Source organism: Oribacterium sp. WCC10, from assembly GCF_900113415.1.
Classification (GTDB): domain Bacteria; phylum Bacillota; class Clostridia; order Lachnospirales; family Lachnospiraceae; genus Oribacterium.
Window position 1 is genome coordinate 1 of record NZ_FOPH01000002.1, and the last position, 115,343, is coordinate 115,343.

Below are 115,343 nucleotides of genomic sequence, written 5' to 3' on the forward strand. Positions count from 1 at the left end.
ACGCGAGCTGGGTTCAGAACGTCGTGAGACAGTTCGGTCCCTATCCGGCGCGGGCGTAGGATATTTGAGAGGAGCTGTCCTTAGTACGAGAGGACCGGGATGGACTGACCTCTGTTGGACCTGTTGGAGATCAACTCCAGTGCAGGGTAGGCATGTCGGGACTGGATAAACGCTGAAGGCATCTAAGCGTGAAGCCACCCTCAAGATGAGATATCCCATCGCAAGAGTAAGACCCCTTGAAGACTACGAGGTAGATAGGGCTAAGCTGTAAGTGCTGTAAAGCATTCAGGTGATAGTTACTAATAGGTCGAGGGTTTGACCAATATGCTGGTTTAAGTTTTGATGTTGAAATTCTTTAAAATGAATGGTAATATATAGAACAGGTATTTTGTTATGCCTTCATAGCTCAGTCGGTAGAGCACGCGGCTGTTAACCGCGGTGTCGTTGGTTCGAGTCCATCTGGAGGCGCGATTGCAAGTATTTGCATCATTTATAAGGCGAAGTAGCCAAGTGGTAAGGCGTGGGTCTGCAACACCCTGATCACCGGTTCGAACCCGGTCTTCGCCTTTGTTTGGCGCCATGGTCAAGTGGTCAAGACACCACCCTTTCACGGTGGTATCACGAGTTCGAATCTCGTTGGCGTCACTTATTTGAGGTCTTAAGCGTAAGCTTAAGGCCTTATTTTTTTATAGTCACACGTATCTATTGTATTTTCATAGAATTATAAAATCACAGGTTATTTAAACATAAAAAATATGGTCGTTTTTTAGAGTATATGAAAGAATGAAACTCTGATATATAATAACAAAGCGCGTTAAATATACATGTATAGAAACATAAGTTATAGGAACCATTTATATTATTTACATATAATTGGATTATATGTTCGTTAATCATTTCATAAAATTATTCGAAGAATGTTTATAACCAGGCAAGGATGCTAAAGATGAAATGAAAATTACAGAGAAGGAGATTAATGTTAATTATGGAATTAATCATGCAAGAAAAGTATTTATTAGGGCTATTGAAAATGAGAAATAAAGGTATTCGTATTTTATTTAATGGAAAAGAACTGCCTTATGAATTCTGGTGCAGATTATTTCATAAGTCAGATAAAGGCGGATTTTATAAAACCGATTATTGTAATTATAAAAACAATGAGATCAATTTTAAATGGATAACTTTAAAGTAAAAATCATTAGGTAAATGTTATATGTTTATGAAGGAACCCTGCAGCAAGGGTTCCTTTTCTTGTATATATATTTTTTTTTTGATATTATTTATCAAGTTAGGATGGATATATAGCGTATCCGGGAGGTTACAGATGGCTGTGAAAAAATTATTAATTTCGTTACTTGAAGATAATAAAGGAAGATTTGTTTCGGGTGAAGAAATAGCAGAAAAACTGAATTGTTCACGAACGGCTGTATGGAAAGCTATCAATCAATTGAAAGATGAAGGATACGATATAGATTCAATAAGGAATAAAGGATATAAGCTTTCTGAAAAATCCGATATGTTGTCAGAAGAAGCCATACAAAGATATCTTAATTATTCTTATCCTGTAAAGGTTTTTCAGGAAATCACGAGTACAAATGATGTATTAAAAAAGATGGCGGTAGCTGAGCATTCTGTACATGGAACAACAATCATATCAGATTACCAAACGGGTGGAAAAGGTAGACTAGGTCGCACTTTTTTTTCACCAAAAAAGAGTGGATTATATATAAGTATGCTACTGAGACCGCAGGGTACAGTTATAGATAACCTTATGTTAACAGCTCAGTCAGCTGTTGCTGTTTATAGAGCTGTAAAAAGGGTTACAGGAATAAAGTTATCAATTAAATGGGTAAATGATCTTTACTATGATGGAAGAAAGGTTTGTGGGATACTATCTGAAGGCCAGGCCAGTATGGAATCAGGCCGGATGGATTATATTGTGGTTGGTATAGGTGTAAATATCTATGAGCCAGAGAATGGTTTCCCGGAAGATATAAAGAATAAGGCCGGATCGCTTTTGGGTAGGCAATCGGATGCCGTAGCTATAGATAGAAATAAGCTTGCAGCGGAGATTATCAAAGAGTTTTATAGCATTGCAGAAGAAAAAAAGCTTGCTCCAGAATATATAGAAAGAAATTTGGTGCCAGGACATGATATTATAGTAATAGATGGCTTAAAAGTGCGTAACGCTCATGCAGTAGGTATCAGAAATGATGGTACATTAGATATTGTTGAGGATAATGGTACACCAGGTAATCTAGTGTTTGGGGAAGTATCTGTAAGGCTTAATGATAATAAAGTTATTATTTAATTGTATTGCAAACAACTTTGAGGAAAGAAATGAGTGAAAGCAAAAAAAGGAGTTCAAGTAAAAGAAAAAAGCAGGAAGCCACATTAGTTGGAGATTTATTTAAGATACTTTTTGCTGTATCTATGCTTGTTGTGGCAATTCTTATTGCTTTTTTTGTTTTTAAAAATGTAGATGGTTTTTCATTACCGGATTTACGAGTAAATATCACAGATAGTAATGAGCCTATAACAGTAACTGTAGCTGCAACAGAGTCTTCAACTACTGAAGAATATACCGTTAACAGCACTGTATCCAAAGTTATTGAAGCTTCTTCAGATGCTGCTGAAGTTGAAAAAAATATTGAATCAGCTGAGGCTTCTGTAGAAGCAGAGGAAACTGAAAAGAAAAAGGATGCTTCAGAAGAAATAGAAGAACTTAATGAATCGGATGAAAATTCTGAAGAGTCAAAGAGTAAAAAGAAAGAGGAAGAAACGGTAGATGACAGAGACTATGAGGAATCTGATTATACCGAAGAGGAGGATAATCCTCATATAATTCCGGAAAATGCAGGGAATGGAATAATTAATGATGGTCCTGTTGTAGGTGATAATAGAATCAATGAAAGTCCGGGATGGACACCTGACAGTGCTACCGAGATTAGTAATGCCGGGCCGGTAGTTATTGATTAATGATTTACGTTTGAAATTTAAAAGATATAAATATCCACAAGAAAAAATTTGAGAAAACATGATTTATTATTTATTGGGAAAATCTGCCAGTGGGAAAGATACTATATATAAACGGCTTAAGGAATTAAATCCGGATTGGAAAGAAGTTACTCCATATACCACAAGACCTATAAGAGAAGGTGAGTCTGAAGGTGTAGAGTATCATTTCGTAAGTGAAGAACAGATGGATAGTTTCAAGGCAGATGGAAAAATGATAGAAGAAAGAACATATCAGACAGTATATGGACCTTGGAGATATGGTACTGTCGATGACGGACAAATAGATTTTTCAAGAAAACATGATTATCTGATGATAGGAGTTCTTCAAAGCTATATAAGTACCAGAGATTACTTTGGATGTGAAAATGTAGTACCTCTATATATTGAGGTTCCCGATGAAATTAGACTTGAAAGGGCGAAACTTCGCGAGCTGAAAGAGAGTACGCCAAAATTTGAAGAGATGTTAAGACGATTTGAAGCTGACAATATTGATTTTTCAGAAGATAAACTTCAAAATGCCGGAATTGTAAAAAGGTATGAAAATATAGTTGTAGAAGATTGTATAGATGAAATCATTAAAGATACCAGAAAATAACATATATAACGCTTATCTGATAGAAGGCGAGGATATGGAGTTCATAAAAGCAGCGGCAGTTGGTTTTGCGGAAAAGCTGTTAATGAAAGATATTGATAAGAATAATTCAGAAACTAAGAACTTATCAATTTACGAGGAAAGAGGGTATGCTTCCCTAGAAGAGTGGCAGGATAGCGTAAAGAAAAGGGTGAGTAATAACGAGCATCCGGATTTATTCGTTATAAGTCCGGATAAACCAGAAGATAATCCAACAACAATTTCTGTAGGTAATATAAGAGAAAATATAGCAAATGCAGTTGAAATAAGGCCATATGAAGCTATATATAAAGTTTATCTGATAGAGCATGCGGAATGTATGAATCAACAGGCACAGAATGCGCTGTTAAAAACACTGGAAGAGCCACCAGAGTATGTTGTTATCATGCTTCTAGCAACTAATTCAGATGCATTTTTACCTACAATATTATCAAGAGTAATAGAAATTAAGGCCGGAGAAAGAGATGTAAAAGAAATCATGAATGACATGATTTCTGAGGATTGGTCGAGAGAAACAGTTCACTTCTTAGCTGAAATAACATTCAAAAATAGTCGAGAGATTATAGATTTTACAGATAAAATTACAAAGGAGTGGAAAGTACCAATTCGTACATTTCTATGTTTTATTGAAATTGTTTTAAGAGATGTGTTATGCTATAAAAGTACGTCAAAAATACAACTAATTTATGGACAAGAGATATCAGAGGACATAATTAAGATGGCAAATGTAATGAGCTACGAGAGGATAGGACGTGCAACAGATAATATTGAAAGAGCATTTAGAGACTTAACATTAAATGTTAACAAAGAAATTATGATTGAAGACTTTTTGTTAAAACTTAGACAAAATCATCACTGATTATTTATTATTTGTTTTTTCAGTACCGGGGTGTTGTGTTAAGGTACTGAATTTTTTTATAATTAAATATGTATCAATAGATTAAAAACTTGTCATTCGATGAGTATTTATAATAAATTTATTTAATAAAAGAATACAAGGGATGGTGATGATCCCGGAGGAATATATGACTGAAGTAATAGGTGTAAGATTTAGAACAGCTGGAAAAATATATTATTTTGCCCCAGGTGATATTGAGTTTAATAAAGGTGAGCATGCCATTGTTGAGACTGCCAGAGGCGTAGAATATGGTTATGTCGTGATGGGTAATAAGGAAGCGGAGGATGAGAAAATTATACAGCCGCTTAAGCCTGTTATCCGTAAGGCACTTCCGGAAGATGATCAGAAATATGATGAAAACCAGCAAAAAGAAAAAGAAGCTTTTAAGATTTGTCAGGAAAAAATACATAAGCATAATCTAGATATGAAATTGATTGATGTGGAATATACTTTTGATCGAGGTAAAGTGCTTTTTTACTTTACAGCAGATGGCAGAGTAGATTTTAGAGCGTTGGTAAAGGATCTTGCATCAATCTTCAGAACACGTATAGAATTGAGGCAAGTGGGTGTACGTGATGAGACAAAAATTCTAGGTGGATATGGAACATGTGGACGTCCTTTATGCTGTCACACGTTTCTTTCTGATTTTGCTCCGGTTTCAATACGTATGGCAAAGGAGCAGGGACTTAGTCTTAATCCGGCAAACATTTCCGGTGTATGTGGAAGACTTATGTGCTGTCTTAAAAATGAAGAAGAGGTGTATGAGTTTTTAAATTCCCGTCTTCCGTCTATGGGTGATATGGTAACTACACCGGACGGACTTAAAGGTGAGGTTACTTCTGTATCTGTTTTGAATCAAAAAGTAAAAGTTATCGTTAACCTTGAAAAAGAGGATGAGAAGGAGCTTAGAGAGTATAAAGTTTCAGAGCTCAGATTTAAGCCGCGTAAAAAAAGCAATAATGGAAATGATAAGAAACAGGAAGGGAAAGGCAATAATCACAAAAATAACAAAAACAACAATCAGATGAGCCATGAAGATGATGACATCGAAGCATTAGAGAAACTTGAAAGAGCTGATGTTAAGTCTGGACTTGAAGATTGATATGTATGGATAAGGGCGGGAGATGATACAACATCTTGAGCCCTTATTTTAGAATAAATATAAAAAAGATATAAGGAAAGAATTATGGCTGAAAGAATAGATGATCTACAATGTAACGGGTATAAAATAATACAGGATACAGAGGGATTCTGTTTTGGAATGGATGCTGTTTTGCTGGCTAACTATGCATTATCTGCAGTAACTAATGAAACAAGATTGTTAGACTTGTGCAGCGGAACAGGAATAGTGCCTCTTCTTATTGCTGCTAAAACCGATTGTAAGGAATTGTTAGGATTAGAACTGCAGAAAGATGTATCCGATATGGCTAAAAGATCTATTGAAATGAATCATGAGGAGTACAGGATGAAAATGATTCAGGGAGATCTTAAGGAAATCAAGGAAATGAAACTGGCTTCGAGTATGAATGTTGTAACGTGTAATCCTCCATATATGAGCGCCGGATTGCTTAATACAACTGACAGAAAGCTTATATCTCGACATGAGGTTATGTGTACATTAGGAGATGTGTGCTATGCGGCAGCATATGCCTTAAAATCCAATGGGAAATTTTATATGGTTCACAGACCGAATCGACTTGTGGATATCTTCAATGAATTAAGGCGGGTTCACTTGGAGCCTAAACGTATGCGATTAATATATCCGTATGAATACAGTGAAGCCAATATGGTATTGTTGGAAGCTGTCAAAGGTGGAAAGACTCAATTAATTGTGGAAAAACCGTTAATTGTATATAAAGATAAAAATATTTACACGGATGAATTACTTAGTATTTACGCCGTTTCATGACAAAATATATAGTCTAAAATCAGACTATGGTCGGATTTTAGACAATTTTCAGACAATTTTTAATATGTTAATCTTCATGCATGAGAAATGTAGAGACGCTGTTTGCGTATTTTATATTTCTTGTGCATTTTCTTTTTTGGATATTTTGAAATGATGAAAGAGTAAGCATTAATTGGAAAGGAGACTGCTAAAAAAATAAATACCAAATATTATAAGGGAAAATGTGTATAAGAAAGAAGGAGTCAATTTGATGAATATAGGAGGCATAAAAGGAAAATTGAACAAAGCATTGGCGTTAATATCCTCCGGATTTACGCTGCTCCTTATATTTATTGCACTTTATACTCTTGTTTGCTCGCTTCGTGAACAGTATACAGGTACACCATACTTCTTGTTCGGCTGGAAACCGGTAATTGTTTTGTCTGATTCTATGGAGCCCACATATTCCGCAGGAGAAATCCTGTTGATCAGAGAGAAAGATGAAACACCGAGAGTTGATGACATAGTTATGTTTAAACAAACCAACTATGGGATAAACTCGTATGTTACACATCGTATCATCGGGAAGGATACCAGAGGATATATTACAAAAGGTGATGCCAATAATTCTGAAGATCCTGGAAGAATTAAGGATGAAGATATAATCGGAACAGTTGCACATGTACTGTTCTAACTAAGATCAGTTAACAGGACATGTGAATATTAATATGGTAACAGAGCGATTAAACTATCGAAAAAATATAATAATATATAAGAGAAGGGTGATAAAATAATGAAAATTAAAAGAATAGCAGCAGTAACTATAACTATGGCAGCATTACTATCAGCTTTAACTGGTTCGTATGCGTATTTTACGGATAAAGAGTTATTGGAAATCACAGCCAGAGCATCAAATCTTAATTTGTTTGTTGACAGATCTGAATTCACTGATGATAAAGTTTCAAATATGCTACCGGGTGATAGCAGAGATCTGAGTTATACTGTGGAGAATGTGGGAGCTGCTGATGCATTGGTATTTACGGAAATCACACTTGTTTCTTCTGTTCCAATGGATGATACAGTTGAATGGTTTATTCAGGATGCTGAAGGAAGTCTTGAGGAAGAAGACAGACAGGTAGATCCTGAGTTTTCCGGAGAAGATTTTGTAGATGATGTTACAATAAGTGAATTAATGGATAACAAAATTAAATTTGTTTCATTGACAGAAGATAATAAAGTTGCAAAATTTGTTGTTAATAATGGAATACTTACAACAGAAAGAAATCAAAACAAATGTAAAGTGGATTTAAAGCTGATGTTAGGACTTAATGCAGGGAAACGTTTCATGGACAGTACGTGTGAAGTAATAGCAAATGTTTACGGAATACAAACTGAAAATCTAGAAGATAATCTTAGCTGGGAATTCATTAAAGACAGTGCATATGCTAATGAAATGTCAGAATTTAATTAAAAAGCAGAATGTGATTCGAACTTAATATTATTAAAAGATAACGGTAATTATCCCCAAAATATAAATAAGGCATGAAAATAATATGTGATATACTGAACGCAATTAGCATGTATGTGTAGAGGACAATTAAATGGATTTAAAATTTTTCAGACCTAAATCAGAGGATGCCAAGAGAATAGCTCAGTTTTACTACATGCGTCCAAATAAAACTTGTGATAGTGGTGTTTTGGATACTTTTCTTTGGGCTGAGTATTATAACGTTCGTGTTTGTATAGAAGATGAAAAAGCACTGTTATCTCTTATGTATAAGAATGGAGAATATTTTTCGGCTATGCCATATTGCGTTGAGGAAGACTTAGCTTATTATTTTGAGTTGATAAAGTCATATTTTAATGATGTTTTGCATAAACCATTAAAGATTTATCTTGCCGATGAAGAAGCAGTTAAAAAACTGAATCTGGAAAATGATGTCAGATTTTATGTTAGAGAGGAGGATGATTTAAAGGACTATCTATATGACGGGGATGAACTAAGAACGCTTTCCGGTAAGAAATTTCATAAGAAGAAAAATCTAATTAATAAATTTTTCAGAGAATATGAAGGCAGATGGGAATATAGGTCACTTAAGTGTAGTAATAAGGAAGAAATTCTGGAGTTTCTTGACAGGTGGTATCTCAAGCGATCTGAAGAAGAACAAAATGCTGAGGATAGCCTGGAGTATGAGATTAAGGGAATACATGAAATTTTCAAGGGATGTTTTTCGCTTGATAACTTTAAAACAGGCGGAATATATGTGGACGGAAGACTTGAGGCTTTTTCAATGGGAGCCTTAAATCCAAGAGAAAATATGGCATGTATAGATATAGAAAAGGGGAATTCATTGATTCCCGGAATATATCAGATGATAAATCAACAGTTTCTCATACATGAATTTCCCAATGCAAAACTTATCAATCGTGAGGATGATCTAGGACTTGAAGGATTAAGAGAGGCAAAACGAAGTTATAATCCCTGTGGATACGAAAGAAAATATATGGTCCTTCAAAAAGATTATACCGGATGGAAGGAAGAGATGTTTGATCAATACGAGAATGAGATAGACAAATATAACTAAAAAAATAGATATATTAAAAATATACTAGATCACATATATTAATAATGATATATCGATAAAAAGCTATGAAACAATTAAATGTTTTAACTGAAAAAAAACAAAAAAAGGAAACTAAAGCTCTTTATGAGTCAGTTTTTCCGGAGGATAAAGGTGACTTTTTAGAGTGGTACTATGAAGACAGATGCAAGGATAATATAGTTATAGACATAAAGGTGGATGAAAAGGTCATAGCAATGGCGCATCTAAATCCATTTACGATTTGCAGAAAAGGCGAGACATATACAGATGTTTTCTATATATATGCGGTTGCTACAGATGTAGAGATGCGACATAGAGGTTATATGACTGAGGTTTTGAATAAAGGCTTTGAAATCATGCATCAAAAAGGTATACCTTTCTGTTTTTTAATACCAACTAATAAAGATATATATGAGCCATTTGGTTTTTATTCTGTAGCTGAATTTACACCGGAAAGAATAAAGGATTATGAATCTGTTAAGACCGAATATGACATATATATTAAGGAAGATGATGATTATCGGAGAAGAGCCGGAATGGAAGATGTTTTATGTGATGAAAACAGCAGTATACCTGAGGATGCTGTTATTATGGCAAAAATAATATCAAAAGAATCCTTTTTAAGATTCAGTGGTCTGAAGTATAATACTACGGAATCAGAAATGATAAAATGGCTGAGAAGTCAACGTATATATATATCAGAATCAGTTTAATAACCGGGGATGGAAGAAATATGGATAAGATTGAAGTTGGCGATATAATTACTGTGAAAAAACAGCACCCTTGTGGTTCTTTGGAGTGGGAAGTATTGAGGGTAGGAGCTGATATACGTATAAAGTGTCAGGGATGTGGTCACATATTGATGCTTCCAAGACCCAAAGTATGCACTATGATCAAAAAAATCAGTAGAACATAGAATGAAAAAAGAATAATCATAAAATTTAAAATAAAAAAAATAATTCAAATAAGAAAAATGCTTGCAATATTTCGGCTTTTTTGTTAACATTCAGTACCGTATCAATAAATTCCTTGTTTCCGCCTAATTGCGGGAGCCAGAGACCAAAAGGAGGTAAAGCAGATGAACAAATATGAATTATGTGTTGTTCTGAGTGCGAAGCTCGAAGATGAGGAGAGAACAGCTGCTCTCGAAAAGATTAAGGGATATATCACCCGTTTCGGTGGCACTGTTGGAGAGAACATCCAGGAGTGGGGCAAGAAGAGACTTGCATATGAGATTCAGCATATGAAGGAAGGCTTCTACTATTTCATTCCATTTACAGGTGATTCCAATACTCCGAATGAGCTTGAGAGCCACATTCGCATTATGGAACCAGTTATCAGATATCTTGTTGTTAAGCCAGAAGCTGAGACAGAGGCTGTAGCTCCAGAAGCTGCTGCAGAAGAGAAAGCTGAGTAAGCAAGCGGAAAGCGAGAACAAAAATGAACAAAGTTATCCTAATGGGTAGATTAACCAGAGATCCTGATGTGAGATATTCACAGGGTGAGAACTCTATGGCAATCGCAAGGTATACATTAGCGGTAGATCGCCGTGTACGTAGGACTGATGGAAGTGCTCAGGACCAGCAGACAGCAGATTTTATTGGTTGTGTTGCTTTCGGTCGTTCTGCAGAGTTTGCAGAGAAATATTTACATCAGGGAACCAAGATTGCCGTTGAGGGAAGAATCCAGACCGGAAGCTATACTAACAAGGATGGTCAGAAGGTTTATACAACAGATGTTGTTGTAGAAAATCAGGAATTTGCTGAGAGCAAGAACGCTTCTAACGGAAGCGCAGGCGGTTACTCAGGCAACAGAGGTTTTGATTCTGTAGGTCATATGTCCTCACAGGGCGGAAGCTCAATCGGCGATGGTTTTATGAATATACCTGATGGGGTAGAGGACGAGGGACTCCCATTTAACTGATCGTAGGGAAACCCTTGTGGTATTTTACAAGGAGGATTAACCATGGCATTTCAGAAGTCAGATAGAAGTGGCTCAAGACCAAGAAGAGCCGGCGGCTTCCGTAGCAGAAGAAAGGTTTGTGTATTCTGCAGCGAGAAGGCAAAGCCTATTGATTATAAGGATGTAGCTACATTAAGAAAGTATATCTCTGAGAGAGGTAAGATTCTTCCAAGAAGAATTACTGGAACATGTGCTAAACATCAGAGAGCTATCACTCTTGCAGTTAAGAGAGCAAGACACGTAGCACTTCTTCCATATCAGGTAGATTAATTCTGAGTTTGATTTCTAATCATATTCGGGATATTAAGATCGGATATAGATAAGTATTTAGACCGTCATATCAGTATATACTGGTATGATGGTCTTATTTTAATATTATTATATTTATGGTATAATGCTATCCAAAGCTTTAGGCATATGGAGATGGACATGAGCATGAAAAATCCGAAAAACTTAATTGATAGATATTTTTCCTGGCCATTTATTTTAATAATGATACTGGTAATTGCCAATTTGATTCTGGCCTTGACAGATCCACATGCGGCATTTGTATTGTCACCATTTATTATTCTATATATTGGTGGTGCTGTATATATATATGCTACCAGAAAAACTAAACTTCAGGCTGCTTTACAGGCATATGCTATGGGGGCAAGTGATGTGCATTCGGAGCTTTTTAATGAAATGCCAACGCCATACTGCATGATTGATGAAAAGGGAAATGTTCTTTGGGGAAACAGACGATTTGAAGAAATCGTTGGTGATGACAGAGCTGCATCAGGTAATATAATGCAGATGTTTCCCAATATTCATGAAGAAATGTTTTATGAGGATGATATAACGCTGGAAATTCATTCTGACTATCAGGGAAGAAAGTATCTTGTAGACCTGATAAGAACAAAAGTAACAACAGAGGATGGATCTCAGCCTTCACTTTATGATCCGGAAATGAAAACCATAGCTGTTTATCTTAGGGATGAAACCGAGGAAACACAACTTAAATTTGCGTTAGACAGAGAGCATATAGTTATCGGGCTTATCTATATCGATAATTATGATGAGGTTTTGGTAGAAACGGAAGAAGTTAGACGTTCATTACTCACTGCACTTATTGACAGAAAGATCAACAGATATATTTCAACAGTTAGCGGCCTTATAAAAAAGATAGAAAAGGATAAGTATTTCTTTATATTAAAGGAACAGTTTTTGTCTAAGATGCTGGATGACAGATTCTCTATACTGGAAGAAGTAAAGCAGGTAAATATCGGAAACGATCTTGCAGTTACTCTCAGTATCGGAATCGGATATGGTGCGGAAACTTATTCTCAGAACTATGAATATGCAAGAACATCCATTGACATGGCTTTGGGAAGAGGTGGAGATCAGGCTGTAGTAAAGTCTAATGAAAATCTTACTTACTTTGGCGGCAAGGCCCAAGCTCAGGAAAAAACCACAAGAGTAAAGGCAAGAGTAAAGGCTCAGGCTTTCCAGGAACTTTTGGAATCAAGAGATAAAGTAATTATCATGGGACATGCCAATAGCGATGTTGACTGTCTTGGTGCTTCGGTAGGCGTCTATCGTATGGCAACTACTCTTGGAAAAAGAGCATATATTGTGGAAAATACAATAACATCAACTATTTTACCCCTTAAGGAGCGTTTTCTTCAAAGTGATGATTATCCGGAAGATATGTTTGTTACGGGACCGCAGGCAATACAGATGGTAGATGGTAATACTGTTCTCGTGGTGGTAGATTGTAATAGGCCTTCAATAATTGATGAACCGGAATTGTTAAAAGTTTGTAAGACAATTGTGGTATTTGATCATCATCGTCAGGCAAGTGAGTCTATACAGGGCGCTGTTCTGAGTTACTGTGAGCCATATGCTTCGAGTGCATGTGAAATGATTGCTGAGATGATGCAGTACATAGGTGACGGTATCAAAGTTAAGGGCCCTGAAGCTGACGCAATGTATGGTGGAATAGTTATTGATACACAGGAATTCACTAATCAGACAGGTGTACGTACTTTTGAAGCGGCAGCATATCTTAGACGATGTGGTGCAGATATAACAAGGATACGTAAAGTATTCAGAGAAAATCTCAAGGATTATCAGGCAAAAGCCGCGGCAATCTCAAGTGCTGAGATCTATCGCAATGCATATGCATTCAGCACCATTGATTCAAAGGGACTTGAAAGTCCGACAGTTATATGTGCTCAGGCTGCTAATGAACTGCTCAATATCAGAGGAATAAAGGCAAGTATCGTACTAACGTTTTATAATGATATAATATACGTTTCTGCACGTTCTATCGACGAGATGAATGTTCAGGTTCTCATGGAAAAACTCGGAGGCGGTGGACATCGTACCATTGCGGGAGTTCAATTCAGAGAAGGTACTGTACCTGAGGCTATCGCATCGATTAAAGAAGCAATAGACGAAATGATTAAGGAAGGAGAAGCTTCATAATGAAGGTTATTTTATTAAAGGATGTAAAGGCTCTTGGAAAGAAGGGTGATATTGTAGAGGTATCAGAAGGATATGGAAGAAACTTTATCATTCCATCCAAGACTGGTGTCATAGCTGACAACAAAAATATGAATACTTTAAAGCTTCAGAAACAGAATGAAGAGAAGATTGCAGCTGAAAAACTTGCTGATGCTAAAGCTCTGAAAGAGAAAATAGAACAGGTGAAGCTGACCATTACAGTAAAGTCAGGAAAAGACGGACGTACATTTGGTTCTGTTTCAACCAAGGAAGTTCAGGAAGCATTAAAGAGTCAGGCCGGTATTGAGGTTGATAAGAAGAAGTTTTCTGTAGATGTTCCTATGAAAAACCTCGGAGGATATGATGTTAATGTAAAGTTGCATAAGGATGTAACTGCAGTACTTCATGTATCGGTAATAAGTGCTTGAGATAAAAGGAAATAATAATGGCAGAAATGAATGAAAATATTCTGACAAGAGTGATTCCGCACAGTCAGGAAGCTGAACAGAGTGTTATTGGTGCGATGCTCAGGGATAAGGATGCTGTATCAACGGCATCAGAAATGCTAATTCCGGATGACTTTTATCAGAAGCAGTACAGTTTGATGTTTGATGCCATGCAGGATCTGTATAATCACGATCAACCGGTGGATATCGTAACATTGTCTGAAAAGCTAAAGAGTAATAATGTTCCTGCCGAGGTTTATGATATTTCGGTTATCCGTGATATAGTCATGGCTGTTCCTACCAGTGCAAATGTCAGATCCTACTGCAACATTGTAAAGGAAAAGTCAATCCTTAGAAGACTTATTAAGGTTAATGAAGAGATAGCCAATATGTGCTATGCAGGTGATGAAGAGGTTGATGACATACTTGGGCAGACTGAGCAGAAAATATTTAAACTTCTTGAGACGAGAAATACAGGTGAATCAGAGTCAATAGCCACAGTTGCTTTAAAGGTTCTTGATAATATTCAAGAAGCAGCTAAAAATGGAGGACAAGTTACCGGAGTATCAACAGGCTTTTATGATCTCGACTACAAAACTGCGGGACTGCAGAAGTCTGATCTTATACTTGTTGCGGCACGACCATCAATGGGTAAAACCGCATTTGTGCTTAATATACTTGATACGGTCGGGGTTCGTCAGCACAAGCCATGTATGATTTTTTCACTTGAAATGTCAAGAGAACAGCTTGTAAATCGTATGCTTTCTATGGAATCTCTTGTAGATGCTGATAAGCTGAGAAAGGGTTCTCTTACAGATGAGGATTGGGGTGAACTTATCAACGCTGTTGATAAAGTATCAGATGCAAACATTATCATTGATGATACTCCAGGTATCACAGTGACAGAAATGCGTTCCAAGTGTCGTAAGGTAAAGCTTGAAAAAGGGTTGGATCTTATAGTAATAGACTATCTTCAGCTTATGTCGGGATCAGGTAAAGGAAGTGACAGCCGTCAGCAGGAGATATCTGAGATATCAAGATCACTTAAGGCTATTGCAAGAGAAATGCAGTGTCCTGTTCTTGCGCTTTCGCAGCTTTCCCGTGCATGTGAGCAGCGGCCGGATCATAGACCTATGCTTTCCGATCTTCGAGAATCAGGTGCCATTGAGCAGGATGCGGATATAGTAATGTTCCTGTATAGAGATGATTATTACAATAAGGATACGGAGCACCCTAATGAGGCAGAAGTTATCATAGCAAAACAGAGAAATGGACCTATAGGTACGGTAACATTATTGTGGCAGCCACAATACACCAGATTTGTAAATCAGGATCATTCGGTAAGGGAAGCAAGTTATTGATATTGATTAAGTGTCGAATAAAATAACGAAGAGTAGTGGCGAAGACATGAATATACATTAAACTTTTATAAAATATTATTCATGTGTTTGCAATTTAATTTTGGATATTATAATATCTGTCATTATGATGTAATTAAGTCAGTATATAGTGATGTGAATATTGCCGTAAAATGACTTTTCATCAAATAATAAAAAGGAGGAGCCATTATGAAGATAGAAAGAATAGATGACAACTCCATCAGGTGTACATTAACCAGCTTGGATCTTAGTTCAAGGAATATAAATCTGCGTGATATGACATATGGATCTGAAGCAGCTAAGCGTTTGTTTACGGAGATGATGCAGAAAGCGCAGACAGAGGTTGGGTTTATTGCAGACAACGGGCCGTTAATGATTGAAGCCGTGCCGTTACAGGGTGGATCCATACAGCTTGTTATATCTAAGGTCGACGATCCGGAGGAATTGGATACACGTTTTTCCAAGTTCGCGCAGTCCGGTTCTATGCAGAGCGGATGGATCTCGCAGTTAGCAAGTGAGATACTGGAGGGTGCTCAGGATCTTATAAAAGAGATCAAGGAGAGCAGCAGCCAGGTAAAGTCAGGTGCTGATGATGTTAATGCATTGGAGCCAACGGATGGTGCAGAAGTATCCGGTGAAGGTACAAATAAATCAACCGTTCCACATGATGATGTAATCAGGGTATATGTGTTTAAGACACTTGATCGTGTTATAGATGCATCTACAGCTGTCGGAGACATATATTCCGGTATTAATACATTGTATAAGGATAATAAAGAAGGTAAGTTTTATTTGGTTCTTCATACCGGTGAAGGTGGTACAAGTGCACTTAATCGCGCATCAAACCTTATGAATGAGTTTGGAAGTAAGCTTAAGGATAATGATCTTTATGAAGCTTACTTTAAGGAGCACTTTGATCTTATTGTTGATAAGAATGCCATGCAGAGGTTAAGAAGTATTTAGTACCTGTCCAAGTTTTATTATGTCATAACCTGATAAGAATTGGATTATATTTCAATGTAAGAGGAGATAATAATTATGATTACAGTAACAAAGGATATGAGAATCGGAGACCTTCTTCAGATAAATGAGATGGTTGCTCCGTTCCTGATGCAGAATGGAATGGGATGTATCTATTGTCCTTCTTCTATTTCAGAGTCCCTTGAAGAGGCTTGTATGGTACATGGAATTGACAGTGATGCACTTACAGCAGATCTCAATGATGTGCTTCGTGAGTATGAAGAATCACAGAATGGAAATGTAGAGGCTTAAGAATTAAATATGATAAAAAAGAGTATCTCATCATATGAGATACTCTTTTTTTATCTTGATTTCATGGATAAACCACCACTTAATAGTTCACCTGTTATATCTGCAAGTTCATGAGGTGTTTCGTGCATTCCGCTTGAAAACCAGTATTGCAGCAGACTGATGCATCCGCCTACTACGAATGCGTAATAGCTGTCAAACTGATTGATACCCTGCTTTCTTACTATGATGGACCAATCTGTAAGACATTTTTCTCGTACAAGTTCTTTCAATCGATTCAGGAATTTGATGTCGCCGTTTTCTCCAATTAGTATACGTACAAAATTGGAATTTTCCTTACAAAGATTGTAAACCGCTTCAAATATGCGAGTTGGATCATTGGAAACCGTTGATTCATCAAATTCGCTGATAGTCTCGTGTAGCTCAGCAAGAAGATCATTTTCTGATTGTTCCAAAAGATCAAAAACATCTTTGTAATGAAGATAGAAAGTCCCTCTGTTTACATCAGCCAGATCGGTAAGTTCGCGTACTGAAATATCTTTTACACGTTTTGTTTTCATAAGTTCAGCAAGAGCGGATTTGAGCGCTGATTGGGTTTTTCGTATCCTTCGATCTGTTGCATCCGGAGATTTCTTTTGAACTGACATAATAAACCTTTCTTTAGCATTATGTGTTTAGGAATATTCGCTTCATTATTTTGGAAAAACACATCGAATACAATGAAATTGCACTATTTTATAATGGATATTATAAAATATCTGTTAATAAACTATAAAAATAGTGCGATAATTAACATAATACGACAATGTGTTCAAAAACAAACTAAATGATGAAAATTGACTATTGCGAATTATAACGCTTATTTTTAAAATGAAAATATCACAATAATGAACATGTGTCAACAAACGAATAATTGTTTTGAAACAAACATTCGTTGTAAGATAGACAGAGGGGATAATATGGCAGACTTGAATAATAATACAGAAATAGATGCAGAAAAGGACGGATTAGAAGAATCTGCAGAGAAGATCACGAAACGAGGTAATCTAGCTGATTTCATTGTTGATCATAATAAGGGAATACGTAACATAGTTTTAACACTGGTTGTTGTGTTTGCGATTTGTTATCCCTTTGTTGCAATCAATTATGATTTGACAAAATACCTTCCTAACACGGTAGACTCAAAGATTGCTATAAATAAGATGAAAGAAGTTTTTGGGTACCCCGGCTCCGGAAGACTGATGCTTAAAGATGTAACAATCTATGAGGCAAAGCAGTTTAAAAATCAGATTGAAAAAATCGATGGTGTAGATCAAGTGGTCTGGTGTGATACAACAACTCAGGTTTACGGTTCATCAGAGTTCATCGACTATGACAAAATTGATGACTACTATAAAGATGGATGCGCAGTTATGGATATAACTTTTATTGAGGGAGACACATCAAAGCGCACTCATAAGGCTATTGCAGAAATTGACAAGCTTATAAAAGGAAGAGGATATCTTGTAGGAATGTCTCCTACAAACAAGTTTATCGAAGAAAATGTACAGAAGGAGATGAAGGAGATTCTTGTAATAGTAGTTATACTTATCTTCATTATTCTTTTGTTTACTACTACTTCCTGGTTTGAACCTGTTCTTTTTCTTTCGGTTATAGGCTGTGCTATAGTTTTGAACAAAGGTTCTAACATATTTCTAGGGGAGATATCATATATCACTAATAACATAAGTGATATTCTTCAACTTGCCACATCAATGGATTATTCTGTATTCCTGCTTCATGCCTATGAGAGGCAGAGAGAGGTCGGACTTGATAAGGAGTCAGCACTTAAGGTAGGACTAATGGGAACCATAACAACTATTCTGGCATCATCCCTCACAACGTTCTTTGGTTTCATAGTACTGATATTTATGAAGTTTACTATAGGTTGGGATATGGGTATCGTTATGGCTAAGGGAATCATTTGTTCTCTTTTGATGGTTATCTTTTTTATGCCATCACTGCTTTTAAGTTGGTCTGACAAAATTGATAAAACAAGGCATAGACCATTCCTTCCAAGTTTTCATAAATTCAGTATTGTGGTAAATAAGATAAGTCCTTATCTGCTGGTAGCATCACTTGCCATTGCAGGGCCTATTTACATAGCTCAGGGAATGAATAACTTTAAGTATGGACCCGATGCAACCGGTGCAGGACCGGGAACTTCCATGTATGAGAATTCAAAAGAAATAGATGAGAAATTTGGAAGATCAAATCTGCTTGTAGCTATATTCCCTGATAATGACCATCTAAAAGAAAAAGAATTGAGTGATAAGTTAAAGGATCTTTCTTATGTAAAAAATGTTATGGGAATGTCCGCTTATCTTCCGGATGGAATGCCGGAGAGTTTTCTTCCTGAATCAGTTACGGAGCTTTTTCATAAAGATGGATATGCCAGACTTCTTGTTTATATAAAGACAAAACCGGAATCCACAACTGCATATAAGTACAGCGGAGAGGTATCAGATATAATTAACAGTTATTATCCGGGGGAGGCATACATAACAGGTAATACTCCGACAACAAAGGATATGGAAGCAGTACTGATACCTGATTATAAGCTTGTGAATGCATTGGCGATGCTAAGTATATTTATAGTTGTTGCCATATCCTTTAAGTCGGTTTTTATGCCGCTTGTTGCTATGGTACCGATAATGATGGCTATATATGTAAATATGTCGTTCCCGTATTTTGCCGGATCTGAACTGATATTTATCGCATATGCAGTTGTTTCCTGTGTACAGCTTGGTTCAACTATAGATTATGCTATATCTTCAACTGAAGGATATCTGCAGTCTAGAAGCAGCCAGCCTGATAAAAGGGAAGCTGCAAGAAATATGACGGAGCTGAGTTTTCCTTCAATACTAACATCAGGAATCATACTTGTTGTTTGTGGATATGCAATCAGTATCAAGTCATCCATTCCTGCCATAGGACAGGTTGGACACCTTGTAGGACGAGGAGCAATATTCTCGGTTATATTTGTCACATGTCTGATGCCGGCACTTTTAAAGCTTTCTGACAGACTTATAACAGGAACATTTATATCAAGACACGAAAGACGTAAGCAGAAGCTTATGCAGTTTAGGGAGTATGTGCGAAACAAGAGAAGGCTCCGTAATCTTGAGAGAGATAAATATCGTGAAGTAGAAGATATTACCGAAGAAATGAAAAGACACAACACGAAAAAAGAGGGAGAGGAGTAAAGACAATGAGAAAGCATAAGACCGGAAGAATATTAAAAAAGACAGTGACTTATACCGTGCTTTTGAGCTGTCTTTCCACAAATATACTAATGGCATCGATGTCTGCATATGCAGCAGGTGCTCATGTGGATGTAGATGAGACAATGTATCTGAATCTTGACTACTATGGTACAGTAAGCAAGGCCAATGTGGTTAAGGGGATAAATTTTAATGGAGTTGAGAGTTATACGGACTTTGGGAATTATATAGACATTACCAATATGTCAGATGCACAGAAACCGGATTTTAAGAACGGGAAGGTAACCTGGAACAAGTATGATGGTGGTAAGTTTTATTTTCAGGGAACTCTTAAGCCTGAATCTGTAGAGGTACCATGGAAATTTGATATCACTTATAAGCTGAATGGTGTGGTTATTGATGCAGATAAAATTGCAGGGCAGTCAGGTCTTGTTGAGATGGATATCGATGCGTATCCCAATAAAAATGCTTCAGAATACATGAGAAACAATATGATGCTCATAGTTACTGTTCCTGTAGATGTGCAGAAGTGTTATTCTGTTGATGCGCCGAATTCACAGACATCCACACTTGGACAGTATACGGCAATTGTATTTGAAGCACTTCCCGGAAAAGAGGGACATTTTGAGATAAGGCTTGGCACGGATAGTTTCGAAACAGTAGGCGCTATCTTTATGATGAGTCCGGGTACAGTAGGTGATCTTTCAAAGATTAAGGATATCAAGAAAATCAAGGATGATTTCAGAGATGACACCAATGCTATGATGGACGATTTTGAAGATGTTCTTGATGGAGTAACAAATGTCCAGTCACAACTTGATCTTACCAACAGGATGCTTGCAAATCTCCAGTCTGGTAAGGATAAGCTTCACAACAATGCTCAGGTTATATTTAATGGTAATGATGTTGCTATTCAGGATCTTCGTAATCTTCAGGGAACGCTTGAACCGTTAAATGAGGATCTTAAGACCACTCAGTGGATGGTATATGATATCAATTCAAATCTTAATACTATGGATTCTCATCTTATGGATGCAAGTACCAAGCTCAACACACTTAATAAGAGGCTGAAGCAGTTAGGTAATTCCATGAGTGGTACCAGTTTATCAAATCTGGATATACAGGATTTAAATGATGATGCATCCAAAGCTATAGACAGTTTAAATGATGTAGTGACCGGTGTTAATTCGATGACAAACAATACTACAAAGAACAGGGAGCAGATAAGTGCAAGTGCTTCTGAGATAATCACTGATGCGACATTGGATAGTACAGCGGATAATCGAGGTTATGACAAGTTAAGTGATAAGGAAAAAAGTCTCATTTCTGCAGTTTCACAGGTAATGGGTGATGTGAGCAGTATAGATACAGGTTCACTTGCAGCTATACTTGCAGTAGCCAATACAAATGCAGCAGGTGTATCGTCAGATTCAGATGAAGAGAAGGCAAAGTACATAGCATATGTAAGTACTCATAGTGACGAACTTAAGGATTTGGCGGCTAAAAAGCAGGATGCAACTATGAAGGTCACAGCGCTCCAAACAGCATTACAGACTGTTTCAGAAAAATTAGCAGATCCTACCACAGAAGAAGCGGAAAAGGCAGTACTTCAGGCAAAAATAGCAGAATATCAGGATGGTCTTCAGAAGATAAGTGAGGCAACAAAAGCTTCAGCAGCTCAGGCTACGCAGGAAGCTGAAGATGCAGGACTTAAAATTGATAAGGTTCAGGTCTATGCAAAGGTCATGACGGGCGATGAGGCAACGGCTAATGCAGGAAATGCATCAAAGTATTCGGGCAGTCTTAATTCACTTCTTTCATTAAAGAAAAATACCAAATCATTGGTAAATAACAATATAGCATCAGATAAAGAGATGGATTCTCTGTCAGACAGCTTACAGTCTCTTACTGATGCTATCTCAAATCTGGAAGATGAGAACGGAGACTTGTTTTCTTCTGATTCAACTGAAGAACTTATCAGTTCGATAAACAATGTTATTTCAGATCTTGATGATATCATGGATGATGGTGGTGCAGTAGCTTTTCAGACTGCAAGAACACTTAATACTGTCAGAAGCACAATTACTGATATAGACGCTCTCATTGGAATCATGAATGCTTACTATGAGGATGTTCAGAGAACATTTGAGGATTCAGAGAATGTTATCACGGAACTTGAAAAGACAACAGGCAATGCGTCAATTGCTCTCCAGAATGTTAATAACGTCCTTCGTTCAGCAGAACCTGATTTCAGTAGTGCTGCAGATGAGGGACTGGAGATAGGACGAAAAGCGGTAGATAATACTCAGGATGTTGTGGACAGTACGAAGCATCTTAAAGATACAGGCAGAAAATTGAGAAATACTATCAATGACAAACTAGATGAGGAAGAAGAGGATAATAACTTCCTTAATATGGATCCTGATGCGCCGAAGGTTTCTCTCACAAGTAAGGATAATCAGGAACCTACATCTATATCCATAGTATGCAGATCCGAAGAGATTTCTGTGGATAACAAGGATGAAAAGGTTTTGGATAGCGAAATTCCTGATGCGGGTTCAACATTCATTCAAAGGTTAAAGGCGGTATTCCTCAGGATGTGGAACGGAATAAAAGCAATATTCGGAAATTAATCGATATGAGAAATGAGGGTAGATATGAGGAAAAACATCGTAAAATATCTTGGCATTTGCAGTGTTATGAGTTTTTTTTCAACCATTACAGCATTCGCCATGGTAAAAAATGTAGTGATAAATGCAAACCTCGATAACATTAATGAACCTGATGCAGGAATATGTTTTTTTCCTGAATATGAGGTGGATAAGGATGATGATGTGGATGATGTGATCATTTCTAATCCAACCAGTATAAAGAATAATAATCCGACTATTCCGGCAACAATAAATGTTACAATCACAAGTGATGTCGGAGCTCTGGATGATGATCTGAAGATAACAGGAACAGGTATTCGTTCCACATATGTAGATGTGGTTTCTGTGGATAATACAGAAGCAAGCGGCAGACTACTTGTATATCCTCTTTATGAGCTTCCGGCTCCGGATGTAACTATTGATCCTGCAAACTCTCAGGTGAAATGGAATGATGTGGACTATTCCGGTAAGTATGAAGTTGTTATAACTTACCTTGATAAAAATGGTAATGAAAAAACTTCACATCATACAACAGAGAAGACATACTATTCCATCAACAATGCACTTAATAATGCTTACAACGGACAGTTTGGTGTTGCTGTAAGAGCCATTCCGACAGATGATCAGGGATATCAGGAAGCTGTTATTGATGCATCGGGAAAAGCATCCTGGACAAATTTTGACTCAACTTTCGCCGAAGAGTATGAGGTACGTATAAGCTATACAAATGTTGGCGGAAAGAAGGTTACCAAGAAATTCCGTACCAAAGAAAAGAGTCATGATGTATCAGGATACATTAACTCAGCACAGGCCGGAACATTAAAGGTTACTGTGAGAGCAATTCCAAAGAGAAATGATGCTTCTTACTATAATATTTCAATATCTGATTGGGCTTATGCAGGAAGCTATTCAGCAGATGTTAGTGATTATGATGTAGATGATAAGTGGGATTTTCTTGGCGATTACAAGTCAACTGTAGATGGTGAGTTTGCCACAAATGTAAAAAGTAACGGAACATACAACAGTGTGGCTAAAAGCACTTTAGGCTCCGGAGATACAAATGCTTTCTGGAAAAGGACTACGTATAAGTGGCAGTATATTGTTGATGGTGTGCCGTTTAATCAAGGGTGGAGACAGATCAACGGGAACTGGTATTATTTTGATACGGATAGCTATATGCACACCGGGTGGCTTCAGCTTAACGGAGCCTGGTACTATCTTGAATCCAAGGTTGGTGCTTCAACCGGTGTCATGTATACAGGAACGCATCAGATAAATGGAAGGACCTATGAGTTCGGTAGTGACGGTATTTGTATAAATTATTGATTTAGATTTTGGAAAAAAATATATTTCATATTATGGTGAGGATAATGTGATACAAGAAAAGGCATCTTGCTAAAGGTATAACACCAAGGCAGGATGTCTTTTCTTTTTTATTGCACTATTCTGACGAATCACAGGCATGAAATTTCTTTATACGAATAACAGTTAACAATTTCATAAATAAAAGATATACTGATATAACTATAGAATGAATATATTGCGCGAGAAATAAAACAACAATATTTTGGCACTCACATCAATATAAAGGGAGGCAAAGGAGCCTTTAATGAATACAGAAAGTAATAGTAAAGAATGGTTTATAAAGGGACTAAAAAACGGTATTCCTATAGCAGCAGGATATTTTGCGGTATCCTTTGCTCTTGGGTTTTCTGCAAGAAGTGCAGGGCTTACGGTATTTCAGGCAACACTAACGAGTCTTTTGTGTAATGCTTCTGCCGGAGAGTATGCCGGATTTACAGTCATTGCTTCCAAGGCGTCATATTTAACCATGGCTGTTATAACTGCAATAGTAAACGCCAGATATCTGCTGATGTCAGCAGCACTTTCTCAAAAGTTATCTGAAGATATAAAACTTCCTCACAGACTATTGGTCGGGTTTTGGATAACCGATGAAATTTTTGGAGCATCAGTAATGGTAAAAGGTAAACTTAATCCATTTTATAATTACGGACTTGCAATATGTTCATTGAGTTTTTGGGCATTAGGTACAGCATGTGGTGTAGTTGTGGGTAATGTTGTTCCGGAAAATATAGTAAGTGCACTTGGCGTTCTGTTGTATGGTATGTTTCTTGCGATAATAATTCCGCCTGCAAGACAGTTTGTACATGTCAGGATATTGGTGTTTTTGTCAATGGCGGCAAGCTTTATCTGTTCAAAATTTCCATACGTATCTTCGCTTAGTGACGGAACAAGAATCATCATACTTACGGTGCTTATATCCGGTATAGCAGCAGTATTATTTCCTGTAAGGAATCATGAAGAAAGAGAAGAATCAAAATATTCAAGTATTGAGAAAACAGTCGCTAAGGAGGTAAAAAATGCATAATAATTATATATATATTTTTATTATGTTCGGAGTATCCTTTCTTATCCGTGTTCTTCCTTTGACATTGATACGTAAAGAGATAAAGAACGAAACAATCAGATCTTTTCTGTTTTATGTTCCATATGTTACACTTGCTGTTATGACATTTCCTGCCATCATGAATGCAACAGCAGAACCGGTGGCGGGACTTGTAGCCCTGCTTATAGGAATAGTCATCGCCTGGTTTGGAGGAGGACTGTTTCCTACGGCCATAGCGTGCAGCATGACAGTATTAATATTGGAATTTTTGATTTGATAATGAAAGATATTGATGTAAAAAAGAAAAAAGAGAGAGATCCCGGAATAGATTTAGTCAGAGTGGTTGCATGCCTTCTTGTTATAGGTACTCATGTCGATGTGATGGGAACAGGAGATGCAACTAAACTTTTTATAAGACTACTGTTTAGTGATGGTGTAGCACTTTTTTTTATACTAAGTGGTTTTTTCTTTTTTAGGAAGGGATTTGCAGAAACTTTAAAACGTTCTATCAGGAGTATAGTGATTCCTGGACTTGTGGTGATGTTTCTGAGTTATCAATTTGCACCTTTTATTCGTACAGAACAGACTTTTATATATTGTCTTACGCATTTTAGCATTGGTATATGTAATTTTCTGAGTGATGTTTTTTCCTGGGGAGGAAATATAAGGGAAAGTGTAGCTTCTCATTTATGGTATATATTCACATATCTTCAGCTCGTACTTGCCTACCCGCTTTTGAAACCATTATATACAAAGGTGATGATAGATGGTGATCAGGTGGATATATATCGCAGATACAGATGGTTCATTATAGGGTTTATATTTCTTAACCAGATAGTTATGGATCTTAATATGACAGGTCTTATAAGTTTTTTACCGGTATATATAGCTCCGTTTATGCTGTATACAGCTCCGGCTATGCTTCTTATGATAGGAGCAGAAATATCCTGGTTAAAGGATTATCTTTCTGATTCAAAGAACAGAAAGATCGTATTGATGGTTTCTCTGACAGTACTCATTGTAGTGTTTGCTGTTCGGTTTATGTTTCAGAGGCTGGTATTCAGTTTGAATCAGACTCAGGATTTTTATCTGTATTGGAATTGTGCCTTTGCAACCGTACAAAGTACTGCATTTATAGTGCTGATATCATGTTTCGACTTTCATACCGGTAAAGTTGCAGGTTGTATAGCTAGGGTCGGAAGATATACTTTCTGGATATATCTTGTTCATTATGCTATCTATTATATGATTTATTATAGGAAGGGACCCGACTGGAATTTCGGTTTTATAGATATTACAAGCGGATATGACACTATGATGAAGGAAATAATGCATCTCTTGATACGTATTCCTACGGTGTTTGTACTCTCTCTGGCAGTAAGTTTTATTATAACCAATATTCCCGGATTAATAAAAAGAAGAAAAAGATAGTTATAGAAGAATCATTTGCAAAACAAAATCGCTTCTCATGATAATCTCAGATAAAGAGAAATCATGAGGAGCGATTTTTAATTAATATCCGATTTATTTATGATTTATGTAAATAATATTTTACATGGAAAAGCTTATGAAGTTGAAGTGCAAATATGAATAGGATCAGGTCTTGAGCAGTGTATATATATCACGCTTTGAAACACCCCTATCCCTGGCTACAGCTTTCATGGCATCCTTTTCAGACATTCCTTTACCAAGATAATGTTCCATATGCTCTTCGACAGGCATCTCATTCCAGTTGGCCTCGTTTTCAGCGGCAATATCTTCCGGAGAACGTCCTTCTATAACAAGAACATATTCCCCGCGGGGATCTTCTGACTCATATTTGGTGATTGCTTCGGCAAGAGTTGTTCTTATTGCTTCTTCGTGTTTTTTGGTAAGTTCACGGCATAGAGATATTCTGCGATCTTCCCCCAGCGTTTTTGCCAGATCCTTGAGGGTGGCTTTTAGCTTATGAGGTGCTTCATATAAGATCATGGTCCTAGTCTCTGTGCGAAGTTCTTCAAGTATTCTTGTACGTTCCTTCTTATCTGCCTTTTCTGTGGGAAGAAATGCTTCGAAGGCAAATCTTCTGGTGGGAAGTGCTGATATAGTCAATGCTGTGATGGCAGCAGCAGGACCGGGCAGGGATGTAATGGTAATGCCGGCTTCGGCAGCCTGATGAACCAGCTCTTCACCGGGATCTGAAATACATGGTGTTCCTGCATCAGTTATGATAGCCACATTTTTTCCGTTTAGCATGTCGTTTACAAGAGTTTTTGCCTTATCATATTTGTTAAATTCGTGATAAGCAGTCATAGGTGTATGTATATCAAAATGATTTAAAAGTTTGATGGAATTTCTGGTATCCTCAGCAGCGATGACATCAACGCTTTTTAAGCAATTAATGACTCTGTAGGTTATATCTTCCAGATTTCCAATAGGTGTTGCACACACATAAAGTGTTCCAGACATAATTTGTTCTCCGTTTAATATGATGTAAGTTTAAGCCTTTTTTGAAAAATCTTTCAGTAATAAATGATTGTAACTTAAGAATATCATATTAACTAGGAATTTTTTGCGTAAAGATTAAGATTTACGCACTATACTTGCAATTGCATAACAGCTTTGATATATTACAGCTTGTATTTTTCAGGGGCTCGTAAGAGTCTTTCGTTTTATAAAGATTTAAAGTGAGATTTAGTTTTTTGAGGAGATAGATTTTATGAAAAAATTTATTGCTATGCTCATGATTGCAGTCACAGTACTTGCTGTTGTTGGTTGTGGTAGTAAGTCAAAGGAGGAGAATGAGAGTGCTTCTGAGACTCTTATAGCTCCTGATGGAAGTATCGTACAGGAAACTACACAGGAGGAAACTAATCCTGAAAACGGTCTTCCTCTTTCGAAGCAGCCTGATCCCAATGCACCTGTTGTTGATACAGTTGTGGTATATGCAATAGTTAACGGAAATATGTCTCAGGTTATGGATTCAGTAGACAAGCTTACAGAGGAGTCACTTCTTGATAAGCTGATTGAACTTGGAACTGTAGGTTCTTCAACAAAGCTTGTAAGTTTTAATACTGAGGAGACAGGAGAGACTCAGGAGGCTGGTCCAGGTTCTTCTGACAAGACAATATCAATTAAGAACGGAGTACTCGTTCTCAGTGATTTTTCAGCGGGCAAGGGACTTGATGAGGAGACAGCAAAGAAGGCTGTGGCTGATACATTTACACTCAACTATGAGCTCTCAGGCTGTACAGTTGAAATACAGTAATTGCATAGATTATCAGAAGACTCTTCCTAAATGGAAGAGTTTTTTTATTACGCTTATGTAAGCGGAAATTTTGAAGTGAGTTAAATATATATTTATTACCATAGACAATATCATAGATTTATCGGTTGGGTGATAAGGCTTTGAATCAAGCCAAACTTGCATTTTGATAGTTCATATCTTATATTGTATAAGTCTGGAACCATATGATTATAGCCTAATATATCAATATATTAAGCTGAGAATCATGGGTAAGGACATATACATATTATGGTGCCAAAAAATCATAATTCCGGTGTTGTATTTATTGGTGGAGACATTGGTACCAAGAATAAATAAAATCAGGTCATCTTCCATTAGGGTGACCGGAAAGAGTGAAATATGGAAAAGAAACCGTACTATATTACTACAGCGATTGCCTATGCATCAGGTAAACCTCATATCGGAAATACATATGAGATTGTTCTTGCGGATGCTATAGCACGTTATAAAAGATTTCAGGGTTATGATGTAAGATTCCAGACCGGAACCGATGAACATGGCCAGAAGATCGAACTCAAGGCTGAAGCAGCAGGTGTTACACCTAAGCAGTATGTTGATAATACAGCCGGAGAGATAAAAACAATCTGGGATTTAATGAATACTTCCTATGATAAATTCATCCGTACTACAGATGAGTATCATGAGAAACAGGTTCAGAAGATGTTCAAGAAGATGTACGACAAAGGTGACATCTATAAGTCTGAGTATGAAGGCTGGTATTGTACTCCATGTGAGTCTTTCTGGACTGATTCACAGCTTGTGGACGGAAAGTGTCCTGATTGTGGAAGAGATGTTGAGAAGGCAAGAGAGGAAGCTTACTTCTTTAAGATGAGTAAGTATGCAGACCGCCTTATGAAGCATATTGAAGAGCATCCTGAATTTATACAGCCTGTTTCCCGTAAGAATGAGATGGTTAATAACTTCCTTAAGCCGGGTCTTCAGGATCTTTGTGTATCAAGAACATCATTCAAGTGGGGTATCCCTGTAGATTTCGATCCTAAACACGTAGTTTATGTATGGCTTGACGCTCTTACAAACTATATTACCGGCCTTGGTTACGATGTTGACGGAAACCATGATGTTCTGTTCAATAAGTTTTGGCCTTGTGATCTTCACCTCATCGGTAAGGATATAATCCGTTTCCATACACTTTATTGGCCTATCTTCCTTATGAGTCTTGATATACCTCTTCCCAAGCAGGTATTCGGACATCCATGGCTTCTTACTGCGGCAGGAAAGTCACAGGAAGGCATAAAAATGTCAAAGTCACGTGGTAATGTTATCTATGCTGATGACCTTGCAAAACTTTTCGGTGTCGATGCTGTTAGATTCTTCGTTATCCATGAGATGCCATTTGAGAATGATGGAGTTATTTCCTGGGAGCTTATGGTAGAGCGTTATAATTCAATGCTTGCCAATATACTCGGAAATCTTGTTAAGAGAACCATCTCAATGAGTAACAAGTATTTTGATGGTGTGGTAGAAGATAAGGGCATAGTTGAGTCTGTTGATGAAGATCTTAAGGCTACTATTCTTAATGCTGTAAAGACAGCAACAGAAAAGATGGATCAGTTGAGAGTTGCAGATGCACTTACAGCTGTTTTTGATATCTTCAGAAGATCAAACAAGTATATCGATGAGACTGAGCCATGGGTACTTTCAAAGGATCCGGAGAAGGCAGACAGACTTAAGACAGTTATGTACAACCTTACAGAAGCTATCAATATCGGTGCTTCTGTTCTTGAAAGTTTTATGCCTGAGACTGCAGAGTCAATCCTCAGGGAGATCAATGCTGAAAAGCGTGCTCTTTCGGATATGGATAAGTGGGGACTTTACAAGTCAGGTACCAGGGTAACAGCAGAGCCTGCAACACTCTTTGAGCGTAAGAAGGAAGAGGATGTTATGCAGGAGGTTGAGAAGATAGAAGCTGCACAGATGGCGGCAGCCGGTGTTCAGGAAGTAAAGAATGAGGGGGCTTCAGCTGAAGAACAGGTTGAAGGAGACGGAATGCCAGAGACTATCGATGAGAATGGTGACTGTGCTCCTGATACAAAAGTTTCAGATCCTGAAAAGAAGGCTGAGATAACCTACGATGACTTTGCAAAAATTGAGTTCCGTGTAGGAAAGATACTTCATGCTGAGGAAGTAAAGAAATCAAAGAAACTTCTTAAGTTCAAGGTTCAGGTAGGATCAGAGATACGTACCATTTTGAGTGGTATTAAGAAGGCATATAAGCCTGAGGATCTGGTTGGAAAGAGAGTTATGATCGTTGCAAATCTTGCTCCACGTATGATTGCCGGTGAGGAATCACAGGGAATGATCATCGCAGCAGAGGATGACGATGAGAATATCGCTCTTATGACACCGATGAGTAAGATGCCTTCAGGCTCTATCATCTGTTGATGGACAGTTGGTTTAGTTATGGCAACTTATCACAGTGTACTCAATAGTACAAAAAAGAATATAGGTATTTCTGGTGGGACACTGAAGTTTTTTGCTGCATTAATGATGACCGCATATTATTTTGCGGTCATCATTATCCAAAACGGAAAACTTTACGGTTATGTCGATGAGTATTATCAGATGGCAATAGCTACTGAAGAAGGCGCCAGATGGCTTAAACTTTTCAATTTTCTTATAGTTTTTCGACATTTCAGCTTTCCTTTTTTTGCATTTCTTTTGGTGGAAGGGTTTATACATACTTCCGGTTTCTGGAAATATTTCATTAGAGTATTAGTTTTTGCTATTATTTCAGAAGTTCCTTTTGACTTATGTCTGTATAACGAAACATATAATTGGGGACTTCAGAATCCTTTATTTACATTGGCCGCAGGCTTACTGGTTATGCATTATATGTATAAGTGGCGTCACAATGTATTCATGAAATGGGGCGTTGTGGCATTAGGTGCAGGAATAGCATATCTTTTGAATTTTCAGTTTGGTCTTTTCGGTATACTGAGCATTGCATTTATGTACAATTTCCATAAGGAAAAGGTGCTTCAGATAGGAAGCGGTGCCATTGTAACTGCAATAGGAAGTGTGTCAGCATATTTTCTTCCGGTGCTGTGCTTTATACCAATTTGGTTTTATAACGGAGAGAGAGGCCATTTTAACCCTAAGTGGCTGTATTATATTTACTATCCACTTCATCTCGTTGTTTTTTATATGATGATTTATATTGGAGCGATGATTACTGTATGATAGATGGAAAGAAAATATTTGATACTCATGCTCATCTTAATGATGAAAGTTTCGATACTGACAGGAATGAAGTCATAATGGCATTAAATCTCAGTGGAGTGAGTGCGTTCACTGAGATAGGTTTTGATATGCCATCCAGCAGAAAAGCTATTGAACTTGCAGAAACATATGATGATGTCTATGCTACAGTAGGGTTTCATCCTGATCATAGTGATATGTGTACTGATTCAGATATTATGGAAATACGTACAATGGTCGAGAGAGATAAGGGAAGAGCATGCGGTGATGAAAAAAATCTCAGGAAAATCGTTGCTATAGGTGAGATTGGTCTTGATTATCACTATACGAGAGCCGGAATCATCGAATCTGCATTAAAGGAAGGACGTGAGCCTGATCCTGCAGATCTCGAAAAGGCAGATCCTGAGCCGGAGATACAGAAAGACACTTTTTCACGTATGCTGAAGCTTGCGGTTGAACTTGGAATGCCTATCAATGTACATTCCAGAGATGCGGCAAAAGATACATATGATTACATTGTGTCCCATCATGGATATGCAAATGGAGGAGTTATACATTGCTTCAGCTATTCACTTGAGATGGCTAAGTTATATGTGAAGCTTGGAATGTGCATAGGCATAGGCGGTGTCATAACATTTAAAAATTCCAAGAAGATAAAAGAGGTTGTGGAAAACATACCGATTGACAATATAGTTTTGGAGACAGATTGTCCGTATATGGCACCGATACCTTTAAGAGGTACGAGAAATGACCCGAGAAATCTGAGGTTCGTTGTGGATAAAGTAGCAGAGCTTAAGGATATGAGTCCTGATGATGTTATACGTATTACTACAGAAAATGCCAAAAGGGTATACAGGATAAATATGTAGTAAAAAAGCGGCTGTTACAATGTTTATAACATGTAGCAGTCGCTTTACAATTAATAAAAAGCCTCAGGGCTGAATAGGTGTATCCACGTCACATGGGAGAATCCTCTTAGTGCTGCTACGTTCCCGTCCTGACACGGTTCGAGGGACCCATTGCGTGGGGCCCAAACAACCCCAAAGCAAGTGAAGTATACATGAAAAAGAGAAAAATGGCAATAGGATAAATGATATCCTGATAAAGTCGCGGAATATAATAGGTTTACAAAATATGAGTTTTACAAGTCTGCTTTTTGTTACAGTCTTTATTCCTGTATTTACGACAATTTACTACATCATACAGGGAAATAAATATAGAAACATATGGCTGCTTACTGGATCGTTGATATTCTATTCATTTGGAGGAATAAACTATCTCGTTCTTTTGGTTCTGATGGCGTCATGGTCGTGTTTTATAGCTGGCAGGATTCAGAGATCGATTAATCTGGCTGAGAAGTCATCTCCCGGATTTCAGGATGGCGATGAAGAGTTTATGAATCCTTCTGAGCATGATGCATATGAGAAGAGTAAAAGAGCGGCTAAGATTTGGCTTCTGATTGGTGTCATAGTGCTTGCGGTAGTGCTGATAACGTTTAAATATATGGGCTTTATCATTAACAGCACATCAATTATGCCTAAGATAGATAAATTTAGAGAAGGCATCATAAGTATGGGCATGCCTATCGGAATATCTTTCTATACATTTAAACTTATCAGTTATATATCTGATGTATATAGGAGGAAGACAAAATCGGGCAATTTATTTAATGTTATGCTATATACTGTAGTATTCCATCAGGTATCTCAGGGACCTATAGTGAGGTATGACACTATGGCTTCACAGTTTAAGAACAGAAGCTTTTCGTGGGAAGGGACTTCCAATGGTATTGCCAGATTCTGTTTGGGACTTGCCAAGAAAACGATTCTTGCAGATCACTGTGGAAAACTTGCGGGAATGTTTCTTCCAATTACAGCAGGGGCATCATATTCAGTAGGTGGTGCATACATAGGATCCTTGTGTTATATGTTGCAGCTGTACATAGATTTTTCTGCTTATTCTGACATGGCAATAGGCCTTGGACAGATGGTAGGATTTAATTATCCTGAAAACTTCAATTATCCTTATGCGGCTACTTCTGTCAGAGATTTCTGGAAGAGATGGCATATATCACTAAGCACATTCTTCAGAGATTATGTATACATACCTTTGGGCGGAAACAGAGTCGGATTTATGAGACTTATTCTCAATCTTTTAGTTGTGTGGCTATTGACTGGAATATGGCATGGTGCAAGTTCTAATTTTATACTTTGGGGGCTTTATTACTTTGTATTTATAGTCATAGAGAATCTTGTTCATAAATTTATCAGATTTCCTCAATGTACCGGGGTGATCGGTATCATTTTAAATGTTTGTTGCAGGGTATATACGATTGTTATAGTTTATTTTGGATGGGTGCTATTCCGAATATCAGATTTCACAAGTCTTTCAGAGGTGGTAAAAGTAATGGCCGGAATGAGCGACAGAGAGCTGTTTAGTACATCTGAAGCATTGATGCTCCGGGGGAATATGTATTTTCTTATAGCATCCCTGACTGTGTGTACTCCTTTATGGAAGTATCTGGCAGAAAAGATAAATGCTGTACTTATGCACAGTTTCAAAAAAGAAGCCAGAGAAATACAAAATCTTGAAAATGAAAATTCATTGTATAAGCAGGAAACAACAAAAGATCAGGTTCTTGTTGAGAAGTATGGTCAGAATAATGGCGATATTCTAAAAGAAGTGAGGGAGCAGGACATTCAGAATCATGAAAAAATGCTTAGCAGGCTGGAAAACAGGCTTCGAAAGAGAAAAAGTGAACGTGCAAGAATAGAGGCTGTATACTATGGTGTACGCACTCTGCTTATTCTGTTTTTCCTGTTCGTATCAATTTTGTCTATGGTGGGAGCAAGCTATACTCCGTTCCTGTATAATCAGTTTTAGCTATTGACGGCAGAGCGTATATAATCAGGTATTTACTGAAAAGATATTTACATATAATAAAGAAATGGATGAAAATAATAAAAAAGAAGAAATAATCACTGAGGATCTTGATAAAGAAGCAGATAAAAAGATTCAGGGTTATGGTGCAAAGTATATGACCTGTATCTCTATGCTGATTTTTGCTGCAATTTTTGCTGTCGGAGTATTTGCTGAAAGGCCTGAATACTCTGAATCAGAAAAGAGACCACTTGAAAAGAAGCCGGAAATTTGGGTGACCGGTACGTTGACAGGAAAGTACTTTGAAAAGCTGGACAGATGGTTTTCGGATACATTTCCGCATAGGGAAAGACTTCTGAGTCTGGAATCCGGTATGGAGGCATTTTACGGGTCAGGAAGTGAAGCCTTTTATGGCAATAAAACAGATGCTCATGAGGATACTATTCCGGAGGTTTCTGAATCGCTGGCTCCGGTTATAGAACTTGAGACAAGTGAAGCATCCACCGAGGCTGAGACAGAAGCGTCGGATTTATACAGTAATCTTATAGAAACTAATGCGGACGGAACACTAAAGGTAGATACCGAGCCTAAGGAAGAGGTTGAAATCACCGGAGAGCAGGCCGGAAACATTTATGTAACCAACAATAAGGGATATGAGATATTCTATTATAATCAGGGCGGATCTGTTAAATATGCCTCTGTGATAAATACGGTTAAGGCATTGTTTCCTGACAGAAATGTATATGACATACTTGTTCCGAACAGCTTTGGAGTTGAACTGGATACTTCTCTTCAGGAAGAGCTTGGTTCCGGGAATATGCCGGATGCATTCAACTATATATTCAGCCTTATGGATCCTTCGGTACATAGAATATCCTTGTTTGATACTATGGTGGAACATAAGGATGAGTATATATATTTCAATACCGACCATCACTGGACGGGACTTGGCGCGTACTATGCCTACAGAGCTTTCTGTGAGGAAAAAGGTATAACAGCGCATGAACTCAGTGATTTTAGATATGTTGACTATACCGGATTTTATGGGACATTCTACTTTGCAACAAACAGATCCGAGGAACTTAAAGATAATCCCGATCATGTAGAGGCGTGGATACCAAGGGGAACCAATGATGCTGTTATAACGGATGAGTCAGGAGCTGAATTTAATTCAAATATCATTAATGATGTAACCGAAGCAAATGCCGGTAGAAAGTATAATTGTTTTATAAACGGTGATCATCCGTTTACCAGGATAAGCAATCCTGCTATCACGGACGGGTCAAGTTGTGTTGTTGTTAAGGAATCGTATGGCAATGCATTCGTTCCGTATCTTGTGGATCATTATGAAAATGTTTATGTTGTGGATTATCGGTCCTATAAAGATAACCTTGCACAGTTCATAAAAGATAGGAATGTACAGGACATCATATTCATTAATAATGTACAGGCTATTACTGAAAAAGTATCCGGTGAGATACTGAGTATCTTTTCTTAAAATTTTAATTCACTAAAATTTAAGAGACATGTTATGATGACTGTGTCATAATACATCAGCATAGCAAAATCTATAAGGCTGTTGCAAAAACATCGGTCTTCAATTATAATCTTTAGGATTATGTAAAAAGGTTTAGTGCGCTCTTTTTTGGATTTACGCACTATTTCAAGGAGATATATGGAACAGTTTATCATGAAAGGCGGAAAGCCACTGCACGGAGAGGTCGTGATAGGTGGGGCAAAAAATGCTGCATTAGGTATTATTGCCGGAGCGCTTTTAACAGATGACGATGTAACAATAGAAAATCTGCCGGATGTACGTGACATCAATGTCATGCTTGAGGCTCTTAAGGAAGTCGGTGCTACAGTTAAGCGCATCGACAGACATACAGCACTAATTAATGCGTCAAACGTGCAGGATGTTTCGATTGATGATGAGTACATCCGAAAGATCAGAGCTTCGTATTATTTTATAGGAGCTTTGCTTGGCAAATATCAGAAGGCAATAGTACCTCTTCCGGGAGGATGTGCTATCGGATCAAGACCTATCGATCAGCATATAAAGGGATTTAGAGCTTTAGGTACCAATGTCGAGATCAAAAACGGGTGTGTTCATGCTGAAGCCCCGAGTGGTCTAAAAGCGTCTCATATTTATCTTGATGTTGTATCAGTAGGTGCTACCATAAATATTATGCTTGCTGCGGTTCTTGCAGAGGGCAGAACCATAGTGGAGAATGTTGCCAAGGAGCCACATATAGTGGATGTTGCGAATTTCCTTAATTCTATGGGAGCCAACATCAAGGGAGCAGGTACTGACACCATACGTATCAAAGGTGTAAAGAGATTGCATGGAACAACATATGCAGTCATACCTGACCAGATTGAGGCAGGAACATTTATGTGTGCGGCAGCCGCCACAAGAGGTGACGTACTTATTAAGAATGTTATCCCTAAGCATCTTGAGTCTATTACAGCCAAGCTTTTGGAGATGGGCAATACGATTTATGAGTATGATGAGGCTGTACGTGTTATAGGCGTGGATGTACAGCATCCTACAGATGTTAAGACGCTTCCTTATCCGGGGTTTCCTACGGATATGCAGCCGCAGATGTCAGTTACACTTGCTCTTGCAGAAGGAACATCTGTTGTAATCGAGTCAATATTCGAGAACAGATTCAAGTATGTAGATGAACTTGCCCGTATGGGATCCAATATTAAGGTTGAGGGCAATGTTTCTGTTATAGATGGTGTCAGAAAGTTTACAGGTGCAAGTGTTAATGCTTTGGACTTAAGAGCCGGTGCGGCACTTGTAATCGCGGGTCTTTGTGCTGAAGGTATAACAACGGTTAATGAAATCGGTTATATCCAGAGAGGATATGAGCATTTCGATAAGAAGCTTCAGACTCTTGGTGCTGATATTGCCATGGTTGATTCAGAGAGAGCTGTTCAGAAGTTTAAGCTTCGCGTAGGTTGATATAATTTATAAAAGTCTGAATTTCGATAATGATCGGAATTCAGACTTTTTTTATTTAAATAAGGTTTTATCCGGATAGAACCGTCACAGCTATTACTCAAGGAAAATGTTTCATAAATGTTCAAAAATATCGAATTAGTTATTAGCTATATGATATATGTTTCAAAATGAAATAAAAGCTTTTTGGCATTCGTTGATTTTTACTTCTCCATAAAAGATAATTATTACAGTTGAAAAAATTTGAAAGGGGATCAGATCATGATGGAACTTAAAACTATTGCACTGATACTATTTATCCTGATGTATGTGGTCATGATCGCAAAATCAGACTGGAAGTTATATGCAATATGGGCTGTGGCTGCAGTTTTTGTTGCATTAGGGATAATAGAGAGAAATCCGCTTTATATATTGTCGGTAGTAAACTGGAATGTCCTGATGATGATCGGCGGAACAATGTTAGTCGTCTACTATTTCATAGAGTCAAAGATGCCTAATCTGCTTGCTGATATCATTTTGGACAAATGTCCAAATGTAATGTGGGTAATCATACTTATGTCTCTTTTTTCCGGAGCTGTATCCGCTTTTATCGATAATGTCGCAACAGTGCTTATGATAGCACCTGTGGCACTGGCTATCTGCAAAAAACTGGAGATATCGCCTGTTTCCATGATTCTTTCGGTGGCGGTTTCATCAAATCTTCAGGGAGCTGCAACTCTTGTGGGCGATACTACATCCATTATGCTTGGTGATTATGCAGATATGAACTTTATGGAGTTCTTTTGGATGATGGGACGTCCCGGAATCTTTTGGGCAGTTGAGCTTGGTGCATTAATGACAGTTCCTGTAATGATGTTTCTTTTTCACAAGCTTACACAGCCTGTTGAAGCAAATGAGAAAACAGTTATAGAGGATAAAGTTCCTACTATCGCTCTATGCGGAATAGTAGTTTGTCTCATTATTGCATCCTTTATTCCTAATACACCGTCTGTTATAAACGGAACAATCTGCATGGTTATAGCAGTAATCACTGTTATATATGATTATGTGACTAAAAAGTCAAAGGTTAACATACAACGTGCTTTGGCCTCGGTCGATTATGAAACACTTCTTGTGCTTTGCGGATTATTTGTCGTTATCAGAGGTATCACAGATGCAGGACTTATTGATGATGCGGCTAAGATGATTGTTAATGCAGGCGGAGATAATCTGTTTGTTTTATACACTATCATAGTTTGGGGATCGGTTATCTTCTCGGCTTTTATTGATAATATACCGTATGTTGCAACAATGCTTCCGATACTCACAAGTATCACAGCGTTGCTTGGGATTGAACCATATGTGCTTTACTTCGGACTTCTTACCGGCGCAACTTTGGGAGGAAATATCACGCCGATCGGTGCAAGTGCAAACATTACCGCAGTGGGAATGCTTAAGAAGGCAGGATATGAGGTATCTTTCGGGGATTTTATGAAGATCGGTATTCCTTTTACCTTTGTTGCAGCTACAACAGGATACCTGTTTATTTGGGCATTCTGGCATTGATAAAAGCTAATGAAAAACATGGATTAAAGACGGGATTAATCGTGGGATATATATGAAAAAAATCATTACATGGAAGGGAAAGCGCAATGGAACATAATCACAACCAATTGCTCATTCTTGCAGATGATTTGACTGGTGCGCTTGATTCGGGCGTTCAGTTAACCTGTAAAGGTGAGCATGTGGTTATATTGACAGAAAGAGATGCAGCATTTCCGGAAGACAACTCAGTGGATGTAATTGTGATAGATACGGAAACGAGACATGTTTCGAAAGAAGACGCATCGGAAATTGTTAAAAATCTGGTTAAAAAAGCATTTGATCATGGAATAAACCGTATATACAAAAAAACGGATTCGGGTCTAAGAGGAAATGTAGGAGCTGAACTTGCAGCAGTTCTGGAAGCAAGTAAAAGCGACCATTTGAATTTTATACCTGCTTATCCGGCGGTAGACAGAAAGACCATCAATGGAATTCAGTATGTTAATGGGAAGCCTTTGGCAGAAAGCATATTTGCCAAGGATCCCATTAATCCGATAACGGTTAGCAGAATAGAAGATCTGATACATCTTGGAAGTGATGTTCAGGTTGTTTCCGGAGACAGCGAAGTAAAGAGGGGAATTGTTGTATATGATGCGGAAACAAATGAGGATATGAAAAAGATAGCGGAAAAACTGGATGCGGATTCAGATCTTGACATCACAGGTGGTTGTGCAGGATTCCTAGAGGTTTTTCCGGTACAGGTTACATCAAGAAAAGATGTGGATTTTAAAGGGCTTGGAAAGAAACTTCTGGTACTGTCCGGATCTGTTAATGAAATTACCAGGGCACAACTCAGTTTTTCGGAGAAGCAGGGAGCCTTCAGACTACATGTTCCTTTGAATGAAATACTTCAGAATATATGGAGCGATGATGATAAGGAAAGCTTTTCCGAGAAGCTAAAATCGGCTCAGGAGAATTCCTTAATCATCATAGATACTCTTGGGGAATTCGATCGTAAGTATGTCAATACTCCTGATGAAGCAGCGCATATCATAGCATCACATATGGGACGTCTTGCAAGTAACATTATCAGGAAATTCCCTGAGAGAACAATAATGATGATAGGCGGGGACACATTACAGGGCTTTATCAGAAATCAGGGGATAAGTGTACTCAGACCCATTGAGGAGATAGATCCGGGTATAGTTATCGCAGCTTATGATTATGACGGAAAAGAAAATTATCTTATTACAAAATCCGGAGCATTTGGCTCGCCTGATCAGTTAGAACGTATAGTATCGTGGCTCGAAAATAGTTAATTATTGTCATATGATTGGCATTTGTTATTAAAGGAGGAAGAATTATGGCACTGGAAAAGTATAGTCTCAAGTTACCAAAGGCAGTTTATTCAGGAAAGGAATCAATGGATAATATTCCTGAGATTCTTAAGGCAGCAGGTGCAAAAAAGGTTGCTGCATTTACAGACAAAGGGCTTCGTAAGCTCGGTCTCTTTGATCTTGTTGAGGTTCAGCTTAAGAAATCTGAAGTAGAGTTTGATATATATGATGATTTTCCTGCAGAGCCAAGCTATCAGGCAGTTCAGGCTGTTATCGATCAGTTTAAGGGTAAGGGATATGATTTCATCGTTGCGTGCGGTGGCGGCTCAGTTATGGATACGGCAAAGCTTGCATCTATACTTGTTACAGATGAGTATGGTGTTAAGGAACTTCTTGATGATCCAAAGCGTGCAAAAAAGTGTCTTCAGATTCTTACTATTCCAACAACTGCCGGAACAGGTGCTGAGTGTACTCCAAATGCTATCGTGGGTGTTCCTGAGAAGGAAGTTAAGATCGGAATCGTAAATGATAATATGATGTCTGATTATGTAATCCTGGATGCAAGACTTATAGAGAATCTTCCAAGAGCTATAGCTGCATCTACAGGTGTTGATGCTATGTGCCACTGTATCGAGTGTTACACATCCAACAAGGCTAATGCATTCTCTGATACTTTTGCACTTCGCGGTTTCGACATGATTATGAACAATATCGTTAAGGCATGTGATGACAAGACTGCGCTTACAGAGAAGAACAATATGCAGATTGCTGCATTTTACGGCGGAGTTGCTATCACTGCTTCAGGAACTACTGCGGTTCATGCGCTTAGTTATCCTCTCGGCGGAAAATATCATGTTGCACACGGAACATCAAATGCCATGCTTCTCATTCCTGTAATGAAGATGAATGCAGCTAATGAAGAGTTCCGTAAGAGAATGGCTGAGGCATGGGATGCTGCATATCATGGAGATAAAAAGCTCACAACTGTTGATGAGAAGGCATATGCACTTATTGACTGGATGGATGAGATTGTTAAACATCTTGAGATACCTACCGATCTTAAGGAATTTGGTGTAAAGAGCGATGATCTTGAGGGACTTGTTGCAGCAGGACTTCAGCAGCAGAGACTTCTTGTAAATAATATGCTTGAAGTAACAGCTGAAGATGCAAGAAAGATTTATCTTCAGGTAATGGCTTAATACTGATATCAGACAGCAGGAGGATGACCAATGCGAGACACCATGAATCGACCTGAAAAATTTTCACCGTATGGCGGTCAGTTAATACTTGAAAAGGTTAAAGGAACAACTTCAGGGAAACTAAATCCTGAAAATGATGTTGATACAGTATGTGGACAGGACAGAGATATGTACAGCTACATACCGGCATCAGGTTGTCCTCATGCTAAGCAGACTCAGGTATTTATGGTATTAAGAGACAGTGATACCAAAGAGTCTGCAGAAAGTCTGATAAGGTCACTTGGACTTGACAGACTTTCTGAGGAAAGACATTTTATTCTTCTTTTTCCAAATCCTTTGCAAGGTGGGTGGAATTATGAAGATGAGTCTGGAAGAGATGATGATAAAGCGTTTTTAGTAAGATGCTTTGCCGCTCTGCCTAAATCTCAGGGTGGAGTTGCCGGATTTAACGGTATGATATTTTATCTTGGGACTACAAGAGAATCTTCAGCGATGGCTATGACCCTGGCTTCGAAGTCCCCCCTAGATGCTGCAGCCATCATGATAGGTGAGTTTCCGGAGAAATACAATATTCCGGATGGACCAAAGGCACCACAAAACGCATGGCTTTATGAGCCGAATACTGAAGCTGAAACATATCTTAACAGTGTAAATGCACCTGTTATATCGGTAGATGATACGGAATCTTACAGTGATTCTGTTGTACTTTGGGCATCTGCATTTGCAAATAAGGATAATAATGGAATAAGACATTTTGTTTCTGAGGCCGGACTCAGTGAAGCTACACTCCAGGATGCATGGGAAAGAATGTTTTCGGAGACAAGGCGTTGGCGAAATGATAAATATGGTATCTATCAGAAACGTGTGAATTTTGATGACATGGGATTTATGGCTCATGTGGATACGGATGAGTTGCATGTTCCGGAAGATGATGATTTCGGAATTAAGAGAACCTGGTATGAATATGTTCCGGTGAGACACAGAGGAAAACGCAAAAAGCTTCCGGTTGTTTTCTACTTTCATGGTATAAACTGTACACCTTTGTATGGAGCAGAACAGAGCGAGTGGGCAACTATAGCGGAGAGGGAGGGTTTCATTGCTGTATTTCCGGCGCCGGCAGAAGAAGAACGGTGGAATGGACAAAATGATCCAAGACTTCCTTCGGACGTTGAGTTTGTTATGAAACTTATAGAACATGTGGATAAGAAGGTTCATCCTGTGGATAGGACACGTATCTATATTTCGGGTTTCTCTATGGGATCGATGTTCACAAATGCGCTGGCTTCATCTTACCCGGACGTCTTTGCAGGGGCAGTGGCTATAAATGGCCCTAATATTGGCTATTTTCAGACTTTGGAAGAAGCGCTTCCAGGGCTTCTTATGTTCAGACCTGATTCCAGACTGAAAAATATAAAACCTAATGGTGAGAAAGCTTCACCAATACGTATGCTTTCTGATGATAAAAAGAAAAAATACGATTACAGGATGCCTTTTGTTCAGTTTGCAGGAGAACTTGATGGTCTGGGATTTGCCAAAGGGCGAAATTTTCCTATGAAATCAAAGAAAGATGGTATCTGGATAGATACCATTGATTTTTGGAAGAAATATAATGGTATACCCGTTACCGAAGATATGTTTGAGGAAGGATCTGTTTCAGGACTGAAAGCTGATAAGAGCGAAGACAGGATGGAAAGGTTCTATTGTCAGACATGGAATAATCAAAATGATGAACAGCTTTATCATTTCATAACTGCAAGACGTATGCCTCATGCGGTTGATAAAAGGGAGCTTGAGATAGGCTGGGAAATCATAAAGCATTATGTTAGAAACAGCGACGGAACGCTTGGATATAAAAAATAAGAAAGAAACGTATTACAGATGAGCAGGGTTTGTAACTGCTTTGCAGGAGGAAAAACAATGGGCATTAAGACACTCGATGTACTAACACCGGATGGACAACTTTATTATGACTCTGAAATGAAATTCACTGAGGCTATGCTTCCAACAGGACCTTGGCCTACAGCACATGCGCCTTCTCTTCTTGAGACAAAGGAAGGAACCATGCTTTGCTGCTGGTTTGCAGGAACATATGAAGGTGGAGCTGATATCAATGTAGTTGTATCAAGACTTCCTAAGGGGGCCGATAAGTGGGAGGAACCTGTTAATGTTTCTAATGAGAATGATTTCTCTGATCAGAATCCTTCACTTTGGCTTCATCCAAACGGAGAAATCTGGTGCCTCTATACATCACAATTAGGACGTCAGCCCGGAAAAGATAACATGCAGTATACAGCTGTAGTTAAGAAGCAGGTATCTACAGATGATGGTCGTACATGGGGCGAGCCTGAAGTGATATTTGCAGAACCGGGAACATTTTCAAGACAGCCAATACAAATTCTTTCAAATGGAAGATGGATTTACGGAAACTGGATATGCACAGATTCAAAGGATGGACTTGCGGGAGATCCAAGTGCTTTCCGTATTTCTGATGATGAGGGAAAGACATGGAGAAGAGTGGATATGCCTAAGTCTAACGGACGTGTTCATCCTAATGTTGTAGAACTGACAGATAAGCCAGGACATCTCATCGCTTTTATGCGTTCAAGAGAAGCAGATTTCATATATAAGAGTGAGTCTTTTGACTATGGTGATACATGGGAAGAACCTTCAGCAACTGTTCTTCCTAATAACAATTCATCTATTTCTGCCCTTAAACTTAAGAGTGGAAGAATCTGTATCTGCTATAACCATTCAAGTGCACCTAAGTCTTATACAAACATGGGTGCATGGCCGGGACTCCGCTGCCCTGTAACTATCGCACTTTCTGAGGATAATGGAAAGACATTTCCGCTTATCCGTAATGTTGAGAGAGGTGAGGGGTATGTAGGCGAAGAGAATCGTGGCGGAAATATGCAGTATGAGTATCCTTACATCATGCAGGCAGAAGATGGAATGCTTCATGTGGCATATGCTTATCAGACACGACGCGGTATAAAATGGCTCACACTTAGTGAAGATGATGTTATCGGAAAGAGAGGCACCAGCACCTATAATCCGACATCAGGTGCTGTAGGTGCGCATTGATGATGTCAGTTCGTGTTATATGTTGAAAAAGTGCCGGAATAGTTACGCTATTCTGACATTTTCATAATTATCCAAATAAGCCAAGTGCTTATTTACTTCAAGCTCCCGGAGAATGTAATCTCCGGGAGTTTTTGTTTGTCATAAATCATGAAAAATGGTTCAAAATGATACATAATGTGATATAGTTTCAAAATGCATATAATTATGAAACAACTTCAGAAGCTGATGAGACTATGTGATTATTAATGAAAATACGACTCCTTAGCGAAGTTGATTTTAATGGAACGGTATTTCCCAATTTGGAGGTTGTGATGAAGTATAGAGTGCTGGGCGTTGCGCCTTATGAGGCTATGAGAAAGTCGATGGAAACCCTCGCAAGTACCATGGATAATATACAGCTTGATGCATATACAGGTAATCTTGAGGATGGTGTGAAGGTGGTAAAAGAACATTCTCATGATCAGTATGATGTAATTATTTCAAGAGGAGGTACTTCGAGACTGATATCTGAAGTCACATCAACTCCTGTGGTAGAGATCCCATTGTCCGTTTATGATGTTCTGAGAGCCATGCGTCTAGCAGATAATTATGAAGCGGAGTATGCGATTGTAGGTTTTAAAAATATTACCGAAACTGCACATACTTTGTGTGATCTTATGAAGAACAGGACAAAGATTGTTACCATACATGATGAAGAAGAGGTTGTCGCTACACTTGAAGGACTTAAAAGTCAGGGAATAGGAATGGTGATTTGTGATATGGTCACCCAGAATATTGCGAGACGTATGGATATAAACTCGATACTTATAACATCAGGAAATGAAAGTATTCTGTCTGCCATCGGTCAGGCCATAAATATATGCAGAAGCTATGCTGCCATAAGAGAGGAGAATCATTTCTTAAGAGGAATAATGCGTCATAACGGTTCATCAACCATCGTTATGAGTGAGGATGGTACTGTTTTTCTGTCTACATGGAATACAGATGAGGAGAAAAACGAAGAAGTTATAGAGATGCTTCGTAAGGAAATAAAGATTGTCATTAATTCCGGAGACCGAAAGTTTTTCAGAAGTATAGATAAGGTACTATATTCTGTTACAACACAAACCGCAGAATACAATGAACAGAAATACGTGACGTTTTATTTCACTGCATCAAAAATACCGCTTACAACCGGTAAATATGGAATACGTTTTATGAACAGAGAAGAGGCTGAAGAGAAATACTATAACAGCTTTTACAGTATAGCCGGTGCCATGGGACTTCTTGGAGACAGGATAGATGAGATCAGTGGAGCGAGATATTCCGTCATGATTCAGGCTGAAACAGGAACAGGAAAGGATTTGATCGCACATTATATCTACATGAAGAGTGCATTATCTGATCATCCGCTGATAACTATCGATTGCAGTATCATGGATGATCGCGGATGGGAATATCTGCTTAACCACTACAACTCGCCATTTAATGATAATGACAATACTATTTATTTTATGAATATCGGAAGAATTCCTGAAGATAAGCACAGAAGACTTATATCCGCAATTCTTGATACTAATCTTCAAAGGAGAAACAGATTGATTTTTTCAGCCGGAGAGAATCTGGATCCTGATGCAAAGGAAAGGGTAAATGATTACAGCCGTAAGCTGTACTGTGTACGTATAGGACTTCCGCCATTGAGACAGAGAAGAGAGGAGATACCGCTTTTAGCAAGTTTTTATTTGAGCAGGCTTAATGCAGATATGGGAAAGCAGATTGTTGGACTTGAGCCCGGAGCTATCGAGATAATGGATAACTATCAGTGGCCACAGAACTATAAGCAATTTCAGCATGTTCTGATGGAGGCTGCATCTCAGACGGATACATCATATATACGTACAGCAACTATTGCAGACCTTCTTGAGGAAGAACAGGCGGCAAGTGTTTATGTATCTGTATTTAACCAGGGATCAAACCAGCCGCTTCCCAATATGACTCTTGAGCAAATAGATAAGAGCATCATAAAACATGTTTTAGAGGATAATAAAGGTAATCAGAGCAAGACGGCACGTCAGCTGGGGATAAGCAGAACTACGTTATGGAGATATATAGGCAGAGATAAGTGAATTATCGATAATATATTAAAAGTATAACTTTAAATCGATAAATTAATCTATTTTGTTGCATAATCAGGTGAACTGTTTCAAATAAGTGCAAATATTGCCGGTGTATACAAAAGTATTAGCCTATGTTGCAAATAGTAACAATTTATGTTCCTATTTCTAATGCCTATTCTCTTTTAAGAGCGGATAATACCAACATAAGGTTTTTGTGAACAAAAACAGAAATAAGCTAGATTTTTCGTGTCTTGAAAGGGGATTTATTATGACAACACAGATGATTTTAGCACTGGCTGTGTTAGTACTGATGATCGCTTTGATCATGTTTGATGTACTTCCGTTCGGTGCACCGCCAATTCTTGCAGGATTCCTGCTTGTTGCACTTGGACTTGCAGATGTAAAAACAGCATTTGGTGGATTTACAAATAATTCAGTAGTTATGATTGCCGGTTTTATGGCAGTTATGGCAGCTCTTCAGAAGACAAGATTCATGACCAAGTTGAAAGAGATTATGATAAATCTTGTGACTAAGGGCGGATATAAGAGTTATGCATTTCTTATCATCATAGTAATGGCAGGTGCTGCTCTCGCAGGTGGCGGATCTACAGGTTATTATGTCCTTATCCTGTCACTTATCACTGCAATTCCATATCAGAAGCAGCTTCCTACATCAAAGCTTATGATGCCCCTTGGATTTGCAACAAACCATCCGCTTATTCCTTTTAATGTAGCTCTTTACTTTGGCGTTGCTTCAACAGTACTTGAGTCTGCCGGATGGACAGGCGGCATGTCAATGGCAAAGTTTTCAATCGTTAACTTCTGCCTTTCACTTGGATTTCTTGTTTGGGCGCTTCTTGCGTACAAGCTTTTACCGGATCATCCTATTCAGGAACCTACAGTTGATCAGCAGAAGAATGCTGACGGACTTGATGTTGTTACACTTACTTCAACACAGGAAAATCTTACTGTTGTTGCATTTATAGCATCTGTAGTATGTATGATGCTTATGAATACTATTGGTGATATTGCTTATGTAATTCCGGGTATATTAGGTTTTGTACTTATTCTTGCAAAGGTTATAACATTTAAGGAGTTCCGTGAGAACTACTTCGCTCCTGTTATCCTTATGATGGCCGGTGTAGTTGGTGTTGCTGATGCACTTGCAAACACAGGTTTTACAGCAATGGTAGGAGATACTGTTGCAGCAGCACTTGGCACAAATGCCAATCCTTTCGTTGTTATCTTCCTCTTTGCAGTTCTTACATCAACTGCAGCATGTATCACAGGTTCCAATATGGGTTCTGTATACATCTTTGCACCAATTGCTGTTGCAACATGTATGGCACTTAACCTGAATCCTATCGCTGCAGCAGCTGCAGTAACATGTGCAGGATGGCAGGGACACTATATGCCGATTGATGGACTTCCGGCCCTTGTCTTTGGTATGGGTAAGTATTCCATGAAAGAGTTCTGGAAGTTTACAATTCCTATGTATATCATCAGACTTATCTTCCTTTGCGCAGGTGCGGTTATCATCTTCCCTATGAAGTAAGTTGTATATGATTTATTTATAGCACTGATCCTAATGTAAAAAATGTCGCACCTTGAACCTTGCTTCAAGGTGCGACATTTTTTGGGAAATTTTGGTGTGGTACGGATTTTGTCAAAGAAGAGAATCGCTGTCACTGTTTTTTGCGAAAAGGGTAATCAACATTTATAATATAAAAATGTTTCATAATTATGCATGTATAAGTGGCCCGAAAGTAAAATGTTACAATAATGAACAAATTGCAAGAGGGAAAAGATTTTTTGGTAATAATGCATTTGTTATCATATATACAGTAAAAAGATTAAATGTTAAATCGCAAAGCTAATTATTTATAAAATATGTGATTAACACATCGAAGTTTGGAGGAGGATTCTATGGCAGACATCAGACCAATCGTAGGCATTTCAATGGGAGATCCATTTGGAAACGGTCCTGAAATATCCGTAAAGGCATTAAATGATAAGACTCTTTATGATCGTTGCAAGCCACTTATAGTTGGTGACAAGACATCTATGGAGTATGCACTTAAGGTTGCTAACAAGGTTGACGGAATTGATCTTAAACTCAACATTGTAAAGGAACCAAAGGAAGGAAAGTATGAGTATGGTACCATTGATCTCATCGATCTTGGTCTTGTTCCGGCTGATAAGATCCCTGATTCATTGGATGATCCTAAGGGACCTCAGCCATTCCGTATTGGGGCTTGTGAGCTCGGAGGTGAGGCTGCATTCCAGTATGTTGTATATGTTATCAAGCTTGCTATGGATGACAAGGTTGATGCTACTGTTACCAATGCTCTATCCAAGGAAGCTATAAATATGGCAGGACATCATTATTCAGGCCATACAGAGATTTATGCAGATTATACAGGTACAAAGAAGTATGCAATGATGCTCGGACATGAGGAGTTAAGAGTAGTTCATGTGTCTACTCATGTATCGCTTCGTGAAGCTTGTGACCGAGTAAAGAAGGATAGAGTTCTCGACTGTATCCATATGGCAAATGAAGCCTGTAAAGCACTCGGCATAAAGGAGCCAAAGATTGGCGTTGCAGGTCTTAACCCTCATTGCGGAGAAGATGGTATGTTCGGAAGAGAAGAAATTGAGGAGATTCAGCCAGCTATTGATGCAGCATTGGCGGAAGGTATCAATATTCCGGAGAAGAAGCCTACACCTCCTGATACAGTATTCTCAAAGGCTCTTGGTGGCTGGTATGATATCGTAGTTGTTATGTATCATGATCAGGGACATATTCCACTTAAGGTAAAGGGTTTTGTATATAACAAGGAAGAGCAGCATTGGGAGGCAGTTGCAGGTATCAATATGACGCTGGGACTACCTATCGTACGTGTATCTGTTGACCACGGAACAGGATTTGGTCATGCTGGAAATGGCGGAGCAAATGAGCTTTCACTTGTTAATGCTGTAGATGCTGCGCTTCATATGGCTTCTTACAGAAAATCTCAGAAGGTTGGCAATTAAAATGATAGTAGATGATTTTTCACATATCAGATTTTATGAGGCGATGCTTCCGAATCTTGAGGCGGGTCTCCAAGCTATAGAGGAAGAAAAGGCAAAGGGTGAACTTAAGGAAGGCTCGTATAGATTTGAAGGTGGCTTTTTTAAGGTTCAAAAGGGTGTAACAAAGCCGTTTTCGGAAGGAACCTTTGAGGGGCATAAGAAGTATATTGATGTACAGATTATCCTTGATGGTTCTGAAGAAATTGCATGGAAAGAGCTTAAAGAGCTTAAAGAAGTTATTCCATATGATGAAGAAAAAGATATGGCAAGATATGAAGGAAGCTTTGAACACCAGATTATGATAAATAAGGGTATGTTCTGGGCAGCATTTCCTCATGACGGACATAAGGCGATATCTCACTCAAAGGAACAGCAGAGCTTTACAAAGATAATTCTTAAGCTTCCGGTATAATAAAGGAGAATATAATGAAACAGGTTGATATCAAGGGAATCATAGTTCCTATCATTACACCTATGAATGAAGATGAGTCCATCAATACAGATGTGCTCAAAGAGCAGTGTGACAGAATGATTGATGCGGGTATCCATGCAATATTCTGTTTTGGAACCAATGGAGAAGGTTATATCCTTAATGGTAAGGAAAAGGAACTTGTTCTTTCAACAGTTGTTAAACATGTAAACGGAAGAGTTCCCGTATATGCAGGTACGGGTTGTGTGTCTACTAAGGAGACTATCGAGCAGTCAAAGATGGCTGAAGCTTGCGGTGCGGATGTACTCTCTATCATAACACCGTCCTTTGCGGCAGCATCACAGGATGAGATTCAGAGACATTATGAGACTGTTGCGGCATCGGTTCCTGATATGCCTATCGTTCTTTACAATATCCCTGCACGAACAGGAAACAAAATCGATCCTAAGACAGTAGGTAAACTTGCACAGGTAGACAATATCGTAGGTGCTAAGGATTCCGGGGGGGATTTTAAGAACATTCTCGGATATATCGAGGCAGGCAAGTCAAGAAAGAGCGGAGATTTTGCAGTTCTTTCCGGAAATGATCAGCTTATTCTTTGGACTCTTCAGGCTGGTGGAACGGGAGCTATCTCAGGATGTGCAAATGTATATCCACACAATATGGCAAGTATTTATGATGAATTCGTTGCAGGAAATTGGACAGAGGCTAAGAAGTGTCAGGATGCCATCGGTCCATTCAGAGATAATTTTGCAGGTGCAAATCCAAATACTGTTGTAAAGACTGCAGTGCGTCTTCTCGGACATAATGTCGGTCTCTGCAGAGCTCCGTTTAATATGATACCTGATGCAAAGATTGATGCTATCAAGAAGACACTTGAGGTGGATAAGCAGAAGGGTCTTTGGTAAACGGTAATTTTGGATTAGTATTTTTCTAAACCTTAAAACACAATAAAACATATATGGAACCTTTCAGGAGAATCTCTCTTTCCTGAAAGGTTTTTTGTTGTGTAACATCCAAAACGTTAAATAAATATCAATTAATATTGACAAAAAAATATCAAAGCAATATACTATAAACATGTTATTGATAAAAAAATAACAAACACATCAGAAAGAAATATGTGGGTGTTGTTTTCAGAAATTTTGTTGCCACAGAAAAGAGGAAATCACATGAGTAAAGTTAAAAATCCGGCTGTAGTAATGGATATGGATACTTTGACAGCAAAGATCCAGGTAGTGCGTGAAGCACAGGAGAAGTTTGCGACATACAGTCAGGAGCAGGTAGACAGGATATTCAATGCAGCAGCTACGGCTGCAAACCAGATGCGTATAGAGCTTGCGCAGATGGCTGTAGAAGAAACAGGAATGGGCGTAGTTGAGGATAAGGTTATAAAGAACAACTACGCAGCTGAGTATATCTACAATAAATACAAGAATGTACAGACCTGCGGAGTTATCGATGAGGATCCTGCATTCGGAACAAAGACAGTTGCTGAGCCTTTAGGACTTATCGCTGCCGTTATCCCTACAACAAACCCTACATCAACAGCTATTTTCAAGACATTACTTTGCCTTAAGACAAGAAACGGTATCATCATCAGCCCGCACCCGAGAGCAAAGAAGTGTACAAGCCTTGCAGCAAAGATCGTACTTGACGCAGCAGTTGCAGCAGGTGCACCTGAGAACATCATCGGATGGATCGATGAGCCTTCACTGGAGATGACATCAGAGATCATGCATGATGCTGACTGCATCCTTGCTACAGGTGGACCGGGAATGGTTAACGCAGCTTATTCATCCGGAACACCGGCTCTCGGAGTTGGTGCAGGAAATAACCCATGTATCATCGATTCTACAGCCGATATCGAGATGGCAGTTTCCTCTATCCTTCATTCAAAGACATTTGATAATGGTATGATCTGTGCATCAGAGCAGTCAATAACCGTTGTTGCAGACGTTTACGATAAGGTAAAGAAAGAGCTCGAGTACAGAGGTGCATACTTCCTTAACAAGGAGGAGCGTGAGAAGGTTGGAAAGACCATCATTATCAACGGCTCCCTCAATGCCAAGATCGTTGGACAGCCTGCATGGAAGATTGCTGAGCTTGCCGGAGTAAAGATCCCTCACGACAAGAAGGTAATCATCGGAGAGGTTTCCGACAACACAAAGGCAGAGCCATTTGCACACGAGAAGCTTTCACCGGTTCTCGGAATGTACAAGGCTAAGGATTTCGATGCTGCAATTAAGAATGCAGAGCTTCTTCTCATGGACGGAGGCCCTGGACACACAGCATCAATCTTCATCGATCCTAGAGAGACTGAGAAGATACATAAGCACGCAGTAGCAATGCATGCCTGCAGAATACTTCTTAACATGCCGTCTTCACATGGTGGAATCGGTGATCTCTACAACTTTAAGGTTGCTCCTTCTCTTACACTGGGATGCGGTTCTTACGGCGGAAACTCCGTATCTGAGAACGTTGGTATCAAGCATCTTTTAAACTACAAGACAGTTGCAGAGAGGAGAGAGAATATGCTCTGGTTCAGAACACCTGAGAAGGTTTATTTCAAGAAGGGCTGTATGCCTGTAGCCCTCAGTGAGCTTAAGGACGTTTACGATAAGAAGAAGGTGTTCATGGTAACAGACTCCTTCCTTGATCAGGCAGGATACATCAAGCCTATAACAGATAAGCTTCATGAGATGGGAATCGACTACAGAGTATTCTCTCATGTTCAGCCGGATCCTACACTTGCAAATGCAACAGAGGGTGCTGAGCAGATGGCACGCTACAATCCTGATACCATCATCGCATTCGGCGGTGGTTCAGCAATGGACGCAGCAAAGATCATGTGGGTACTTTATGAGCATCCTGAAGTAAAGTTCGCTGACATGGCTATGCGTTACATCGATATCCGTAAGAAGGTTTACCAGTTCCCTAAGATGGGCGAGAAGGCTCTGTTTATAGCTATCCCTACATCTTCAGGAACAGGTTCAGAGGTTACACCGTTCGCGGTTATCACAGATGAGGAGACAGGAACAAAGTATCCTATCACTGACTATGAGCTCCTTCCAAACATTGCCATTGTTGATACAGACAACATGATGACACAGCCAAGAGGACTTACAGCTGCATCCGGAATCGACGTACTTGTACACGCTCTTGAGGCATACGCAAGCATGATGGCTTCACCATATACAGACGGTCTTGCACTTCAGGCTATGAAGAGAGTGTTTGAGTACCTTCCAATAGCTTATAACGAGCCGACAAACATTAAGGCACGTGATGAGATGGCTAATGCTTCCTGCATGGCAGGTATGGCCTTCGCCAATGCTTTCCTTGGAATCTGCCACTCCATGGCTCACAAGCTTGGTGCATACCATCATATTCCTCACGGACTTGCAAATGCACTGCTTCTCACAGAGGTGATCAGATACAATGCTTCAGAACAGCCACCAAAGATGGGAACATTCCCTCAGTATGAGTATCCTCATACACAGAAGAGATATGCAGAATGTGCACGTTTTGTAGGCATTAATGAAGCTGACGATGCAAAAGCTGTTGAGAAACTCTGCGAGAAAATCACTGAGCTTAAGAAGGCTGTAGGTGTTAAGGAAAGAATCCAGGATTACAATGTAACTGAGGAGGATTTCTTAAAGACCCTTGATGATATGAGCATCAATGCTTTCGATGACCAGTGTACAGGTGCCAACCCTCGTTATCCGCTCATCTCTGACCTTAAGGAGATGTATAAGCTTGCATTTTATGGCAAGAAGTATGAGAAGAATGAGAAGACTCCTGTTGAGATCATGGGGTGTGTAAAGGAATATACAGAGTGATTGCGTAAGACGTGATATAAATGGACATTCCTGAAGTCTTATATATTTGCTGTAGAGTACATATATATTAAAAATAGTGAACCTTGTGGCAACAAGTTCATGATATGGAAGGTATGTGAATTTTTATTCATATACCTTCCTTTATTGTATGTATTTAGGATAGGTAATGTGTAAACTCAGTAGATATTTTTCGTAGAATAAAGCTTATTCATAGAGTGGATACTGGCTGGTATATTATTTGGATATATCAGGTATTTATGGTTTACTCTATAGTTATAACGTGATATAGTGGCTTTGTTAAACACAGAGATTCGGAGCCAATGGGGGCGCCTTTCAGGAAAAGAGGGCGTAGTCTGTCCTGGCACCGGATTTTTTTATTAAGAATTATTTCCTGAAGGAGGAAAATCTTATGTCTTATGTTGCAGAAGTATTTGAAAATTTAAAGGCTAAACATCCAAACGAGCCGGAGTTCCTTGAGGCTGCTGAGAGAATTCTTGATTCTCTTGATCCTATCGTTCAGAAGAACGAGGAACTTTACAGAAAGAATGCTCTCCTTGAGAGATTTGTTGAGCCTGAGAGAATCATAACTTTCAGAGTGCCTTGGACAGATGACAAGGGTGTGAATCATGTAAACTTAGGTTACAGAGTACAGTTCAACTCAGCCATCGGACCATACAAGGGAGGCCTTCGTTTCCATCCTTCAGTTAACCAGTCTATTCTTAAGTTCCTTGGAATGGAGCAGATTCTTAAGAATTCTCTTACAGGTCTTCCTATCGGAGGCGGTAAGGGTGGGTCTGATTTTGATCCTCATGGCAAGTCAGATGCAGAGGTTATGCGTTTCTGCCAGAGCTTCATGACTGAGCTTTTCAAGTATATCGGCAAGGATACAGATGTTCCTGCAGGTGATATCGGTGTTGGCGGACGTGAGGTAGGATACCTTTACGGACAGTACAAGAGACTTACAGGTCTTTATGAAGGCGTTCTTACAGGTAAGGGTCTTTCTTTCGGTGGTTCTCTTGCAAGACCTGAGGCTACAGGATACGGTCTCGTATACATTACAGACGAGATGGTAAAGGCAGCAGGTAAGACTCTCCAGGGAGCAACAATTGCTGTTTCAGGTTCAGGAAATGTTGCGCAGTATGCTATTCAGAAGGCAACAGAGCTTGGCGCAAAGGTTGTAACATGCTCTGATTCAAACGGATATATCTATGATCCTAACGGAATCAACTTTGATGTTCTTGTTCAGATCAAGCAGGTTGAGAGAGCAAGAATCAGCGAGTACGCTAAGCGTGTTCCGGGTTCAGAGTACCATGAGGGTGAGAGACCTTGGGGTGTTAAGTGTGATATCGCTCTTCCTTGTGCAACACAGAATGAGGTAAACGGTGAGGATGCAAAGAAGCTCCTTGCAAACGGATGCTGGGCAGTTGCAGAGGGCGCTAACATGCCATCAGATGCTGATGCCATTGATACATATCTTGCAGCAAAGATTCTTTATATGCCGGCAAAGGCAGCCAATGCAGGTGGTGTTGCAGTTTCTGCACTTGAGATGTCTCAGAATTCTGAGAGACTGAGCTGGACATTTGAAGAGGTTGACGGTAAGCTCAAGGATATCATGGCTAATATCTATAAGAATGTTGCTTCAGCGGCAAAGAAGTATGGCTTTGAAGGTAATTTCGTAGTAGGTGCCAATATCGCAGGTTTCGAGAAGGTATCTGATGCTATGCTTGCTCAGGGTCTTGTATAAAACAAAATATTCGATTATTTTTCAGGGGCATACTACATAATGGGATTTATGTTGCTTGCAATTGATAAATGCTTATAGTAATATACGAAAGTCAGATGGTACGATCATCTGGCTTTCTTTGTTACATAAGTCAGTTCAGGTGGCAGGCTTATATACAGTTCCGGGTGATTTTGCTTTTGTCGGTAGTTATTTACACTGACAGTTAAGAGGTATTGATGCATAAATTTCTGCGAACAATCGGTTTTTCAAAATTGCATACAGATATGCAGCTTGAGCCCCTCATAGAGAGGGCAGTGAATGATAAGTATAAGACATTGGTGATTAATGGTACTGAGGGTTCTGTTATAGAACAGTATCAGCTTCCGGTAGCGCCATCAATGGGAATTTGTGTGGTGGGTGAAAGAACCGCTGATGGAGTATTCCACAGGAACTATTATTTCCCATATATGAGATCATATGACGGTACCCTTACAGAGGCAGGTTCGGTAGAGAGACATCTTGAAAAGGAAACTTATGCAGGTGTTCTTGAGGATTTCAGATCCGGTATCACACTTATCTTTTATGTGACCAATTCTTTGCAGCTTCGTGAAGCTGTAAAGATGCAGCTTCAGCTTAAAGCAAGACAGGCGTTTTTAACCGGACTTGCAAGTGAAGGCAAGATTCTTCTTCCTATAGAAAAGAAGGAAGAGGATCCTGAAGTTCTAAAGCGTAAGAGTAATGAGCGAAGAAGATTGTTTGAGGCGGCACGTCTGGGAGATCAGGAAGCTATCGATACCCTAACCGAAACGGATATTAATATGTTTAATGAAGCACAGCATCGCATGCTTACAGAGGATCTGTACAGTGTTGTTGAAACCAGTTTTATGCCTACAGGTGTTGAGTGTGATATTTATTCGATACTTGGAGAAATCATATCCTTGCGGGTTAAGGAAAATGTTTATACCCATGAAAATGTGGTTGATATGAAAATCAGTTGTAACGACTGTATATTCCATGTTGCTATTAATGAGTCAGATCTTGTTGGAGTTCCTGCTGTTGGAAGAAGGTTTAAAGGAAAGATCTGGATGCAGGGAAATATTGAGTTTGTGGAAGATAGTATTGATGATCAGCCGGATGCGGACAATTGAATCAAGTCTGTGTTATATGTTTGGAACCAGTTGTTATTTATTTCAGTATTCTGTTTATATATGAAGGTTAAGGCCGTCTTGGAGTGTTTACTCTGACGGCCTTTTTAATTCCTTAAAAGTTGTAGTTGTTAGAGTGTGATATGCTCACCAAAAGCAGGATTCTTACAGCTGCACTTATTTTTGGTGTAAAGCTATGATTAGGTTATTATCACAACTTTATCATATCTCGTGGGCAGTAAAAGATGAGCAGGGATCAATTAAAAAAAGTGATTCATCAGTTTATCATTGCATCTCGTTAAAGTGTTATGTATAATCAGAAAATATCCGTAATAGTATGATAGGATTATATTATACTAGGATATATCCCCATAATGAGGTGGAGGATAATTTGACACAGACTGGAGGATTAACTGTGGCACTTTCGCAGATCGTAATACAATTATTAGAAGGATTGGGAGTATCGGTACAGATTTTTGCAATTACGCTTTTGTTCAGTCTTCCGTTGGGACTTGTTATTGCCTTTGGAAGGATGTCTAAGAACGGAACAATCAGTGGGCTCACAAAAGTATATATATCAATTATGCGAGGCACACCGCTGATGCTTCAGCTTTTTGTTGTGTATTATGGTCCCTACTACCTTTTTAATTTAAAGTTAAATCCTACATATAGAAATTCTGCGGTGTACATCGGATTTATAATCAATTATGCTGCGTATTTTGCTGAGATTTACAGATCAGGAATTCAATCTATGCCGGTGGGGCAGTATGAAGCAGCAGATATACTCGGATACAGCAGGGCGCAGACATTTTTCAGGATTATTCTTCCTCAGGTCATCAAGCGTATACTTCCTTCAGTTACAAATGAAGTCATAACTTTGGTTAAGGATACTTCACTAGCATTTTCTATTTCTGTTATGGAGATGTTCACGAAGGCCAAGGCTTTGTCATCGAGCCAGACTTCAATGACTCCGCTTATAGTTGCAGGAGTGTTCTATTATGTATTCAACTTTATAGTTGCCTTGATTATGGACAAGGCTGAAAAGAAGCTGGACTACTATAAGTGATTCTAAACACCGGCAACATAATGTTTAAGTGAAGTGTCATTTGTGCAGGCAGGATTTAATGCAAAAGAAGCCGGACATTATTTATATAGAATAGAAATTTTCGGGGAATAATTATATGAATCTTTTGGAAATGAAAAACGTTAAGAAGAGCTTTGGAGATCTCCAGGTTCTGAGAGATATAAGCATAGAAGTAGGGGATGGTGAAATAGTTTCCATTATCGGACCATCAGGTTCGGGGAAGTCGACTCTCCTGAGATGTGCAACTCTTCTTGAAACTATGGATTCAGGAATACTAAAGTACGAAGATACCGTGATAGCAAAGAACAATGCTGATGGCAAATCGGTTTATGCTGATAAAAAAACAATTAAGCAAGTTAAATCTGTATACGGACTTGTATTTCAGCAGTTTAATCTGTTTCCTCATTGGAATGTATTACGGAATGTGTCTGATGCCGTTATCAATGTTCAGAAGAAATCAAAGACAGAGGCAGAGAAGACAGGAAAAGAGCTGCTTGATAAAATGGGACTTCTTGATAAGGCTGATTACTATCCTTTCCAATTATCAGGAGGTCAGCAGCAGAGAGTTGCCATAGCCAGAGCACTTGCACTCAACCCTAAAGTACTTTTCTTTGATGAGCCTACAAGTGCACTTGACCCGGAACTGACAGGAGAGGTGCTTAAAGTCATAAAGTCACTTAAGGATCTTCATATAGCCATGGTTATAGTCACACATGAGATGGCATTTGCACGTGATATATCGGATAAAGTCATATTTATGGCTGATGGAGTTATAGTTGAACAGGGATCTGCTGATGAAGTATTCAGTTCGGAGAATGAAAGAATGCAATTGTTTCTTGGAAGATACAAAGATATTCTCTGATAAGGATAATGAAGCGGATTTAAAAGGTTTAGACAGTTGCAATGATGCATGTGTAAAAACTTATCCGATGTGTATAAATGTGTAAAACTCCGGCCATACATGTGGATAAACAGCGTGTAATATACATAAGGGGTAGGTTTTATAGTGTAAAAATGTTGATAAATCGTATATAAAAGGCAAGTAATAAAGCCAAAGGGGTGTAATTCGCAAAGAATTACACCTTTTTTTAGTTGAACTGGAGAATCCGAATGTGGAATAGTGTAAAAATCTGTGGATAACTCAAAACATGAGTAGATTTTAAGTATTCCAAAATTTTTTCTAATTCATAACTGAAGACTATGGTAAAGTGAATTTTTTTTTATATAATTTATCTGTAATCTATTGCTACTTTGAGAAACCTCGGATATACTTTCTAAGGTTTTTTGGTAGACAGCATTATTGCTGGAATTATTTGAGAAGAAGCTTATGCTTCAATCGAGGAGGAAAATATGAAAAAATCCATTTCTTTACTTCTTGCTGCTGCTATGGCTGCATCTGCACTTGTTGGTTGTGGTTCATCATCAACTTCTGCAACAACAGCTGAGACAGCTGCCGAAGCAACAACAGCCGCTGCAGGAGAGAGTGCTGCAGAGACAACAGTAGCTGCCGCTGCTGATGCTAAGGACATCGATGTTCTTAATGTTGCATTCGTTCCATCACGTGAGCCTGATGAGATCGTTACAGCAACAGAACCTCTTAAGGAGATGATCAAGAAGGAGATGGCTCCACTTGGTTACAACATCAAGGATGTAAACATCACTGTAGGTACAAGTTTTGAGGCTGTTGGTGAGGGTCTTGCTGCAGGAACAATCGACGTTGGATTCATTCCAGGTAACACATATATCCTTTATGATGATGATGCTGAGGTTCTCCTTACAGCAACAAGAGATGGACTTTCTATAGATAGTGACAGTGCAAAGGATTGGAATGACCAGAAGCCTACAAAGCCAACAGAAAATCAGGTTACATTCTATCGTGCACTTATCGTTGCAGGACCATCAGAGGCCGGTAAGGCAGTAGCTGATAAGGTAAATAACGGTGAAGAGCTTACATGGGAAGATCTTGATGGTCTTAACTGGGGTGTTATGGGACCTACATCTCCGGCAGGTTATGTATATCCGGCGCTTTGGATTCAGAAGAACTTTGGAAAGAACATCACAGATCTTACACACGTTGTAGAGTGTGATTCATATGGTACTGCTTTTGCACGTCTTGCACAGGGACAGATTGATGTTCTTTGCACATATGCTGATGCGCGTCGCGATTATGAAGAGAAATGGAATGCAGATTATGCTATGCAGAATTCTGTATGGGATGACACCAATGTTATCGGTGTAACAGAGGGAATCTACAACGATACTATCTCAGGTTCCAAGGTTTCAACAGTAATGATGGACGAGGATTTCAAGGCTGCTTTTAAGCAGGCTATGATCAATATCGGTAATACAGAAGAGGGTAAGGAAGTTATTGCAATTTACAGCCACAAGGGTTATGTAGAGGCTAATGATTCTGACTATGATTCTGCACGTGATGCTCAGGACCTTATCAAGGCACTTCGTCTTGGTCAGAACTGATAATTACTGATGGTTATGTGCTTTATCGATGTTTTCTCAAAACATTTCGATGAATAGCGGTACATATCAATAAATTTTGGGAAGTCCGCTGAATGCATGCATTCATGCGGACTTCTTTTTTAACAAAATACTTGACTGTTTTTGTGGCTCATATATGATATAGAGCGCAGCATTAAATAAGCATGATGAATTCGATATTCTATGTGAATGCTTAAGTTATTAAACATTCACATGAAACATTGAGTTTGTTTTTACTCATTCATATAGTTCATAACAGAAAAGGAAAAAATAATGATTAAGTTTGAAGATGTAGGGAAGAAATATCCTAATGGCTACGAGGGGCTGAAGCATATCAACCTTGAAATTGAGCAGGGTGAGTTTGTGGCAATTATCGGATTATCAGGAGCCGGTAAATCTACATTAATCCGTACAATCAATCGTATGCATGATGTTACAAGCGGAAGTCTTACTGTAGACGGAACAGATGTAATGTCACTTTCAGGAAGAAGCCTTCGTCGTTTCCGCAGAAAGATAGGTATGATCTTCCAGTCCTTTAATCTCATCACACGTACTACAGTTATAAAGAATGTTCTTACTGCATTTGTACCTGATATGCCATGGCATCGTTCACTTTTCGGTATCTACAATGAAAATGAGAAGATGAAGGCTCTTGAAGCTCTTGATAAAGTTGGCATCCTTGAAAAGGCATTTGTACGTGCAGACCAGTTGTCAGGCGGACAGCAGCAGAGAGTTGCTCTCGCAAGAACTCTGGCGCAGAATCCACAGATTATTCTTGCTGATGAGCCTGTTGCAGCTCTTGATCCTGTAACAGCCAATCAGGTTATGGATGACTTCAAGCGTATCAATCAGGATATGAAGATAAGTATCCTTATAAATATTCATCATGTAGACCTTGCTCTTAAGTACTGCACAAGAGTTATCGGTATCCGTGCAGGCGAGATTGTTTATGACGGTCCTTCAGATAAGGTTGATAAGGAAATTCTTGATAAGATTTATATGGGAGGACAGGAGGAAGAAGTATGAGTATATACGATAAACTCTTCCCGCCGAAAAAGTATGCTCTGGAAAATGGAAAGGAAATCTTTCAGAAGCGCTCCAGAGCTCCGATCTATGTGATCGTTATCCTTTTCATGAGTATCCTGTCAATAAGGATTACGGGATTTGATCCAACCATACTTGCCAAAAGAGGCAGTCAGTTTTTTGTTATTCTCAGCCGTATGTTTCCGCCTGAGCCTAAATATTTTAGTTCAATAGTGACTCCTATGCTTGATACTATCAAGATGTCACTTCTCGGTTCAGCATTGGGATCTATACTGTGTATACCGTTTGCTATGCTTGCATCAACCAATATCTGCAAGAATCGAGTGATTGTTGCTGCTATGAGACTTATGTTCAGTATTGTTCGAACATTACCTACACTTGTAAGCGCACTGATAGCAACTTTTATTTTCGGACTTGGTACTATTGCCGGAACGACTGCTATTGCGGTCTTCTCATTTTCATATATCGGAAAGATCATGTATGAGGAGATTGAGACTGTGGATATGGGTGCATTTGAAGCTATGGAGGCAATGGGATTCTCCAGAACCGGAGCATTCATCCATGCTATAGTTCCTCAGGTTATGCCGGCATTCCTTTCAAACAGCCTTTACAACTTCGAGGGTAATGTTCGTTATGCTGCCATACTCGGTTACGTAGGAGCGGGTGGTATAGGTCTTATCCTGAACGAGCAGTTGGGTTGGAGAGAGTATCCGAATGTAGGTATGATACTTCTTGTTCTGTTTATAACTGTATTTATTATTGAGTCAGTGAGTCGATGGGCTCGTAAGAAGCTGGTCTAAGGGGGTACTCGTATGAATGAAAGAATAATAAAGGCATATGAGAGTCGTCCAAAGGACTGGATATGGAATCTTGCTATAGCAATAGTTGTTATCGGGCTTCTTATTTGGAGTTTAGGTGCTATGGAGTCTTCTGGAACTACCACAAACGGTGGAAAGATGGCATTGAACATACTGAATGGTATCGTTCATCCGGATCAAAAGCTTCTTTTTAATCTGACAAAGGAGGGAGTTCCGTATCTTCTTCTTGAAACAATCTGTATCGCATTTATGGGTACTGTTGTGGGAGCTGTTTTTTCAATTCCTCTGGCGTTTCTGTCAGCAAGTAATCTGGCTCCGAAGCCGATTGCCTTTATAGGGCGTATACTCATCATGATCATTCGTACCGTTCCGGCATTTGTTTATGGTCTTATGTTCATCAGAGTGACAGGTCCGGGAGCTTTTGCCGGTCTTATGACTATGTCAGTTACATCAATTGGTATGGTATCAAAGATGTATATTGAGGCTATTGAGGATCTGGATACAAAGATTCTTGAGTCTCTTGATGCTATGGGGTGCTCAACCTGGCAGAAGATTTTATATGGTATACTTCCTCAGTTGATGCCGAATTTTGCATCTACAGCGATCTATCGTTTCGATATAAACCTTCGTGATGCTACAGTTCTTGGTCTTGTTGGAGCCGGAGGTATTGGTGCACCGCTTATCTTTGCGATGAACTCATATCGTTGGAATGAAGCCGGTTCTATACTTATCGGTCTTGTGGTTCTGGTTCTTTTCGTTGAGTGGATCAGTACAAAGATTCGTGTCAAGTTGACCAGAGGTTAAAGTGAAATGGCGGAGAGTTTTTCTCCGCCTTTTTTGTTTATGTGAGGATTAATTAAACCCAAAATATAGCATTGGCTCTTTGTGAGGTGAGATTCTAAAGAGCTGATATTTTCGGATATAAAGGACAGTTTATGAAAAAATTTGAGATATATTTCACATCGGATACTCATGGTAAGGTACTTCCTGTTGATTATGCTACAGGGAATGAGAAGCCTTGTGGTCTTTTGAATATTGCAGCTGAACTTAAAAAAAGGGGTATAGTCAGTTCTGTAAATAAAGAGAATGATCAAAATACGTTAAAGGATAGAAGTATACTATCTGATATAGAAGCCAATCTTCGTTTTTTGTCAGATGTTTATGTTGAAAAAGAATCGGATACGCTTGTTCTTGATGGTGGAGACAGTCTTCAGGGGACACCTATGATCACATATTATCTTGATCATGCATCTGATTTTGACTTCCATCCTGTTGCAGAAGCTTTCAATGCAATGGGACTTGATTTCTATACATTGGGAAATCATGATTTCAATTTCGGTTATGATGCTATCAGAGATTATGTAAATGCCATGAAGGGAACACTTCTTATTGCCAATGTTGAAGATTTGCGTGGCGAAATAAAACATAAGAGATATGTTATATGTACTTTAAAGAATGGTCTGAAAGTAGGTATCACTGGAATAGTCACAGATTATGTAAATGTCTGGGAGCAGCCTGCACATCTGACTGAACTAAGAGTTTTGGATGCATTTAAGTCTGCTGATAAAGTTTATAAGGAAATGATGGATAAGGGCTGTGATATAACCGTATGCATTTATCATGGCGGTTATGAAGAGGATCTTAACACACATGAGAAACTTACGGACAGCAGAGAAAATGTAGCCTGCGAGATTGCAAGAAATCTTTCATATGACATACTTCTTACAGGTCATCAGCATATGCCTGTATCCGGAATAGATTTGTCAGATACCTGGAGCGTTCAGCCTCCTGCTAATGCAGAACAGTATATTTCACTTCGGGCTGAGTATACAGAGGGGGAGAAGCTTAAGTGTACTTCCGAACTTGTTAATGTCGGAAATGAAACGGTTGAATCGGTTAAGCAGATGGTTATGCCAGTAGAATACAGAACTAATGAGTGGCTTGATAAGCCGGTTGGTGAATTTGATGAAGAGATAGTGCCGGAATCAAAACTTTCTGTTGCGCTTTATGGAAGCAAGGTGGCGGCACTTTTTAATCAGGTACAGCTTGAATCTGTTGATGCAGACTTCTCGTGTACGAGTCTTGGAAATCAGGAGACAGGCTTTAAAAAGAAGGTAAGTATAAGAGACGTCTATGCTGCATATACATTTGCCAATACTTCAGTTGTGAAAGAAGTAACAGCTGAGATAATTAAGGGGGCGCTTGAAAGATGTGCAGAGTATCTTGAACTGGATGAGAATGGTAAGCCGTATATATCTGATGTCTTTATGAAGCCTAAGATAGAGCATTATAACTATGATTTCTATGCAGGTCTTGATTATGCCTTTGATCTTAGGCGCCCGGTAGGAGACCGTGTGGTGCGTATGAGAAAGCTTGATGGAAGTGAACTTGTTTCAGGTGAAAAGTACAGACTGGTTACCTCTAACTACAGATCTACAGGAACGGGTGGATATGAGATGATTGGAAAGGCAAAGACGGTGTATAGCGGTGCAGATAATGTTCAGGATCTTCTTGTTGATTACATCAGAAAGCATCCTAAACTGTCTATCCCGGATAACTATAGATTCGAAATAATATTCTGAGGAAACACTGATTATATCAGCATTTCCATAAGGAAATACAGATTATTAGGTTTTCATTCAATGTTAAGAGAATTATTTTAGGGTGGTCATTTTATAGTGACCACCCTTTTTGAGTGAACATATAATTTGTTTTTTCGATGTATATTTTTGAACGGTACGAAGAGTTTTTTGATTATATAATTATGCTGCTCATGATTATGGAAATGTAAATCATTTGATATTTTCATCTTCATATGACAAATAAAAATATATCTAATAAATCAGATGATTCCTGCAGCCGTCATTCTTGCGAGAGCATATCCTATAAGAGCTTTTTTCCATATATCATATCCGCTTGCATTGAGATGCATGAACTTGTCACTGCAGTAAGCAGGATTCAGATCACCGTTCTGATCGGCAAGAAGATCTCCAACATTCACAAAGCCCCATCCATATGCATTGGCATAATTCTGCATAGCAAGATCAAGAGTTTTTATATTAGCACTGGTATAAGGCTCACCGTTTTTGCCCGGATACATATAGCTTGCACCAATTATGGTTATATCAGAATCCGGAACATATTGTTGAAGAGTCTGAATCAGCTGAACATATAGTTCGGGAGTATCCTTCCACTGCTGATCCTTATATCCAAAGTGCAGGTAAATATGAGTTGTTTCGCCCGGATGCTCAGCTGCCATTAGTTGTAATGATTCCCAGACCGGACGTTTTGCGCCTTTATACATAGGGGTACCTGCGTCTTCGATACTGGCATCAAAAGCAGAATGTACACAAAAGCCTGGGAAAGCGAGACTCTGAAAATTGCCCATTACAGGATCGGTAGAATTTTTGATACACTGAATCCCCCATCCCGCCCCAATGGAATCTCCGACTATTACAGAATTTTTGAAATACTGATATAAAAGATCATTCTGTGCAAGTGTTGGTATTTCATCGTAGTAATAAACGGCAGACGGATTAGAACCTGAAACTAAAGATGAAACTGTTGTATCACCTACAGCTGAGGAGGGAGTAATGTCTGAATGAACAATTGCATCAGAAATATCGTATTTAATCGAAAAAGATGAATTTATATTGTTTGAGAAGCCGGTTAAGCTTTGTATCGTGATAACACCGGTCAACAATAGTATTGAAGCAAAATATTTTCTGGAAAAGTTTTTCATGACACGTCCTCACATTCTTTATGGTAAAAGAAAAATTGTTTAAATCATACAATAAATCGGCGAATCGAATAAATATATTAGCATATATGGCGATACGTAAGGAGATTGAAAGTACAAAAATCCAAATAAAGCATTTATAATTGGGAGTAGCGATAGATTCTATAGTTTTTGGGGTAGTAATATGGTTAAATATTCGAAAATTTATTATGTGGGAATTGCCGCGATGATTTCGTCCGTAGTCAGCTTTCCTTCATTTGCGGGAGCTACTTTGTCTGGAGTTGATCCTGCCATGATTTCTTCACAGATGACGGTTCCGGGGCAGGGAAATGCGGAAACAACGGAAGATGCCGTGGAAACACAGATGACAAAAAATGACTCAACTTTCAGTTCTGTGGGCATATCTGGTGAACCCTTGGGTACGGACAAAAAAGAGGTAAGCACTTCATTTTCTGATCCCGGTGAAGCAATACAGGATTCTACGACAGTTCAGGAGGAAAAAAGAGTTATAGATGTTAATAACCTTAATGCAGAAGACATCAGTGCGCTTGCTGACTACTTCAAGGATTCGGTTATCATAGGAGACTCAATAGCTGAGAATTTTCAGCGATACAATCTATCTATAGGGGCAGGAGATGTTGTAAGTGACAACTTTACTTCTTTGGCAGTTGCCGGCTACAGTATTTCAAAGGCTCTGCTTCCAAATAACGGTTCCAATATTCATCCAATGCTTCAGGGCAAAAGATATCGTTTACCGGAGGCTGTTTCTATAATAGGCGCAAAGCATGTTTACAGCTTTTTCGGATATAAGGATCTTGCAGATGTATATGCTGCAGACAAATATGAGTTGCTGCTAAAGGAGATTCAGACCACAAATCCTGAAACAGATATAACAGTTATCAGTACGACATATATGACAGAGGGTAATCAGGATGCAGAATATAATAATTCAAAAGTACGTACCCTTAATGAGAATATGAGGCTAAAATGTGAGGCCAACGGATGGTCCTTTATTGATGTACAGGATATAATGAGTGATGGAAGAGGCAATCTTCCGGATGAGTGGAGTATAGATAAAAAGATACACTATAATTATCCGTATTATATTTATTGGGTGAATGAGATGAAACGATTTGCATTAGAAAAGCTTAATGTTTGATAAGTAAAGGAGTAGAATTTAAAACGCATTTTACAGGGGATTCAAATATATGGCCGAATATATTTTTATCCTGTTAGATCTGATTACTGTTCTTTACAGTATGTAGAATGAAAAAAGCAAAACAGTACCGATTAAGTTGAAATCCTCCGGGAACGGTCCGGTGAAAAAATCAGCTTGATCGGTACTGTTGTTCTATAACCGGTAATAATATTTTTGAAATAGGAAGTATAATAGATAGATTTAACAGGAGCAAACTAAAACTGTCGAAAACTAAAAATTATCCTAAATATTCCCTTTTGAATACCAGGAAAAATGAGAACTGAATTTAAAATGCAAATAAAAAAGTTGAGAGCCGGAGTGGCACTCAACTTTTACATTACAATATACAGATTTACTCTGATGTAAACAATGGTTTATCAGTTATCGCTTGCGTCGTCCTCTGAAAGAGTGAAGGTAAATCTCTTCTTGATATCTTCATCTGATGCAAGATATTCGTCGTATGTTGTCATCTTATCAATAAGGTGACCGTCGATGATCTCGAAGATACGGTTGGCAGTTGTTTCGACAACCTGATGGTCACGGGATGAGAAGATGATAACGCCAGGGAAGTTCTTGAGACCATCATTGAGAGCAGAGATAGACTCCATGTCAAGGTGGTCTGTAGGCTCGTCAAGAATGATAACATTGGAACCAGAGATCATCATCTTACTGAGCATACATCTTACGCGCTCTCCTCCGGAAAGTACGTTAACCTTCTTGAGACCGTCATCTCCCTTGAAAAGCATTCTTCCAAGGTAGCCACGGACAAACTGGGTATCCTTATCAGGGCTGTACTGAGTGAGCCACTCAACGATTGTATCCTCTGACTTGAATTCAGGAGTATTGTCCTTAGGGAAGTAAGACTGACTTGTAGTTACGCCCCACTTGTAATCACCACTGTCAGGCTCCATCTCACCTGAAAGGATCTGCATGAGAGTTGTCTTGGCAAGCTCGTTAGGACCGACAAGAGCAATCTTATCTTCACGGTTAACGATGAAGGAAATATTATCAAGAACCTTCACACCATTAATGGTCTTTGAAAGATTTTTGACTTCAAGTACGTCGTTACCAATCTCTCTGTTTGGTTTAAATACAATGTAAGGGTACTGTCTGGAAGATGGCTTAATGGTATCAAGCTCGATCTTCTCAAGGGCACGCTTACGTGATGTTGCCTGCTTGGATTTTGAAGCGTTGGCAGAGAAACGCTGGATGAATTCCTGAAGTTCCTTGATCTTCTCTTCCTTCTTACGGTTGGCTTCCTTCTGCTGACGAACGATAAGCTGTGAAGACTCGAACCAGAAGTCATAGTTTCCGGCGAATACTGTGATCTTACCGTAGTCGATATCAGCGATGTTTGTACATACTTTATTGAGGAAATAACGGTCATGGGATACTACTATGACAGTGTTCTCAAAGTTGATAAGGAACTCCTCGAGCCACTCGATTGAGTTGAGATCAAGGTGGTTCGTGGGCTCGTCCAAAAGAAGGATGTCAGGATTTCCGAAAAGAGCTTTTGCAAGGAGAACCTTAACCTTTTCTGAACCCTTAAGCTCATTCATCATTTTATAGTGGAGATCTGTACCTATTCCTAGACCGTTAAGCATAGTCTCTGCATCGGCTTCGGCATTCCAACCGTCCATCTGAGCAAACTCAGCTTCAAGCTCAGCTGCTCTCATACCATCTTCATCTGAAAAATCAGGTTTTGCATAGATGGCATCTTTTTCCTTCATGATATCGTAAAGACGCTGGTTTCCGCGGATAACAGTGTCGATAACTGTGCAGTCATCATACTTGAACTGATCCTGCTCGAGAACACTTAAACGCTGGCCCGGAGTCATGGTGATCTCACCGCTTGAAGGCTCAAGAACGCCGCTCAAAATCTTCAGAAATGTTGACTTACCTGCACCGTTGGCACCAATGATGCCGTAGCAGTTTCCTTCGGTAAACTTGATGTTAACGTCTTCAAACAGTGCCTTCTTGCCTACACGAAAGGTTATATTGTTTGCTGCAATCATTCGCTTCTCCTTTTCTGTATCTGTAAAGTATTCTGTTAAAAACTATAGTGTTGGTATGGTAATTAACAGATGATTCGTATGTAAAAATAAAAGAGTGGCATTGAAGCCGCTCTTAAATGTCATAAACCTAAAGAATTATATCCGAGACACCGCATAAAAGCAAGGTATTTAGGGTTTTATAAGATTTTTTCGAAAAAATAACGTTTAATATGAAAATGTAAAACTATTGCGTCTTAAATAGTAATGTATCATAGTTATTGAAGATTTATACTACATTTATAGAGGGATGTTTTGAAAGGAATTATATGAAATCAAGAATTTTATCAACTATAGCAACATTGGCAATGACCGGATTAATGTCGATGACTACATGTATGTCTGCCTTTGCATTTTATAATGAGCCTGAGAGCATCAAGGGGATACATTCTTCTCATGTTACTATGATAGATGATATGGTTTCTCTTGGATGCAAACAGGTAATATTTCAGTTTAATGCAGGTTTTCTGAAGAATGAACAGCAGATGAAGGGCTACGATGCGCTTATTAATGCTTATAATGCGGCAGACCTCACTGTTACCATGGGTGTTATGAATGACTATCAGGCGGGAGACGAGATAATTCCTGTACAGGCACCGGTTTCAAATCTTTATCAGTTCAATACTCTGACTGAGGGTGGAATTGCAAGAACCATGCAGGTTGCGGAGGCTCTTGCATACAGATATAAGGATAATGTTTCCAACTGGGTTATAGGAAATGAGATAAATAATCAGAGAGAATGGAACTACCTGGGAGTTGATGATATTAACACTTATGTGAAAGCTTATGCTGACAGCTTCCGGATATTTTACAATGCCATCAAGACATACAATCCTGATGCACGTGTGTTTGTACCGTTTGACTATAACTGGACTCAGAACGGTGGAAGTATGTACTATGGATCACGTGATGTGCTTGATCTGCTTAATATATATCTTGCGGATACAGATTACGGTATCGCATGGCACCCCTATCCGCAGGATCTTACAAATCCGGATTTTATGAATACTTCTCCTCTTGCAACAGATGATGCTGAATCGCGAATTGTAAATTTGAAGAATCTTCATGTTCTTACTGATTATATGCAGCAGCAGAATATGATTAGTCCAAACGGTACAGTACGCCATCTTATTCTTTCGGAGGAAGGATTCAGCTCTGTAAGAGGAGAGGACGCGCAGGCTTTGGCGCTTATGCAGGCGTGGGAGAAGGCAAAGGAAAATCCTTATGTGGAAGCATTTCTCTTAAGCCGTCTGGTGGATGCACCATCGGAGGTAGCACAGGGCTATGCCTTTGGTCTTTGGAATTCGAATGGAATTTCCGAAACACCGACAAGCAGAAAACAAACCTGGTACTACTATCAGGCTCTGAATTAATGAGTATAAGAAGTTTTTACAAATGAAAGTGATTCTGCTATGTTTGTTGAGTGTAAATGATTTATTCAGTGAAACAAAAGTCCGTGCAGTTATGATTGACTGCACGGACTTTTTATATTCAGAAAAAAATATCGGGACTATACGGTATAACCTGGGATAAATCTGATAAAAGCACCACTCTATTGGATAATATCGCGAAGAATCCGTTGTATTAGAGTAGTCCTCTCTTAACCAGCTTTTCAAATTCCTTCATCTCATCGGTTACCCACTTGTCTTTGTGATAAAAGATCTGACGGTACATGGTCATATCGAAGTCGACAGGCTTTATCTCGCGGAGTTCCTTGTTTCGTATGGATTCCTGTACGGAGAAAGCCGGAAGAAAAGTGACTCCGTTGTTTTCCTTTACAAGTCTGATGATGACTTCGGTATTACCTGTTTCAAAGAAAGGACGAATCTGCATTCGGTCAGCAGCAAGATCCTGTTCCAATGCATAACGGTAGTTGGAATTCTGCTCAGTCAGGAAAAAGGGCATCTTAATGAGATCACTCATATGAATCTGTCCGGTTTTTGCATCTTCTCCGGGAATTACCAGATCCGGACTTGCCACAAAGATGATAGGTTCAGGTTCCTCGAGAATCTTAATCCAATTAGGATCATAGACTCTTCTGTCAAGAAAGTAGACCATGTCTATAAGGTTGTGCTCAAGCATATCGATGAGGTCCTTAGGTGATCCGGTCTTTATCTCAAGAGTGATTTCGGGATGGTTGTCGTAGAAATACTTAACAACATTAGGTATCTTATAGGTGAGAAGTGACTCAAGAGAACCGATACGAAGCTTATGCTCCTGCATCTGAGGATTGCCGAGAGCTGTATGAACATCATCAACCCTTCGTAAAATTTCATTGGCATACTGAAGAAATTCACGTCCCGGCGGAGTAAGAACCACATGTCGGCCTACTCTATCGAAAAACTTAGTATTGAATTCCTGTTCAAGCTGACGGATCTGGATAGTAACCGCCGCCTGTGTATATCCCAAAGCTTCTGCCGCTTTACTGAAGCTTTGCATCTCAACTATTTTAACAAATGAATTAAGCTGTCTTATCTCCATATTTACTCCGTTCAAATATCGGTTAAGTACAGAACAGTATATATAAAAAAAGAATTGTAAGCAATTACACAAATAAATTTTTTTTATTAATTTTTTGATATATATAAGCAGTATTTGACAGAAATAAAGTATTTGTCAATTGTTGCTATGGATGAAGAGTTTTTTTGGTAAAAGTAATATATTTTATTTTGAGTATTGACGATAAATAATCCGGTGATAAAATAGTAAAAAATCATGTAAGGGATTCTGTATTTAAGATGTATATAACCATTATAAGAACGGTATAAATAGCGATGAAGCACGCAAGGAGGGAGTATTTCCTCCTAAGCGTGCTTTTTCTTTATACAGAATTCCACAAACCAAGGAAGGGGTTAATCGATGAGTAACGAAAAAGTAAAGATTGGAGAAGAAGGTATCTATGATGCCAGACAGCTTGGAACAGGGAAGGTGTTGATACTTGGATTCCAGCATATGTTTGCTATGTTTGGTTCCACGGTTTTGGTTCCACTGCTTACAGGATTGAGTGTTTCGGCAACGCTTCTTTGGGCAGGTCTTGGAACACTTTTGTTCCATCTCATAAGTAAGAAAAAAGTTCCGGCATTTTTGGGATCATCATTTGCATTTCTTGCAGGCTATGCTGCCATAGCTCCAAACGGAGAACCTGAGCTTCTCAGATATGCCTGTTTTGGTGTAGCGTGTGCCGGTCTTGTATATCTTGTTCTTGCAACTGCATTTAAGGCATTTGGAGAATCAAGAGTAATGCAGTATTTCCCGCCTGTAGTTACAGGTCCAATCATTATTGCAATCGGTCTCAATCTTTCCAAGTCTGCGATTGAGAACTGCTCAAGTAACTGGCCTATAGCACTGGTAGCTATAGTAATTGTAGTTGTCTGCAACATCTGGGGAAAGGGCATGGTTAAGATCATACCTATTCTTCTCGGTGTTATAGGGTCCTATACAGTAGCTGCAATAACAGGTGTTATCGACTTTACTGAAGTTGGAAATGCAGCGTGGTTTGGTGTTCCTCTTAACTACAGCCGTACAGTTTTCTCAATTTTTACTGACGGAAGTCTTGACACTTCACTTCTTATTACATCAGTTATTACAATAGTACCTATCGCTTTTGCGACAATGATGGAGCATATCGGAGATATTTCTGCAATATCATCAACAGTCGGTGAGAACTTTATCAAGGATCCGGGTCTTCACAGAACTCTCACAGGTGACGGTTTGGCGACAGCCTTTGCTTCACTTTTCGGTGCTCCTGCAAATACAACTTATGGTGAGAACACCGGTGTGCTTACATTAACAAAAGTTTATGATCCAATGGTTATCCGTCTTGCGGCCTGCATAGCAATCATCTTGAGCTTCTGCCCTAAGTTTGCGGCGCTTATCGAGGTTATGCCATCAGCTACAGTAGGAGGTATCTCACTTGTTCTTTACGGTATGATTTCTGCAGTTGGTATCCGTAATGTAGTTGAGACAAAGGTTGATTTCTCACAGACGAGAAATGTTATTATTGCAGCTTTGATCCTTGTTCTTTCAATCGGTGTTAACTACTCAACAGCCGGTGCCATCATCATCCCGCTTGGTGCTATGACCATCAATTTCTCAGGAATAGCAACAGGTTCACTTGTAGGTATCATCCTTAATGCACTTCTTCCGGGTAAGAACTATGATTTCAAGGATAGCGAGCCTAACAAGACCGGCGTTGATCTTGAAATCGCACAGGGTGAGTCTCTTGTATGGCAGCTTGCAAAAAAGGCAGGAGCCAGGAATATGGTAGAGGACGGCTCTGAAAAGGCTAAAAACTAATCAAAAAAATATTTACGTATTTATGAGGACAGGACAATATCCTGTCCTCTTTTGTTATAATTAGGATATGGTTTAGGTAAGAGTAGTTTATTCGATAGTATGTATGTGGGATATGAAAGTGGGATAATGCTTTGAATAACGATGATACTCGAAAAGATAAGTGGAAGTTCAGAAAAAAAGTAAATAAAGAAACCGAGGATGCTGATCTGCAATGGGAGAGTCTGAAGTACAATCCTATTCGAATGAACAAGAGGAATGTTAATCAGAATTTGGCTGAGAAACATACAGCGAAAGAAAGACACAGAAAAAAAGTAATAGATAAGATTTTGTTCATTATATGTGCAGTGGCCATAGGAACAGGCGTGTTCATGTTTATGTACCTGTTGTTTGGACATAAGATAAAACTGACTAAGCCTAAAGATGCATTCAATGTTGTTAAGGAGACAACATTGGCTGAAAAAGCACCGACTATAGAGGAGTCCACAGGGGAAACCTATATTGTGGAAGCTACGTTTCCGGGGAATGACGTGGAAGGGTTAAATGTTATAGGAGGGAACGGTGAGCTGATAGGTTTTTCATTTCCGAGTCAGTATGATAAAAAGTGGCTGCTTCTTGAAAAGTATTTTGGAAAGGTAATGAATTCAGTCGGATATGATACCGAGTTTAAATACGCATCCTACGGGCCGAATGCTGTATCAGAGAAAGCTGTAACAGACAGGAGTGAGGCTGTAGCGCAGCAGATATCGGATATTAAAGACATGGTGGAAGATGGTGCCAGGATGATATTTACAGCACCTGTAGATGTTAATTCTGTGGAATACGGAAAGCTTCTTACAGAAATAAAGAATCAGGGAATATATGTTATTGCTCTTGATCATGTCCCCATGAATACAGATGGAGTTAACTATCTTTTTGGATGTGATGATTATCATGTCGGTGAAGTTATAGGAAAGTATATAGTAAAAGAACTTGGACTTGAAACGGCTACGGCACAGGCACCTAAGACTGTGGAGATATTCACCGGTGCTGTAACGGATGATACATTACTTTTCTTATATCCCGGACTTATGGAAACACTGTTTCCTTATATAGATGCGGGTTCACTGGTCATTGGATCCGGTCAGATGGAACTTGAGCAGGTAACAGCACTTGATAACTCAGAAAATGATGCTTATGAGAGAATGAAAAATCTTATAAGAGATGTGTACAGTAAAAAGACACTTGATGCGGTTATCTGTACGGATGACTATATAGCATCCGGAGTTTCAAGGGCTATGGTTGAAGCTATAGAACAGGGAGAATATGCCGGAAGTTTTCCGGTCATAACCGGAGATGGTTGTGATGATGAGGCGCTTGAAAGAATACTTCAGGGAAAACAGTCTATGACATTGCTTCATGAACCGACCGAATATGCCGTGCGTGGAGCAGAACTTGTGGATGCCGTTATCCATGGAAATAAAGTTAGTGTCTCTGATTCGGAAATGTACCAGAACGGAAGCATTGTAGTACAGGCATCAGAACTTGAGCCTGTTGTAATCACTGCAGAGAACTACGAAGAAATGATATTAAATAAGGGTTATCTTCAGACTACGGTTCTTATCGATTGAAAAAAGGGATGTCACAAGATGATATGCTATCCACGTGTAGGTTTGTCCTGCATTGAGGCAAGTATATCAAAAGGCGGCATCCCTTTTTAATAGGTATTATTTACAGGCGTCGCTCATCATGAATGATACGACCTTTTTCATATCCTCAGGTTCTGATACAAAAAGTTCGAGTTCCTTGATAGTCGCGTTATTAAATAGTTTTGCTGTCATAAGCATCTGACTGAGTTTTGATTTAAGATTGATTCGGTCACCTTCAGCTGAGACAAGCTCAACTGTACCTTTGCAACTGTTAAGTACTTCAAAAAGACCGTCTACGTTATTGACATTCTCGAGTTTCATTACGTTTACCTCCTATAATATAGATATATAACCTGTTTCGTTCTTAAGTTGTAAAGTATAATATGGCAGGTTGCATAAAATATCAAGTAAAAATTTGTGAAAAAACACAGTTAACTTTGATGTATTTGGCGATAGTTCAGTGAATACGTTTATGCCAATCATGTGAAAATTGTGATATACTTCATGCGAAACAAAGAAAGGAATTGTCTATATTTTAACAATATCTTGCAAATTCCGCTATTCAATCTATGTCGGATTTTTTATGAAAATACGGCATTCAGCTTCAGCCCTTCGCAAAGCGAAAGTTCAAGGGGTTGACGTTCCCAAAGGTAGGAGAAAAATCATGAAATTAGTTATTGGAAATGATCACGCAGCATTAGACATGAAGAATGAGATCAAGCAGTACCTTGAGGAAAAGGGTATCGAGATCGTTGATGTAGGAACTAATTCAACGGACAGCTTTAATTATCCCATTTCAGGATATCGTGTCGGAAAGATGGTTGCTGAAGGTAAGGTAGATGGCGGTATTGCAATTTGTGGTACAGGTGTAGGTATCAGTCTTGCTGCAAATAAGGTAGATGGAGTACGAGCATGCTGTTGTAGCGAGCCGTATTCAGCAGAGATGAGTAAGCGTCATAATAATTCAAATGTTCTCTGCTTTGGAGCAAGAGTTATAGGTATTGAGACAGCAAAGCAGATTGTTGATGCATGGTTAAATGCCCGGTTTGAGGGCGGACGTCATGAGACTCGTGTAAATATGATCATGGAGATTCAGGATACTCAGGCGCTTAAGGCTGCGGATGAGAATTGAACAGTATTGAAATAAACATAAATATTTATATGTAAAAAAGAGCGATATCCCTATAACTATCATAGATAGAAATTAGGATATCGCTCTCTTTTGCTTATTTTATAGGGGAATGCTGATTAAAGCGTTTCCCTGGTCGGACTTTCGATGTGAAGCATCAATCTTCTTTAAAAATACGAACCCCGAAGCCGGACGATCTAAGGAAACATTGATTTAATCAGTGTTTCCTTAACTTATGTCGATACTCTCACGAGGGGTGACAAAGTTATCCGGGAAAAACAGATTTTGAATTAATTATGTCAGTTTTTTATACCGGAAGCTTTAAGTGCCTCCAGAAAAGTCTTTTTGTTGAGGCTCGCAATGAGGCCTTCAGGGAAATGTACTTCTTCAAGAAGTTTCTTTGTTTCATCAAAATGACCTATGAGAGTTGAGATATGAGCATCTGTGGCGATTGAAACATGACATCCGATGTCTGCACAGATTTCAAGAAGTTCTCTGCAACGCCTCTTTGTAATGCTGTCAGTTTTCTTTTCTCCGAAATCAAAACTGTGCTCATTTACTTCCAAAAGTTTATTCATAGATTTTGCAGCTTCAGCTATGGCTTTGAAATCCACATCCAGACCGCTTCTTCCCATATGACCGAGGATAAGAACTTTTTCCTGCTGAAGAGCCTTGATATACATATCTGTCATCTGATTCCTGGTGGCATCTTTTGTAAAAGATTTTCCATGAATGCTGGCGATGACATAGTCCATGTTTTTGGTTGTATGCTCGTAAAGGGTAGTCGGTACTTTGAATGGATCCCCGACTATTGATTCTGTGACAGAAATATCCTGCCCGAAAAGTTCTCCGTTAAGGCCAACAATATCTGCTTCGCATCCAGAAAGAAGTCTGACACCCATCCAAACATCAGGCCAGGTCATAGGTGATGTGAAAAGATACTGATAGTTTTTTGAGTTTTTATAATCTGTCCACTGCATACCTGAAAAATGATCGGTGGAAACAAGAAGTTCCAATCCGACTTCTGAAGCGGCTTCAACATTTTCCTTAATGGTTGAGTATGCATGTCGGCTATAGAGAGTATGTGTATGGGTATCACATTTTATATCGTACATATCTGATCCCTCCTGAAAAGTGAATGGAGATGCAAAAGCAAATCGTAAATAAACATATAACACAGAATAGAAAAACAAACATAAATGTGATGCTATTCTGACGTTTGAATTAAATTCGGTTGCAATCATAACACATCTGTACTAAATTGCAAAAGCAAATGATATGATGATACAAGAATCATAAAACCATATTATGCTTATTTCGGCACAAAGATGGAGGATTAAATGGGAAAATCACTGGTTTCAAGTGGAAAGATAATACTTAAGAAGGGTGAGGGGCGTACCATCAAGGCAGGAGGCGCCTGGATCTTTGATAATGAAATAGACCGGTATGAAGGCGAATATGAGAATGGTGACATAATCACAGTTTTCGACTTTGATGGTTTCTTTATGGGATACGGATTTATAAATCACAGTTCCAAAATAAGGGTTAGAATGCTTTCAAGATGGAGAAAGGAACCGATCGACAGAGAGTTTCTTCGTGAAAGAGTAAAGAATGCATGGGAGTACCGTAAGCTTGTTGTAGATACTGGTTCCTGCCGCATCATCTTCGGTGAGGCTGACTGGCTTCCGGGACTGACTGTAGATAAGTACGAGGATGTGCTGGTAGTTGAGTCTCTGGCCCTTGGAATAGACCGGCTTAAGGAGATGATACTTGAGGATCTGGTTGAGGTTTTGAATGAAGATGGCGTTAGTATAAGAGGAATCTACGAAAGATCAGATGCTCCGGTTCGTAAGAAAGAAGGCATGGAGCCACACAAAGGTTTCATCGGTCCTGAGTTTGATACCAATGTTCTCATTACTGAGAACGGTGTTAAGTACATGGTTGATGTTGTGAATGGGCAGAAAACCGGATTTTTCCTTGATCAGAAATACAATCGTCTTTCTATTCAGAAGCTTTGTAAGGGAAAGAAGGTTTTGGATTGTTTCACGCATATGGGAACTTTTGCTCTTAATGCGGGAATCGCAGGTGCGGCATCTGTTGAGGGTCTCGACATCTCTGAACTTGCAGTGCAGCAGGCTACTGCCAATGCTGAGAGAAACGGGCTTTCCGATACGGTACACTTCCGTACCGCCGATGTGCTGGATGAGTTGCCTAAGCTGAATAAGAAAGGTGAGAAGTACGATGTGGTTATCCTTGATCCGCCGGCATTTACAAAATCAAGAGAAGCTACAAAGGCTGCTATTCGCGGTTACAGGGAGATAAACATGCAGGGAATCAAGCTTGTAAAGGATGGTGGATATCTTGCGACATGCAGCTGCAGCCACTTCATGACACCGGAGCTTTTTACAAAGACTATCGCAGAGGCAGCAAACTCTGTTCATCGTCGTCTCCGCCAGGTAGAGTATCGCACTCAGTGTTCGGATCATCCGATCCTTTGGGCAAAGGACGAGAACAGTTATTATCTCAAGTTCTACATCTTCCAGGTGTGTGACGAGAAGTGATAGATTGAGCAGGAAAGACTGAATGAATTAAAGTGAATAAAACAGCTGATATGGATTTATTCCGGTGTCAGCTGTTTTATCCGTTATATGTGACAAATGATAAAAGTGCCAAACATGGTGTTACACCAGGTTTGGCACTTTTATTTAATTTGGCGATTTATCAGGGGCCTTTAATAACTCTATATGGCGTTAATGCTTCCTACGAGGTAATAAAGACTATTCTTGAAGAGTCTGAACGTTACAATATTGATTCGAAAAAGGTCATATTTGGTGGATTCAGTGCCGGAGCCTGCATGGCCATAGATATGATGATACTTTGCAACAGGAGAAGGGAATTTTCATATCTTGGAGTTATCGCATTCTATCCGGGACTTGATTTCAGGACAAAGGGATTAGATACAGGAGACATAAGTCTTAGTACCACAAGTGATGTATATGGGTATTCTTACTTCAGTGAAGGTGGTGATCTGAATGATTCTATTGCCTGTCCTGTACATGCTTCTATTGAAGATCTTAAGAATACGCCATCGATATTTCTTATGCCGGGAGAACTGGATCCGCTTCGTTTCGGATGTGAACAGATGGCCATGAATCTTATGAAGTCCAATGTTCCTGTTATATATCATCAGTTCACGAATTGTGCACACGGATTTACGCATAGAGCATATGTCGAAGAACCAAAACAGGCTATAAAAGAAGCGGAAGAATACATAAAGTTTCTTTTGAACAAATGATGAAAATTAAATTAAAAGTCTATCAGGAAGATAAAAACATTATAGAAAATATCCGCTCATTTTAAGATTACCTTTTTAAAGGTTGATTTATGAAAGTAATAAATATTCTTTAATGAGCCCAGTAAGGGAGGAAAATATGACAATACAAATGTTTATTGCGCTTGCAATAGTGGTACTGATGATCGTTATGATTGTATCGGATAAGTTTTCATTTGGGGCTCCGCCGCTTCTGGCATGCGCACTACTTGTTTTAACCGGTGTTTCAACTATATCAGATGCATTTTCCGGATTTACTGATTCCAATGTTGTAATGATAGCGGGTTTTATGGCAGTTATGGCTGCTCTTCAAAAAACCCGTCTCAATGGAGAAGAAGCAAAATATCACAATTTTGCTTCTTCTCCATCTTTTTTCGGAAGTCTGAAGTATACAGTCACCATCATTGTTGTAAATGCAGCGATTCCCCCGATTATATTTGATATTGGCTCTGCGGCAAATACTCCGTCCACACCCATGAAAAGAGGGAGCGTTAGAGTAAGAGGGAGGATGATTATTATTTTTCTGAGTGTCGAGAAGAAGATGGCCTTCTTTGATTGTCCCAATGCAGAAAAAACAGACTGTCCGCAAAACTGTCCCATTTGGAATATGAATGCCAAAAGATAAAGTCTCAGACAATGAGTTCCTACGGTTATGGTTTCAGTATCAGGTGTAAAGATGCGGATGAAGAAGGTTGGAAAAACAAGTATGAGGATCCACGCCAGTGTACCGTAACTGCTTGCTGCGGCAGATGCAAAGAGGATACCTTGTTTTAGCCGATTATATTTTCTTGCACCAAAGTTGAAACCGAGAACAGGTTGTGAGGCATGAGTTACAGCTGTTCCCGGAAGGGTAATAAAGTCTCTGATTGAATTGATGATGGCGAAAATACCGATGTAAAGGTCTCCGCCGTAATCACGGAGCATGATATTGCATGCTGCCTGAGTAATTGTATTGGTTGATTTCATCAGAAAGTTTGCAAATCCTAAAGTGATGATTTCTTTGGCTATACTTCTATCAAAGCGTATCTCTGAAAGTTTAAGCCGAAACAAAGCTTTATCTGAAAGCAGAAATCTGATAACCCATACAGCACTTACTGTCTGAGATATCACTGTTGCTATGGCAGCTCCAACAACTCCCCAATTGAGAATGAACATAAAAACAGGATCAAGGATTATATTAAGAAGTGCTCCTATGGCAGTGGTTATCATTCCTGTTCTTGGGAATCCCTGAGCACTTATATAGTAGTTCAGGCCGGAACCTGTCATGAAAAATACTGTTCCCAGAATGTAGACAGAAAAGTAGCTGTGTGCATATGTATAAGTGGCATCACTGGCTCCAAGAGCATAAAGGATGGGCTTCATGAAGATGAGAGTAAGTATTGTCATGGCTATAGATACAGTTAAGAGAAGAAAAGAACTTTCACACATTACTCGGTTTGCCCTGTCTTTGTTGCCTTCTCCTCTTGCTATAGAAAAAAGCGGTGTTCCACCGATACCAAACCAGTCAGTGAATGCAGTGATCAGAGTTATAACAGGAAAGCAGACGCCTACTCCTGTTAAAGCAAGACCGTTAGAACCCGGGAGATGTCCGATATATATACGATCAACTATGTTATATAGCAGCTGTATGATTTGAGCCACCAGAAGTGGAATGGTCTGAGTGAGGATGGCCTTTATAACAGAACCTTTTGAAAAATCCGTAGCGTTTGATGCCAAGGGGAACCTCCTGAAAATCATAATCGTACATAAACCGGGTTATGTGATAATTATTACTTAAATGCATGTATAAAAAACATATATGCTTTCCTTTTGCAGTGTATCACTGTATTTCAATATGGTAAAATATCAATTGTTGATGCCGGATATAGTGTTATTGAGGAACAATGTAACAGTGTAATACTGTTGATGTTCTGTACAGTATGCATCATTTGAATAACAGATTAATATGAATATATATGTCCGTAAGTGATTGCGGTAGAACGGAGATATTATGAAAAAAATGATTTCATGGAATGTTAACGGCCTTCGTGCTGTTATGGGTAAGAACTTTATGGAAGAGTTTCAGAAGCTGGATGCAGATATATTCTGTCTTCAGGAGACAAAACTTCAGGAAGGTCAGATAGAGTTGGATCTTCCGGGATATCATCAGTATTGGAACTATGCCGAGAAGAAAGGATATTCCGGAACGGCTCTTTTTACCAGGGAGGAGCCGCTTAGTGTTTCCTATGGAATAGGAATCGAGGAGCATGATAAGGAAGGACGTGTCATCACAGCTGAATTTCCGGAATACTATGTGCTTACTGTATATGTTCCAAATTCTCAGGGAGAACTTAAAAGACTTCCATACAGAATGGAGTGGGAGGATGCCTGGAGAGAATACATTAACAGGCTTAATGAGAAAAAACCTGTGATTTATTGCGGAGATCTTAATGTTGCCCATGAGGAGATAGACATCAAGAATCCGTCAACCAATCATCACAATGCAGGTTTTACAGATGAAGAACGTGCCAAGTTCTCACGTCTTCTTGACTCAGGTTATGTAGACAGCTTCCGTCTGCTTCATCCGGATGCGGTTGATGAATACAGCTGGTGGTCATACCGAATGAAGGCAAGAGAGAGAAATGTGGGGTGGCGTATAGATTATTTCGTTGTATCGGAAAAGATAAAGGATAGAATAAAGAGTTCCGATATACATCAGGAGATCATGGGTTCGGATCACTGTCCTATAGAACTACAGATGGAATTGTGATATTTGTTAAATATCTACATCTTTATTCAATATACCATACGCTTTTTAATCACTTATTTAAATATGTCATGCGTTTAATCGTTACATCTCTAATCAGATGTAACGATTTTTTGGTATATATGTTATACTTGTACCAACTATATGTAAAAATATTTTATCCTTTCCCCAAGACGCAACATCGGGAGACAGAAGTGGGGGTACAATGTTTGGATTAAGAAAAGAAAATGATCTGTATATTTTCGAAGCGGTTGTTCATACCGAACAGCTGTATCTCGACTTATATGATGGTAGTAAAAAAGTACGTCAGATAGCATTTGATCCCGGGAAAAGGATCGGAGATGTATGGAAGCTGGAAGTTGCAGAGGACATCTCTAAGTACAGCTACTGCTATGAAGCCGACGGGCACATATTCACAGATCCTAACGGAACAGTATTCGAGGGCAGAAAGAAGTTCGGATTCCTGAAGGACGGTATCAGGATATTGAAAACGCCTGTAGCAGAGGCTGTCGCCATGACGGAACTTAGTGAAGAGTGGTTGAAGGACAGGCCGCTGGAAATACCATATGATGAATCGGTTATATATCGTTTACATGTAAGAGGGTTTACTGCTCACTCTTCATCCGGATTAAATACGGATGTTCGCGGAACCTTTCAGGGAATCATCGAAAAGATACCTTATCTTACGTCTCTTGGGATAACGGCAGTTGAACTTATGCCTCCATATGAATTCAATGAAGTGATGCTTCCGGATTTTGGAGTACAGAATCCCTATAAAACAGAACTTAAACCTACAGGTCGCATCAACTATTGGGGATTCACCAAAGATGCATTGCAGCTTGCGCCAAAATCAAGTTTTACCTCTGATCATAAAAATCCGCGAAATGAATTTCGAAAGATGGTGTATGAACTGCACCGGAATAATATAGAAGTAATAGTGGATCTCTATTTTACATATGAGACATTACCGGATTATATTACAACAGTTATGCGTTACTGGCGTATCAACTATCATGTAGACGGTATACATATGATAGGATCTGCACCTTACAGTGTCATAGCCAGAGATCCTTACCTCAGTAGATTTAAGATATGGGCGGACAGCTGGGAAGGACAGATAATTGATGGAGACCGTTACGGAGGAGCCTACAGGCAGAATACACCGAAGTATCTTGCTGATTATAATGACGGATTCCAAAATGATATGCGTCGGGTTCTTAAAGGTGATGAGAGTATGCTGGGAACACTGATGAACAGGATAAGATTCAATCCTGCCGATAGAGCCAATATTCAGTATATGGCTAATGTTTCCGGTATGAGTCTTATGGATAGCATTTCATATGACAGAAAGCATAACGAATCCAATTATGAAGATAACAGGGATGGAACAAATCAGAACTTTTCGTGGAATTGCGGAGAGGAGGGACCCAGTCGTAAAAAATCGGTCAAGCTCCTGAGAAAAAAGATGTGGAGAAATGCTTATCTTCTTCTTATGCTTTGTCAGGGAACACCTCTTATCAATTCAGGAGATGAATGTGGTCAGACCCGTCTTGGCAATAATAATGCATACTGCCAGGATAACAATCTTAACTGGATGAACTGGCATCTCATGGAAAAGAATCAGGAGCTGTATGAATTTGCGAGGTATGTGATTTCATTCAGGAAGAAGCATAAAGTGTTTCATCAGCCGACAGCTTTGAAACAATTGGATTATCGTTCCGTGGGTATACCCGATCTCAGTTTTCACGGAGAAAATGCATGGAGACCTGAGATGGATAACTATAGGCGTCAGCTTGGAGTTATGTATGCAGGAGAGTATGCACAGGATGAGACTTTTATGGTTCTCTATAATTTCCATTGGGAAAAGCATGACTTTCTTTTGGCACATCCGCCTGCAGGTAAAAAGTGGGCGATTGCGATAGATACTGCATCAGAAGATAATAACGGGATATATCCCGAAGGACAGGAACTGGAGCTTTCCGATAATGAATGGGTTGTGGAACCCAGATCCATAGTTGTTCTTAAAGCGGTGAAAGATAAGTCATATAAGCCAAAGAGAAGAAGGGTACGAAAACAAAAAACTGAAGATAATAAGGCTTAGACGTAGATAGGATCAAAAGCAGAAGCATTATCCGCGTAAACGGTGTGCTGAAAAGAGTCAGAAGTTTTGTTCTGACGTCATTAATTATAGAAATCGAATGATAAAGATATAGCGTTTCGGTAACGGAACACTAAGGAGGAACTCATGACAGAAAAACTATACGATGTAATGAACTGGGCAGATGTAGAGGATGTAACTTATGCGGAAACAGCAGATCCAAAGAGTATTCTCGGCGCACATGTTATACCTGAAGGACTTCTGATTCAGGCTTTCATTCCAACAGCAAAGGATATCGAAGTTAAGATTCAGGGTGACAGGGTATATCAGATGGAACTTGCTGATGAGGAAGGATTCTTTGCCGTTCTCGTTCCTATGAAAAAGAAATGGGAAAAGGAACTTCCTAAGTTTTCTTATCTTATCACTTATGATAATGATACAACGATGGAGTCAGAGGATCCTTATTCTTTTGCTTCTATATATACAGAAGAAGATATAAAGAAGTATCAGGCAGGAATCTGGTATGATATTTATAACAAAATGGGGGCACACCCTATAACCATAGATGGCGTCGAGGGTGTAGTTTTTTCTGTTTGGGCTCCTAATGCAGAGAGAGTATCTGTAGTAGGTGATTTCAATCTTTGGGATGGAAGAAGAAATATGATGCAGTGTCTTGGTGCATCAGGAATTTTTGAGATATTTATTCCTCATCTTACTCCGGGGACTATCTATAAATATGAGATAAAGTGTCGCCACAAAGAGCCGTTCCTGAAGACCGATCCTTATGCCAATGCCATGGAGATGAGACCTAATAATGCTTCTGTTGTAGCTGAACTTGATAAGTTTGAGTGGACAGATAAGGAATGGGAGGATAGAAAGCTTGAGTTAAAGACATCCGGAATCAAAGAGCTTCCTATGAGTGTATATGAAGTACATCTCGGATCCTTTGCAAGAAAACAGTCCATGATAAACGAAGACGGAACCGAGGTAGCCGGCTCAGAGTTTTATAATTATAAAGAGTTGGCAAAGAAGCTTGCTGCTTATGTAAAGAAGCAGGGATATACTCATGTTGAACTTATGCCTATCATGGAGCATCCGCTTGATGCAAGCTGGGGTTATCAGGTATCGGGCTACTATGCGCCCACAAGCAGATATGGATCTCCTGAGGATTTCATGTATTTTGTCAACTATATGCATAATGAAGGAATAGGAGTTATTCTTGACTGGGTACCGGCACATTTCCCGAGAGATGCATGGGGCATTGCACAGTTTGACGGTACAGGACTCTATGAGAATCCGGATCCGCTTCTTGCAAGCCATCCACACTGGGGAACATTGACATTTAACTATCGTAAAAACGAGGTTTCCAATTTCCTTATCGGAAGTGCTATGTATTGGGCTGATAAGTACCACGTTGACGGACTCCGTATGGATGCCGTAGCTTCCATGCTCTATCTTGATTACGGACGACAGGGACAGAGTGTATCCAGAAATATGTATGGTGGAAATGAGAATCTTGATTCTGTTGAATTCCTGAAGCACTTGAACTCACAGTTCCACAAGAGATTTCCGGGAACCCTTTTGATTGCTGAAGAGTCTACAGCATGGCCTAATATCACAGGTTCAGTAAAGGATGACGGACTGGGCTTTGATATCAAGTGGAATATGGGATGGATGAATGACTTCCTCGGCTATATGGAGACAGATCCGTATTTCCGTAAGGGAAGCTACAATCAGCTTACATTCTCTATGATCTACAACTATTCAGAAGACTTTATGCTTGTGTTCTCACACGATGAGGTGGTTCATGGCAAGAGATCTCTTCTTGGAAAGATGCCGGGACATACATTCGAGGAGAAATCCAGAAATCTTCGTACAGCATATGGATACTTCTGGTCACATCCGGGTAAAAAACTACTCTTTATGGGACAGGATTTCGGCCAGTATGATGAGTGGTCTGAAAATCAGGAGCTTGAGTGGAATCTGTTGGAGTACCCTGTTCATAAGGAACTCCAGAGCTTTGTAAAGGATCTTAATGATGTATACAGGTCGCAGCCTGCACTCTGGCAGCTTGACTACTATCCGGATGGTTTTGAATGGATAAACTGCAGCTACAGTGATCTCTCTATGGTTATGTTTGTACGAAAGACTGACAAGCCGGAGGATACAGTCCTCGTTGTGACTAATTTTGATAATGTTGCTCATCCTAAGTTCAGAGTAGGTGTTCCGTTCATGTGCAATGCCAAAGCACTTATTTCAACAGATGATGAAAAGTACGGCGGATTTGGAATGGTTAAGCGTACTCAGATAAAGGCAAAGAAAATCTCATGGGATGACAGAGATTACGCTTTAGACATTGATATACCTTCTATGTCAACTACTATCTATAAGCTCACACCATGTGAGGAGCCTGAGATAAAGGAAAGTTCAAAGAGCACAGCGACTAAGAAAACCGCCAGAAAGCCGGCTGCAAAGAAGACTTCATCAAAAAAAGATGAGAAAGAGGAAGTAATAGAGGTTTCCGCGGTTGAAAAAGTCAGTGTCGGTAAAACAACGGCCAAGGCAACTAAAACAACTACAGCGAAAACTGTAAAGAAAGTTCAGACAGAGAGTGGTAAGAGTACTTTGAAACCTGCAGCAGCTAAGGCTCCTAAGAAGGCCTCAGGAGCTGCACGTCGCCGAAAGGGTTGATACAGAAAGCTTATAAGAGCCGGATTTAATGTCGAAATCCTTTATGGAGGTGCAGTATGAAAAAAGCAGGAGTGTTGATGCCGGTATTCTCTTTGCCGGGAAGATACGGCATAGGATCATTAGGTAAGGCAGCATACGATTTTATAGATGTTCTTTGTGATACAGGTAACAAGATATGGCAGGTTCTTCCCATGGGACCAACAGGATTTGGAGATTCTCCCTATCAGTCATTTTCTGCCTTTGCGGGTAATCCGTATTTTGTGGATTTAGATACGCTTATAGAGGAAGGTCTTTTGGATGAAAAAGAACTTGATGACCCGGAAGAATTTGATTTCGGCGATGGCAGGGCTTTAAAGAGAAATGTCAATGCGGGTTCGGTACAGTCGTCTGTTGAAAGTCCTGAAAGAGTTAATTACGGAAAATTGTATGTGAGCAAAAATAAGGCGTTAAAGCTTGCGTACAAGAATTATAAGAAACAGGGTGGAGACATTGATCTTCTGTATAAAGAACTTAGGTCTGAAACAGTTGAATATTGTGTCTTTATGGCTATTAAAGATAGCTTAAATGGGGCAAGCTGGGATGTATGGCCGAAGGAACTTAGAGACAATGATCCCTTAGCTGTTGCGGAATTCTCCAAAGAGCATAAGGATGAAGTTGACTTCTTTGCATTCGTTCAGTATCAGTTCATCAGGCAGTGGAGAAGCGTACACAAGTATGCGTCCATAAGAGGCATTGAGATAATCGGTGATATTCCTATATATTGTGCGGCGGATTCAAGTGATGTTTGGGCCCATCGTGAACTTTTCCAATATACCAGAGAAGGCGAACCGAAGAAGGTTGCGGGAGTACCGCCTGATTTGTTCTCAGTGACGGGGCAGTTATGGGGGAATCCTCTATATGACTGGAAGTTGCATGAGAAAACCGGTTATAAATGGTGGCTTGACCGTATGGACTACTGTCTTGAGATGTATGATACGTTGAGAGTTGATCATTTTAGGGGATTTGAAGCCTATTATGCAATTCCTTACGGAGATGAAACGGCAGAAAATGGCGAATGGATCGAAGGCCCGGGAATGGGCCTCTTTGATGCGATGTATAAGCATTACGGGAAAAAGGACCTTCCGATCATTGCTGAGGATTTGGGTATCATAACGGATGGCGTGAGGGAACTTATGGCCAAGGTTGGATTCCCCGGTATGAAAGTGCTTCAGTTTGCATGGGATTCCGGTGCGGATAATGCATTTCTGCCACATAGTCTTGTCTCTCCTAACTGCATCTACTATACAGGTACACACGATAATGACACTCTTAGACATTGGTTCGAAACTCTCCCTGACTGGCAGAGGGACTATATGTATAAGTATATGAGCCGTTCTTCAAATGACTGGAAAGTTATGCCTGAGCTACTGATAAAGCTTTCGATGGGAACCGTTGCAGACACTGTTGTGGTTCCTGCGGCAGACTATCTTGGACTTGGAGGACAGGGAAGAATAAATTATCCCGGAACATCGGGAGATAACTGGCAGTGGAGGATGAAAGAAGGCGCCTTCAGTGATGTTATAAAGAGCAGGATGTCTGAAATCGTAGGTGTATACGGTCGTTATCAAAAAGCCGAACCGAAACCGGTTAAAAAAGTTGAAACCGAAGTTGAAGTCGGTGCTTCCTGTGAGAAAGATGATTCTAAGGAAGTATTGATACTCAAGGAAACACTTATTTAATCGGTGTTTCCTTAGATATAAATGAAAAAGCATCGAAGCATATCTCATATCTTTAGTTGGACCGATTGGGAAGTAGAGAATGTGTTTTGTACATAAGACATACTTTTATCGGGAATATATAAAAAAGCCGGAGGGTACTGAATGTATCCTTCGGCTTTATACATGTTTATCTGATGAGATGTATTAAGAATGAACTCAATAGATAGAGCATTAAAGCTATATGAAGTTTAAATCAAATGTTATCAGTTCACGGCGAAACTTGCCTGAGCCTCGTTTTTGGCAAGATCCTTTACGTAAACTACAATGGAATCTGCTGCCATTGAAAAAGTTACTTTTCCGGTTGTACGATTAATATCTGTAGGCTTCAGATTGTTTCCGAGGCTGTCTACTGCATAGATAGAATCCCAATCAACACCTGATTGTGTATCAGATACGATAAACTCAAGATAGCCGGCACCAAGAACTACAGATTCTTCGTCGATGACAGGATTTGTCTCATCCAAAAGGTTGACCTGAATATGTGAAGATTTAGTCATATTGTTGATGGCTACAGCTGTAACGGTAAGATTGCCGTTTTCTGTAAGTATACACTTGTATGTTTTGCCGCTCTTTTCAAGTTCTACAGGCTGTCCTTCTATAGAAGCTGTGACAGATTTGACAGGTATAAGGGATGAAACCTTAAAAGAGACCTCTGCATTCTGATAATCCTTTGTATCAGGTTCTGAAGCATCTATAGATGGAGCCTGAATGACGAAAAGAAGAATGAGTCCGTTTATAACTACGTATGGAATCAAAAAGCCTAAAAGGAAACGAGTGAGACCGGATTGTGAGGATTTACCCTTTACAAGACGTCCGTTTGCGTCATAACGCATAGATGGTCTCTCTGAATAATTCTTTGCCATAATTGCCTTTCTGTTACTTATATTTTTATACATAATTTGCGATAAGTATAACAAAATGAATCTTGCGTTACAAGAAGGTTGTTGTTATACTTGTTTAATACTTAATTAAATTTTCTAGAAATATCATTCTTGATTTCCAGGGATTTTCCAAAATATTGAATTAAAAGTATAGATAACATAACATTATTTTTTGCTTGTGAGTTTATGATCATCTGATATTACACTGGATGGATTTCTATCGATAATCGATATTATTTCAGTTTTTATATTCAATTTAATATGAATATGTTTTCTCAGGCAGCTATCAACAGGGGATCAATTCTTACGCCAACCGACTAAGGAGGACACATGGCAGACGAAAGAGAAGAGAAGGTGACATCTGAGTCCAAACCTGCAAGAAAAACCAGAGCAAGAGCAGGAAAAAAAGAGGAGACTACAGAAGTCACGGAGACAAAAACCGTAAAGACTACCAGAAAAACACGTACCAAAAAAGATGTAAAGGAAGAGGGTACAAAGGACGTCGTTGACGCGAATGAAGTTGCAAAGGATGACGTGGCGGAGGAGACACCAAAGAAGAGAACCGTGCGCCGTACAACAAAAAAAACGGTTTCTGATGCAGAAGATAGCACAGATGCCATAAAAACAACAGCAAGAAAGACTTCTTCAAGAAAAACTACTCTAAAGAAAAATGAAGAGAAAGAGGCTGACATTGCTTCTGAAAACTCAGGTGACATCCCGGAAAAAACTGCTGATGACCATGATGCAAAAAGGGAAATACCTGTACAGGATCCAATTACAGATTCCATAAAGGAAAGTACCGGGACAGAAGCAGTAGCAGATAATATTGCAGTATCAAAGGATATTCAGGTAAATCCACAGTCAGAGGCTGTTTCATCAGATCAGTCATCAGAAAGAACGTCTGAGACATCAGAACCGGGTGAAGTACGAGTGCAGGATAATAAGGTCAATAACCATCGTAAAACTATCGTTGTGAACAGACGGGGGATACATGGAGTCAAGCCGGTAAGAACCTCTGACAGAGATGTCAGAAATGACCATGCTCAAAGATCAGAATATCAGAACAGAACAGATCGTTATTCAAGATTTGATAAGAGTCAGGATACAGCAGAGAGAGATTCGAGAGTTGAGCGAGAAGATAATGCTGTAGGTCAGGAGTATGCACAAAGAGATAATGCGTTGGGGGTCAGACAGGATACGCAGCAAAGAGACTTTCGTCGTTTTGAAAAGGATGCAGCTGATCGTACAGATGAGGATATGGCCAGCAGAGATGCCGAAATAGTAAAGGCCGCTGAAAATGAGAAGACTGATGAGCTTGATAATGAAACTCAGAAGGCACCAACAGGCAATCCTTGCGGAGGTATCCTGGAGGTTATGCCGGATGGCTTCGGTTTTACAAGATCAGAGAATTTCCTTCCGGGTGAAAATGATGTCTATGTAAATCCTGCCATCATAAAGAGATACAGACTTAAAACCGGTGATGTCATTAAAGGTCTGTACAGAAGTAAGAATCCTAATGAACGTTTCGGAGCCCTTTCCTATATAGAAACAGTTAATGGTAAGCCGCTTAGTGCCATTTCACAGAGAAAGAGCTTTGAACAGCTTACGCCTGTGTTCCCCAATCAGCGAATAAGACTGGAAGTTGAGGGAGAGAAGGCACCGACTTCTCTAAGATTACTTGATCTTCTTGCACCTATCGGTAAAGGGCAGAGAGGAATGATTGTTTCTCCGCCTAAGGCAGGTAAGACTACACTTCTTAAGCAGGTGGCAAAGGCTATAGTAAAGAATGAGCCGAATATGCATCTTTTGATACTTCTTATCGATGAACGTCCTGAAGAAGTAACTGATATGAAGGAAGAGGTAGAAGGCGGTCTTGTGACAGTTATTTACTCAACTTTTGATGAACAGCCTGAGCATCATAAGCGTGTTGCTGAGATGACAATTGAAAGGGCGAAACGTCTTGTGGAGCAGGGAGAGGATGTTACCATCCTTCTTGATTCCATCACAAGACTTGCAAGAGCATACAATCTGGTTGTGCCTGCATCGGGAAGAACTCTGTCCGGAGGTTTGGATCCGGCAGCACTCCATATGCCAAAGAGATTCTTTGGTGCCGCAAGAAATATGCGTGAAGGAGGTTCACTTACTATTTTGGCTACGGCACTTGTTGATACAGGTTCACGTATGGATGATGTTATATATGAGGAGTTCAAGGGAACCGGAAATATGGAACTTGTGCTCAACAGAGAACTTCAGGAACGTCGCATTTTCCCTGCTATCGATATTGTTAAGTCAGGAACCCGTCGAGATGACCTGCTTCTTACAGATCTTGAGAGAAGTGCAGTTGATATAATCCATAAGAGGACCTATGATGAAAAGGCGGGAGCGGCTGAAGAAGTTATCAATCTTTTTGATAAGACAACCAATAATGAGGAAGTGTGTCAGTTTGTGGTAAATGGTAAGCCTGTAATGCGATCTCAGAACACTAATTCAAGACTTGCAATCAAGATAAACAGACCACAGTGATAAAAAGGTATTGCAAATAAATATCATTTATGTTAATTTGATAAGGCTTTACTAAAAACTAAGTATATCATGGCGTTCAGTGATGTATCAGGCGCTTTGGATATGCGACTTTATATGGTTGGGAACCATGTAGAAAGAGGTACAAAATGAGAGAGGGTATTCATCCTAAGTATTACCAGGCTACAGTTACATGTAACTGCGGTAACACATTCGTAACAGGCTCAACAAAGCCGGAGATCCACGTAGAAGTTTGCTCAGCTTGCCATTCATTCTATACAGGCAAGGAGAAGTCAGCTAACGCTGCCGGTCAGATCGATAAGTTCAACAAGAAGTTCGGTCTTGCTTAAGTGGAGAGAACCGGTTCAGAACCGGGGCCTGATAAAATCAGGATTAAAGAACACATGCTGTGCATGTGTTCTTTTTTTGACCTTTTTTCTTTATGTACTTTATATTGAATAAACAACTTATTTCGTATACACTAATTGCCATGAAAAAATACTGATATTATGACCTGATTTTCAGAATGCCGGATCCGGCATTAAGGTTTGATTTATAAAGGCAGATTATATGACGGATAGATTAAATAACGAAGCTGTTGATATGGACGCTTCAATATGTGAAATTTCAGCAAAGTCCCGTGGACAGGTATATAGCGGTATAGGCGGGCAGGCTGTACTTGAAGGAATGATGATGCGTAACGGACAGAAATATTCTGTGGGCGTTAGAAAGGCAGATGGAACTATAGAGGTCATGGAGGACACCTATATTTCCATGACGGATAAGTACCCGATATGTAAGGCTCCGTTTATAAGAGGGATTTTTTCATTTGTGGATTCCATGATACTCGGCACAAGATGTCTGAATTACAGTGCTTCATTTATCGAGGATGATCCTGAGGATGCTGACAAGGAACCGGGAAAATTTGAAAAGTGGCTGAATGACACGTTCGGTGAGAAACTTGAATCAGTTATTTCCGGAATTGTTATGGTATTTTCCTGTGTTCTTGCCATTGGACTGTTTGTTTTGCTCCCTGCATGGGTTGCGAGCTTTATCAAGCCATACCTTCCACATGAGTCATTGCTTGGACTGATTGAAGGAATCATAAGAGTTGTTATATTTGTTGTTTACATAAAGCTGGTATCCAGGACTCCTGATATCATGAGGACGTTTCAATATCATGGAGCGGAGCATAAGTGTATAAACTGTGTTGAGCATGGTCTTCCTTTGACTGTGGAAAATGTTGCTGCTTCAAGCAAGGAACATAAGCGTTGCGGAACCAGCTTTATAGTTTATGTTATGCTCATTTCCATACTTCTCTTTATGGTTATACGTTTTGATAACATCTGGCTTAAGCTTGCAAGTCGTCTGGTACTTATTCCTGTTATTGCCGGTATAAGCTATGAGGTGCTCCGTATAGTCGGAACTTATGACAATGCTTTGACGAGGATTCTCTTCATACCGGGAATGTGGATGCAGGGCCTCACTACAAAGGAGCCTGATAACAGTGAGATAGAGGTAGCTATCGCAGCAGTAGAGAAGGTGTTTGACTGGCGTAAATTCGAGAAGGATACATTCGGAATTGAATTTGATGAGTGATTGAGACCGGATTTTTGACAGATAAGGAAAGTATTATGTTAGATATAACATTCCGTCAGCTTCTTAAAGAGGCTGCGGATAAATTAAAGACAGCCAATGTTCCGGACCCGCGTTTTGATGCGCGGGCTCTTATTGTATATTCGTTTCATTTGGATTCGGCGCACTTTCTTCTTTATGAGAGTAGAAAGATATCTTCTATCGTGCCTGAAGTATTTTCAGATGAAGAATCGCTTAAGAAAGCATTCGAAACATTCGAATATAATCTCTCAAGAAGAGAGAAAAGGGAACCGCTTCAGCAGATACTGGGAACAGTTGGTTTTTACGGATTGGATTTTCGCGTCACAAAGGATGTACTTTGTCCAAGGGCTGATACCGAAACGCTTATTGATGCGGTGTTGGGAAACCTTATGTACGACAATATCCCTGAGGTGTACAGGAATGAAAAGAAACTGGTGGATATGTTGACATCCGGAAGGCAGATTGTGGAAAAGGAAGATGCATCGTTACTTGACGTATGTACAGGTTCAGGATGTATAGCTGTTACACTGGCCAGATTCGGCCATTTCAAGAGAATAACAGCTGTGGATATCTCAGACCCGGCGCTAAAAATAGCAACATATAACAGAGACGAGATACTGGGACAAAAGGAAAAATGCAGGGTTGTTTTATTTAAATCCGATATGTTCAGTGAAGTTCGGGGGAAATTTGATGTTATCGTATCAAATCCTCCGTATATTCCATCATCAGTTGTAGATACATTGGAGCCTGAAGTAAGGGACTTTGAGCCAAGGATAGCACTTGACGGGACAGAAGATGGACTAAGATTTTATCGTATACTTTCGGAAGAAGCGCCGAAACATCTTAAAGAGGGGGGCTATGTTTTTTTTGAAATCGGATATGATCAGGGAGATGCGGTTTCTGAGCTCTTAAATAAAGCTTCATTCAAAGATGTGATGGTTTTAAAGGATTTCTCACAGAATGACAGAGTTGTGATGGGACATCTGTGATAGATATTGTAGAAGGAATGGAGATAATATATGGATATGTTTGATCGTCTTGATTCAATAGAGAGACATTATGAAGAGATTCAGCGCTTTATGACAGAGCCTGATATAGTTAATGATACTGAAAAATATCTAAAGATCATGCGTGAAAGCAGCGAACTGGAACCGCTGATAACTACTTATCGCAAATATAAAGATGCGCTTCAGGCAGAGAAGGATTCCCTTGAAATCCTTGGCACAGAGAAGGATCCTGATCTTGTGGAGATGGCAAAGGAAGAACTATCTCAGGCAAAGGCAGATCAACCTGCACTTATAAAGGAACTTCAGATTCTTCTTTTACCGAAGGATGAAAATGACGATAAGAACATCATTATGGAGATAAGAGGAGGAGCCGGTGGGGATGAGGCGGCTCTTTTTGCATATGAACTGTATCGTATGTATATAAACTATGCGGAACGTCGCGGTTATCGTACAGAACTTGTATCTGCCAATGAAACCGGAATAGGCGGAATGAAAGAAGCTGTTTTTATCGTAACCGGAAAGGGTGCTTATTCAAGACTTAAGTATGAGGCAGGGGTACATAGAGTACAGAGAGTTCCTGTGACAGAGTCAGGAGGACGTATTCATACTTCAACTGCAACAGTATCAGTTATGCCTGAAGCTGAGGATGTAGATGTGGAGATAAATCCGGCTGATGTAAAGATGGAGGTGTTCAGATCTTCAGGTGCCGGTGGACAGCATATCAATAAAACATCTTCAGCGGTAAGACTTATACATGTGCCTACAGGTATGGTTGCGGAGTGTCAGGAGGAACGTTCGCAGGTTCAGAACAGAGAGAAGGCTATGCGCCTGCTTCGGGCAAGACTATATGAAATAGAGTATAATAAGAAGCAAAGTGAAGCTGCGGAAGCAAAGCGTTCACAGGTTGGTACAGGAGACCGTTCAGAGAAGATAAGAACCTACAATTTCCCTCAGGGAAGAGTTACAGACCATCGTATAGGTCTGACACTTTACTCAATAGAGAAGGTGCTGAATGGAGATCTGGATGAACTTCTTGATCCTATCATTGCAGCTGATCAGGCTGCGAAGCTTGAGGAATTAAATAAATCTGTAGTTTAGTACTTGTGAGGAGATGACATAGTGGCCAGAGAATTGAAAAGTCTTAAGAAACGACAGCAGTCCAGGAAAAAGAGTTCCGGAGGAAGATCCAGAGCACTGCCTGTTATGGTTGCTGTTGTTGTGATTTTACTTGCGATTTCTACATTGATATTTTTTGTCTATGAAAAGAAATATGCACCAACAAGGACACTTGCGGATAAGACTGGATATTTTGGTGTGAGCGGTGATGATGTGGCGCTTTTCTTAAACGATGAGCAGGCTATGGATGAAGAAAGCTCTCCTGTAAAGGCAAAGCTCATCAACGGAGGAGTATTTATTCCTTATGAGTGGGTTATGTCTGAACTTAACAGAAGATACTATTGGGCAAAGGATGTAAATCAGATTTTTTATACATTGCCCAGAGAGACTGTAAAATACGGTCTTGGTGATAAGCTGGAAGACGGTTCTACGGCGTTCATCCGCATAGGTGATTCCACAGAAGATCTATATCTTAATATCAAGTTTATAGCAAAATACACGGATATAAGATATGAGTGCTTCACTGATGATTCGAATAAAAGAGTGTTCATATCCAATAACCTTGATGCCTATAAGCAGGCTACAGTTACTAAGAAGGAGTCAGTGAGACTTCTTGGTGGAATAAAGTCAGAGGTTCTAACGACTCTTCAGGCAGGAAACAAGGTTAAGATACTGGAAAATCTTGACAAGTGGTGCAAAGTTGAAACAGAAGACGGCTATATAGGATGGATGAGAAACTCCCGCATCACTGATATAAGTGATGTCACACCTGAGAGTGATTTTGTTGCGCCTGAGTATACGCATATAGGAAGAACAGACGGTTCCAGAGTGGTTTTAGGATTTCATCAGATAACTCTGACAGATGCCAACAAGTATCTTGAAGATATTACAAGCGATGCCACAGGTATGAATGTGGTGGCACCCACCTGGTTTATACTCACAGGAGATGATGGTACATTCAAATGCTTTTGGACTCAGGATTATGTTGACAAGGCTCATGCCAAGGGATATCAGGTTTGGGCTACGGTTAACAACTTTGACGGCGGGGATGTTGATGAATCGGTATTTCTTACAAGTTCGGTACTTCGTGAGAATCTCATAAATAATCTTGTGTCAACTGCGCTTGCCGGGGGGATAGACGGACTCAATATTGATTTTGAGCTGATACCGAAGAAGCTTGGAAGGGATTATGTTCAGTTTATGCGTGAACTTGGTGTGGCGTGCCGAAATGCCGGTATCATTCTTTCGGCAGACTGCTATGTTCCATACTCATATAACAGTTACTATGATATAGAACAGCTGGGAGCCAATATCGATTACGTTATCATCATGTGCTATGATGAGCACTATGCGGGAGGAGAAGCCGGAAGTGTTTCTTCTATTGGTTATCTGAATCATGCATTGACAGAAACGCTTGAGATGATGGATTCTGACAGAGTTATAATCGCAGTTCCTTTCTATACAAGAATATGGAGTATAGATGCTTCCGGAAATACCACATCGGATGCAATGGGGATAAAGGATGCAAGTAACTGGATAGAAAAGAACGGAGTGGAACTTAGCTGGAACAGTGAGATCGGACAGAATTACGGAGAACGTCAGAATGGAGATATACTTCAGAAGATATGGATGGAAGATGAAAAGTCCATGAAGCTTAAGATGGATATCATTAAAGAGAGCAAGGTGGGCGGAGTTGCTGCTTGGAAGCTCGGTCAGGAACCGGATGGATTCTGGTCAATACTAGATCTGAATAGTGCTTCATGAGTTGCATGAATCAAATGAACATCTGAATCTTCCAAAAGATAGAGAGATATATTACCTGTCTGAATATTGAGTTATAAAAGATTCAGAATATTGTTTGTGAAATAATAGTTACAGTGGAAAGAGAGGCTTACTGTCTGTCAGGTATATTTTCCGGCAGATGGGTTAATAAAAAATGGAAACTATCGTAAAAGGTATGGAGGGTATAGAACAGGCTGCCGAGATCATCAGAAAAGGTGGTCTTGTGGCTTTCCCTACGGAAACTGTATATGGACTTGGGGGAAATGCTTTGGATCCTGAAGCAAGCAGGAAGATATATGCTGCCAAGGGAAGACCTTCGGATAATCCGCTTATAGTTCATGTATCCTGTATTGACGAGGTGAAGCCTCTTGTATCCGAGCTTCCGGGAGATGCAGAAAAGCTTATGGAGGCTTTTTGGCCGGGACCATTGACCATCATTATGCCGAAGTCGGATATAGTTCCGTATGAGACAACAGGTGGACTTGATACAGTTGCTGTCCGTTGTCCGGAAAATAGAGTTACTCTTGCATTTATAAAGGAATCAGGTTTGCCTATTGCAGGACCAAGTGCCAATACCTCCGGTAAGCCAAGTCCGACAGAGGCCATGCATGTAAAGCATGATCTTGACGGAAAGATAGATATGATACTTGATGACGGACCTGTAGGTATAGGTGTTGAGTCTACCATCATAGATATGTCAGGCGAGGTGCCGACGTTGTTAAGACCGGGTGCCATAACTATAGAGGATCTTACAGATGCCCTGGGAAGGAAAGTTGAGATTGATCCGGCTATAATAGCGGGAGGAGTTAGTGAGGGCATCCATCCTAAAGCTCCCGGTATGAAATACAGACATTATGCCCCTAATGCCAGGATGTCTTTGGTAACAACCAGACTTCTTAAAGAAAAAGATTATGATGTAAGTCTCGGGGAGCGACTTGAAGCTGATAAGCAGGTAGCTGCTCTTATAAATGATTTGGTTAAAAACGATGAAGAAGAGGGACTTAAGGTTGGTATCATTTGTTGTGAAGAAACTCGTGGATGTTATACTGAGGCTTCTGACAAAAAGGCTGAGATTAAGGTTTTGGGACATCGCAGTGAGCCTTTGTCCATGACTCATGAACTATTCAGAGTACTTCGTGAATTCGATGACGACAAGGTGGAACGTATTTATGCAGAGAGTTACAGTGACAAAGGAGTCGGTTTTGCACTTATGAACCGTATGCGAAAGGCAGCCGGTATGAATGAAATTATTGCGGACTGATAAGAAAAATAAGTCTGCAGATTTAGATGTGGGGTTTTAATTACTTTTTCGGAGGATAAAATGGAAGATAGTGGAAAGAGAAAAGACTATATAACCTGGGACGAATACTTTATGGGTGTGGCAGAAATGTCTGCCAGACGTTCAAAGGATCCCAACACACAGGTAGGAGCATGTATTGTAAGCCCGGATAACAAAATCCTTTCTATGGGATATAATGGATTTCCCAAGGGATGTTCGGATGATGACTTCCCATGGACAAAGATTCATGCGGTTGATGATCCGTATAATGCAAAGTATTTTTATTCGACTCATGCCGAGCTTAATGCCATACTGAATTATCGTGGAGGTTCACTTGAGGGAACCAAGCTCTACGTTACATTATTTCCGTGTAATGAATGTGCCAAAGCACTTATACAGGCCGGGATAAAGACATTGATATACTATTCTGATAAGTATGCCGATACAGCAGCCACAAAAGCAAGTAAAAGAATGCTGGATGCTGCAGGAGTAAGATACTATCAGTATGAGGCAACAGGACGTAAGATAACACTTGATCTTTAAGCTGGGACCGGGATTTTACATGAGATGAGGGCAATATGTTTATAAAGGGAGAGAGCAAAGAGAAAAGGACAGAGAGAGTTCATGAAATCATGAAACGTCTTGATGCTCATTATGGCGCTGAACCACCGATATTTTTGAAACACAATAATGCCTGGCAGTTATTATTTGCCACTATACTTAGTGCGCAGTGTACGGACGAAAGAGTAAACAAGGTTACAGAAAAGCTGTTTAAAAAGTATACTGATCTCATGGCTTTTGCTAATGCTGATTTATTGGAACTGGAGGAAGACATAAAGTCCACAGGCTTTTATCATAACAAGGCTAAAAATATAAAGGCCTGTGCCCGGGATCTGATAGAGCGTTTTCAGGGAGTGGTTCCGGATTCCATAGAGGAACTTACTTCATTGCCGGGGGTAGGACGTAAGACGGGCAATCTGATTCTTGGACATATTTATGATAAAAATGCAATAGTTGTTGATACCCATGTAAAGCGGGTTTCAAACCGTCTGGGTCTTGCTGAATCGAATGATCCTACAGAAACGGAGTATCAGCTTAATGATACTGTTCCCGAGGAATACTGGATACGTTGGAATACCCATATCATTTCTCTTGGAAGAAGTTATTGCAAGTCTGCAAGTCCTGATTGCGATGGTTGCTTTGTGAATGATCTTTGTCCGAGCTGTGGTAGAGAGGAGATACTTCAGGCGACCCGTGCGGGAGCCACAGACAGAAAGAGCAAATCCGGTAAAACGGGTATGAAAAGGAAGATGTGATTATGTCAGAATGTGAGATGTGTTCAAATTACACATATGATGATGAATATGATGAGTGGTGTTGTGATGCCGACATTGACGAAGATGACATGGCCCGTATGTGGGGCGGTCGAAGTAAGCATTGTCCGTACTGGCACAGTAACGATGAGTACAGAACAGTCAAACATCAGTCCATAGGTCATCTACCGGGTTACAGTGATGCCGGAAGATTTATAGATGATTCCTATGATGAGCTTTCGGATGGCGAAGCCTGAATGATCCGAAGGCTTTTTTATTATCAGTAGATCACTGTGAGAAAAATGAGGATGTTGGATATCCGACAAAAGACCTTGATTATTATTTTGGAATGGGGAATAAATGTTAAATATTGTTTTACACGAACCGGAGATACCTTTTAATACTGGAGCGATAGGAAGAACCTGTGTGGCAACCAATACAAATCTTCATCTTATCAGGCCCTATGGTTTTGAACTTAGCGACAAGTATGTAAAAAGAGCAGGAATGGACTACTGGCCAAAACTCCATTTGTCTGAATATCTTGATTATAAGGATTTTCTCGCAAAGCATCCGGAAATACATTTTGCTGATGAATTTTGCGAAGATTCAGGGGATGCAGAGAGTGCGTGGAATGATTTTACAAACCGGTCAAAGGAAGTGATTGAAACACCAAAGCTCTGGTTTGCCACAACCAAAGCACAGTATGTATATAGCGATGTTACATACGGTCCGAATGATTACATAATGTTCGGAAAGGAATCAGCCGGAATCCCTGAGGAGATACTTGTTGAGCATCCAAAATCATGTGTCCGCATTCCTATGTGGGGAGACATGCGTTCGCTCAACCTCAGCAATTCTGCGGCAATAATGGTCTATGAGGCCTACAGACAAAATGATTTTATGGATCTCAGCAGAAAAGGTGAGCTTCACAGACTTCACTGGTGATAGAGACATTTTTCGAAAAAACTAGTATACTAAAAGAAAGATTTCGGGATGGAGTGAAAAGAGGGTCTCAGGATGGATCGGAATCTGTACGGAAGGAATACCGACAGAAGCAATAAATCTGAAATATTTCATAAGACAAAACCTAAAAAGAAAAAGCGATGGATCGGCAGCGCTGCGGTAATTCTGGTAGTTGCTGCGGTAGCCGGTCTTTCTTTTGTTATTACCAAACATGATGTGTCATGGGTACGACGTTTAATAAGAGAAGAACTGCAAATCATTTCAAAGCATCAGAATGAAATATATGAGAGCGTAGTCATGGATGACGAGGAAGATAATCAGGAGGAAACTGTAGATCCGGATAAGGATACAGGCTGGGTTCTTAGAGGAGGTAACTGGTATTATCTTGATGATGATCATGAGCCGTTGACAGATCAGTGGGTGGACGGAGTTTACTATGTCGGTGAAAATGGCGAGATGCTGAGAGATACAGTAACACCCGATGGCCGGAAGGTAGACAAAAACGGTGAAGTTGTAAGCATGACAGGAGAGGCTTATCGTGCTTACTATAATGAACTGAAAAAACTCGAAGATATCTATGGAAAAACCGGTATCAGAAGTTCCGGCATTGTAAGTAAGGAGCCGGATTCGTATAAGGATATGCTTGGAATAGGCCTTATCAGACTCATAGATTTTGACAGAGATGGCCTTAATGAGATGCTTGTCGGATACTTCGATCCGGTAGATGAGCAGTACAGGTTCAGAGTATATGGATACAGGGACGGAAAGCTCAGACAGTATATAGATGAACTGATGGGCGGTAATGGCAGTCCTATGGTATATTCTGTGGGAACGGAAACTCTGGATAACGGTGAAGAGTATATAACCAATCATTTTGGTATCAGCAAACACAGGATATACGGTTTTAATGAGAATGGAGATTTTGTAAAGTTAAAGGATATAGGTCTCAGAGAGATAGACGGAAAAAAGTATAATGACTCTGAAGTGGCAAGAGTGACCGGGTCATGGATAGCATACAATGAAAAGAACTACTCCATGACTATGGTTTCTGATTATAATGACAGAATAAGGGATATCCTGCTGACGAAAAGGACTCTGCGTGTGGGCGCAAATGCTTCTAAATCCGGAAAGGATTCTATAGATAAGATACCTCAGGATTATCCTGATAAGGCAAAGGAGTATACTACTCAGCAGCTGACAGAGGAGATTCATGCACAGACAAGAGATGAAATCGTAGATTATCTGTATGAGGATTTTGATGGTGACGGTGCAAGAGACATGGTGGCCATGACTGTCAGCTATGAGCAGTTTGGGTTGAATCAGGGAATCACCACGGCGCCGGATGAAGTTGAAATAGTATCGGATTTTGATGATGGATATGATTATCATGCCACATGGTGGTTTACAAATGGTGAGGAGACATATTCATTTTATGATTTTTTTGCTCCTGTTATGACCGGATTAAGACTATATCCCGTTAAGACAGCTTCGGGAACACAACTTGCGGCTACAATGTATTGGCGGGATAGTATAAGTCCGTACTATACACCGGGGGTGATCATTAACAATGGAAGAACACCATATGTTATTGATGCTTACGGAACCACAGGAAGGACCACCAGTACTGAGAGTACCGGAATTATATACAGATTTTCAAATGTTGAGGGGGCTGTTGAGCTTTTCAATGAAGAAGGTTACAATTTTTCGCTCCCAACATACGATAGAATAGAGTATGAGCACGCAATCTATAACAGGGCAGAAGATGGAACAACTGAAGAGGAATGTTCATACGGAAGTCTAAGGTATGATTCGGTAACAAATAAGTGGAATGTCTATTAGGTAGAAATAATTACTAATATGGCATTTTGCTTAGAAAAAACTTTAAAAAACATGAGACAGTTTTGAAAGTCGGATGTAAAATAGGAAATATACTGATGTAGGGGTGTATAGAGTGATATGATTGAATAGTACCAAGTCGGCTCCTAACTCGGCACTTAAATTTGAAAGGAGATACTATATGGAGAGGACCGAAGAATTATTCATAAGCAGCGACGAGAGAAAAGCTGATGAGGCCCTTAAGATTGTAGACGAGTTTATAAATGAACAGGGACTTGACAAGAAAAAGGCCATACATCTGAGGCTTTTGGCAGAGGAGACTATAGGTATGGTGAGTGCCATGACCAGAGACTTTGATGCCCGTTTTTGGATAGAGCATGAAGCTGATGAGTACAGGGTTAAGCTTCAGGTTGATACAATCATGGATAAGGCAAAGAAAGAGGCGTTACTGTCGGTATCTACCAAAGGACAGAATGTTTTGGCCAAGGGATTTATGGGAAAGATCGGAGATATCATAGAAAACAGTCTTTTGAGCTTTGATGAGAGTATGAAGCTGCAGCAGGAATACGGAGTTGCGATTCCGTATGATTTTACCGGAATGGGTGTGATGAATGATATGTCAACCGTAGGCATGCCTATGGTTTGGACACTTAGCAATTATAAGGAGTCATTACAGGAAGCATCGGGAGAAGATGAACAGGTTCGGGATATGTATGACGAACTTGAGAAGTCAATTGTGGCGAGTCTTGCCAGGGATGTTATCGTAGGAGTCAAGAGAGACAGAGTTGAGATGACCATCGTTTGCTGATTACGGTGAAGACAGTATAAATCAGGTTATTAATAAAGATAATAATAAAGGAGACAGAATTATGCTGAATATTACAAAGAAAAAAGAAGGAAGCAATCTTGAGTTCGCACTTGAGGGACGTCTTGATACTACAACAGCTCCTCAGTTTGATGAGCAGATTAATGCTGAAATCGAAGGTGTTACAGATCTTACCATGGATTTTGCTGCTTTGGAGTATGTGTCCAGTGCAGGTCTAAGAGTTCTTCTTTCTGCACAGAAGAAGATGAATAAGCAGGGACATATGGTTATAAAGAATGTTTCAGAAGAAATCAATGAGATATTTAATGTTACAGGTTTCTCTGATATTCTTGTTATAGAATAAGATAGTCATATATATTAAATGATTGGGAATATATAGTTGATTAAAATGAATTAAAAGCTCTATGTTGATCTCATTGAGATACAGCATAGAGCTTTTTGTAACATACGGCATATAAAAAGCTGATATTACCGAGGAGACACTGATTTGCAAAGGAAATTGATGCTTCGTATCGAAAATACGATCATGGAAACGATTTAATCAGAGTTTCCCTTAAAAGAAATTGTATGTCAAAATATTGTCGGCTACATATTGCTTATCATTTTAACTGGTAAATGATGGAGGGGCGCCCTCCTGTTTCGTAATCAACAGTGCTTTTAACTTTTCCGTTCTCGATCAGGTAATTCAGGTATCGACGTATGGTTACTTTTGAAAGATTGAGCTGACCTGACATGGTTTCACAGGTTACGCGCTCATTAGGATGATCCGTCATCCATGAAAAAACAGTATCGAGGGTTTTCTTGTTTAGCCCCTTCTCCAAAGGTGCGTTTTTCGAACTTTCTAAGGATGTATCAAGAAGTTTATCAAGCTTTGTCTGAGTAAGTCGTTCCTCCTTATGCTCTTCCATAAAGCCGGCTCTTTTTTTGAACTTTTCAATGGCTGAAGCAAAACGCTCGAAAGAAAATGGCTTTATAATGTAGTCAATGATTCCGGAGTTTAAGGAGTTTTCAATAATCCTCAGATCGTTTGCGGCTGTAATCATGATAACAGAAACCGGATTATGAAGAGTACGGAGTTTATGTAGCAGATGCATGCCATCCATTTTGGGCATATAGACATCAAGTATTGCAAGATCTACACTATTGTTTTTTAGATATTCAAGTGCCTCTGCGCCATCCTTAAGTATGGCAACAATTTCGAATCCGCCGCATTTTTCCAAATATTCACGGTCGATCTCTGCTACGGGAGCGTTGTCTTCAATTATAATTGCTTTATACATAAAACCTCCATGGGGTTATCATATCAAGTAAAAACTCTGTTCATGATACAGATGTATATGAAACTCACTCAACTTTCAGTTTTTGGGAAAAACCTACTCAACTTTCGTGATAGCCAAATGAAAAACTTACTCAACTTTCAGGTATTTCCTAATAAAATATCACTCAACTTTCGTGTTTTCGGAAGGATTGAATTCCTGAAATTCTTTTTTGAAGCCTGCACGGGTTTCATTGAAGAAAAGTTCAAAAGTAGTTCCTTCTCCAGGGTCTGATTCCACATCCATATTTCCGTGGTGTCTCGTGACGATTTCCTTGGTGATATAAAGACCGTTTCCTCTTCCTTCTTCGGATTTGGTACTGAAACCGTAGGAATAGATTTTTTCAAGATCCTCTTCTTTGATACCCGTTCCGGTATCAGATACCGAGATCATAAGATATTCATCTGTTTCTGTTATCTGAAGATCTATGGTTCTTGCATCATTTCCCTGTTTCATATTGATGGCTTCGATAGCATTTTCAAGAAGATTTCCTACGATAGTCACAAGTTCCCGGCTTGAAAGAAATGCGCTATGCCTTGGAATATCACTTTCTGAAGATATATTCATATTTATATCTGTTTCCAACATATTCTGCAACTTGCCAAGTATCAGGGCAGCCAGATTGACATTACGTATCTTATGTAGGATAGGATCCTCAACATTGTGTTGTATCTCTGAAACTTCGGTTATATAGGCAGCCGCCTTTTCGGGTGTTCCCATTTGTATGAGACCGTATATGACCTGAAGTTTATTCATAAAGTCATGACGGTTTGCACGTAAGGCTGAGATCATATGCATAGAACCTGTAAGCTGCTCAGCCTGACGCTGAGCTTCTGTTTTATCAATCAGTATAAGGGTAAGACCGGTCTGCTTTTTGCCTTCATAAAGAGGAATAATATGCATAAGAACATTGGTTCTTGATGATGCGATATTTTTTGTATTCTTTTTTATATCAAGCACACTTCTTCCGTCTTCTGTGGACAGGAAACTGGAGATGTTCCGATGTTCCAGTTCTTCCTTTGAAGATAACAGGATGCGTTCGGCTGCAGCATTTGCCAGTTTTATGTCACCGTTTTTGCCAATTGAAAGGATACCCTCTTCCAGTGTGTTCAAAAGCCCAAGCTGTGTCTGATATAAATAGACCAAACGTTCGGGACGGTTACCCAAAAGTATGCTGCTTAGCATCTTATAAATGAATTCGGGAATTAAAATACTGGTTGCAAGGGCTGCTATGAAGAGCCAGCGGTATTGCATCAGCAGATTATCCTTAAGTTCACCTACCTGAGACATTCTGGTGGAAACCATGACAAAGCCGATTATATTTTGTGAATCATCATATACAGGGTGGAAGGCCCTTCTTTGCGCGCCTTCGGTACCTGTTGCATAGCTAAGATAGGATTTCCCTTTTAGTACATCAGCCTGGTCATCACCTACAAAAGATTGTCCGATGAGATTGTGCCTTATGTGATATATACGTACAGATTGTGAATCTGCAATTGTTATGATATCTATGGTATCACTTGTGATAACAATGGAATCCAGAAAATTCATAAGAGATTCATCACAGCTTTTATTAATAAGAGCATTTTTTACACTGTCAGATGAGGCAAGAATATCTGCATTGGATACCAGTATCTCCTCAATGGTATCTTCAAGTCTCGTTACAGAAATACGCATAGTCGTATATAAAAGAGCTGTGGTAAGTATCAGGGTACTTATGGCGGTTATGATGAACGTGTTAATGAGAATCTGGGATAAGCTTGTTACTTTACGGAATGGATTTTTCAAAAATCTAACCCCCTAAATGATAAATAAATAGCAATTTTTTTAAACTTTCTAAAGCTTAAAACTATTTCTAAAATTGTATATATTTAAATACAGAAATGCAACATATAGCGAGATGCAAAGGTCGTGTAAGGCAGGTTCCATTTGAATCCTTTTCGGAAAAATGAGTAACTGCTATGTGCATCAAACTAAGTAATAAGTTTATATTTTGGGAGGTTTTTATGGCAAAGAGTACGGAAGGCTACAAGGGATTAAAGCTGTTTGAACTGCCATGGACGGTATTCGCGATTTTTTCTGCGATAGTTCTTGCAGCAACTTATCTTGGGGTTTTGCCTCAGGGGATGGCAGGTTGTTTTGCATTTATGATAGTTATCGGAACTATCCTGAATGAAGTCGGAAACAGAACACCTATAATCAAGGATTATCTTGGAGGCGGAGCCATCGTGGTTATCTTTGGCTCAGCGGCACTTAATTATTTCAATCTTATTCCTAAGCTTTTAGATGCAGAAAACAAGGTTTATGCCATGGGTATAAAACTGGATCTCATCGGAAACATCACTACTTTCTTTAAACCAACAGGAGCATTCCTGGATTTCTACATCGCAGCTCTTATCTGCGGATCTATTCTCGGTATGAACAGAAAGCTTCTCGCCAAGGCGGCAGCCAGATATTTTCCGGCTATCTTCGGAGCTATCGTTCTTTCTTTTGCATTAGCAGGCATTGCCGGTGCTGTAATGGGATTTGGCGTCATTAAGTCGGTTCTTCTTATAGCTCTTCCGATTATGGGCGGCGGAATGGGAGCCGGTGCAGTACCTCTTTCCAAGATATTTGAGTCATCGGGAACAATGACTGCTGATGAGGCTATATCTACCATGACACCGGCGGTAGCTATCGGTAACGCTATCTCTATAGTTATGGCCGGCGTTTTTTCAAAAGTGCTTAAAGGAGATCTTAACGGTAAGGGTGCACTTATGAAAACAGGAGATGCCAATGCTCAAGAGTATGAGATAAGTCCTGAGATGCAGAAGAAAAGAGATCATGTAAATGTTACAAATCTCGGAAAGGGACTGTTTGTATCATGTTCTTTCTTTGCATGGGGCTATATCGTATCCAAGTTCTGGACAATGCTGGTACCTTCGGTAAGTATCCATGCATATGCCTGGATGATCATCTCTGTAGCTGTTTGTAAAGTTCTTGATATCATCCCGGAAGATATCGAAATCGACTGCTTCCAGTGGTTTCAGTTCATCATGAAGAATCTTACAACAACACTTCTTGTTGGAATCGGAATCTGTTACCTTGAGCTCAGCACGGTTATAGCAAGCTTCTCACTTACTTATCTTGTTCTTTGTCTCCTTACTTGTATCGGCGCATTTGTGGGAGCAGCATTTATAGGTAAGCTGGTTGGTTTCTATCCGTTAGAGGCAGGCATAACTGCAGGTCTTTGTATGGCCAATATGGGTGGAACAGGTGACGTTGCGGTTCTTTCAGCAGCAGACAGAATGGAACTTATGCCGTTCTCACAGATCTCATCAAGAATCGGTGGTTCCATCATTCTGATTATAGGTTCACTTCTGTTGTCTATTCTCGGAGGAATGTTGTAAAGCATTTATGAATTGCAGTAATTGTCAAAAAGAGGCAGACTTCAGGTACAGGGTACTGGAAGTGCAGACCCTTCATGTTAGATCGTTGAAGGGGGATAACAAGGTACAGGCTCTTGGGAAATTTCAGGATTACGGGATATGTCGAAGCTGTGCTGAAAGAAAGATGAGGGATTTGCTGGAGTTCTCCGGTGAAAAAAGAAAACATTGTTTCTTCAGCATTGTTATCATAGTTATGGGATGTCTCATACTTCTTAATATGGGAAAAGAGGGACTTATAGGATTTACAGGATTGTTCTTTATAATTGGAGGCGTAATGATAGAATACGGAACAGTAAGTGAATGGATTCGTATTAGGAAAGAGCTGATGGCGCTTCCATTTGAGAAAAGGCTGGAAAGGGCGGCCTGGCAGGAACTTCTGGCAACAGCTCCTAAAAAGTCGATTGATTCTGACATATCCTATATACCTGTAAACGGTGAAACTGTTAATATGAAAAAAGGGGATTTTATGGTAATGTATGACTTGATCCCTGAAATAGTTGAGAAAGCATGGTCTGTTATAAATACAGACTATTTAAATCAAAGATAAAGGAGAAAAATATATGGATTACGCAAAGGTATCATTGGAGAAGCACTATGAGTGGAAGGGCAAGATAGAGGTTAATTCAAGAGCTGCGGTTGACTCTTCGGAGGCACTTTCCATTGCATATACACCGGGCGTTGCGGCACCATGTCTTGAGATTCAGAAGGATGTCAGTAAGTCTTATGAGCTTACAAGAAGATGGAATACCGTGGCTGTTGTAACAGATGGTACGGCGGTACTTGGACTTGGTGACATCGGACCGGAGGCAGGAATGCCTGTTATGGAAGGAAAGTGCGTTCTTTTCAAGGCGTTCGGTGATGTTGATGCTATTCCTCTTTGTGTACGTTCCAAGGATCCTGATGAAATCGTGCATACTATACAGCTTCTGCTTGGTTCATTCGGTGGTATCAATCTAGAGGATATTTCAGCTCCGAGATGCTTCGAGATCGAGAAGAAGCTTAAGGCGGTTTCTGATGTTCCTATCTTCCATGATGATCAACACGGAACAGCAGTTATTACCCTTGCAGGTCTGATGAATGCACTTAAGGTAGTAGGAAAGAAAATTGAGGATATCAAGATTGTTACTTCCGGTGCAGGTGCTGCGGGAATCGCCATAATCAAGCTCCTTATGGCTATGGGTCTCAAGAATGTCATCATGACAGACAGAAAGGGTGCTATCTATGAGGGAAGAGAAGATCTTAATCCTATCAAGGAAGAGATGGCAAAGATAACCAACTTTAATCACGAGAAGGGAACCCTCGCAGAGGTTATCAAGGGAGCTGACTGCTTCATCGGCGTATCGGCACCTGGAACTCTTACACCTGATATGGTTCGCACCATGGCAAAGGATCCTATCATTTTTGCATGTGCAAATCCTACACCTGAGATCTTTCCTGATGAGGCAAAGTCAGCAGGAGCGGCAGTTGTATCAACAGGACGTTCTGATTTCCCTAACCAGATAAACAATGTTCTCTGCTTCCCGGGTATCTTCCGTGGTGCGTTGGATGTTCGTGCATCTGATATCAATGATGAAATGAAGATTGCAGCGGCAAAGGCTATCGCAGGTCTTGTTTCAGATGAAGAACTTAATGCTGACTACATCCTTCCAAAGGCATTTGATCCACGTGTTAAGGATGCAGTTGCGAAGGCTACAGCAGAGGCTGCAAGAAAGTCAGGCGTTGCAAGAATCTAAGGAAACATTGATTATATCAGTGATTTCCTCAGAGCCTCCGGCGTTGGGGCACGGATTTTCAAAGGAAATTGATGCTTCGCATCGAAAATCCGGACAGGGAAACGCTTTAATCAGCATTTCCCTAATAGAACACTTTATAATTACACATATAAACAATGAGTGGTAATTGTGCTCCGTACATAAGAGTATCAGCCGGATAAAAGCAAAGGTATAATTTTTTTCGGGTTTATGTAGTATGATTAAAGAGGTCGAAATCATTAATAGATGATTCCGGCCTCTTTTTATGATATAAGAGATGGTAGTGACAGAAAATGTTGCATACAATGCTGCGTGGAACACATACAAATGTATGTATTATGTGCATTGAAAAAATGAAATAAAAGCGTTGACATCGCAAGAACATATGATAATATATTCATATGAGCGATGATTCATTTAATTGTGTTGCATAACCATATTTTTATACAGCATGGTTTGTATGTATTTTATAGACTGCTGATTTGCTGATTTTGCAACACGGAATGGAGATTATTTATGTCTGAACATTATGACGATAAGAACATCGATCATCTCATCCAGAATTGTTCTGAGGATGAGTTAAGTGATCTCGCAGAACTTTTTAAGGTATTCGGAGATTCAACCAGGATTAAGATTTTGTATGATCTTTTTCAGGGGGAAAAGAATGTAACAGAGATATGTGATGATCTGGAGATGAACCAGTCAGCCATATCGCATCAGCTTAAGATACTGAAGACAAGTAAGCTGATAAAGTCGCGTCGCGATGGTAAAGCCATGTACTACAGTCTGGCGGATGATCATGTAAAGGTTATCATTGCCATGGGCAAGGAACATGTAGAAGAGTGATGTGTCGGATTATTGAATATCAGTGGATGACTTTTGTCATTATTCGGATGTTTTGAACCGGCAGGATGAAAGGATGGTTTCAAATGAAAAAGAAATTTAAGTGCGATATCGACTGCGCAAATTGTGCGGCAAAGGTTGAGGAAGCTATCAAGAAAATTGAAGGTGTAAATGATGCAAAAGTCAACTTTGTAATGCAGAAGTTTACCCTGGACGCTGATGAAGAGAAGTTTGAGGAGATACTTAAACTTGCTGTGGAGACAGGTAAGAAGATAGAGCCGGACTTCTCAGTTGAGATGTGATCCGTTTTCTGAGCAGTATTGGTATTTTAAAGTCACTGTTATCGACGGTGATTTATTGGAGTGGCGTCAGCTCTTGCTATAAGCAGGTGCTGGCGTTTTTATAAGGAGAAATATGGAGAAGAAACTAAAAAAAGAGTTATATAAAATCCTTTTAGGAACAGCGATATTCTTTGTGTTGTTGGTCCTTGAAAAAACACATACTTTTCCGGTTGTATTTGAAAACAGACTGATCAGTTTTCTACTGTTCCTTGTGCCTTACTTTATTTCGGGATTCTCTGTTGTAAAGAAAGCGCTTCTCGGAATAAAAAACAGACAGCCGATGGATGAGTCGCTTCTTATGACTATTGCCACAATCGGTGCATTTGCAACAGGCGAGAATTCTGAGGCCGTTGCAGTTATGGTGTTTTATCAGGTGGGTGAATGGTTTCAGAAGTATGCATTGGGAAAATCCCGTAAGAATATCGCAGATCTTATGGACATAGTACCTGAAGAAGCTACTGTGGAAAGAGAAGACGGGAGTGTGGAAATCCTTGATCCTGATAATGTAGAGGTAGGAGACATCATTGTTATAAAAGCAGGAGACAGGATTCCTGTGGATGGAGAGATTATAAGCGGAGAGTCAATGATCAATACAGCCGCATTAACCGGCGAATCCGTACCACGCAGTGTTCGTGCCGGAGATCAGATAATCTCAGGATGCATAAACGGAGACGGACTACTCAGAATCAGAGCAATAAAAGCGTTTGAGGATTCAACTGTTTCAAAGATACTTGAACTTGTGGAAAACGCATCCGAGAAAAAATCAAAAACCGAGAATTACATTACCCGCTTTGCAAGAGTTTATACACCGATAGTTGTATATGCAGCTATCGCACTTGCTGTGATTCCTTCTATCATAACGAGAGATCCGGCAACATGGTTTTACAGAGCCTGCACTTTTCTGGTAGTGTCATGTCCATGTGCTCTGGTTATCTCGGTTCCGCTGGCATTCTTCGGAGGAATCGGTGCAGCAAGTTCAAACGGAGTTCTTATCAAGGGCTCAAACTATCTTGAACTTCTGGCGAAACTTCATACAGTGGTTTCTGATAAGACGGGAACACTTACAGAAGGAAACTTCAAAGTAACTGATGTTATTCCCGAGGATGGAGTGGATAGGGCAGAGCTTTTGAGACTCAGTGCCATGGCCGAAGGTATGAGTACTCATCCCATAGCGATATCCATAAGAGAGGAACTGGTTCAGCAGCTTCCGGAGTATGCTTTGGATATGAATACTGTTACTGATACGGAAAATATCACAGGACAGGGAATAATAGCTTCGGTGGAAGGAAAAAAGATATATATCGGAAATGATAAGCTTATGAAGACCTATGGTATCCCTTTCGGTGAAGTTTCGGATCCTGCGGCCACCATATCCTATGTGGCTGTTCAGGAAGATTCCGGGATAAAGTTCCTGGGAGCCATACTTATCAAGGATAGGGTTAAGAAAGAAGCTGCTGAGGCCATAGCGGGCATGAAAAAGGAAGGTGTCAAAAATGTTGTGATGCTTACCGGAGACAGAAAAGTTGTAGGTGAGGCTGTGGCAAAGGAACTGGCAGTCGATAATGTTTACACCGGGCTTCTTCCGGGAGATAAGGTATCGAAGCTTGAAGAACTGATGACGGATCTTCATAAAATCAAAAACAGAGCCGGTGAAATGGTACTTGCTTTTATCGGAGACGGAATTAACGATGCACCTGTTCTTGCGAGAGCGGATGTCGGAATCGCTATGGGATCCATTGGTTCGGATGCTGCAATTGAGGCTGCTGATGTTGTTATAATGGATGATGATCTGAGAAGGATACCTAAGACTGTACGTATTGCCCGGAAGACGGTGGGAATCTCCAATCAGAATATTGCATTTGCTTTGCTTGTAAAGATACTGGTGCTTATTCTCGGAGCGCTGGGAATCGCCAATATGTGGGCGGCGGTATTCGGAGATGTTGGAGTTTCGGTTCTTTGCATCATGAATTCCATGAGACTTCTTGGAGAAAAGAAGAGCATATAGGCATATCGGAATTTTGTGGCAGGTTTTCGCTAAACCTGCCACAAATCGTTTTAGGTGTTAAGAAAAAAGGAGTGTGTCCCGGATTTCGGGATACACTCCTTTTAAGTTTAAGGTCTTTTCTGTTCAAAAGCATTGATCATATCAAGTTCAGGAGATACTCCGTTGTGGGACTTGAGATAAAATTCCTTTAGTCTGGCAAAGGTTTCCGGGCTCAATACATGTTCGATTCTGCAGGCATCCTGTCCGGCAGTATAGGGGCTTACACCAAGATCAACAAGCATATTGGTGATGACAATGTGTTTTTCGTAAGTGCCCTTTGCGACCTTCATGCCATCGTCGGTGAGAGTAATATATCCGTTGGAATCTACTACGATCATACCTTCCTCACGGAGTCTTTTCATGGCTACAGATACTGAAGGTTTTGAAAAGCCTAACATATTTGCGATATCTATGGAACGAACTACCTGGTGATCCATGGAAAGCATAAGTATACTTTCCAAATAGTTCTCTGAGGACTCGTGAGTCTCGTAAGCTTTCATAAATTTCACCTCTTAAATAAATACAGAATTATATGTGGTTAAAAAACTGTTTGATCCTGTTAAGTGGATATACAGTCAGTAACTAACAGATAGGAGATAAGTATAACATAAAAACCAAAGGGAAGGCATTGATTTTGAAGATGGGTGAGTGCTGTTATATGAAAAATGCATGATAATTCAATGAATAAAACTATTTTTCAAAATGTAAAAGTGATTTGTACAGATTTTATAAAAAAATTATAAAATTTAAAAGTAGGTTTAACTAACTTTTCGGCACTCAAAGCTTGACTTTGAAGTTAGCTGATGCTAATTTATTTAGGTAAAAAGTTAGAGGAAACTAATAATAGTTAAACTTTTCTAACATAAGTTAGAGAAACCTAATAAGCGGAGGTACGGGATGTTACCATTATCCATGGCCGGTGTAGGTGAGACACACATGATCAACAGAGTTACCGGAAAAGAGGACATGAAACAGCATCTTGCGGATCTGGGTTTTGTTCCCGGAGAGCAGGTTGAGATCATATCAGATACCGGTGACGGTAATGTCATCGTAAATATCAAGGAAACCAGACTTGGTATAACCAGCCAGATGGCATCAAAGATTATGGTGGACTGATATACATACAAATATAGATATTATGCCACGAGGTTATTTGACGTTTGGAACAAGTTGGTTTGGAAATGTCAGATAACCGTTTTTTACGCACTATGAGTTAGACAGAACTAAAACAAGGTAACTGTGACTAACTTGTTTATACAATGATAAAAGGGGGACAAGTATAATGAAGACACTAAGAGATATTGCTGTTGGGCAGTCATCCACGGTTCTTAAAATTCATGGAGAGGGAGCTCTCAAGAGAAGAATCATGGACATGGGGATCACAAAGGGAACAGATATTCTTGTCAGGAAGGTTGCGCCGCTTGGTGATCCTATTGAAATTACGGTAAGAGGATATGAGCTTTCTATTCGTAAAGATGATGCCGATATCCTGGAGATGGCATAAGGCTTGTAGATGATATGTGGAATGGTGTGTGGAACAGGTTATAAACAATAATACACAGATATTCCCCAAGAAAGAAGGAGAGGCAAAGTATGGAAATTAAGATTGCATTAGCGGGCAATCCGAACTGCGGAAAGACAACATTATTCAATGCTTTAACCGGAAGTAACCAGTA

Annotated in this window: 98 protein-coding genes, 3 tRNA genes, 1 rRNA gene, 1 other RNA gene and 1 pseudogene (1 of these 104 running past the window's edge); 91 read left to right on the forward strand and 13 right to left on the reverse strand. The window is 39.6% G+C overall.

What is annotated here, in order from left to right:
• The 24 genes from BM294_RS01335 to BM294_RS01450 form a co-directional block, all read left to right on the forward strand.
• Positions 1–323 (forward strand): 23S ribosomal RNA (locus BM294_RS01335); the annotation flags it as partial.
• 72 nt (positions 324–395) lie between these two features.
• A tRNA-Asn gene (locus tag BM294_RS01340) sits at positions 396–468 on the forward strand.
• A gap of 28 nt (positions 469–496) precedes the next feature.
• Positions 497–567: transfer RNA gene (locus BM294_RS01345), tRNA-Cys, on the forward strand.
• Positions 568–573: 6 nt separating this feature from the next.
• A tRNA-Glu gene (locus BM294_RS01350) sits at positions 574–645 on the forward strand.
• Positions 646–985: 340 nt separating this feature from the next.
• Entirely contained in the window at positions 986–1,192 is a 207-nt protein-coding gene (locus tag BM294_RS01355) for a hypothetical protein (RefSeq protein WP_139225833.1), read from the forward strand.
• A gap of 132 nt (positions 1,193–1,324) precedes the next feature.
• A complete protein-coding gene (locus tag BM294_RS01360) occupies positions 1,325–2,311 on the forward strand; it encodes a biotin--[acetyl-CoA-carboxylase] ligase (RefSeq protein WP_175494406.1) in 987 nt (328 codons plus the stop codon).
• Between the two features lie 29 nt (positions 2,312–2,340).
• Entirely contained in the window at positions 2,341–2,979 is a 639-nt protein-coding gene (locus tag BM294_RS01365) for a hypothetical protein (protein WP_091204176.1), read from the forward strand.
• Between the two features lie 58 nt (positions 2,980–3,037).
• Positions 3,038–3,613, forward strand: a complete 576-nt coding sequence (locus BM294_RS01370) for a nucleoside/nucleotide kinase family protein (RefSeq protein WP_091204177.1) — start codon at positions 3,038–3,040, stop codon at positions 3,611–3,613.
• The gene (locus BM294_RS01375) at positions 3,585–4,508 is read left to right on the forward strand and encodes a DNA polymerase III subunit (RefSeq protein ID WP_091204179.1); all 924 of its coding nucleotides are present in this window, start codon (positions 3,585–3,587) and stop codon (positions 4,506–4,508) included. Before BM294_RS01370 ends, BM294_RS01375 begins: the two co-directional genes overlap by 29 nt.
• Positions 4,509–4,674: 166 nt before the next feature.
• Positions 4,675–5,649, forward strand: a complete 975-nt coding sequence (locus BM294_RS01380) for a PSP1 domain-containing protein (protein WP_091204180.1) — start codon at positions 4,675–4,677, stop codon at positions 5,647–5,649.
• Between the two features lie 84 nt (positions 5,650–5,733).
• Positions 5,734–6,456 (forward strand): tRNA1(Val) (adenine(37)-N6)-methyltransferase, encoded by a 723-nt coding sequence (locus BM294_RS01385; protein ID WP_091204181.1) that lies wholly within the window; start codon positions 5,734–5,736, stop codon positions 6,454–6,456.
• Between the two features lie 250 nt (positions 6,457–6,706).
• Positions 6,707–7,129, forward strand: a complete 423-nt coding sequence (locus tag BM294_RS01390; RefSeq protein WP_091204183.1) for a signal peptidase I — start codon at positions 6,707–6,709, stop codon at positions 7,127–7,129.
• A 99-nt stretch (positions 7,130–7,228) separates the two neighbouring features.
• Positions 7,229–7,906 carry a TasA family protein gene (locus tag BM294_RS01395; RefSeq protein ID WP_091204184.1) on the forward strand — a complete coding sequence of 226 codons (678 nt, stop codon included), beginning with the start codon at positions 7,229–7,231 and terminating at the stop codon, positions 7,904–7,906.
• Between the two features lie 130 nt (positions 7,907–8,036).
• Positions 8,037–9,020: a DUF2156 domain-containing protein gene (locus BM294_RS01400; RefSeq protein WP_091204186.1), complete on the forward strand. Its 984-nt coding sequence runs from the start codon at positions 8,037–8,039 to the stop codon at positions 9,018–9,020.
• Positions 9,021–9,085: 65 nt separating this feature from the next.
• On the forward strand, positions 9,086–9,751 hold the full coding sequence (locus tag BM294_RS01405) for a GNAT family N-acetyltransferase (protein WP_091204187.1): 666 nt from the start codon (positions 9,086–9,088) through the stop codon (positions 9,749–9,751).
• A gap of 20 nt (positions 9,752–9,771) precedes the next feature.
• The gene (locus BM294_RS01410; RefSeq protein WP_091204189.1) at positions 9,772–9,954 is read left to right on the forward strand and encodes a DUF951 domain-containing protein; all 183 of its coding nucleotides are present in this window, start codon (positions 9,772–9,774) and stop codon (positions 9,952–9,954) included.
• 162 nt (positions 9,955–10,116) lie between these two features.
• Positions 10,117–10,455: a 30S ribosomal protein S6 gene (rpsF, locus tag BM294_RS01415; RefSeq protein WP_036610977.1), complete on the forward strand. Its 339-nt coding sequence runs from the start codon at positions 10,117–10,119 to the stop codon at positions 10,453–10,455.
• Between the two features lie 23 nt (positions 10,456–10,478).
• Positions 10,479–10,961 carry a single-stranded DNA-binding protein gene (locus BM294_RS01420; protein ID WP_091204190.1) on the forward strand — a complete coding sequence of 161 codons (483 nt, stop codon included), beginning with the start codon at positions 10,479–10,481 and terminating at the stop codon, positions 10,959–10,961.
• A gap of 42 nt (positions 10,962–11,003) precedes the next feature.
• Positions 11,004–11,270: a 30S ribosomal protein S18 gene (rpsR, locus tag BM294_RS01425; protein WP_036610981.1), complete on the forward strand. Its 267-nt coding sequence runs from the start codon at positions 11,004–11,006 to the stop codon at positions 11,268–11,270.
• A 159-nt stretch (positions 11,271–11,429) separates the two neighbouring features.
• Positions 11,430–13,469 carry a DHH family phosphoesterase gene (locus tag BM294_RS01430; protein WP_442950772.1) on the forward strand — a complete coding sequence of 680 codons (2,040 nt, stop codon included), beginning with the start codon at positions 11,430–11,432 and terminating at the stop codon, positions 13,467–13,469.
• Positions 13,469–13,915 carry a 50S ribosomal protein L9 gene (gene rplI, locus BM294_RS01435; RefSeq protein WP_091204192.1) on the forward strand — a complete coding sequence of 149 codons (447 nt, stop codon included), beginning with the start codon at positions 13,469–13,471 and terminating at the stop codon, positions 13,913–13,915. Before BM294_RS01430 ends, rplI begins: the two co-directional genes overlap by 1 nt.
• Positions 13,916–13,941: 26 nt before the next feature.
• Complete coding sequence (gene dnaB / locus BM294_RS01440; protein WP_091204592.1) at positions 13,942–15,294, forward strand: replicative DNA helicase; 1,353 nt, start codon at positions 13,942–13,944, stop codon at positions 15,292–15,294.
• A gap of 207 nt (positions 15,295–15,501) precedes the next feature.
• Positions 15,502–16,275 (forward strand): adaptor protein MecA, encoded by a 774-nt coding sequence (locus BM294_RS01445; protein ID WP_091204193.1) that lies wholly within the window; start codon positions 15,502–15,504, stop codon positions 16,273–16,275.
• A 75-nt stretch (positions 16,276–16,350) separates the two neighbouring features.
• The gene (locus tag BM294_RS01450; RefSeq protein WP_091204195.1) at positions 16,351–16,584 is read left to right on the forward strand and encodes a DUF1858 domain-containing protein; all 234 of its coding nucleotides are present in this window, start codon (positions 16,351–16,353) and stop codon (positions 16,582–16,584) included.
• Positions 16,585–16,634: 50 nt separating this feature from the next.
• On the opposite strand, the gene BM294_RS01455 is transcribed toward BM294_RS01450, so the two are convergent.
• On the reverse strand, positions 16,635–17,228 hold the full coding sequence (locus BM294_RS01455; RefSeq protein ID WP_091204197.1) for a TetR/AcrR family transcriptional regulator: 594 nt from the start codon (positions 17,226–17,228) through the stop codon (positions 16,635–16,637).
• Between the two features lie 312 nt (positions 17,229–17,540).
• Between BM294_RS01455 and BM294_RS01460 the strand changes: the two genes are divergently transcribed.
• From BM294_RS01460 to BM294_RS01485, 6 genes are all read left to right on the forward strand, one after another.
• Positions 17,541–19,826, forward strand: coding sequence for an efflux RND transporter permease subunit (locus BM294_RS01460; RefSeq protein WP_091204198.1), 2,286 nt, complete (start codon positions 17,541–17,543; stop codon positions 19,824–19,826).
• A gap of 5 nt (positions 19,827–19,831) precedes the next feature.
• Complete coding sequence (locus BM294_RS01465; protein WP_091204200.1) at positions 19,832–22,477, forward strand: hypothetical protein; 2,646 nt, start codon at positions 19,832–19,834, stop codon at positions 22,475–22,477.
• Between the two features lie 24 nt (positions 22,478–22,501).
• On the forward strand, positions 22,502–23,821 hold the full coding sequence (locus BM294_RS01470; protein ID WP_175494408.1) for an N-acetylmuramoyl-L-alanine amidase family protein: 1,320 nt from the start codon (positions 22,502–22,504) through the stop codon (positions 23,819–23,821).
• 283 nt (positions 23,822–24,104) lie between these two features.
• Positions 24,105–24,884, forward strand: a complete 780-nt coding sequence (locus tag BM294_RS01475; RefSeq protein WP_091204204.1) for an AzlC family ABC transporter permease — start codon at positions 24,105–24,107, stop codon at positions 24,882–24,884.
• Positions 24,877–25,179 carry an AzlD domain-containing protein gene (locus tag BM294_RS01480; protein WP_091204206.1) on the forward strand — a complete coding sequence of 101 codons (303 nt, stop codon included), beginning with the start codon at positions 24,877–24,879 and terminating at the stop codon, positions 25,177–25,179. The genes BM294_RS01475 and BM294_RS01480 overlap by 8 nt, the downstream gene beginning before the upstream one ends.
• A gap of 2 nt (positions 25,180–25,181) precedes the next feature.
• Positions 25,182–26,333, forward strand: a complete 1,152-nt coding sequence (locus BM294_RS01485) for an acyltransferase family protein (protein ID WP_091204208.1) — start codon at positions 25,182–25,184, stop codon at positions 26,331–26,333.
• Positions 26,334–26,498: 165 nt separating this feature from the next.
• On the opposite strand, the gene rsmI is transcribed toward BM294_RS01485, so the two are convergent.
• Positions 26,499–27,350: a 16S rRNA (cytidine(1402)-2'-O)-methyltransferase gene (gene rsmI / locus BM294_RS01490; RefSeq protein WP_091204212.1), complete on the reverse strand. Its 852-nt coding sequence runs from the start codon at positions 27,348–27,350 to the stop codon at positions 26,499–26,501.
• 250 nt (positions 27,351–27,600) lie between these two features.
• Between rsmI and BM294_RS01495 the strand changes: the two genes are divergently transcribed.
• The 4 genes from BM294_RS01495 to BM294_RS01510 all read left to right on the forward strand — a co-directional run bounded on the left by BM294_RS01495 (position 27,601) and on the right by BM294_RS01510 (position 32,276).
• Positions 27,601–28,149: an LptM family lipoprotein gene (locus BM294_RS01495; protein WP_091204214.1), complete on the forward strand. Its 549-nt coding sequence runs from the start codon at positions 27,601–27,603 to the stop codon at positions 28,147–28,149.
• 378 nt (positions 28,150–28,527) lie between these two features.
• Positions 28,528–30,591 carry a methionine--tRNA ligase gene (metG, locus tag BM294_RS01500; RefSeq protein ID WP_091204216.1) on the forward strand — a complete coding sequence of 688 codons (2,064 nt, stop codon included), beginning with the start codon at positions 28,528–28,530 and terminating at the stop codon, positions 30,589–30,591.
• Positions 30,592–30,609: 18 nt separating this feature from the next.
• Positions 30,610–31,389, forward strand: a complete 780-nt coding sequence (locus BM294_RS01505) for a TraX family protein (RefSeq protein WP_091204218.1) — start codon at positions 30,610–30,612, stop codon at positions 31,387–31,389.
• Entirely contained in the window at positions 31,386–32,276 is an 891-nt protein-coding gene (locus BM294_RS01510) for a TatD family hydrolase (protein WP_091204219.1), read from the forward strand. The genes BM294_RS01505 and BM294_RS01510 overlap by 4 nt, the downstream gene beginning before the upstream one ends.
• Positions 32,277–32,344: 68 nt before the next feature.
• On the opposite strand, the gene ffs is transcribed toward BM294_RS01510, so the two are convergent.
• An RNA gene (ffs, locus tag BM294_RS01515) (signal recognition particle sRNA small type) lies at positions 32,345–32,443 on the reverse strand.
• A gap of 98 nt (positions 32,444–32,541) precedes the next feature.
• On the opposite strand from ffs, the gene BM294_RS01520 reads away from it, so the two are divergent.
• The 23 genes and pseudogenes from BM294_RS01520 to BM294_RS01630 all read left to right on the forward strand — a co-directional run bounded on the left by BM294_RS01520 (position 32,542) and on the right by BM294_RS01630 (position 64,725).
• On the forward strand, positions 32,542–34,290 hold the full coding sequence (locus BM294_RS01520) for an MBOAT family O-acyltransferase (RefSeq protein ID WP_091204222.1): 1,749 nt from the start codon (positions 32,542–32,544) through the stop codon (positions 34,288–34,290).
• Between the two features lie 64 nt (positions 34,291–34,354).
• Positions 34,355–35,785: a DHHW family protein gene (locus BM294_RS01525; RefSeq protein ID WP_091204224.1), complete on the forward strand. Its 1,431-nt coding sequence runs from the start codon at positions 34,355–34,357 to the stop codon at positions 35,783–35,785.
• 177 nt (positions 35,786–35,962) lie between these two features.
• On the forward strand, positions 35,963–37,258 hold the full coding sequence (locus BM294_RS01530; protein WP_091204226.1) for a UDP-N-acetylglucosamine 1-carboxyvinyltransferase: 1,296 nt from the start codon (positions 35,963–35,965) through the stop codon (positions 37,256–37,258).
• Between the two features lie 258 nt (positions 37,259–37,516).
• Positions 37,517–38,800 carry an ArsB/NhaD family transporter gene (locus tag BM294_RS01535; RefSeq protein ID WP_330389744.1) on the forward strand — a complete coding sequence of 428 codons (1,284 nt, stop codon included), beginning with the start codon at positions 37,517–37,519 and terminating at the stop codon, positions 38,798–38,800.
• Between the two features lie 86 nt (positions 38,801–38,886).
• Positions 38,887–40,098 carry a four-carbon acid sugar kinase family protein gene (locus tag BM294_RS01540; RefSeq protein ID WP_091204227.1) on the forward strand — a complete coding sequence of 404 codons (1,212 nt, stop codon included), beginning with the start codon at positions 38,887–38,889 and terminating at the stop codon, positions 40,096–40,098.
• Between the two features lie 44 nt (positions 40,099–40,142).
• Positions 40,143–41,315 carry an iron-containing alcohol dehydrogenase gene (locus BM294_RS01545; RefSeq protein WP_091204229.1) on the forward strand — a complete coding sequence of 391 codons (1,173 nt, stop codon included), beginning with the start codon at positions 40,143–40,145 and terminating at the stop codon, positions 41,313–41,315.
• Positions 41,316–41,345: 30 nt separating this feature from the next.
• The gene (locus BM294_RS01550; RefSeq protein WP_091204231.1) at positions 41,346–43,175 is read left to right on the forward strand and encodes a PHB depolymerase family esterase; all 1,830 of its coding nucleotides are present in this window, start codon (positions 41,346–41,348) and stop codon (positions 43,173–43,175) included.
• Between the two features lie 57 nt (positions 43,176–43,232).
• On the forward strand, positions 43,233–44,399 hold the full coding sequence (locus BM294_RS01555) for a sialidase family protein (protein WP_091204232.1): 1,167 nt from the start codon (positions 43,233–43,235) through the stop codon (positions 44,397–44,399).
• 311 nt (positions 44,400–44,710) lie between these two features.
• Positions 44,711–46,504, forward strand: a complete 1,794-nt coding sequence (locus BM294_RS01560) for a sigma-54-dependent transcriptional regulator (RefSeq protein ID WP_175494410.1) — start codon at positions 44,711–44,713, stop codon at positions 46,502–46,504.
• 259 nt (positions 46,505–46,763) lie between these two features.
• Positions 46,764–48,050 carry an SLC13 family permease gene (locus tag BM294_RS01565; RefSeq protein WP_091204236.1) on the forward strand — a complete coding sequence of 429 codons (1,287 nt, stop codon included), beginning with the start codon at positions 46,764–46,766 and terminating at the stop codon, positions 48,048–48,050.
• 371 nt (positions 48,051–48,421) lie between these two features.
• Positions 48,422–49,528: a PdxA family dehydrogenase gene (locus tag BM294_RS01570; RefSeq protein WP_091204238.1), complete on the forward strand. Its 1,107-nt coding sequence runs from the start codon at positions 48,422–48,424 to the stop codon at positions 49,526–49,528.
• Between the two features lies 1 nt (position 49,529).
• On the forward strand, positions 49,530–49,979 hold the full coding sequence (locus BM294_RS01575) for a NanQ anomerase/TabA/YiaL family protein (RefSeq protein ID WP_091204263.1): 450 nt from the start codon (positions 49,530–49,532) through the stop codon (positions 49,977–49,979).
• A 14-nt stretch (positions 49,980–49,993) separates the two neighbouring features.
• Positions 49,994–50,905 (forward strand): 4-hydroxy-tetrahydrodipicolinate synthase, encoded by a 912-nt coding sequence (gene dapA, locus BM294_RS01580; protein WP_091204264.1) that lies wholly within the window; start codon positions 49,994–49,996, stop codon positions 50,903–50,905.
• A gap of 264 nt (positions 50,906–51,169) precedes the next feature.
• Positions 51,170–53,770, forward strand: a pseudogene (adhE, locus tag BM294_RS01585) (bifunctional acetaldehyde-CoA/alcohol dehydrogenase); the annotation flags it as partial.
• Positions 53,771–54,245: 475 nt separating this feature from the next.
• Positions 54,246–55,580: an NADP-specific glutamate dehydrogenase gene (gdhA, locus tag BM294_RS01590; RefSeq protein WP_091204267.1), complete on the forward strand. Its 1,335-nt coding sequence runs from the start codon at positions 54,246–54,248 to the stop codon at positions 55,578–55,580.
• A gap of 215 nt (positions 55,581–55,795) precedes the next feature.
• Positions 55,796–56,707 carry a DUF3881 family protein gene (locus BM294_RS01595; RefSeq protein WP_091204269.1) on the forward strand — a complete coding sequence of 304 codons (912 nt, stop codon included), beginning with the start codon at positions 55,796–55,798 and terminating at the stop codon, positions 56,705–56,707.
• Between the two features lie 412 nt (positions 56,708–57,119).
• Positions 57,120–57,770, forward strand: a complete 651-nt coding sequence (locus tag BM294_RS01600) for an amino acid ABC transporter permease (RefSeq protein ID WP_242944397.1) — start codon at positions 57,120–57,122, stop codon at positions 57,768–57,770.
• A gap of 115 nt (positions 57,771–57,885) precedes the next feature.
• Positions 57,886–58,650, forward strand: coding sequence for an amino acid ABC transporter ATP-binding protein (locus BM294_RS01605; protein ID WP_091204272.1), 765 nt, complete (start codon positions 57,886–57,888; stop codon positions 58,648–58,650).
• Positions 58,651–59,138: 488 nt separating this feature from the next.
• Complete coding sequence (locus BM294_RS01610; protein WP_091204274.1) at positions 59,139–60,263, forward strand: phosphate/phosphite/phosphonate ABC transporter substrate-binding protein; 1,125 nt, start codon at positions 59,139–59,141, stop codon at positions 60,261–60,263.
• Between the two features lie 291 nt (positions 60,264–60,554).
• Positions 60,555–61,307 carry a phosphonate ABC transporter ATP-binding protein gene (gene phnC / locus BM294_RS01615; RefSeq protein WP_091204275.1) on the forward strand — a complete coding sequence of 251 codons (753 nt, stop codon included), beginning with the start codon at positions 60,555–60,557 and terminating at the stop codon, positions 61,305–61,307.
• Entirely contained in the window at positions 61,304–62,125 is an 822-nt protein-coding gene (phnE, locus tag BM294_RS01620) for a phosphonate ABC transporter, permease protein PhnE (protein ID WP_091204277.1), read from the forward strand. The genes phnC and phnE (BM294_RS01620) overlap by 4 nt, the downstream gene beginning before the upstream one ends.
• A gap of 12 nt (positions 62,126–62,137) precedes the next feature.
• Positions 62,138–62,947 carry a phosphonate ABC transporter, permease protein PhnE gene (phnE, locus tag BM294_RS01625; RefSeq protein WP_091204278.1) on the forward strand — a complete coding sequence of 270 codons (810 nt, stop codon included), beginning with the start codon at positions 62,138–62,140 and terminating at the stop codon, positions 62,945–62,947.
• A gap of 131 nt (positions 62,948–63,078) precedes the next feature.
• A complete protein-coding gene (locus BM294_RS01630) occupies positions 63,079–64,725 on the forward strand; it encodes a bifunctional metallophosphatase/5'-nucleotidase (RefSeq protein ID WP_091204280.1) in 1,647 nt (548 codons plus the stop codon).
• A 260-nt stretch (positions 64,726–64,985) separates the two neighbouring features.
• Here the strand turns inward: BM294_RS01630 and BM294_RS01635 are convergent, their stop codons facing one another.
• Positions 64,986–65,885 carry an SGNH/GDSL hydrolase family protein gene (locus tag BM294_RS01635; RefSeq protein ID WP_091204282.1) on the reverse strand — a complete coding sequence of 300 codons (900 nt, stop codon included), beginning with the start codon at positions 65,883–65,885 and terminating at the stop codon, positions 64,986–64,988.
• A 181-nt stretch (positions 65,886–66,066) separates the two neighbouring features.
• On the opposite strand from BM294_RS01635, the gene BM294_RS01640 reads away from it, so the two are divergent.
• Positions 66,067–67,041, forward strand: a complete 975-nt coding sequence (locus BM294_RS01640; protein ID WP_091204283.1) for a GDSL-type esterase/lipase family protein — start codon at positions 66,067–66,069, stop codon at positions 67,039–67,041.
• Between the two features lie 416 nt (positions 67,042–67,457).
• Here the strand turns inward: BM294_RS01640 and BM294_RS01645 are convergent, their stop codons facing one another.
• Positions 67,458–69,095, reverse strand: coding sequence for an ABC-F family ATP-binding cassette domain-containing protein (locus tag BM294_RS01645; protein WP_091204285.1), 1,638 nt, complete (start codon positions 69,093–69,095; stop codon positions 67,458–67,460).
• A gap of 305 nt (positions 69,096–69,400) precedes the next feature.
• Here BM294_RS01645 and BM294_RS01650 point away from each other — a divergent pair, with 305 nt between their 5' ends.
• Positions 69,401–70,504, forward strand: a complete 1,104-nt coding sequence (locus BM294_RS01650) for a DUF5722 domain-containing protein (RefSeq protein ID WP_091204287.1) — start codon at positions 69,401–69,403, stop codon at positions 70,502–70,504.
• Between the two features lie 211 nt (positions 70,505–70,715).
• Here the strand turns inward: BM294_RS01650 and BM294_RS01655 are convergent, their stop codons facing one another.
• A complete protein-coding gene (locus BM294_RS01655; protein ID WP_091204289.1) occupies positions 70,716–71,612 on the reverse strand; it encodes a LysR family transcriptional regulator in 897 nt (298 codons plus the stop codon).
• Positions 71,613–71,990: 378 nt separating this feature from the next.
• Here BM294_RS01655 and BM294_RS01660 point away from each other — a divergent pair, with 378 nt between their 5' ends.
• Positions 71,991–73,427 carry a uracil-xanthine permease family protein gene (locus BM294_RS01660; protein ID WP_091204291.1) on the forward strand — a complete coding sequence of 479 codons (1,437 nt, stop codon included), beginning with the start codon at positions 71,991–71,993 and terminating at the stop codon, positions 73,425–73,427.
• A 131-nt stretch (positions 73,428–73,558) separates the two neighbouring features.
• Positions 73,559–75,034 carry a substrate-binding domain-containing protein gene (locus tag BM294_RS01665; protein ID WP_091204293.1) on the forward strand — a complete coding sequence of 492 codons (1,476 nt, stop codon included), beginning with the start codon at positions 73,559–73,561 and terminating at the stop codon, positions 75,032–75,034.
• Between the two features lie 96 nt (positions 75,035–75,130).
• Here BM294_RS01665 and BM294_RS01670 read toward each other — a convergent pair whose 3' ends face one another.
• Positions 75,131–75,373, reverse strand: a complete 243-nt coding sequence (locus tag BM294_RS01670) for a polya polymerase (RefSeq protein WP_091204295.1) — start codon at positions 75,371–75,373, stop codon at positions 75,131–75,133.
• Between the two features lie 343 nt (positions 75,374–75,716).
• Between BM294_RS01670 and rpiB the strand changes: the two genes are divergently transcribed.
• Positions 75,717–76,184 carry a ribose 5-phosphate isomerase B gene (gene rpiB, locus BM294_RS01675; protein ID WP_091204297.1) on the forward strand — a complete coding sequence of 156 codons (468 nt, stop codon included), beginning with the start codon at positions 75,717–75,719 and terminating at the stop codon, positions 76,182–76,184.
• 296 nt (positions 76,185–76,480) lie between these two features.
• Here the strand turns inward: rpiB and BM294_RS01680 are convergent, their stop codons facing one another.
• Entirely contained in the window at positions 76,481–77,296 is an 816-nt protein-coding gene (locus BM294_RS01680) for a PHP domain-containing protein (RefSeq protein ID WP_091204301.1), read from the reverse strand.
• 225 nt (positions 77,297–77,521) lie between these two features.
• Between BM294_RS01680 and BM294_RS01685 the strand changes: the two genes are divergently transcribed.
• Both BM294_RS01685 and BM294_RS01690 read left to right on the forward strand, forming a co-directional pair.
• Positions 77,522–78,742, forward strand: coding sequence for a class I SAM-dependent rRNA methyltransferase (locus BM294_RS01685; RefSeq protein ID WP_175494412.1), 1,221 nt, complete (start codon positions 77,522–77,524; stop codon positions 78,740–78,742).
• Between the two features lie 131 nt (positions 78,743–78,873).
• Positions 78,874–79,476, forward strand: a complete 603-nt coding sequence (locus tag BM294_RS01690; RefSeq protein WP_175494414.1) for an alpha/beta hydrolase — start codon at positions 78,874–78,876, stop codon at positions 79,474–79,476.
• Positions 79,477–79,857: 381 nt separating this feature from the next.
• Here BM294_RS01690 and BM294_RS01700 read toward each other — a convergent pair whose 3' ends face one another.
• Positions 79,858–81,228, reverse strand: a complete 1,371-nt coding sequence (locus BM294_RS01700; protein ID WP_242944385.1) for an MATE family efflux transporter — start codon at positions 81,226–81,228, stop codon at positions 79,858–79,860.
• A 274-nt stretch (positions 81,229–81,502) separates the two neighbouring features.
• Between BM294_RS01700 and BM294_RS01705 the strand changes: the two genes are divergently transcribed.
• The 4 genes from BM294_RS01705 to malQ all read left to right on the forward strand — a co-directional run bounded on the left by BM294_RS01705 (position 81,503) and on the right by malQ (position 88,765).
• A complete protein-coding gene (locus BM294_RS01705) occupies positions 81,503–82,261 on the forward strand; it encodes an exodeoxyribonuclease III (protein ID WP_091204308.1) in 759 nt (252 codons plus the stop codon).
• A gap of 202 nt (positions 82,262–82,463) precedes the next feature.
• On the forward strand, positions 82,464–84,359 hold the full coding sequence (locus BM294_RS01710; protein WP_091204309.1) for an alpha-amylase family glycosyl hydrolase: 1,896 nt from the start codon (positions 82,464–82,466) through the stop codon (positions 84,357–84,359).
• A gap of 144 nt (positions 84,360–84,503) precedes the next feature.
• On the forward strand, positions 84,504–87,047 hold the full coding sequence (gene glgB, locus BM294_RS01715; protein ID WP_091204311.1) for a 1,4-alpha-glucan branching protein GlgB: 2,544 nt from the start codon (positions 84,504–84,506) through the stop codon (positions 87,045–87,047).
• Positions 87,048–87,103: 56 nt separating this feature from the next.
• Positions 87,104–88,765 carry a 4-alpha-glucanotransferase gene (malQ, locus tag BM294_RS01720; protein ID WP_091204312.1) on the forward strand — a complete coding sequence of 554 codons (1,662 nt, stop codon included), beginning with the start codon at positions 87,104–87,106 and terminating at the stop codon, positions 88,763–88,765.
• A gap of 242 nt (positions 88,766–89,007) precedes the next feature.
• Here malQ and BM294_RS01725 read toward each other — a convergent pair whose 3' ends face one another.
• Entirely contained in the window at positions 89,008–89,667 is a 660-nt protein-coding gene (locus BM294_RS01725; protein ID WP_091204313.1) for a hypothetical protein, read from the reverse strand.
• A gap of 348 nt (positions 89,668–90,015) precedes the next feature.
• Between BM294_RS01725 and rho the strand changes: the two genes are divergently transcribed.
• The 14 genes from rho to BM294_RS01795 all read left to right on the forward strand — a co-directional run bounded on the left by rho (position 90,016) and on the right by BM294_RS01795 (position 104,287).
• The gene (gene rho / locus BM294_RS01730; RefSeq protein WP_091204315.1) at positions 90,016–92,208 is read left to right on the forward strand and encodes a transcription termination factor Rho; all 2,193 of its coding nucleotides are present in this window, start codon (positions 90,016–90,018) and stop codon (positions 92,206–92,208) included.
• A gap of 146 nt (positions 92,209–92,354) precedes the next feature.
• Positions 92,355–92,555 (forward strand): 50S ribosomal protein L31, encoded by a 201-nt coding sequence (gene rpmE, locus BM294_RS01735; protein WP_091204317.1) that lies wholly within the window; start codon positions 92,355–92,357, stop codon positions 92,553–92,555.
• 253 nt (positions 92,556–92,808) lie between these two features.
• Positions 92,809–93,804: a DUF1385 domain-containing protein gene (locus BM294_RS01740; RefSeq protein WP_091204597.1), complete on the forward strand. Its 996-nt coding sequence runs from the start codon at positions 92,809–92,811 to the stop codon at positions 93,802–93,804.
• A 35-nt stretch (positions 93,805–93,839) separates the two neighbouring features.
• Entirely contained in the window at positions 93,840–94,811 is a 972-nt protein-coding gene (prmC, locus tag BM294_RS01745; protein WP_242944386.1) for a peptide chain release factor N(5)-glutamine methyltransferase, read from the forward strand.
• A gap of 36 nt (positions 94,812–94,847) precedes the next feature.
• On the forward strand, positions 94,848–95,927 hold the full coding sequence (gene prfA / locus BM294_RS01750) for a peptide chain release factor 1 (protein WP_091204601.1): 1,080 nt from the start codon (positions 94,848–94,850) through the stop codon (positions 95,925–95,927).
• 21 nt (positions 95,928–95,948) lie between these two features.
• Positions 95,949–97,709: a glycosyl hydrolase family 18 protein gene (locus tag BM294_RS01755; RefSeq protein WP_242944387.1), complete on the forward strand. Its 1,761-nt coding sequence runs from the start codon at positions 95,949–95,951 to the stop codon at positions 97,707–97,709.
• Between the two features lie 172 nt (positions 97,710–97,881).
• Complete coding sequence (locus tag BM294_RS01760; protein ID WP_091204319.1) at positions 97,882–98,988, forward strand: L-threonylcarbamoyladenylate synthase; 1,107 nt, start codon at positions 97,882–97,884, stop codon at positions 98,986–98,988.
• Between the two features lie 60 nt (positions 98,989–99,048).
• A complete protein-coding gene (locus BM294_RS01765; RefSeq protein WP_091204321.1) occupies positions 99,049–99,549 on the forward strand; it encodes a deoxycytidylate deaminase in 501 nt (166 codons plus the stop codon).
• A 35-nt stretch (positions 99,550–99,584) separates the two neighbouring features.
• Positions 99,585–100,322 (forward strand): endonuclease III, encoded by a 738-nt coding sequence (gene nth, locus BM294_RS01770; protein ID WP_091204323.1) that lies wholly within the window; start codon positions 99,585–99,587, stop codon positions 100,320–100,322.
• A 2-nt stretch (positions 100,323–100,324) separates the two neighbouring features.
• Complete coding sequence (locus BM294_RS01775) at positions 100,325–100,576, forward strand: DUF6472 family protein (protein ID WP_091204325.1); 252 nt, start codon at positions 100,325–100,327, stop codon at positions 100,574–100,576.
• 103 nt (positions 100,577–100,679) lie between these two features.
• Complete coding sequence (locus tag BM294_RS01780) at positions 100,680–101,264, forward strand: tRNA (cytidine(34)-2'-O)-methyltransferase (RefSeq protein WP_091204326.1); 585 nt, start codon at positions 100,680–100,682, stop codon at positions 101,262–101,264.
• Positions 101,265–101,336: 72 nt separating this feature from the next.
• Positions 101,337–103,121, forward strand: coding sequence for a hypothetical protein (locus BM294_RS01785; protein WP_091204328.1), 1,785 nt, complete (start codon positions 101,337–101,339; stop codon positions 103,119–103,121).
• 178 nt (positions 103,122–103,299) lie between these two features.
• Complete coding sequence (locus tag BM294_RS01790; protein WP_091204330.1) at positions 103,300–103,926, forward strand: hypothetical protein; 627 nt, start codon at positions 103,300–103,302, stop codon at positions 103,924–103,926.
• Between the two features lie 61 nt (positions 103,927–103,987).
• Positions 103,988–104,287 carry an STAS domain-containing protein gene (locus BM294_RS01795; RefSeq protein WP_091204331.1) on the forward strand — a complete coding sequence of 100 codons (300 nt, stop codon included), beginning with the start codon at positions 103,988–103,990 and terminating at the stop codon, positions 104,285–104,287.
• A 256-nt stretch (positions 104,288–104,543) separates the two neighbouring features.
• On the opposite strand, the gene BM294_RS01800 is transcribed toward BM294_RS01795, so the two are convergent.
• Both BM294_RS01800 and BM294_RS01805 read right to left on the reverse strand, forming a co-directional pair.
• Positions 104,544–105,224, reverse strand: a complete 681-nt coding sequence (locus tag BM294_RS01800) for a response regulator (protein WP_091204333.1) — start codon at positions 105,222–105,224, stop codon at positions 104,544–104,546.
• Positions 105,225–105,383: 159 nt separating this feature from the next.
• Entirely contained in the window at positions 105,384–107,048 is a 1,665-nt protein-coding gene (locus BM294_RS01805; protein WP_091204334.1) for a sensor histidine kinase, read from the reverse strand.
• Positions 107,049–107,266: 218 nt separating this feature from the next.
• On the opposite strand from BM294_RS01805, the gene BM294_RS01810 reads away from it, so the two are divergent.
• The 6 genes from BM294_RS01810 to BM294_RS01835 all read left to right on the forward strand — a co-directional run bounded on the left by BM294_RS01810 (position 107,267) and on the right by BM294_RS01835 (position 113,628).
• On the forward strand, positions 107,267–108,649 hold the full coding sequence (locus BM294_RS01810) for a 2-hydroxycarboxylate transporter family protein (protein WP_091204336.1): 1,383 nt from the start codon (positions 107,267–107,269) through the stop codon (positions 108,647–108,649).
• Positions 108,650–108,656: 7 nt separating this feature from the next.
• On the forward strand, positions 108,657–109,235 hold the full coding sequence (locus tag BM294_RS01815) for a hypothetical protein (protein ID WP_091204338.1): 579 nt from the start codon (positions 108,657–108,659) through the stop codon (positions 109,233–109,235).
• Positions 109,236–109,248: 13 nt separating this feature from the next.
• Entirely contained in the window at positions 109,249–110,421 is a 1,173-nt protein-coding gene (locus BM294_RS01820) for an NAD(P)-dependent malic enzyme (RefSeq protein ID WP_091204340.1), read from the forward strand.
• 534 nt (positions 110,422–110,955) lie between these two features.
• Positions 110,956–111,285, forward strand: a complete 330-nt coding sequence (locus BM294_RS01825) for an ArsR/SmtB family transcription factor (RefSeq protein ID WP_091204342.1) — start codon at positions 110,956–110,958, stop codon at positions 111,283–111,285.
• Between the two features lie 83 nt (positions 111,286–111,368).
• Positions 111,369–111,584 carry a cation transporter gene (locus BM294_RS01830; protein ID WP_091204344.1) on the forward strand — a complete coding sequence of 72 codons (216 nt, stop codon included), beginning with the start codon at positions 111,369–111,371 and terminating at the stop codon, positions 111,582–111,584.
• 112 nt (positions 111,585–111,696) lie between these two features.
• Positions 111,697–113,628 carry a heavy metal translocating P-type ATPase gene (locus BM294_RS01835; RefSeq protein ID WP_091204346.1) on the forward strand — a complete coding sequence of 644 codons (1,932 nt, stop codon included), beginning with the start codon at positions 111,697–111,699 and terminating at the stop codon, positions 113,626–113,628.
• 107 nt (positions 113,629–113,735) lie between these two features.
• Here the strand turns inward: BM294_RS01835 and BM294_RS01840 are convergent, their stop codons facing one another.
• A complete protein-coding gene (locus BM294_RS01840) occupies positions 113,736–114,167 on the reverse strand; it encodes a metal-dependent transcriptional regulator (RefSeq protein WP_091204347.1) in 432 nt (143 codons plus the stop codon).
• Positions 114,168–114,564: 397 nt separating this feature from the next.
• On the opposite strand from BM294_RS01840, the gene BM294_RS01845 reads away from it, so the two are divergent.
• The 3 genes from BM294_RS01845 to feoB form a co-directional block, all read left to right on the forward strand.
• Positions 114,565–114,783, forward strand: a complete 219-nt coding sequence (locus BM294_RS01845) for a FeoA family protein (RefSeq protein ID WP_091204349.1) — start codon at positions 114,565–114,567, stop codon at positions 114,781–114,783.
• A gap of 166 nt (positions 114,784–114,949) precedes the next feature.
• On the forward strand, positions 114,950–115,171 hold the full coding sequence (locus tag BM294_RS01850; protein ID WP_091204350.1) for a FeoA family protein: 222 nt from the start codon (positions 114,950–114,952) through the stop codon (positions 115,169–115,171).
• A gap of 89 nt (positions 115,172–115,260) precedes the next feature.
• Positions 115,261–115,343, forward strand: partial view of a ferrous iron transport protein B gene (gene feoB, locus BM294_RS01855; RefSeq protein ID WP_091204352.1) — the 5' end (the start) only. Its footprint extends 2,083 nt past the window's final position; the window shows 83 of its 2,166 coding nt (coding positions 1–83); its start codon is at positions 115,261–115,263; its stop codon lies beyond the right edge, outside the window.

What these genes read in the sequence shown, in the direction of transcription:
- BM294_RS01560 (WP_175494410.1), top strand. Translation starts at nt 44,711, where the DNA reads ATGAAGTATAGAGTGCTGGGCGTTGCGCCTTATGAGGCTATGAGAAAG.
- BM294_RS01525 (WP_091204224.1), top strand. Translation starts at nt 34,355, where the DNA reads ATGGATGAAAATAATAAAAAAGAAGAAATAATCACTGAGGATCTTGAT.
- BM294_RS01835 (WP_091204346.1), top strand. Translation starts at nt 111,697, where the DNA reads ATGGAGAAGAAACTAAAAAAAGAGTTATATAAAATCCTTTTAGGAACA.
- BM294_RS01540 (WP_091204227.1), top strand. Translation starts at nt 38,887, where the DNA reads ATGGAACATAATCACAACCAATTGCTCATTCTTGCAGATGATTTGACT.
- BM294_RS01670 (WP_091204295.1), bottom strand. Translation starts at nt 75,373, where the DNA reads ATGAAACTCGAGAATGTCAATAACGTAGACGGTCTTTTTGAAGTACTT.
- BM294_RS01655 (WP_091204289.1), bottom strand. Translation starts at nt 71,612, where the DNA reads ATGGAGATAAGACAGCTTAATTCATTTGTTAAAATAGTTGAGATGCAA.
- BM294_RS01645 (WP_091204285.1), bottom strand. Translation starts at nt 69,095, where the DNA reads ATGATTGCAGCAAACAATATAACCTTTCGTGTAGGCAAGAAGGCACTG.
- BM294_RS01505 (WP_091204218.1), top strand. Translation starts at nt 30,610, where the DNA reads ATGGCAACTTATCACAGTGTACTCAATAGTACAAAAAAGAATATAGGT.
- BM294_RS01485 (WP_091204208.1), top strand. Translation starts at nt 25,182, where the DNA reads ATGAAAGATATTGATGTAAAAAAGAAAAAAGAGAGAGATCCCGGAATA.
- BM294_RS01545 (WP_091204229.1), top strand. Translation starts at nt 40,143, where the DNA reads ATGGCACTGGAAAAGTATAGTCTCAAGTTACCAAAGGCAGTTTATTCA.
- BM294_RS01430 (WP_442950772.1), top strand. Translation starts at nt 11,430, where the DNA reads ATGAGCATGAAAAATCCGAAAAACTTAATTGATAGATATTTTTCCTGG.
- BM294_RS01780 (WP_091204326.1), top strand. Translation starts at nt 100,680, where the DNA reads ATGTTAAATATTGTTTTACACGAACCGGAGATACCTTTTAATACTGGA.
- BM294_RS01725 (WP_091204313.1), bottom strand. Translation starts at nt 89,667, where the DNA reads ATGGCAAAGAATTATTCAGAGAGACCATCTATGCGTTATGACGCAAAC.
- glgB (WP_091204311.1), top strand. Translation starts at nt 84,504, where the DNA reads ATGACAGAAAAACTATACGATGTAATGAACTGGGCAGATGTAGAGGAT.
- BM294_RS01550 (WP_091204231.1), top strand. Translation starts at nt 41,346, where the DNA reads ATGCGAGACACCATGAATCGACCTGAAAAATTTTCACCGTATGGCGGT.
- rho (WP_091204315.1), top strand. Translation starts at nt 90,016, where the DNA reads ATGGCAGACGAAAGAGAAGAGAAGGTGACATCTGAGTCCAAACCTGCA.
- BM294_RS01650 (WP_091204287.1), top strand. Translation starts at nt 69,401, where the DNA reads ATGAAATCAAGAATTTTATCAACTATAGCAACATTGGCAATGACCGGA.
- BM294_RS01610 (WP_091204274.1), top strand. Translation starts at nt 59,139, where the DNA reads ATGAAAAAATCCATTTCTTTACTTCTTGCTGCTGCTATGGCTGCATCT.
- BM294_RS01830 (WP_091204344.1), top strand. Translation starts at nt 111,369, where the DNA reads ATGAAAAAGAAATTTAAGTGCGATATCGACTGCGCAAATTGTGCGGCA.
- BM294_RS01810 (WP_091204336.1), top strand. Translation starts at nt 107,267, where the DNA reads ATGGCAAAGAGTACGGAAGGCTACAAGGGATTAAAGCTGTTTGAACTG.
- BM294_RS01825 (WP_091204342.1), top strand. Translation starts at nt 110,956, where the DNA reads ATGTCTGAACATTATGACGATAAGAACATCGATCATCTCATCCAGAAT.
- rpiB (WP_091204297.1), top strand. Translation starts at nt 75,717, where the DNA reads ATGAAATTAGTTATTGGAAATGATCACGCAGCATTAGACATGAAGAAT.
- BM294_RS01790 (WP_091204330.1), top strand. Translation starts at nt 103,300, where the DNA reads ATGGAGAGGACCGAAGAATTATTCATAAGCAGCGACGAGAGAAAAGCT.
- BM294_RS01635 (WP_091204282.1), bottom strand. Translation starts at nt 65,885, where the DNA reads ATGAAAAACTTTTCCAGAAAATATTTTGCTTCAATACTATTGTTGACC.
- BM294_RS01565 (WP_091204236.1), top strand. Translation starts at nt 46,764, where the DNA reads ATGACAACACAGATGATTTTAGCACTGGCTGTGTTAGTACTGATGATC.
- rpsR (WP_036610981.1), top strand. Translation starts at nt 11,004, where the DNA reads ATGGCATTTCAGAAGTCAGATAGAAGTGGCTCAAGACCAAGAAGAGCC.
- BM294_RS01555 (WP_091204232.1), top strand. Translation starts at nt 43,233, where the DNA reads ATGGGCATTAAGACACTCGATGTACTAACACCGGATGGACAACTTTAT.
- rpsF (WP_036610977.1), top strand. Translation starts at nt 10,117, where the DNA reads ATGAACAAATATGAATTATGTGTTGTTCTGAGTGCGAAGCTCGAAGAT.
- dapA (WP_091204264.1), top strand. Translation starts at nt 49,994, where the DNA reads ATGAAACAGGTTGATATCAAGGGAATCATAGTTCCTATCATTACACCT.
- BM294_RS01470 (WP_175494408.1), top strand. Translation starts at nt 22,502, where the DNA reads ATGAGGAAAAACATCGTAAAATATCTTGGCATTTGCAGTGTTATGAGT.
- prfA (WP_091204601.1), top strand. Translation starts at nt 94,848, where the DNA reads ATGTTTGATCGTCTTGATTCAATAGAGAGACATTATGAAGAGATTCAG.
- prmC (WP_242944386.1), top strand. Translation starts at nt 93,840, where the DNA reads ATGTTAGATATAACATTCCGTCAGCTTCTTAAAGAGGCTGCGGATAAA.
- BM294_RS01475 (WP_091204204.1), top strand. Translation starts at nt 24,105, where the DNA reads ATGAATACAGAAAGTAATAGTAAAGAATGGTTTATAAAGGGACTAAAA.
- BM294_RS01765 (WP_091204321.1), top strand. Translation starts at nt 99,049, where the DNA reads ATGGAAGATAGTGGAAAGAGAAAAGACTATATAACCTGGGACGAATAC.
- BM294_RS01360 (WP_175494406.1), top strand. Translation starts at nt 1,325, where the DNA reads ATGGCTGTGAAAAAATTATTAATTTCGTTACTTGAAGATAATAAAGGA.
- BM294_RS01395 (WP_091204184.1), top strand. Translation starts at nt 7,229, where the DNA reads ATGAAAATTAAAAGAATAGCAGCAGTAACTATAACTATGGCAGCATTA.
- BM294_RS01785 (WP_091204328.1), top strand. Translation starts at nt 101,337, where the DNA reads ATGGATCGGAATCTGTACGGAAGGAATACCGACAGAAGCAATAAATCT.
- BM294_RS01530 (WP_091204226.1), top strand. Translation starts at nt 35,963, where the DNA reads ATGGAACAGTTTATCATGAAAGGCGGAAAGCCACTGCACGGAGAGGTC.
- BM294_RS01390 (WP_091204183.1), top strand. Translation starts at nt 6,707, where the DNA reads ATGAATATAGGAGGCATAAAAGGAAAATTGAACAAAGCATTGGCGTTA.
- rsmI (WP_091204212.1), bottom strand. Translation starts at nt 27,350, where the DNA reads ATGTCTGGAACACTTTATGTGTGTGCAACACCTATTGGAAATCTGGAA.
- BM294_RS01535 (WP_330389744.1), top strand. Translation starts at nt 37,517, where the DNA reads ATGATGGAACTTAAAACTATTGCACTGATACTATTTATCCTGATGTAT.
- BM294_RS01845 (WP_091204349.1), top strand. Translation starts at nt 114,565, where the DNA reads ATGTTACCATTATCCATGGCCGGTGTAGGTGAGACACACATGATCAAC.
- BM294_RS01465 (WP_091204200.1), top strand. Translation starts at nt 19,832, where the DNA reads ATGAGAAAGCATAAGACCGGAAGAATATTAAAAAAGACAGTGACTTAT.
- BM294_RS01510 (WP_091204219.1), top strand. Translation starts at nt 31,386, where the DNA reads ATGATAGATGGAAAGAAAATATTTGATACTCATGCTCATCTTAATGAT.
- BM294_RS01685 (WP_175494412.1), top strand. Translation starts at nt 77,522, where the DNA reads ATGGGAAAATCACTGGTTTCAAGTGGAAAGATAATACTTAAGAAGGGT.
- BM294_RS01595 (WP_091204269.1), top strand. Translation starts at nt 55,796, where the DNA reads ATGCATAAATTTCTGCGAACAATCGGTTTTTCAAAATTGCATACAGAT.
- BM294_RS01630 (WP_091204280.1), top strand. Translation starts at nt 63,079, where the DNA reads ATGAAAAAATTTGAGATATATTTCACATCGGATACTCATGGTAAGGTA.
- BM294_RS01405 (WP_091204187.1), top strand. Translation starts at nt 9,086, where the DNA reads ATGAAACAATTAAATGTTTTAACTGAAAAAAAACAAAAAAAGGAAACT.
- phnC (WP_091204275.1), top strand. Translation starts at nt 60,555, where the DNA reads ATGATTAAGTTTGAAGATGTAGGGAAGAAATATCCTAATGGCTACGAG.
- BM294_RS01400 (WP_091204186.1), top strand. Translation starts at nt 8,037, where the DNA reads ATGGATTTAAAATTTTTCAGACCTAAATCAGAGGATGCCAAGAGAATA.
- BM294_RS01775 (WP_091204325.1), top strand. Translation starts at nt 100,325, where the DNA reads ATGTCAGAATGTGAGATGTGTTCAAATTACACATATGATGATGAATAT.
- BM294_RS01385 (WP_091204181.1), top strand. Translation starts at nt 5,734, where the DNA reads ATGGCTGAAAGAATAGATGATCTACAATGTAACGGGTATAAAATAATA.
- BM294_RS01605 (WP_091204272.1), top strand. Translation starts at nt 57,886, where the DNA reads ATGAATCTTTTGGAAATGAAAAACGTTAAGAAGAGCTTTGGAGATCTC.
- BM294_RS01570 (WP_091204238.1), top strand. Translation starts at nt 48,422, where the DNA reads ATGGCAGACATCAGACCAATCGTAGGCATTTCAATGGGAGATCCATTT.
- BM294_RS01820 (WP_091204340.1), top strand. Translation starts at nt 109,249, where the DNA reads ATGGATTACGCAAAGGTATCATTGGAGAAGCACTATGAGTGGAAGGGC.
- BM294_RS01640 (WP_091204283.1), top strand. Translation starts at nt 66,067, where the DNA reads ATGGTTAAATATTCGAAAATTTATTATGTGGGAATTGCCGCGATGATT.
- BM294_RS01480 (WP_091204206.1), top strand. Translation starts at nt 24,877, where the DNA reads ATGCATAATAATTATATATATATTTTTATTATGTTCGGAGTATCCTTT.
- BM294_RS01660 (WP_091204291.1), top strand. Translation starts at nt 71,991, where the DNA reads ATGAGTAACGAAAAAGTAAAGATTGGAGAAGAAGGTATCTATGATGCC.
- phnE (WP_091204278.1), top strand. Translation starts at nt 62,138, where the DNA reads ATGAATGAAAGAATAATAAAGGCATATGAGAGTCGTCCAAAGGACTGG.
- BM294_RS01795 (WP_091204331.1), top strand. Translation starts at nt 103,988, where the DNA reads ATGCTGAATATTACAAAGAAAAAAGAAGGAAGCAATCTTGAGTTCGCA.
- BM294_RS01850 (WP_091204350.1), top strand. Translation starts at nt 114,950, where the DNA reads ATGAAGACACTAAGAGATATTGCTGTTGGGCAGTCATCCACGGTTCTT.
- phnE (WP_091204277.1), top strand. Translation starts at nt 61,304, where the DNA reads ATGAGTATATACGATAAACTCTTCCCGCCGAAAAAGTATGCTCTGGAA.
- nth (WP_091204323.1), top strand. Translation starts at nt 99,585, where the DNA reads ATGTTTATAAAGGGAGAGAGCAAAGAGAAAAGGACAGAGAGAGTTCAT.
- BM294_RS01445 (WP_091204193.1), top strand. Translation starts at nt 15,502, where the DNA reads ATGAAGATAGAAAGAATAGATGACAACTCCATCAGGTGTACATTAACC.
- BM294_RS01460 (WP_091204198.1), top strand. Translation starts at nt 17,541, where the DNA reads ATGGCAGACTTGAATAATAATACAGAAATAGATGCAGAAAAGGACGGA.
- BM294_RS01495 (WP_091204214.1), top strand. Translation starts at nt 27,601, where the DNA reads ATGAAAAAATTTATTGCTATGCTCATGATTGCAGTCACAGTACTTGCT.
- BM294_RS01705 (WP_091204308.1), top strand. Translation starts at nt 81,503, where the DNA reads ATGAAAAAAATGATTTCATGGAATGTTAACGGCCTTCGTGCTGTTATG.
- BM294_RS01410 (WP_091204189.1), top strand. Translation starts at nt 9,772, where the DNA reads ATGGATAAGATTGAAGTTGGCGATATAATTACTGTGAAAAAACAGCAC.
- BM294_RS01710 (WP_091204309.1), top strand. Translation starts at nt 82,464, where the DNA reads ATGTTTGGATTAAGAAAAGAAAATGATCTGTATATTTTCGAAGCGGTT.
- BM294_RS01740 (WP_091204597.1), top strand. Translation starts at nt 92,809, where the DNA reads ATGGACGCTTCAATATGTGAAATTTCAGCAAAGTCCCGTGGACAGGTA.
- rplI (WP_091204192.1), top strand. Translation starts at nt 13,469, where the DNA reads ATGAAGGTTATTTTATTAAAGGATGTAAAGGCTCTTGGAAAGAAGGGT.
- BM294_RS01380 (WP_091204180.1), top strand. Translation starts at nt 4,675, where the DNA reads ATGACTGAAGTAATAGGTGTAAGATTTAGAACAGCTGGAAAAATATAT.
- BM294_RS01355 (WP_139225833.1), top strand. Translation starts at nt 986, where the DNA reads ATGGAATTAATCATGCAAGAAAAGTATTTATTAGGGCTATTGAAAATG.
- BM294_RS01840 (WP_091204347.1), bottom strand. Translation starts at nt 114,167, where the DNA reads ATGAAAGCTTACGAGACTCACGAGTCCTCAGAGAACTATTTGGAAAGT.
- BM294_RS01455 (WP_091204197.1), bottom strand. Translation starts at nt 17,228, where the DNA reads ATGTCAGTTCAAAAGAAATCTCCGGATGCAACAGATCGAAGGATACGA.
- BM294_RS01680 (WP_091204301.1), bottom strand. Translation starts at nt 77,296, where the DNA reads ATGTACGATATAAAATGTGATACCCATACACATACTCTCTATAGCCGA.
- BM294_RS01420 (WP_091204190.1), top strand. Translation starts at nt 10,479, where the DNA reads ATGAACAAAGTTATCCTAATGGGTAGATTAACCAGAGATCCTGATGTG.
- gdhA (WP_091204267.1), top strand. Translation starts at nt 54,246, where the DNA reads ATGTCTTATGTTGCAGAAGTATTTGAAAATTTAAAGGCTAAACATCCA.
- dnaB (WP_091204592.1), top strand. Translation starts at nt 13,942, where the DNA reads ATGAATGAAAATATTCTGACAAGAGTGATTCCGCACAGTCAGGAAGCT.
- BM294_RS01575 (WP_091204263.1), top strand. Translation starts at nt 49,530, where the DNA reads ATGATAGTAGATGATTTTTCACATATCAGATTTTATGAGGCGATGCTT.
- BM294_RS01760 (WP_091204319.1), top strand. Translation starts at nt 97,882, where the DNA reads ATGGAAACTATCGTAAAAGGTATGGAGGGTATAGAACAGGCTGCCGAG.
- BM294_RS01365 (WP_091204176.1), top strand. Translation starts at nt 2,341, where the DNA reads ATGAGTGAAAGCAAAAAAAGGAGTTCAAGTAAAAGAAAAAAGCAGGAA.
- malQ (WP_091204312.1), top strand. Translation starts at nt 87,104, where the DNA reads ATGAAAAAAGCAGGAGTGTTGATGCCGGTATTCTCTTTGCCGGGAAGA.
- BM294_RS01815 (WP_091204338.1), top strand. Translation starts at nt 108,657, where the DNA reads ATGAATTGCAGTAATTGTCAAAAAGAGGCAGACTTCAGGTACAGGGTA.
- rpmE (WP_091204317.1), top strand. Translation starts at nt 92,355, where the DNA reads ATGAGAGAGGGTATTCATCCTAAGTATTACCAGGCTACAGTTACATGT.
- metG (WP_091204216.1), top strand. Translation starts at nt 28,528, where the DNA reads ATGGAAAAGAAACCGTACTATATTACTACAGCGATTGCCTATGCATCA.
- BM294_RS01520 (WP_091204222.1), top strand. Translation starts at nt 32,542, where the DNA reads ATGAGTTTTACAAGTCTGCTTTTTGTTACAGTCTTTATTCCTGTATTT.
- BM294_RS01450 (WP_091204195.1), top strand. Translation starts at nt 16,351, where the DNA reads ATGATTACAGTAACAAAGGATATGAGAATCGGAGACCTTCTTCAGATA.
- BM294_RS01370 (WP_091204177.1), top strand. Translation starts at nt 3,038, where the DNA reads ATGATTTATTATTTATTGGGAAAATCTGCCAGTGGGAAAGATACTATA.
- BM294_RS01800 (WP_091204333.1), bottom strand. Translation starts at nt 105,224, where the DNA reads ATGTATAAAGCAATTATAATTGAAGACAACGCTCCCGTAGCAGAGATC.
- BM294_RS01375 (WP_091204179.1), top strand. Translation starts at nt 3,585, where the DNA reads ATGAAATCATTAAAGATACCAGAAAATAACATATATAACGCTTATCTG.